This is a genomic window from Pedobacter sp. (genome assembly GCF_037719805.1).
Lineage (GTDB): Bacteria > Bacteroidota > Bacteroidia > Sphingobacteriales > Sphingobacteriaceae > Pedobacter.
The window spans coordinates 115,344-230,686 of record NZ_JBBJLZ010000002.1 but is presented as its reverse complement, the minus strand read 5'-3'; the positions used below and the strand labels follow the sequence as shown (position 1 = coordinate 230,686).

Annotated in this window: 115 protein-coding genes and 1 riboswitch (2 of these 116 cut by a window edge); of the genes, 78 read left to right on the top strand and 37 right to left on the bottom strand. The window is 40.6% G+C overall.

Features of this window, described 5'->3' with window-relative positions:
- On the bottom strand, positions 1-329 hold the 5' end (the start) of the coding sequence (queG, locus tag WKF66_RS06200) for a tRNA epoxyqueuosine(34) reductase QueG (protein WP_489673555.1). The gene continues 607 nt to the left of window position 1, outside the view; 329 of the gene's 936 nt are visible here — the first part of the coding sequence; it begins with the start codon at positions 327-329; its stop codon lies beyond the left edge, outside the window.
- An 89-nt stretch (positions 330-418) separates the two neighbouring features.
- Here queG and WKF66_RS06195 point away from each other — a divergent pair, with 89 nt between their 5' ends.
- Complete coding sequence (locus tag WKF66_RS06195) at positions 419-646, top strand: hypothetical protein (RefSeq protein ID WP_489673554.1); 228 nt, start codon at positions 419-421, stop codon at positions 644-646.
- A gap of 54 nt (positions 647-700) precedes the next feature.
- Here WKF66_RS06195 and ruvB read toward each other — a convergent pair whose 3' ends face one another.
- The 3 genes from ruvB to pdxH are packed head-to-tail and all read right to left on the bottom strand — an operon-like array spanning position 701 to position 3,295.
- On the bottom strand, positions 701-1,723 hold the full coding sequence (gene ruvB, locus WKF66_RS06190; RefSeq protein ID WP_489673553.1) for a Holliday junction branch migration DNA helicase RuvB: 1,023 nt from the start codon (positions 1,721-1,723) through the stop codon (positions 701-703).
- Positions 1,724-1,732: 9 nt separating this feature from the next.
- Complete coding sequence (locus tag WKF66_RS06185) at positions 1,733-2,635, bottom strand: 3-hydroxyacyl-CoA dehydrogenase family protein (protein ID WP_489673552.1); 903 nt, start codon at positions 2,633-2,635, stop codon at positions 1,733-1,735.
- Between the two features lie 9 nt (positions 2,636-2,644).
- Positions 2,645-3,295 carry a pyridoxamine 5'-phosphate oxidase gene (gene pdxH / locus WKF66_RS06180; RefSeq protein ID WP_489673551.1) on the bottom strand — a complete coding sequence of 217 codons (651 nt, stop codon included), beginning with the start codon at positions 3,293-3,295 and terminating at the stop codon, positions 2,645-2,647.
- 47 nt (positions 3,296-3,342) lie between these two features.
- Here pdxH and WKF66_RS06175 point away from each other — a divergent pair, with 47 nt between their 5' ends.
- Positions 3,343-3,906, top strand: coding sequence for a YqgE/AlgH family protein (locus WKF66_RS06175; RefSeq protein WP_489673550.1), 564 nt, complete (start codon positions 3,343-3,345; stop codon positions 3,904-3,906).
- Here WKF66_RS06175 and purE read toward each other — a convergent pair whose 3' ends face one another.
- On the bottom strand, positions 3,907-4,389 hold the full coding sequence (gene purE / locus WKF66_RS06170) for a 5-(carboxyamino)imidazole ribonucleotide mutase (protein WP_489673549.1): 483 nt from the start codon (positions 4,387-4,389) through the stop codon (positions 3,907-3,909). It lies immediately after the preceding gene.
- On the bottom strand, positions 4,389-5,528 hold the full coding sequence (locus tag WKF66_RS06165) for a 5-(carboxyamino)imidazole ribonucleotide synthase (protein WP_489673548.1): 1,140 nt from the start codon (positions 5,526-5,528) through the stop codon (positions 4,389-4,391). The genes purE and WKF66_RS06165 overlap by 1 nt, the downstream gene beginning before the upstream one ends.
- Positions 5,529-5,545: 17 nt before the next feature.
- Here WKF66_RS06165 and WKF66_RS06160 point away from each other — a divergent pair, with 17 nt between their 5' ends.
- The 3 genes from WKF66_RS06160 to WKF66_RS06150 all read left to right on the top strand — a co-directional run bounded on the left by WKF66_RS06160 (position 5,546) and on the right by WKF66_RS06150 (position 9,328).
- Positions 5,546-6,775, top strand: coding sequence for a BaiN/RdsA family NAD(P)/FAD-dependent oxidoreductase (locus tag WKF66_RS06160; protein ID WP_489673547.1), 1,230 nt, complete (start codon positions 5,546-5,548; stop codon positions 6,773-6,775).
- 562 nt (positions 6,776-7,337) lie between these two features.
- The gene (locus tag WKF66_RS06155) at positions 7,338-7,583 is read left to right on the top strand and encodes a hypothetical protein (RefSeq protein ID WP_489673546.1); all 246 of its coding nucleotides are present in this window, start codon (positions 7,338-7,340) and stop codon (positions 7,581-7,583) included.
- Between the two features lie 134 nt (positions 7,584-7,717).
- Positions 7,718-9,328: a S8 family peptidase gene (locus WKF66_RS06150; protein WP_489673545.1), complete on the top strand. Its 1,611-nt coding sequence runs from the start codon at positions 7,718-7,720 to the stop codon at positions 9,326-9,328.
- Here WKF66_RS06150 and WKF66_RS06145 read toward each other — a convergent pair whose 3' ends face one another.
- Positions 9,329-9,814, bottom strand: a complete 486-nt coding sequence (locus WKF66_RS06145; RefSeq protein ID WP_489673544.1) for a DUF1905 domain-containing protein — start codon at positions 9,812-9,814, stop codon at positions 9,329-9,331.
- A gap of 115 nt (positions 9,815-9,929) precedes the next feature.
- Here WKF66_RS06145 and WKF66_RS06140 point away from each other — a divergent pair, with 115 nt between their 5' ends.
- The 4 genes from WKF66_RS06140 (at position 9,930) to WKF66_RS06125 (ending at position 13,059) form a co-directional block, all read left to right on the top strand.
- On the top strand, positions 9,930-10,508 hold the full coding sequence (locus WKF66_RS06140) for a Crp/Fnr family transcriptional regulator (RefSeq protein WP_489673543.1): 579 nt from the start codon (positions 9,930-9,932) through the stop codon (positions 10,506-10,508).
- Between the two features lie 81 nt (positions 10,509-10,589).
- On the top strand, positions 10,590-11,525 hold the full coding sequence (locus tag WKF66_RS06135) for a ring-cleaving dioxygenase (protein ID WP_489673542.1): 936 nt from the start codon (positions 10,590-10,592) through the stop codon (positions 11,523-11,525).
- Positions 11,526-11,535: 10 nt separating this feature from the next.
- Positions 11,536-12,162: an alpha/beta hydrolase gene (locus tag WKF66_RS06130; protein ID WP_489673541.1), complete on the top strand. Its 627-nt coding sequence runs from the start codon at positions 11,536-11,538 to the stop codon at positions 12,160-12,162.
- A 48-nt stretch (positions 12,163-12,210) separates the two neighbouring features.
- Entirely contained in the window at positions 12,211-13,059 is an 849-nt protein-coding gene (locus WKF66_RS06125) for a LamG-like jellyroll fold domain-containing protein (protein ID WP_489673540.1), read from the top strand.
- 47 nt (positions 13,060-13,106) lie between these two features.
- Here WKF66_RS06125 and WKF66_RS06120 read toward each other — a convergent pair whose 3' ends face one another.
- Complete coding sequence (locus WKF66_RS06120) at positions 13,107-13,613, bottom strand: DUF892 family protein (RefSeq protein WP_489673539.1); 507 nt, start codon at positions 13,611-13,613, stop codon at positions 13,107-13,109.
- Between the two features lie 204 nt (positions 13,614-13,817).
- On the opposite strand from WKF66_RS06120, the gene WKF66_RS06115 reads away from it, so the two are divergent.
- The 6 genes from WKF66_RS06115 to WKF66_RS06090 all read left to right on the top strand — a co-directional run bounded on the left by WKF66_RS06115 (position 13,818) and on the right by WKF66_RS06090 (position 18,665).
- Complete coding sequence (locus WKF66_RS06115) at positions 13,818-14,054, top strand: RNA recognition motif domain-containing protein (RefSeq protein ID WP_489673538.1); 237 nt, start codon at positions 13,818-13,820, stop codon at positions 14,052-14,054.
- Positions 14,055-14,131: 77 nt separating this feature from the next.
- The gene (locus WKF66_RS06110; protein WP_489673537.1) at positions 14,132-14,830 is read left to right on the top strand and encodes a DUF4142 domain-containing protein; all 699 of its coding nucleotides are present in this window, start codon (positions 14,132-14,134) and stop codon (positions 14,828-14,830) included.
- 29 nt (positions 14,831-14,859) lie between these two features.
- Complete coding sequence (locus WKF66_RS06105; protein WP_489673536.1) at positions 14,860-15,291, top strand: DUF6526 family protein; 432 nt, start codon at positions 14,860-14,862, stop codon at positions 15,289-15,291.
- A 7-nt stretch (positions 15,292-15,298) separates the two neighbouring features.
- Positions 15,299-16,021: a DUF92 domain-containing protein gene (locus tag WKF66_RS06100; protein ID WP_489673535.1), complete on the top strand. Its 723-nt coding sequence runs from the start codon at positions 15,299-15,301 to the stop codon at positions 16,019-16,021.
- A 4-nt stretch (positions 16,022-16,025) separates the two neighbouring features.
- The gene (locus WKF66_RS06095; RefSeq protein ID WP_489673534.1) at positions 16,026-17,096 is read left to right on the top strand and encodes a carboxypeptidase-like regulatory domain-containing protein; all 1,071 of its coding nucleotides are present in this window, start codon (positions 16,026-16,028) and stop codon (positions 17,094-17,096) included.
- A 51-nt stretch (positions 17,097-17,147) separates the two neighbouring features.
- Positions 17,148-18,665 (top strand): SulP family inorganic anion transporter, encoded by a 1,518-nt coding sequence (locus tag WKF66_RS06090; RefSeq protein WP_489674216.1) that lies wholly within the window; start codon positions 17,148-17,150, stop codon positions 18,663-18,665.
- Here WKF66_RS06090 and WKF66_RS06085 read toward each other — a convergent pair.
- Positions 18,662-19,945 (bottom strand): MFS transporter, encoded by a 1,284-nt coding sequence (locus WKF66_RS06085; protein WP_489673533.1) that lies wholly within the window; start codon positions 19,943-19,945, stop codon positions 18,662-18,664. The genes WKF66_RS06090 and WKF66_RS06085 overlap by 4 nt on opposite strands.
- A 281-nt stretch (positions 19,946-20,226) precedes the next feature.
- Here WKF66_RS06085 and WKF66_RS06080 point away from each other — a divergent pair, with 281 nt between their 5' ends.
- Positions 20,227-20,523 (top strand): hypothetical protein, encoded by a 297-nt coding sequence (locus tag WKF66_RS06080; RefSeq protein WP_489673532.1) that lies wholly within the window; start codon positions 20,227-20,229, stop codon positions 20,521-20,523.
- A gap of 21 nt (positions 20,524-20,544) precedes the next feature.
- Here WKF66_RS06080 and WKF66_RS06075 read toward each other — a convergent pair whose 3' ends face one another.
- Together WKF66_RS06075 and WKF66_RS06070 are read right to left on the bottom strand one after the other, a co-directional pair.
- A complete protein-coding gene (locus WKF66_RS06075; protein ID WP_489673531.1) occupies positions 20,545-21,312 on the bottom strand; it encodes a GLPGLI family protein in 768 nt (255 codons plus the stop codon).
- Positions 21,309-24,038 carry a TonB-dependent receptor gene (locus tag WKF66_RS06070; RefSeq protein WP_489673530.1) on the bottom strand — a complete coding sequence of 910 codons (2,730 nt, stop codon included), beginning with the start codon at positions 24,036-24,038 and terminating at the stop codon, positions 21,309-21,311. The genes WKF66_RS06075 and WKF66_RS06070 overlap by 4 nt, the downstream gene beginning before the upstream one ends.
- 102 nt (positions 24,039-24,140) lie before the next feature.
- On the opposite strand from WKF66_RS06070, the gene WKF66_RS06065 reads away from it, so the two are divergent.
- The 4 genes from WKF66_RS06065 (at position 24,141) to trxA (ending at position 26,779) form a co-directional block, all read left to right on the top strand.
- The gene (locus tag WKF66_RS06065; protein ID WP_489673529.1) at positions 24,141-25,247 is read left to right on the top strand and encodes an MBL fold metallo-hydrolase; all 1,107 of its coding nucleotides are present in this window, start codon (positions 24,141-24,143) and stop codon (positions 25,245-25,247) included.
- A gap of 41 nt (positions 25,248-25,288) precedes the next feature.
- Positions 25,289-25,789 (top strand): ExbD/TolR family protein, encoded by a 501-nt coding sequence (locus WKF66_RS06060; protein WP_489673528.1) that lies wholly within the window; start codon positions 25,289-25,291, stop codon positions 25,787-25,789.
- A gap of 164 nt (positions 25,790-25,953) precedes the next feature.
- Positions 25,954-26,394, top strand: a complete 441-nt coding sequence (locus tag WKF66_RS06055; protein WP_489673527.1) for a GNAT family N-acetyltransferase — start codon at positions 25,954-25,956, stop codon at positions 26,392-26,394.
- Positions 26,395-26,482: 88 nt separating this feature from the next.
- Positions 26,483-26,779 carry a thioredoxin gene (gene trxA / locus WKF66_RS06050; RefSeq protein WP_489673526.1) on the top strand — a complete coding sequence of 99 codons (297 nt, stop codon included), beginning with the start codon at positions 26,483-26,485 and terminating at the stop codon, positions 26,777-26,779.
- On the opposite strand, the gene WKF66_RS06045 is transcribed toward trxA, so the two are convergent.
- Together WKF66_RS06045 and WKF66_RS06040 are read right to left on the bottom strand one after the other, a co-directional pair.
- The gene (locus tag WKF66_RS06045) at positions 26,780-27,544 is read right to left on the bottom strand and encodes a hypothetical protein (RefSeq protein ID WP_489673525.1); all 765 of its coding nucleotides are present in this window, start codon (positions 27,542-27,544) and stop codon (positions 26,780-26,782) included.
- A 119-nt stretch (positions 27,545-27,663) separates the two neighbouring features.
- Positions 27,664-27,870, bottom strand: a complete 207-nt coding sequence (locus WKF66_RS06040; RefSeq protein WP_489673524.1) for a hypothetical protein — start codon at positions 27,868-27,870, stop codon at positions 27,664-27,666.
- Between the two features lie 297 nt (positions 27,871-28,167).
- On the opposite strand from WKF66_RS06040, the gene WKF66_RS06035 reads away from it, so the two are divergent.
- On the top strand, positions 28,168-28,626 hold the full coding sequence (locus tag WKF66_RS06035; protein ID WP_489673523.1) for an SRPBCC domain-containing protein: 459 nt from the start codon (positions 28,168-28,170) through the stop codon (positions 28,624-28,626).
- Between the two features lie 32 nt (positions 28,627-28,658).
- Here WKF66_RS06035 and WKF66_RS06030 read toward each other — a convergent pair whose 3' ends face one another.
- Positions 28,659-31,895, bottom strand: a complete 3,237-nt coding sequence (locus tag WKF66_RS06030; RefSeq protein WP_489673522.1) for an amidohydrolase family protein — start codon at positions 31,893-31,895, stop codon at positions 28,659-28,661.
- A gap of 76 nt (positions 31,896-31,971) precedes the next feature.
- Between WKF66_RS06030 and WKF66_RS06025 the strand changes: the two genes are divergently transcribed.
- The 8 genes from WKF66_RS06025 to rplT all read left to right on the top strand — a co-directional run bounded on the left by WKF66_RS06025 (position 31,972) and on the right by rplT (position 39,849).
- On the top strand, positions 31,972-33,864 hold the full coding sequence (locus WKF66_RS06025; RefSeq protein WP_489673521.1) for a RecQ family ATP-dependent DNA helicase: 1,893 nt from the start codon (positions 31,972-31,974) through the stop codon (positions 33,862-33,864).
- A 3-nt stretch (positions 33,865-33,867) separates the two neighbouring features.
- Entirely contained in the window at positions 33,868-34,578 is a 711-nt protein-coding gene (locus tag WKF66_RS06020) for a head GIN domain-containing protein (protein WP_489673520.1), read from the top strand.
- A 4-nt stretch (positions 34,579-34,582) separates the two neighbouring features.
- Entirely contained in the window at positions 34,583-35,881 is a 1,299-nt protein-coding gene (locus WKF66_RS06015) for an MFS transporter (RefSeq protein WP_489673519.1), read from the top strand.
- The gene (locus WKF66_RS06010; protein WP_489673518.1) at positions 35,881-36,618 is read left to right on the top strand and encodes a (Fe-S)-binding protein; all 738 of its coding nucleotides are present in this window, start codon (positions 35,881-35,883) and stop codon (positions 36,616-36,618) included. Before WKF66_RS06015 ends, WKF66_RS06010 begins: the two co-directional genes overlap by 1 nt.
- A gap of 76 nt (positions 36,619-36,694) precedes the next feature.
- Positions 36,695-38,620 (top strand): threonine--tRNA ligase, encoded by a 1,926-nt coding sequence (gene thrS / locus WKF66_RS06005; protein WP_489673517.1) that lies wholly within the window; start codon positions 36,695-36,697, stop codon positions 38,618-38,620.
- Between the two features lie 12 nt (positions 38,621-38,632).
- Positions 38,633-39,202, top strand: a complete 570-nt coding sequence (infC, locus tag WKF66_RS06000; RefSeq protein ID WP_489673516.1) for a translation initiation factor IF-3 — start codon at positions 38,633-38,635, stop codon at positions 39,200-39,202.
- A 27-nt stretch (positions 39,203-39,229) separates the two neighbouring features.
- The gene (rpmI, locus tag WKF66_RS05995; protein WP_489673515.1) at positions 39,230-39,430 is read left to right on the top strand and encodes a 50S ribosomal protein L35; all 201 of its coding nucleotides are present in this window, start codon (positions 39,230-39,232) and stop codon (positions 39,428-39,430) included.
- 74 nt (positions 39,431-39,504) lie between these two features.
- Positions 39,505-39,849 carry a 50S ribosomal protein L20 gene (rplT, locus tag WKF66_RS05990; protein ID WP_489673514.1) on the top strand — a complete coding sequence of 115 codons (345 nt, stop codon included), beginning with the start codon at positions 39,505-39,507 and terminating at the stop codon, positions 39,847-39,849.
- Between the two features lie 56 nt (positions 39,850-39,905).
- Here rplT and bioD read toward each other — a convergent pair whose 3' ends face one another.
- The 3 genes from bioD to WKF66_RS05975 are packed head-to-tail and all read right to left on the bottom strand — an operon-like array spanning position 39,906 to position 42,431.
- A complete protein-coding gene (gene bioD / locus WKF66_RS05985; protein ID WP_489673513.1) occupies positions 39,906-40,517 on the bottom strand; it encodes a dethiobiotin synthase in 612 nt (203 codons plus the stop codon).
- Positions 40,514-41,647 (bottom strand): aminotransferase class I/II-fold pyridoxal phosphate-dependent enzyme, encoded by a 1,134-nt coding sequence (locus WKF66_RS05980; protein WP_489673512.1) that lies wholly within the window; start codon positions 41,645-41,647, stop codon positions 40,514-40,516. The genes bioD and WKF66_RS05980 overlap by 4 nt, the downstream gene beginning before the upstream one ends.
- A 7-nt stretch (positions 41,648-41,654) precedes the next feature.
- On the bottom strand, positions 41,655-42,431 hold the full coding sequence (locus WKF66_RS05975) for an XRE family transcriptional regulator (protein WP_489673511.1): 777 nt from the start codon (positions 42,429-42,431) through the stop codon (positions 41,655-41,657).
- A 134-nt stretch (positions 42,432-42,565) separates the two neighbouring features.
- On the opposite strand from WKF66_RS05975, the gene WKF66_RS05970 reads away from it, so the two are divergent.
- Positions 42,566-42,916 (top strand): GIY-YIG nuclease family protein, encoded by a 351-nt coding sequence (locus tag WKF66_RS05970; protein WP_489673510.1) that lies wholly within the window; start codon positions 42,566-42,568, stop codon positions 42,914-42,916.
- Between the two features lie 50 nt (positions 42,917-42,966).
- On the opposite strand, the gene WKF66_RS05965 is transcribed toward WKF66_RS05970, so the two are convergent.
- The 3 genes from WKF66_RS05965 to WKF66_RS05955 all read right to left on the bottom strand — a co-directional run bounded on the left by WKF66_RS05965 (position 42,967) and on the right by WKF66_RS05955 (position 49,967).
- Entirely contained in the window at positions 42,967-46,134 is a 3,168-nt protein-coding gene (locus tag WKF66_RS05965; RefSeq protein ID WP_489673509.1) for a basic secretory protein-like protein, read from the bottom strand.
- 33 nt (positions 46,135-46,167) lie between these two features.
- Entirely contained in the window at positions 46,168-48,627 is a 2,460-nt protein-coding gene (locus tag WKF66_RS05960) for a transglycosylase domain-containing protein (RefSeq protein WP_489673508.1), read from the bottom strand.
- A gap of 95 nt (positions 48,628-48,722) precedes the next feature.
- Complete coding sequence (locus tag WKF66_RS05955) at positions 48,723-49,967, bottom strand: serine hydrolase (protein ID WP_489673507.1); 1,245 nt, start codon at positions 49,965-49,967, stop codon at positions 48,723-48,725.
- A 54-nt stretch (positions 49,968-50,021) separates the two neighbouring features.
- A riboswitch (cobalamin riboswitch) is annotated at positions 50,022-50,208 on the top strand.
- Positions 50,209-50,306: 98 nt separating this feature from the next.
- On the opposite strand from WKF66_RS05955, the gene WKF66_RS05950 reads away from it, so the two are divergent.
- Genes WKF66_RS05950 through WKF66_RS05930 form a run of 5 tightly spaced genes read left to right on the top strand, consistent with a single transcriptional unit; the run spans position 50,307 to position 56,364 of the window.
- Complete coding sequence (locus WKF66_RS05950; RefSeq protein ID WP_489673506.1) at positions 50,307-52,331, top strand: TonB-dependent receptor; 2,025 nt, start codon at positions 50,307-50,309, stop codon at positions 52,329-52,331.
- Entirely contained in the window at positions 52,328-53,470 is a 1,143-nt protein-coding gene (locus tag WKF66_RS05945; protein WP_489673505.1) for a YncE family protein, read from the top strand. Before WKF66_RS05950 ends, WKF66_RS05945 begins: the two co-directional genes overlap by 4 nt.
- 17 nt (positions 53,471-53,487) lie before the next feature.
- Positions 53,488-54,606: a YncE family protein gene (locus WKF66_RS05940; RefSeq protein WP_489673504.1), complete on the top strand. Its 1,119-nt coding sequence runs from the start codon at positions 53,488-53,490 to the stop codon at positions 54,604-54,606.
- A gap of 8 nt (positions 54,607-54,614) precedes the next feature.
- Positions 54,615-55,718: a cell surface protein gene (locus WKF66_RS05935; RefSeq protein WP_489673503.1), complete on the top strand. Its 1,104-nt coding sequence runs from the start codon at positions 54,615-54,617 to the stop codon at positions 55,716-55,718.
- A gap of 55 nt (positions 55,719-55,773) precedes the next feature.
- A complete protein-coding gene (locus WKF66_RS05930; RefSeq protein ID WP_489673502.1) occupies positions 55,774-56,364 on the top strand; it encodes a DUF6580 family putative transport protein in 591 nt (196 codons plus the stop codon).
- Positions 56,365-56,403: 39 nt separating this feature from the next.
- On the opposite strand, the gene WKF66_RS05925 is transcribed toward WKF66_RS05930, so the two are convergent.
- Positions 56,404-57,597: a multidrug effflux MFS transporter gene (locus WKF66_RS05925; RefSeq protein ID WP_489673501.1), complete on the bottom strand. Its 1,194-nt coding sequence runs from the start codon at positions 57,595-57,597 to the stop codon at positions 56,404-56,406.
- A 124-nt stretch (positions 57,598-57,721) separates the two neighbouring features.
- Between WKF66_RS05925 and WKF66_RS05920 the strand changes: the two genes are divergently transcribed.
- The 17 genes from WKF66_RS05920 to WKF66_RS05840 all read left to right on the top strand — a co-directional run bounded on the left by WKF66_RS05920 (position 57,722) and on the right by WKF66_RS05840 (position 70,546).
- Positions 57,722-57,934: a heavy-metal-associated domain-containing protein gene (locus WKF66_RS05920; protein ID WP_489673500.1), complete on the top strand. Its 213-nt coding sequence runs from the start codon at positions 57,722-57,724 to the stop codon at positions 57,932-57,934.
- A gap of 127 nt (positions 57,935-58,061) precedes the next feature.
- Positions 58,062-58,433 (top strand): hypothetical protein, encoded by a 372-nt coding sequence (locus WKF66_RS05915; protein ID WP_489673499.1) that lies wholly within the window; start codon positions 58,062-58,064, stop codon positions 58,431-58,433.
- A 54-nt stretch (positions 58,434-58,487) separates the two neighbouring features.
- The gene (locus tag WKF66_RS05910) at positions 58,488-58,757 is read left to right on the top strand and encodes an HAD family hydrolase (RefSeq protein ID WP_489673498.1); all 270 of its coding nucleotides are present in this window, start codon (positions 58,488-58,490) and stop codon (positions 58,755-58,757) included.
- The gene (locus WKF66_RS05905; protein ID WP_489673497.1) at positions 58,754-59,590 is read left to right on the top strand and encodes a phosphoribosyltransferase family protein; all 837 of its coding nucleotides are present in this window, start codon (positions 58,754-58,756) and stop codon (positions 59,588-59,590) included. The genes WKF66_RS05910 and WKF66_RS05905 overlap by 4 nt, the downstream gene beginning before the upstream one ends.
- A gap of 1 nt (position 59,591) precedes the next feature.
- Complete coding sequence (locus WKF66_RS05900; protein ID WP_489673496.1) at positions 59,592-60,146, top strand: TerD family protein; 555 nt, start codon at positions 59,592-59,594, stop codon at positions 60,144-60,146.
- Between the two features lie 4 nt (positions 60,147-60,150).
- A complete protein-coding gene (locus WKF66_RS05895) occupies positions 60,151-60,765 on the top strand; it encodes a TerD family protein (protein ID WP_489673495.1) in 615 nt (204 codons plus the stop codon).
- Between the two features lie 27 nt (positions 60,766-60,792).
- A complete protein-coding gene (locus tag WKF66_RS05890; protein WP_489673494.1) occupies positions 60,793-61,890 on the top strand; it encodes a toxic anion resistance protein in 1,098 nt (365 codons plus the stop codon).
- 8 nt (positions 61,891-61,898) lie between these two features.
- Positions 61,899-62,861, top strand: a complete 963-nt coding sequence (locus WKF66_RS05885; RefSeq protein WP_489673493.1) for a hypothetical protein — start codon at positions 61,899-61,901, stop codon at positions 62,859-62,861.
- Between the two features lie 44 nt (positions 62,862-62,905).
- Positions 62,906-63,901, top strand: coding sequence for a TerC/Alx family metal homeostasis membrane protein (locus tag WKF66_RS05880; RefSeq protein WP_489673492.1), 996 nt, complete (start codon positions 62,906-62,908; stop codon positions 63,899-63,901).
- 54 nt (positions 63,902-63,955) lie between these two features.
- Positions 63,956-64,162 (top strand): cold-shock protein, encoded by a 207-nt coding sequence (locus WKF66_RS05875; RefSeq protein ID WP_489673491.1) that lies wholly within the window; start codon positions 63,956-63,958, stop codon positions 64,160-64,162.
- A gap of 75 nt (positions 64,163-64,237) precedes the next feature.
- Positions 64,238-65,056, top strand: a complete 819-nt coding sequence (locus tag WKF66_RS05870) for an NAD(P)H-binding protein (RefSeq protein ID WP_489673490.1) — start codon at positions 64,238-64,240, stop codon at positions 65,054-65,056.
- Positions 65,057-65,114: 58 nt separating this feature from the next.
- Positions 65,115-66,503 (top strand): MBL fold metallo-hydrolase, encoded by a 1,389-nt coding sequence (locus tag WKF66_RS05865; protein ID WP_489673489.1) that lies wholly within the window; start codon positions 65,115-65,117, stop codon positions 66,501-66,503.
- Between the two features lie 214 nt (positions 66,504-66,717).
- A complete protein-coding gene (locus WKF66_RS05860; protein WP_489674215.1) occupies positions 66,718-68,049 on the top strand; it encodes an OmpA family protein in 1,332 nt (443 codons plus the stop codon).
- Between the two features lie 158 nt (positions 68,050-68,207).
- Positions 68,208-68,387 carry a hypothetical protein gene (locus WKF66_RS05855; RefSeq protein WP_489673488.1) on the top strand — a complete coding sequence of 60 codons (180 nt, stop codon included), beginning with the start codon at positions 68,208-68,210 and terminating at the stop codon, positions 68,385-68,387.
- 54 nt (positions 68,388-68,441) lie between these two features.
- Positions 68,442-68,927 (top strand): membrane lipoprotein lipid attachment site-containing protein, encoded by a 486-nt coding sequence (locus WKF66_RS05850; protein ID WP_489673487.1) that lies wholly within the window; start codon positions 68,442-68,444, stop codon positions 68,925-68,927.
- Positions 68,928-69,093: 166 nt separating this feature from the next.
- A complete protein-coding gene (locus tag WKF66_RS05845) occupies positions 69,094-69,483 on the top strand; it encodes a response regulator (RefSeq protein ID WP_489673486.1) in 390 nt (129 codons plus the stop codon).
- A 7-nt stretch (positions 69,484-69,490) separates the two neighbouring features.
- On the top strand, positions 69,491-70,546 hold the full coding sequence (locus WKF66_RS05840; RefSeq protein ID WP_489673485.1) for a sugar transferase: 1,056 nt from the start codon (positions 69,491-69,493) through the stop codon (positions 70,544-70,546).
- Positions 70,547-70,614: 68 nt separating this feature from the next.
- On the opposite strand, the gene WKF66_RS05835 is transcribed toward WKF66_RS05840, so the two are convergent.
- The 3 genes from WKF66_RS05835 to WKF66_RS05825 are packed head-to-tail and all read right to left on the bottom strand — an operon-like array spanning position 70,615 to position 76,152.
- Complete coding sequence (locus WKF66_RS05835) at positions 70,615-72,741, bottom strand: OmpA family protein (RefSeq protein ID WP_489673484.1); 2,127 nt, start codon at positions 72,739-72,741, stop codon at positions 70,615-70,617.
- Between the two features lies 1 nt (position 72,742).
- A complete protein-coding gene (locus tag WKF66_RS05830) occupies positions 72,743-73,672 on the bottom strand; it encodes a PorP/SprF family type IX secretion system membrane protein (protein WP_489673483.1) in 930 nt (309 codons plus the stop codon).
- Positions 73,672-76,152, bottom strand: coding sequence for an Ig-like domain-containing protein (locus tag WKF66_RS05825; protein ID WP_489673482.1), 2,481 nt, complete (start codon positions 76,150-76,152; stop codon positions 73,672-73,674). Before WKF66_RS05825 ends, WKF66_RS05830 begins: the two co-directional genes overlap by 1 nt.
- 455 nt (positions 76,153-76,607) lie before the next feature.
- On the opposite strand from WKF66_RS05825, the gene WKF66_RS05820 reads away from it, so the two are divergent.
- From WKF66_RS05820 to WKF66_RS05795, 6 genes are all read left to right on the top strand, one after another.
- A complete protein-coding gene (locus tag WKF66_RS05820) occupies positions 76,608-77,198 on the top strand; it encodes a TolC family protein (RefSeq protein WP_489673481.1) in 591 nt (196 codons plus the stop codon).
- Positions 77,198-79,360 carry a lipopolysaccharide biosynthesis protein gene (locus WKF66_RS05815; protein ID WP_489673480.1) on the top strand — a complete coding sequence of 721 codons (2,163 nt, stop codon included), beginning with the start codon at positions 77,198-77,200 and terminating at the stop codon, positions 79,358-79,360. Before WKF66_RS05820 ends, WKF66_RS05815 begins: the two co-directional genes overlap by 1 nt.
- Positions 79,357-80,556, top strand: coding sequence for a glycosyltransferase (locus WKF66_RS05810; RefSeq protein ID WP_489673479.1), 1,200 nt, complete (start codon positions 79,357-79,359; stop codon positions 80,554-80,556). Before WKF66_RS05815 ends, WKF66_RS05810 begins: the two co-directional genes overlap by 4 nt.
- A gap of 136 nt (positions 80,557-80,692) precedes the next feature.
- A complete protein-coding gene (locus WKF66_RS05805) occupies positions 80,693-82,222 on the top strand; it encodes an O-antigen ligase family protein (RefSeq protein WP_489673478.1) in 1,530 nt (509 codons plus the stop codon).
- Between the two features lie 17 nt (positions 82,223-82,239).
- Positions 82,240-83,100 carry a glycosyltransferase family 2 protein gene (locus tag WKF66_RS05800; protein WP_489673477.1) on the top strand — a complete coding sequence of 287 codons (861 nt, stop codon included), beginning with the start codon at positions 82,240-82,242 and terminating at the stop codon, positions 83,098-83,100.
- A gap of 11 nt (positions 83,101-83,111) precedes the next feature.
- Complete coding sequence (locus WKF66_RS05795) at positions 83,112-84,326, top strand: glycosyltransferase (RefSeq protein WP_489673476.1); 1,215 nt, start codon at positions 83,112-83,114, stop codon at positions 84,324-84,326.
- 8 nt (positions 84,327-84,334) lie between these two features.
- Here the strand turns inward: WKF66_RS05795 and WKF66_RS05790 are convergent, their stop codons facing one another.
- The 3 genes from WKF66_RS05790 to WKF66_RS05780 all read right to left on the bottom strand — a co-directional run bounded on the left by WKF66_RS05790 (position 84,335) and on the right by WKF66_RS05780 (position 87,339).
- Positions 84,335-85,144: an alpha-1,2-fucosyltransferase gene (locus WKF66_RS05790; protein ID WP_489673475.1), complete on the bottom strand. Its 810-nt coding sequence runs from the start codon at positions 85,142-85,144 to the stop codon at positions 84,335-84,337.
- Between the two features lies 1 nt (position 85,145).
- Positions 85,146-86,486 (bottom strand): flippase, encoded by a 1,341-nt coding sequence (locus tag WKF66_RS05785; RefSeq protein ID WP_489673474.1) that lies wholly within the window; start codon positions 86,484-86,486, stop codon positions 85,146-85,148.
- 88 nt (positions 86,487-86,574) lie between these two features.
- Entirely contained in the window at positions 86,575-87,339 is a 765-nt protein-coding gene (locus WKF66_RS05780; RefSeq protein WP_489673473.1) for a glycosyltransferase, read from the bottom strand.
- Between the two features lie 217 nt (positions 87,340-87,556).
- On the opposite strand from WKF66_RS05780, the gene WKF66_RS05775 reads away from it, so the two are divergent.
- The gene (locus WKF66_RS05775; protein WP_489673472.1) at positions 87,557-88,345 is read left to right on the top strand and encodes a glycosyltransferase family 2 protein; all 789 of its coding nucleotides are present in this window, start codon (positions 87,557-87,559) and stop codon (positions 88,343-88,345) included.
- Here WKF66_RS05775 and WKF66_RS05770 read toward each other — a convergent pair.
- The 3 genes from WKF66_RS05770 to WKF66_RS05760 all read right to left on the bottom strand — a co-directional run bounded on the left by WKF66_RS05770 (position 88,342) and on the right by WKF66_RS05760 (position 93,029).
- Positions 88,342-89,550 (bottom strand): glycosyltransferase, encoded by a 1,209-nt coding sequence (locus tag WKF66_RS05770; RefSeq protein ID WP_489673471.1) that lies wholly within the window; start codon positions 89,548-89,550, stop codon positions 88,342-88,344. The two genes, WKF66_RS05775 and WKF66_RS05770, sit on opposite strands and share 4 nt — an antisense overlap.
- 30 nt (positions 89,551-89,580) lie before the next feature.
- Positions 89,581-90,528: a hypothetical protein gene (locus WKF66_RS05765; protein ID WP_489673470.1), complete on the bottom strand. Its 948-nt coding sequence runs from the start codon at positions 90,526-90,528 to the stop codon at positions 89,581-89,583.
- A 74-nt stretch (positions 90,529-90,602) separates the two neighbouring features.
- Positions 90,603-93,029, bottom strand: coding sequence for an LruC domain-containing protein (locus WKF66_RS05760; RefSeq protein ID WP_489673469.1), 2,427 nt, complete (start codon positions 93,027-93,029; stop codon positions 90,603-90,605).
- Between the two features lie 454 nt (positions 93,030-93,483).
- Between WKF66_RS05760 and WKF66_RS05755 the strand changes: the two genes are divergently transcribed.
- The 10 genes from WKF66_RS05755 to moaCB all read left to right on the top strand — a co-directional run bounded on the left by WKF66_RS05755 (position 93,484) and on the right by moaCB (position 102,954).
- Entirely contained in the window at positions 93,484-93,960 is a 477-nt protein-coding gene (locus WKF66_RS05755) for a (2Fe-2S)-binding protein (RefSeq protein WP_489673468.1), read from the top strand.
- On the top strand, positions 93,953-94,972 hold the full coding sequence (locus tag WKF66_RS05750) for an FAD binding domain-containing protein (RefSeq protein ID WP_489673467.1): 1,020 nt from the start codon (positions 93,953-93,955) through the stop codon (positions 94,970-94,972). Before WKF66_RS05755 ends, WKF66_RS05750 begins: the two co-directional genes overlap by 8 nt.
- A 12-nt stretch (positions 94,973-94,984) precedes the next feature.
- Entirely contained in the window at positions 94,985-97,252 is a 2,268-nt protein-coding gene (locus WKF66_RS05745) for a xanthine dehydrogenase family protein molybdopterin-binding subunit (protein ID WP_489673466.1), read from the top strand.
- A complete protein-coding gene (locus WKF66_RS05740) occupies positions 97,224-98,348 on the top strand; it encodes an XdhC family protein (RefSeq protein WP_489673465.1) in 1,125 nt (374 codons plus the stop codon). Before WKF66_RS05745 ends, WKF66_RS05740 begins: the two co-directional genes overlap by 29 nt.
- Positions 98,341-98,931, top strand: a complete 591-nt coding sequence (locus WKF66_RS05735) for a nucleotidyltransferase family protein (RefSeq protein ID WP_489673464.1) — start codon at positions 98,341-98,343, stop codon at positions 98,929-98,931. The genes WKF66_RS05740 and WKF66_RS05735 overlap by 8 nt, the downstream gene beginning before the upstream one ends.
- Positions 98,924-99,904, top strand: coding sequence for a GTP 3',8-cyclase MoaA (gene moaA / locus WKF66_RS05730; protein ID WP_489673463.1), 981 nt, complete (start codon positions 98,924-98,926; stop codon positions 99,902-99,904). The genes WKF66_RS05735 and moaA overlap by 8 nt, the downstream gene beginning before the upstream one ends.
- Positions 99,901-101,079, top strand: a complete 1,179-nt coding sequence (locus WKF66_RS05725; RefSeq protein ID WP_489673462.1) for a molybdopterin molybdotransferase MoeA — start codon at positions 99,901-99,903, stop codon at positions 101,077-101,079. The genes moaA and WKF66_RS05725 overlap by 4 nt, the downstream gene beginning before the upstream one ends.
- 251 nt (positions 101,080-101,330) lie before the next feature.
- Positions 101,331-101,564, top strand: a complete 234-nt coding sequence (locus tag WKF66_RS05720; protein ID WP_489673461.1) for a MoaD/ThiS family protein — start codon at positions 101,331-101,333, stop codon at positions 101,562-101,564.
- A 27-nt stretch (positions 101,565-101,591) separates the two neighbouring features.
- Positions 101,592-102,044: a molybdenum cofactor biosynthesis protein MoaE gene (locus WKF66_RS05715; RefSeq protein ID WP_489673460.1), complete on the top strand. Its 453-nt coding sequence runs from the start codon at positions 101,592-101,594 to the stop codon at positions 102,042-102,044.
- Position 102,045: 1 nt separating this feature from the next.
- Positions 102,046-102,954, top strand: coding sequence for a bifunctional molybdenum cofactor biosynthesis protein MoaC/MoaB (moaCB, locus tag WKF66_RS05710; RefSeq protein WP_489673459.1), 909 nt, complete (start codon positions 102,046-102,048; stop codon positions 102,952-102,954).
- Between the two features lie 11 nt (positions 102,955-102,965).
- On the opposite strand, the gene WKF66_RS05705 is transcribed toward moaCB, so the two are convergent.
- From WKF66_RS05705 to WKF66_RS05690, 4 genes are read right to left on the bottom strand one after another with little or no spacing between them, the layout of a single operon-like run.
- A complete protein-coding gene (locus tag WKF66_RS05705; RefSeq protein ID WP_489673458.1) occupies positions 102,966-103,493 on the bottom strand; it encodes a hypothetical protein in 528 nt (175 codons plus the stop codon).
- Complete coding sequence (locus WKF66_RS05700; protein WP_489673457.1) at positions 103,490-103,828, bottom strand: STAS domain-containing protein; 339 nt, start codon at positions 103,826-103,828, stop codon at positions 103,490-103,492. The genes WKF66_RS05705 and WKF66_RS05700 overlap by 4 nt, the downstream gene beginning before the upstream one ends.
- Entirely contained in the window at positions 103,829-104,953 is a 1,125-nt protein-coding gene (locus tag WKF66_RS05695) for a response regulator (RefSeq protein WP_489673456.1), read from the bottom strand.
- Positions 104,946-105,488, bottom strand: coding sequence for a hypothetical protein (locus tag WKF66_RS05690; protein ID WP_489673455.1), 543 nt, complete (start codon positions 105,486-105,488; stop codon positions 104,946-104,948). The genes WKF66_RS05695 and WKF66_RS05690 overlap by 8 nt, the downstream gene beginning before the upstream one ends.
- A 44-nt stretch (positions 105,489-105,532) precedes the next feature.
- Between WKF66_RS05690 and WKF66_RS05685 the strand changes: the two genes are divergently transcribed.
- Both WKF66_RS05685 and WKF66_RS05680 read left to right on the top strand, forming a co-directional pair.
- Complete coding sequence (locus tag WKF66_RS05685) at positions 105,533-106,447, top strand: glycosyltransferase family 2 protein (RefSeq protein ID WP_489673454.1); 915 nt, start codon at positions 105,533-105,535, stop codon at positions 106,445-106,447.
- A gap of 2 nt (positions 106,448-106,449) precedes the next feature.
- The gene (locus tag WKF66_RS05680) at positions 106,450-107,616 is read left to right on the top strand and encodes a glycosyltransferase family 2 protein (RefSeq protein WP_489673453.1); all 1,167 of its coding nucleotides are present in this window, start codon (positions 106,450-106,452) and stop codon (positions 107,614-107,616) included.
- 17 nt (positions 107,617-107,633) lie between these two features.
- Here WKF66_RS05680 and WKF66_RS05675 read toward each other — a convergent pair whose 3' ends face one another.
- The 3 genes from WKF66_RS05675 to WKF66_RS05665 all read right to left on the bottom strand — a co-directional run bounded on the left by WKF66_RS05675 (position 107,634) and on the right by WKF66_RS05665 (position 108,986).
- The gene (locus WKF66_RS05675) at positions 107,634-107,873 is read right to left on the bottom strand and encodes a hypothetical protein (RefSeq protein ID WP_489673452.1); all 240 of its coding nucleotides are present in this window, start codon (positions 107,871-107,873) and stop codon (positions 107,634-107,636) included.
- 100 nt (positions 107,874-107,973) lie between these two features.
- Complete coding sequence (locus WKF66_RS05670) at positions 107,974-108,522, bottom strand: hypothetical protein (protein ID WP_489673451.1); 549 nt, start codon at positions 108,520-108,522, stop codon at positions 107,974-107,976.
- 209 nt (positions 108,523-108,731) lie between these two features.
- Complete coding sequence (locus WKF66_RS05665) at positions 108,732-108,986, bottom strand: hypothetical protein (RefSeq protein WP_489673450.1); 255 nt, start codon at positions 108,984-108,986, stop codon at positions 108,732-108,734.
- Positions 108,987-109,172: 186 nt separating this feature from the next.
- On the opposite strand from WKF66_RS05665, the gene WKF66_RS05660 reads away from it, so the two are divergent.
- The 7 genes in view from WKF66_RS05660 to WKF66_RS05630 are tightly spaced (at most 49 nt apart) and all read left to right on the top strand, a layout consistent with a single transcriptional unit that may run on beyond the window.
- Entirely contained in the window at positions 109,173-109,649 is a 477-nt protein-coding gene (locus WKF66_RS05660; protein WP_489673449.1) for a GAF domain-containing protein, read from the top strand.
- The gene (locus tag WKF66_RS05655) at positions 109,642-110,256 is read left to right on the top strand and encodes a DNA-3-methyladenine glycosylase (protein WP_489673448.1); all 615 of its coding nucleotides are present in this window, start codon (positions 109,642-109,644) and stop codon (positions 110,254-110,256) included. Before WKF66_RS05660 ends, WKF66_RS05655 begins: the two co-directional genes overlap by 8 nt.
- Entirely contained in the window at positions 110,256-111,569 is a 1,314-nt protein-coding gene (gene kynU / locus WKF66_RS05650) for a kynureninase (RefSeq protein WP_489673447.1), read from the top strand. Before WKF66_RS05655 ends, kynU begins: the two co-directional genes overlap by 1 nt.
- A 6-nt stretch (positions 111,570-111,575) precedes the next feature.
- Entirely contained in the window at positions 111,576-112,436 is an 861-nt protein-coding gene (locus WKF66_RS05645; RefSeq protein ID WP_489673446.1) for a bestrophin family protein, read from the top strand.
- 1 nt (position 112,437) lies between these two features.
- On the top strand, positions 112,438-113,337 hold the full coding sequence (locus WKF66_RS05640; RefSeq protein WP_489673445.1) for a histone deacetylase family protein: 900 nt from the start codon (positions 112,438-112,440) through the stop codon (positions 113,335-113,337).
- A 2-nt stretch (positions 113,338-113,339) separates the two neighbouring features.
- Complete coding sequence (gene topB / locus WKF66_RS05635) at positions 113,340-115,163, top strand: DNA topoisomerase III (RefSeq protein WP_489673444.1); 1,824 nt, start codon at positions 113,340-113,342, stop codon at positions 115,161-115,163.
- 49 nt (positions 115,164-115,212) lie between these two features.
- Positions 115,213-115,343, top strand: the beginning of a protein-coding gene (locus WKF66_RS05630) for a hypothetical protein (RefSeq protein WP_489673443.1). It continues 250 nt past the right edge of the window; only the first 131 of its 381 coding nucleotides appear in the window; the start codon lies at positions 115,213-115,215; the stop codon falls past the right edge of the window.

The window sequence follows — 115,343 nt, the reverse complement described above, 5'->3', positions numbered from 1 at the left end:
GACTTAATAACCTGATGATAATCAGATCCGAATGCATACTTAGAGATCTTCGGCGCCTCAGGGTCAGTTTGTGCTGCTTCTGAATAGTAGTTTAAGGTAAGGGAGATGACAGACTTTGCGTCATCAACCAGTAACCTTGGATCAAGCCTCTTGTCAAAATGGTTTTCCATGTAAGCCATCTTTCCATGATGATTGTTACTTAGCCATTTTTCCAACCGCGGAGCTTCCTCTGCAAGAAAGTCAGCCTTGGCAATACCGCATTGCATAAAGCCGAGGCGTATGGCCTCTTCTTTTATGAGCTTGCTGTATCTGCTTCGGTTATCAATCATAAGTTGCAAAGATAAACTTTAGGATTAAAAACATTTTATCAAGCCTACTGTTATAAAAGAATCAAATTAAACGAACTAAACTCAACATCATGGAAAATAAAGATCCTAATTATAGCGAAGATCCCAATCATATTGAAGACCCAAATAAGCCTTCAAAACCTGTTGAGCACAATTATGCAAAACACGAAAACGATCCGGGTCCATCTCCGCAGGCAGTAGACGAGTATAACAATAAGGGTGCAGGACCGGTTCTAAAATGGATTCTTCCTGTAATTGTTCTCATACTGTTAATCTTTTGGTTCTTCACCCGTAAATAGGTTAGGATAATTCAATAAACGAAAAAGGACTGCCATAATGGTGGTCCTTTTTTGTTAGAACAGTTTCCCCATTTGTCCGGGATAATTTCTCTTCAAGTGTTTATAGGCCGCTTCGGTCGCTTCCCTACCTCTGGCGGTTCTCATCAGAAAGCCTTCCTGAATTAGAAAAGGCTCATATACTTCTTCAATTGTGCCTTCGTCATCACCTACAGCAGTTGCTATCGTCTTCAAACCAACAGGGCCACCCTTAAATTTATCAATAATAGTAACCAGAATCTTATTGTCCATCTCATCCAGACCATGCTCATCCACATTTAGCGCGTTCAAGGCGTAACGTGCAATCTCTGTATCAATCTCTCCATTGCCCTTGATCTGTGCAAAATCTCTCGTCCGTCTTAATAATGCATTTGCGATCCTTGGCGTTCCACGACTTCTCCTTGCAATTTCATAAGCACCTTCATCGGTGATCGGTGTTTTTAATATTTCGGAAGAACGCAAAACGATTGTAGTCAATAACTTGGCGTCATAATACGCCAGACGGGAATTAATCCCAAACCTAGCCCTTAATGGGGCGGTAAGCAGTCCGGAACGTGTGGTAGCTCCGACAAGCGTAAACGGATTTAAGTTGATTTGTACAGATCGGGCGTTAGGGCCACTTTCAAGCATAATATCGATCTTGAAATCCTCCATTGCAGAGTACAAGTATTCTTCTACCAGTGGGCTTAGGCGATGTATTTCGTCTATAAATAGAATGTCTCCCGTATCCAGATTGGTCAATAACCCAGCGAGATCACCAGGCTTGTCAAGTACAGGACCAGACGTTACCTTAATGCCAACATTCATTTCATTAGCAATAATATATGATAAGGTGGTCTTTCCAAGACCTGGAGGGCCATGCAACAGCACATGATCAAGTGGCTCGCCTCTAAGCTTCGCTGCCTGAACAAAGATCTTTAGGTTTTCCATTACCTTTTCCTGTCCGGTGAAGTCCTCAAAAGCCTGCGGACGCAGAACTCTTTCAATGTCCCGTTCTAAAGGAGATAAACTTTCCGAAGAGGGATCAAGGTTTTCATTCATTTGGTAAAGTTAGGATAAAAGGTCCGTTTTGCTAAATTTATTAGATATTTTGATCTCTTTTGTATTGGCTGAATATTGATAAAATCCTTCTCCAGACTTAATTCCTTTCTTTCCAGCAGCAACCATATTTACCAGCAGGGGACAGGGTGCGTACTTCGGGTTTCCGAAACCGTCATGAAGAACGCTCAAAATAGATAGGCAGACATCCAAGCCTATAAAATCTGCCAATTGCAGAGGTCCCATCGGGTGTGCCATGCCGAGCTTCATCACTGTATCAATTTCTTCCACACCAGCTACGCCCTCAAACAAGGAGTAGATGGCTTCGTTAATCATGGGCATCAGGATCCTGTTGGCAATAAAACCTGGATAATCGTTCACGGCTACCGGCGTTTTATTCAGTCCCCTTGACAGTTCGAACACTGTAGCAGTGGTCTGATCACTTGTTCCATAACCCCTGATCACTTCTACCAATTTCATTAAAGGCACTGGGTTCATGAAATGCATCCCAATAACCTGATCTGGTCTTGAAGTAACTGAAGCGATTTTAGTGATAGATATGGAAGAAGTGTTGCTAGCCAGGATAGCGTTAGCAGGGGCAAAGGCATCCAAATCTTTGAAGATAGCTAGTTTGAGTTCCAGGTCTTCAGTGGCAGCTTCCACCACAAAATCCGCGTCTGCGACACCGGATTTTAGGTCAGTAGCCGTTGATATCCTACTGAGCGCTGTTGATTTTTCATCAGCTGTAAGTGTTCCTTTCTCAACCTGTCTTTGCAAATTCTTATCGATAGTTGTCAGTGCACGATCAAGTGCCTCCTGACTGATGTCAATCAGCCTTACCCTGTGGCCAAACTGTGCGAAGGTATGGGCAATACCATTCCCCATTGTCCCTGATCCAATGACTGCAATTCTCATATGATTGTGTTAGGGTGCTAGTCTGCTTATTTTCCATGAACCTTCAGTAAAATCGTAGCAGATCCGGTCGTGCAATCTACTCGATCTTCCCTGCCAGAACTCAATATGTTTGGGTTCAACCAGGTAACCGCCCCAGTTGTCAGGTTTGGGGATCTCTTTTCCTTCATAATCCGCCATAAGAGCAGACACTTTGTCTTCTAGTACTGCCCGGTCGCTAATAACCGCACTTTGGGGGGATGCAATAGCACCGATCTGGCTTCCTATGGGTCTTGATCGGAAATAAGCCTCTGAAACTTCCTTGTCTACTTTACTGACAATACCTTCTATTCGCACCTGTCTCTCTAATTCTGCCCAGAAAAAGACAAGAGCAGCCTGCGGATTTTCTACCAGGTCATTTGCTTTCTTACTTTGATAATTTGTGTAAAACACAAATCCCTGATCATCGAAGCCCTTTAAGAGTACAATGCGGGCAGAAGGCTTTCCATCGCTATCGGCAGTAGCAAATGTCATTACATTCGGTTCATAAAGCTGTGCTTTAACCGCATCAGAAAACCACATTTTAAACTGTAGAATTGGATCAGCGGCTACATCACTTTCAGAAAGAGAGGCAATGCGATAATCTTGGCGTAAGTTTTGTAAGTTTGCGTTAGTAAGCTCCATACACAAAAATAGGGTTACTTATTTAATTTCACTTTATATATTCCAAAATGTTAAGTCGCACACAACCTTCCCTGGGAAAACTATTGATTTCTGAACCTTTTCTTGCGGATCCTAACTTCAAACGCTCGGTGGTCCTGATCAGCGATTATCAGAATGAAGGAACAGTGGGCTTTGTGCTTAACCACATCAGTTTGTTATTGCTTCGAGATTTGGTCCCAGAGATGCCTGAAGCAGACTTTCCGGTATATATAGGTGGTCCTGTTGCAACTGATACCGTTCATTTCATTCATAGATGTTTTGATAAAATGAATGATGGTCAGGAAATCGCTAAAGGAATTTATTGGGGTGGTAACTTCGAAACCCTAAAGGTGTTGATAAACAATGGAAGTATTAAGTCGCATGAGGTAAAATTCTTTATCGGTTACTCTGGATGGGCACCTAATCAACTTAAAGGTGAAATTGAGGAAAATACCTGGATAGTTTCTGATCAGTACCACGCTGACGTTGTGTTCTCAGATAATGAGGAAGAACTGTGGCGCGAAGTTATTATCAACTTGGGTCCTAAATACGCTCATGTCAGCAACTTCCCTGTAGATCCACGATTAAACTGATTATAAGTCGGCAGCGCTCTCCTCCACTTTCTTACGTAAATCATCTTTATACCTCTGCATTTTATCTGCAAGTGCCTCATCTGCTGTGGATAAAATTTGCACGGCAAGCAAACCTGCATTTTTTGCAGCATTTAAAGCGACTGTCGCCACTGGAATACCGTTGGGCATTTGCAGGATAGATAAAATAGAATCCCAGCCATCAATAGAATTAGAGGACTTCACGGGCACACCAATAACGGGTAAAACGGTAATTGATGCCACCATGCCTGGTAAATGAGCCGCGCCACCAGCGCCGGCAATGATCACTTTCAAGCCTCTTTTTGCAGCGCTTTTAGCGTATTCAAACATCCGCTCCGGAGTTCGGTGAGCAGATACTACTGTTATTTCAAACTCAATACCAAACTCTTTGCAAACGTCAGCCGCATCCTGCATAATATGAAGGTCAGACTTGCTGCCCATTATAATTCCAACTTTTATACTCATCAGGAGATCACCTTTAATGTGTTTTTAATAAAATCTGCTTTTTCAATAGCCGCTTCGCGGTTTTGATCTACGATGGTAATGTGTCCCATCTTCCGGAAAGGCTTAGTGTACTTTTTACCATAAAGGTGAACGTAGACGCCATCCAAGGCCATTACTTTCTCTAGGCCTTCATAATGTGCCACCCCGTTATGACCTTTTTCGCCCAGAAGATTGATCATGACCGCATTGCTTATCGATCTGCTATCGCCCAGGGGTAAGCTGAAGATTGAGCGCAAATGCTGCTCAAACTGAGACACGTAATTGCCTTCAATAGTATGATGACCGCTATTGTGAGGACGCGGAGCCAATTCGTTGACTAGAATCTCACCATTCCTGGTAACGAACATCTCTACCGCTAATAAACCAGTAATATTTAACGAATTAGCGATTTGCTTTGCGATTTCCTCTGCTTTGTCTTGAATGGCTTCCGGATAAGTGGAAGGAGAAATGAGAAATTCAACAAGATTAGCTTCCGAATTAAACTCCATTTCCACCATTGGGAAAGTTTTGACCTCGCCTTTAGGGTTACGACTCACTATTACCGCTATTTCCTTCTCGAAATCAACAAGCTCTTCAATCAGACAAGGTGCATCAAAAGCATTGTCAATTTCTGAAATACTGTTAATTTTCATTACGCCTTTACCATCATAACCATCTTTACGCTGCTTTAGCATGTATGGAAAGCTGAAATTGCTGTTCCTGATGTCTTCCCTGGTGTTTGCCAACTGGAAGGGGGCGGTAGGAATATCGTTCTCTTTGAAAAATTGTTTTTGAACACCTTTATCCTGAATCAATCTGATCACTCTGGATTGAGGATAAACAAGTTTGCCTTCCTTTTCCAGCTGTTCAAGTGCTTCTATATTTACTTTTTCAATCTCAATGGTAATAATATCTGCTTTTTTCCCGAAGTTATAAACGGTATCAAAATCTGTAATTGAGCCACATTCGAAATAATTTGCAATGTGTTTACATGGAGCCTCGGGATCTGGATCTAATATTAACGTGGTAAGGTTGTAATTAATAGCTTCCTGAATAAGCATCCGGCCCAACTGCCCCCCACCCAGAATTCCTAATTTCAAATCACTTATCTGTTTTGCCATATCTATATGAGAAAGTTATGCTTATTTTGCACAAAAATAACATTATTAACGGATTGATGGATGCAGACGCTATAATTATTGGTGCAGGAGCTTGTGGATTGATGTGCGCAGTACAAGCCGGATATCTGGGCAAAAAGGTTATTATCTTAGAAAAAAGTGATAAGCCTGGAGCTAAAATTCTGATCTCCGGGGGTGGTAGATGTAATTATACCAACCTTTTTACTGATGATGAAAACTTTATCTCTAATAACAAACATTTTCTAAAATCTTCCCTAACACAATGGTCAGTCGAAGATACCATCAGCTTTTTTGAAACCTATGGTATTCAGGGACAAGAGAAAACCTTAGGCCAGCTGTTTCCAATTGATAAGTCTGCAAAGGATATCGTAGAAGTCTTCGCCAACCTTTGTAAAGATCTCGACCAACAGATCATCACCAGTGCTGACGTGTCTGAAGTCTCTCGGTCAGATCAAGGCTTTAGTGTCTTGTTTCAAAAGAATGGCAAGTCCAGAACACTGAAGGCGCCGAAAATTGTAATCGCCACTGGCGGCTTGCCAATACCGAAGATGGGTGCCACGGATTTCGCATTGCGATTTGCGAGGAAACACGACTTAAATATCATCGAAACTGCCCCTGCACTAGTGCCATTGACCATTACCGGCAAGGACGAGGAATGGTATGCACAGCTATCCGGGAACACTGTTTTTTGTGAAGTCAGCAATGATCGGATTTCCTTTGAAGAAAACATCCTTTTTACGCACTGGGGATTAAGCGGGCCGGCTATTTTGCAGATTTCATCCTACTGGCGAAGAGGTGAAGTCTTTAACCTTGACCTGCTGCCGGGCAAAAATATATCTGAACTGATAGAGGAGGAGCGGTCCCTTAACGGCAAAACCCTTCTTTCGACGTTGTTAACGCGTTTCTTCACAAGGAAATTCAGCGATGCGATGGCGAAATTTATGCCAGTGGAGAAAAATGTTGCCGCATTGACCAGATCAGAGATAGAACTGATCCATAAAACCATACATTTGTTTAAGGTTAAAGCCGCCGGTGATAAAGGCTATGATAAAGCTGAGGTCATGCGCGGCGGTATTGATACCAATGAGCTATCTTCCAAGACCCTGGAATGTAAAAAAGTACCCGGACTATATTTTGGTGGTGAATGTGTTGATATCACGGGCTGGCTTGGCGGTTACAACTTTCAATGGGCCTGGGCTTCTGGGTTCGTTATTGCCCAAAACATCTAATCGAATTTCCTTTACAACTAGGATATATCAAGATAAGTATAGCTTTGTGGTGACTTTACGGTAACCTCAGCTTGAACTCAGCGTGACGTTTGCATCAAGTCGGCCCCCATTCGCCCTTTTTACGGTTCTTGGTCGCTTGCTGGTCGGCTCTGAGCCGAAGAGCAACCGAAGAGGAAGCGAAGGGCAACCGAAGAGGGACCGAAGAGGAGCAGAGTTCACAGTGAATTCAGGCTGAACTCAAAGTGGCGTCATTACGAGTCTGGCCGAACGTTATTCTCTTGTCATCATCCCCCGCCATCCCTTGTAATCGCCCGTCATCCCGGTGAAAACCGGGACCTCGGACCAACAATGGAAGTTGGCGTTTTTACGCACTTCGTCCCGGTGAAACTCGGGACCTCGTAAGAGCCGGATGATGAGTAGTTTGCAGGATATTAAGGTTGCGGATCGTATGATTACCCCTCTCGCTTCCGAGGTCCCGGTTTTCACCGGGATGACGGGGATTTATAGCAATCACAATCACCAACAATCACAATGACTAACCAAGAAATTGCTAGCTTTGACTATGGAACCTTTTGAAATTATTATAGACATCAACGGCAACGACCATCCCTTATTAGCTGTGCCCTTCTCCGGGGAAATTAAATACAACATATTTAACGGCCTCGATCATCTGTGCGCAGTGTGGCCGTCGGTTGACAACGAGCAGGTGACCTGGTTATCAGATAAAGATGTTCAGGTTGAGCTACTCCAAATGATTGGCACAGGTATTGAAAAAGCAATCAATGATCAGCTGGCTGCCAATGAATAAATAGCATTAAATAACACGCCTCTGACTAGCATACAGAAACTATTTTCCTCCGAAAAACGTTACTTTACTTGTTAATTCCAAAGTTAGAAAGGTACCAGTAAATGATTATTGAAACACAAACAACAACTATAAATATGATAAATAAGTTTAAAAGTCTCGCGCTCTGCGGGTTATTGCTTGCATTTAATTCCAATGCATTCTCTCAGGTAGCTCCGGCTGCAACCAGCAAACCAGCACCAAATGGCTGGCATTTATTAGATAAAACTAAAGAAGGGTTCTCTGGTATAAGCGTTAACAAAGCGTATTCTGAACTGCTAAAAGGCAAGAAAGGAACCACTGTTACCGTAGCAGTTATCGATTCAGGTGTGGATACCTTACATCAGGATCTTAAAGAGGTCTTATGGAAAAATCCTAAGGAGAAAGCTGGTAACGGTAAAGATGATGACAAGAACGGCTATGCCGATGATGTTTACGGATGGAATTTCCTTGGTGGAAAAGACGGTCGCAGTGTTGGAAAAGACACGGAAGAATCAGAGCGTTTATACAAAAAACTTAAAGCTCAAACTACCGTAGCGCCAAAAGACACAGCCTTATATACCAAGTTAAAAGCTAAATACGAAGCCCCGTCGGAGGCTAATCGTACTAAACTTCAAAACTTTCAACAATCCTATCAGGGAATCAAATGGGCAGATAGTCTAATTCGCACAGGTCTGAAGAAAGACACCATCAAAGGTACAGATCTTGAAACGTTCAAATCTCAAAATCCTAAGGTTGAAAATGCAAGAGTTGGCTTGCTTTCGATGTTGAAGGGAAACAAGATGATGGACATCAATATTTCTCAGTTTAGAGATGACTTCGGCGCCTATGTGAAAACTTTAGAGGCAAGTGCCGCTGTCGTTAATTCGCCCCTTGTAAACTATAGAGCCGATATTGTCAAAGACAACTATACTGATTTCTCTGACCGTTTTTATGGCAATAAAGATGTGATGGCTAGTTTCGCTTTTCATGGAACGCATGTATCCGGAATCATAGCTGCAAAGCGCGACAATGAATTGGGTATTGATGGCGTTGCCGATAATGTAAAAATCATGATGGTCCGTGCAGTTCCAGATGGAGATGAGCATGATAAAGACATCGCACTTGCTATCCGCTATGCTGTTGACAATGGTGCTAAAGTGATTTCAATGAGCTTTGGTAAGAGTTATTCTCCTGAAAAACAATGGGTAGATGACGCAATCAGATATGCAGAAAAGAAGAATGTACTACTTGTACACGCTGCAGGTAACGACTCCAAAAATATTGACGTCGAAGACAACTTCCCTAATCCAATGTATTTGTCTGACGCTAAAAGGGCAACCAACATGATCACCGTTGGTGCAAGTGGAGATCTTGCCAACGGAGGTTTGACAGCCAGGTTCTCTAACTACGGCAAAACAATGGTTGATGTTTTTGCACCCGGTGTTCAGATCTACTCGACCATCCCAGGAGGAAACACCTATGGAAATGCGAACGGAACAAGTATGGCAGCACCAGTTGTTTCTGGTATAGCCGCTTTAATTCTGGAGCACTATCCGAAACTTAAGCCAGCACAAGTGATAGATATTCTTGTGAAAAGCTGCTACAAGCCTACAGAAACGGTTACTAAGCCTGGAACCGATGAGCAAATTGCTTTTTCTGAGCTATGCAGAAGCGGTGGTATCGTTAACGCTTATGAAGCTTTGAAACTGGCAGCGACCTACAAATAGTTAAGGAATCCGGATGCTTTGAGCTTTGTTTTCTAACTGATAAATCACGCTTTTGATGTGTTTATCCAGTGTTTGAGGAGCTTTAACGGTATTTAGGTATTTCAGAATTTCTTTACGTCTATAAGGGCTTAGCGACTCAAATTGAGTTTCTAAGCCTTTTTCTTTGAGAAGAAGCTCCAGTACCGGCGGTATAGGGTACTGTTTTTCTGCATCTTCAAAATCCTCTTCAAGTACAAATTTGGCAACATCTCCAACCTTCGTTTTTGCACCTTTAAGTGTTGCCATATTCACAAAAAGGCGATGAGCCGCATCTTTAACCGGTACCAATGATTTATGAAAGGGAAAGTCATTTACCGTTCCTTTGACCTTAATAAAACCTTTCACCACCGTTAATTTTGAGGTGATGAGCTCTGGAACGTCAACTACAAAGTTGATTCCCGATCTGTAGATTCTGGCCTTGAATTTATATAGTTTGGGTTTCACCATAGAAAGAGCAATTTACTGATTATATGAATTGTGTGCTTTACATCAAACAACTTATTCCATTAGAAAGGATTAATTAGAACAAATACTGTTAATTTGCCTGTAAATAATGTAAACCGTGTTTTCAGAGATCAATAGCAACGTTTGCCGATATGTAAGTTTTAGCACAGAGGAACTTGAACTTTTCAATACCCTACTAAGGCACAAACACTTTCCAAAAAAAACATATTTGTTGAGAGCCGGCGAGGTCTGCAATTTCGAAGGGTTCATCTTAAAAGGCTCATTAAGGAAATACTATATTGATGACAATGGCAATGAAGTCATCATCCAATTCGGAATTGAGAACGGTTGGATCAGCGACATCGCCAGCTTCTCGGATCAAAAACCTGGTAACCTGTTTATTGAAACCTTGGAAGATACTGAACTGCTGATGCTGGACCCAAAAAGTAAAGAAAGCCTGCTCACCAAAGTCCCAAAGTTTGAGCGTTTTTATCGGAAGCTGGTCGAGAAAAACATCTCGACGATGCAAAACAGGCTCTACTTTAGCATTGCGAAAACTGCGGAACAGAAATATCTCGACTTCCTGGAACATTACCCAGGCATTCCACAACGGGTTCCACAGCACTATATCGCCTCTTATTTAGGGATGACGCCAGAATTCTTAAGTAAGGTTAGGGCACGTCTGTTAAAAAAGTAAGCCTAAATCTGTTTCTTGTCCTAGTTCAATGCCCGGGGTTTTGTGTCTGACTACCTTTGGAGTATCAAATAACAAAAGATCATGGAAAATAGAATTTTAGGACTTCATCACATTACTGCTATTGCAGGTGATGCCAAACGCAACTTTGACTTTTACACCCGGGTACTTGGACTTCGCTTTATTAAGAAAACGGTAAACTTTGATGATCCCCATACGTATCATTTCTATTTCGGCGACGAAACCGGTAGCGCAGGCACTATTTTAACTTTCTTCCCATGGGGTGATGAGATTCAACAAGGAAGAAAAGGATCTGGCATGGCAACTGAGATCGGCTATTCGGTTCCAGAAGGCAGCATCGATTTTTGGATGAAGAGATTTGAAGATAACAACGTAATCTATAATAAACCATCAGTGAAATTCGGAGAGAAGTACTTGACCTTCCTTGATCCGGATGGTTTGAAACTGGAGCTGACAGAAGTAAGTAATGATTCACGTAAATCCTGGGAAACAGCAGAAGTCAACGCTGCCGTTGCCACAAAGGGTTTTCATCATATCACCCTTACATTGAAAGACAAAACTGCTACTGCCTTAATATTGACCAGTGTTTTTGGCTATCGCCTGGTTCAAACAGAAGGCAACAGATATCGCTATGCGACGGATGCAGCGGCAGAAGCATCTCTGGTGGATATCGTGGAAATACCTTCTGAAAACCGCGGTTTTAATGCGAATGGCACTGTTCACCATGTGGCTTTCAGAGTAAAAGATGATGCTGCATTAATGGAATTCAGAGATAAAATAGTGAAACTCGGCTTGAGTATCACCCCTCAGATTGACCGTAACTACTTCCATTCTCTGTACTTCAGAGAGCCAGGAGGGGTTCTGTTCGAAATCGCCACAGAAAATCCAGGCTTCACTGTCGACGAACCGTTAGCAGAACTCGGACTAAATCTAAAACTCCCTGCGCAATACGAAAGTCAGCGCGAAGAGATTGAAGCACGATTAGTAAAACTTAACTAACTCAACTCACATGGAATATCAGCCTTTAAAATACATTTACAAAGCTTCAGGTAACCCTGAAGCTTACACTTTGCTCTTGTTGCACGGTACCGGTGGAGATGAAAACGACTTGCTTGGCCTTGGCGAAAGCTTCGGTGCAGACCTTAATCTGCTAAGCGTCCGTGGGAACGTCTCCGAACATGGGATGCCTCGTTATTTCAAGCGTCTTGGAATGGGGATCTTCGATGAGCAGGACGTAAACTTCAGAGCAGAAGAGTTGTTAAGCTTTGTGGAAAACCTTGCCGTACAGGAAGGCTTTGACATCAAGAAAGTTGTCGCTTTAGGCTATTCAAATGGTGCAAACATTGCCGGTGCGATATTAGTTAAATCTCCCGAGGCTTTCGCAGGAGCCATTTTATTCCGACCAATGCCGCCATTTAAAACGATACCTGTGTTTTCTTCCACTAGGAAGGCGCCAGTATTTTTTAGTAGCGGAGCAGTGGATCCGACAGTAGATCCTGGCAGTACAAAGGCCTACATAGAGACGCTTGAGAGCGGGGGGTTTCATGTCACCTCATATAGCTTACCAGCGAGTCATAATTTAACCCAGGAAGATGTAGAACTGGCTCGTGAGTGGTTTAATAAGTCCTTCAGATAGTATGTTTCCTATTTGTTTGTCTTATATTAGTCTATAATACAACCAGATATGAAACTTTTATTAGCTCTATTATTATCAGCGTCTTTAGGTTTTACCTATGCCCAGAAGGTTAGTCAGAAAATGCTTATTGTCGATTTAAATGCAGACAAGGGCGTGGTCACTGATGGGGAATTGGTGGAACAATGGAAGAATCAGGTTTCCTCTTTTATAGTAAAGGACTTTTCCAGACGTGACGAAGGGCGCAGTGCTGCAGGATCGGGGAGGCCCAAACTCATTAAGAGGGTTGATGCTTTAAAGGGACATGGAACGCTGGTATTCAATAAACAAGAGTTGGTTAATATGGATGAAGATGCCTTTGATCATCTGGTTACCGGAAGCGGTTACACCTGGTTTAGTATACTTAAAGCCGGGAAGCAGTCGGGCGAACTACCTAATGTCAACTGCTTTTTTGGCAACCTTCGCAACCAGCCTAATAACGAGGGAATTTGGGGAGGATTTAATGACGACAATAGCTTTTGGATGAGCAGCAGAAATGCGATTACATTTGGGAGATGGGACCAAAATAACCCCTATGTGACTTCGAAAGAGATCGTAAGTCCCGATCGTTATTACCTGATTATGGGCAGAATGGGGAAGGGAACAGATACGGTTCAACTTCACTTATATCTTAATGATGGCGCTAAAGCTATAGCTTCAAGTCCTTTTCCTGTAAATGTGAAAGCGAATTCGTCCCGTATGGCAATAGGGCAGGAGCGGGATGCGGTGCAGCATCCGGGACGAGAATCATTTGTTGGTGAAATGGCGAGGTTTCTTCTTTATGACCGACCGTTGAGTGATGACGAGATGGTTAAGACCGCAAAATTGTTGGTCGGTTACTATGGGATCGTGGTTAAGTAACATCAACTTCCGACCTCCCGGCGTATGCCGGGACCTCGCCCTTCAACCTATTCTGACGCTTTTGCTGCAGGATAAATGATGTTCTGTGAAATCTGTTTTAGGTAAGCAATCGCGTTCTGCAAGTCTTTAAAGCTTTGTTCTAATAGCGATGCCGGTTGAGTCAGCTTCAGCTCCAGTGCCAGGAGGTATAGAATTTCATAGTTACCTGCTTTCATTTCCAGTATGGTCTTCCCGGTATGCAGTAATTGTACATCCTTTAAAATAGATTTTTGCTTGCTAAAGCCAGCTACTTCTTTCATTCTCTTTAAAAGCTCATCGTCTAAAGTAGAGGTGATTCTGATCGTTTTTAGTTTTTGAAAATCAATGATGAGTTGTAGCCTGGAAACATGACTCTCGCCATTAAATGACTCCGGTGATAGCGCTGTCCCTAATTCGGGGGTGAGCGTAGTTTGCGACATGGCTTCGAAACTTTTAAGGTATTTCTTTTCAGCAGCACACATTTCAACCAGAGAATGATTGAATACTTCAGAGAGGTTTAACGGAGGTGTTTTCATTTCAGACTATAACAGTAAGGGCAAGATAAGTGTTTTTAATAAAATGTCACGACCATATTATCTAAAGACATTCTGACAGGGATTGTGCTTGCTGCAACGGTTGTTAGGGTATCAAGCGAACATTGCGTCAGACTTTAAGGAATTATCGTGTTATTGAGCAAACAAGGTACTATATTTGCTCTAGTGGGCTAAGACATTAGATGTATGATGAAAGTTTTTGTTGGGGGTCTTCCTCCCGATGTTGATGAATTAGATTTGGTAGGCTTCATAAGCACTTATGCAGAAGTCAGTACAATTAAAGTAGTAAGGGACCGGGCAACTAAAAAGTGCAAAGGCTATGCTTTTTTGCAAATGACCACTGATAAAATGGCGGAACGAGCAGTGTCAGAACTTGATGGAAGAAGATATAAAGGTAATACACTTACGGTTAACATCTCTTAGTCAATAATATCCCGCTCCTGGAAAACATAATGATAGCGCTCGAAGTTTATTGAGTAGTTCATCTAACTTCTATTCCTATGAAATTTCCACGTATTGCTTTAGTTTTCGTATCCGGGGCTTGCATGCTTACCTCCTGTTATACTCAAAAAAAGGTTGCCGAAGATGGCACGGTCACCACGACCAGAACTCCGATCACAACGCTTAAACCGAACGCTCCTAATCCAAGTCAAAGCGTGATCAATGCCAGTGGCGACGGCTTAACCATAGGTATTCCTAATGGTAATGACCTAAGAGCGGGATCCTCAGAAAATGCTACAATAATCGCAAATAACGCTATTGCCAAAGTGAATGGCCCTACGGGAGTCAACCAGCAACGCCTTGATAGTTTAACCTCGGTTGATTTTATGAACAAAATCGCTGTACATCAAATGACCATGATCAAGTTAAGTGCATTGATACAAAGTAAATCAACTGACAAAAAGATAGCTGATTTTGCAAAGGTAATGTTGGCTAGTCAAGAGGCAGAACAGAAAGACTTAAAGAGATTATCGAGTTATAAGAATGTGGTTTTGCCGGGCACAGTGAACGTGAGTCAGCAGTCAAGTAATTTATCTTCTGAGTCCTATTTGCAAATGGTCATTGAAGATCAACAGAATGCCATCAGATTCTTTGAAGTTGGTAACAAATCCAAAGATGCGGAGATCAAGGCTTTTGCTGCTAAATACCTTCCTGTTTCACGTAGACACCTGCAGGAAGCGCAGTCCCTCAGTAAATAATCACTAGTTTAACGGTTCCTGACCAACTCATGCAAAACTATAAAAATCATATCCGGTTTTATCCCGCCCACCATTTCATATTTTATCCGATTGTAGGATTCTTATTGGTTTTTGCGCTGAGAAAAGCATTTACTGATGATGCAAACAGTACTTTATGGTTCTTTGCTGCTGCAATAGTCTTCCTGATAGGGTGGTTGTCGTTTATGGTAAGGCAACATTATGGTATGACTGTTCAGAATAGAGTTGTCGTTCTAGAAATGAGGCACAGGTATTATGTGTTGACCAATCAGCGTTTAGAATCTATTGAAGACAAGCTAAGTTTTGGTCAGATCGCTGCTTTAAGATTTGCATCGGATGAAGAGCTGCCGGCATTGGTGCAACGAACCCTAGCTGAACACCTTTCAGCAGCTGACATCAAAAAGGCCATTAAATCATGGTTACCTGATAACAGAAGAATTTAGTTCAACGATGGTTGCTTTTGGTGCGGAAGAGATATCATTAGCAGCCTTTCTGGTTGTGCTGATGGCTGTTTGCCTAAAGTTTAACAAACTGACACTATCTGGATCCCTTGCCACCGGCATGATCGGCGTTTGCGTCTATCTCGCTGATCACTTGAGGGGAGTATTGCTACTTCTGATATTTTTTATCACCAGCGTCCTCGCCACTGCACACAAAAAAGAATTTAAAGTCAAGGTTCATCGGGACGCTACTCAGCTCATGGGAAGAACTGCCGGACAGGTATTCGCAAATGGTGGTGTAGCCGCATTATGTGCCTTGCTAAGTATCCTTGATTCGGAGCATCTTCAACTATATCTCGTTATGCTGGCATCAAGTCTCGCTTCTGCCTTAGCAGATACACTTTCATCCGAGCTTGGTATTGTTTACGGTCGGAGATTTTATAATATACTTTCCTTAAAAAGGGATACAAACGGACTGGACGGGGTAGTAAGTGCTGAAGGTTCGCTAATTGGCGCAGCTGGTGCCTTTGTTGTGGGTCTGAGCTTTGCAGGCTTCAGCATTACGGCTTTGTGTATTGGAGTGGCTGGTATATCAGGCAATTTGATGGACTCAATAATCGGCGCATCTTTGGAGAGAAAAGGAATAATTGGAAATAACTTCGTAAATTTCTTGAACACATTATTTGCCGCGATCGTCGGATTGCTCCTTTATATTTTAATTATTACCTCTTGACCAAATGAAGACCATTCTATGCGTGTTATTTCTCTTTTTTAGTGCTTTAGTTGTTAACGGCCAGGCAACTTTAGGTATCAGTGGTGTAGTTAAGAATGTTGCCGGTGAACCGGTTGACGCTGCAACTGTCTTCATAAACGGTTCAAAACAGATCACTAAGACCGATAGCAAAGGTGAATTCCTGTTCAATAATGTCGGGTCAGGAACCTATCAATTGGTCGTAAATATGATCGGGTATGCCTCGGTTAAGCAAAACGTGGTTTTACAATTTCAATCCGCTAAACTAAATATTACACTTACAGAAAAACAGATTGTTCTTGCTGAAGTCGTTATTGGCGACGGATCTGAACGCGCTAAACAGATAAAGACTTTCATCAAAAACTTTCTTGGTGAGTCTGAAAATGCTAAGGGCTGCACCATCACCAACACAAATTTATTGGAGTTCAGTACCCGTCAGACGCTGTTAGAAGCAACAACCAGCGACTTCCTAATTATTGAGAATAAGGCCCTGGGTTATAAGATCCGCTATTTGCTTAGGAACTTTAGGTTCAACAGTGGTACCGGCATCACCAGTTACGACGGGGAGTCATTGTTTGAAAACATGGAGGGTACTGCCGAGCAGCAGGAGCAGTGGAAGTTGAACAGAAGGAAAGCTTATGAGGGATCGTTTATGCATTATTTAAGGTCTTTATACGCCAACACGACAAGGAAGGAAGGCTTTTTAACGTATAACATTATGAATAGAACGGCTCCGCTGGAATTAGATCCTAAGCTTGTGGACATGGAACAATTTCTGTTCACTGTAGACAGCAATTTCGTTGAACTTAAGTTTAAGAGGCGCTTTTATATCTATCATAATGCAAAGAAAGCAGCAGTGGAAGAGAAAGTTACTGATGATAAAACGGTAACGCAAACGATGGACAAAGAGGGGTCAATTATGACGCTGTTTCTTGATAACGCTATCCTCGACAAAAAGGGGAGCTATGTGGATTACAGGAGCTTTTATATCCAGGGATACTGGGGGAAAAAGCGTTTAGGTGATCAGCTACCATTCGAATATCAGCCAGGTGATTAACACCAACAACGTGTGATCATGAATAGAATAAGTATTTTTGCAGCTGAAAGTATGAAGTACACCTTAGATCTGTTCGATTTCAAGCAAAAGGTCAATTATAAAAATGAGATTCTTGCCGGCCTGACCGTCGCGATGACAATGATGCCGGAATCACTTTCTTTTGCAATTCTTGCGGGCTTTCCGCCGCTTACCGGTTTGTATGCTGCGTTTATCATGGGCATTATTACGTCGATATTTGGCGGCAGACCAGGGCTCATTTCCGGTGGTGCTGGTGCCACCGTTATCGTACTTATCGCTTTAATGAAATCTAATGGATTGGAGTATGTATTTGCGGCAGTCGCCTTAGCCGGTTCGATCCAAATTGCTGTCGGTCTTTTCAAACTTGGAAAGTTCATCAGGCTCGTGCCTCAGTCTGTGATGTACGGATTTGTCAATGGGCTTGCTATTGTAATCTTCATGGCTCAATTGGAGCAATTCAAGACTGTTGTTAACGGAAATCTCGTTTGGTTATCAGGTTCAGCTTTGTATACGATGATCGGTTTAGTGCTGCTGACAATCGCTATTGTCTTTCTGTTTCCTAAGGTCACCAAAGCAATTCCACCTTCCCTTGTGGCCATCATTGTAGTTTTTGCAATTGTACTTGGCTTCCAAATTGACACGAGAACGGTTCGCGATATCGCTTCAGTGAGCGGAGGTTTCCCTCCCTTTCACATTCCTTTAGTACCCGTTAATCTGGAGACGCTTTACATCATTTTTCCTTACGCTTTGATTATGGCTGGCGTTGGATTAACTGAAGGACTGCTGACCGTGAATCTTGTAGACGAGATTACTGGAACCGTTGGTAATAGAAACCGGGAGTGCATTGCACAAGGAACAGCAAACATTGCAAACGGCTTCTTTTTCGGCATGGGCGGTTGTCCAATGATCGCCCAAACGTTAGTTAATCTATCCGCTGGTGCCAGGGCCCGGTTATCTGGCATTATAGCTTCTTTGACCATTCTAATAATCATCTTATTTGCTGCACCTGTCATTGAACTCGTCCCGATGGCTGCCTTAACGGGAGTGATGATCATGGTAGCGATAGGCACATTTGAGTGGATCAGTTTCAAGATCATCAACAAGATGCCTAAACAGGATGTGTTTGTGGGCATTGTGGTTGCTTTAATTACCGTTTGGCTTCACAATCTGGCACTTGCTGTTTTGGTTGGTGTCATTATTTCTGCACTTGTATTTGCCTGGGAAAGTGCTAAACGGATTCGTGCCCGTAAGACCATTGATGCAGATGGAGTGAAGCATTATGCGATATATGGTCCCTTATTTTTTGGCTCGGTAGCAGGGTTTAATGAGAAGTTTGACGTTGAAGGCGACCCAAAAAAGGTTATTGTTGACTTCAAAGACTCCAGGGTCGCTGACATGAGTGGAATCGATGCTTTACATAAATTAACGGAGCGTTATCAAAAGGCTGGAAAGGAACTCCATTTGCGCCACTTGAGTTTGGAAAGCAGACGTTTGCTCACCAACGCATCACCAATCATCAGTGTAAACATTTTTGGGGAAGAGCGTTCCTAATCGTTATTTAGCTCTGACGTTTCTTTTGTATCCTTCATGAAGACGTACACCATAAGCGAAATAAATATGCATATGGTAATGTACCAGTAATAATAGGACTCATGGTTCCAATCTTTAAGCCACAAAGCAATATATTCTGCGGTACCGCCAAATATGGCGACCGTTAAGGCATAGGGTAGTCCCACCCCTAATGCTCTCACCTGCGCAGGAAACAATTCTGCTTTGACAATCGCATTGATACTTGTATAACCACTTACGATAATCAGTGCTGCCAGGAGGAGGAAAAACGCAGTCCACTGGGAAGTGGTTTGACTTAAAGCGGTTAGGAGCGGAACTGTGAAGATGGTTCCCAACACTCCAAAACCTATCAGCAATGGCCGGCGCCCAATTTTGTCAGATAGCGCGCCAAATAAAGGCTGCATCGCCGCAAATATTAAGAGTGTTAAAAAAGACATTAGGGTCGACTGCTCCTTAGTTAAATGCACGGTATTGACAAGAAACTTTTGCATATAGGTCGTATAGGTGTAAAACGCCAATGTACCGCCGAGAGTTAGTCCGACCACTTTAATTACTGCTTTTGGGTGTTTCAACAGTTCTTTTAAAGTGCCTTTTTTCGTAGAATTGTTCTTCTGATTTTCAAAAGCAGCAGTTTCCTCCAGGTTTTTTCTGAGGTATAATGCAACAATCGATAGAATTGCGCCAAATACAAAGGGTATTCGCCAACCCCATTCCATAAGTTCAGCCTCGGATAAAAGCACCTTTTGAAGTAATAGTTGAATGCCAAGGGCGATTAACTGGCCACCAATTAAGGTAACGTATTGAAAACTGGAGTAAAAACCACGGCGGTTCTTTGTTGCCATCTCGCTGAGGTAAGTGGCAGAAACACCATATTCGCCGCCAACACTAAGACCCTGAAGGAGTCTTGCTGTAAGTAACAGGATGGGTGCGACAATGCCGATGGCTGCATAGGTTGGTGTAAGCGCAATGAGGAGGGATCCTGCCGACATCAAAAGCACTGAGTACGTCATCGACTGCTTCCTTCCAATGCGATCTGCAATCCTACCGAAGATGTAACCACCTAAGGGACGCATCAGGAAGCCAAGTGCAAATATACCTGCAGTATTGAGTAGTTGGGCTGTCGCATCTCCTTTAGGGAAGAAAGATCCGGAAAAGTAAATTGCAAATGCAGAATAAGCGTACCAGTCATACCACTCTACCAGATTCCCGACGGAGCCCCCGAATATTGCTTTTAGCCTTCTGCCTGATATTTTTTCGTCCATCTATTCAAAAGTAGTCATAGTATGTAAATCTACCAATGACAGGTAGCGTTTATTCGAGCGTCATCCCGGTGAAGACCGGGACCTCGGACTGGGTGGCATTGCTATGCCGAGGTCCTGAAATAATTCAGGAAGACGTGGGTTTACACCTGTCATTGCCACTTCTTTGTGTTTGCCAAAACACTTTGCAAGAAATAAAATGGAGGTTCCAGACTGTTGAATTATTTGCGTCGTCCAAACAATTTCCTCCTTTAAACCTTTTAGGTATAAGAAAAACAATAGGTATGGAAAATACAAATGAGAATGCGCATCTGAATATTGAGACGGTAACTCCGGAGACTGAGAACGAAGGACTGCCTAACGATCAAAAGCACAACCATCGCGTCGAGAACGAGGGCACTAAGGATGCAAGTGACCATGCAGACGCTAACAACACCCCTGAGAAGCAACCTTCCGCCATTTACGAGAAGACTAATACGGCTGACGAGGATGTATCGCATGATGAAAAACCGGCGAGCAATGATGAAAAACCAGCGAGCAACGATGATGCGGCTTCTAAAGTGGAAACGGTTTCTCCTTAGCTATAACCGTTTTTCATTTAATTACAGGATGAGGCCTTTTAAAGCCACCATGGTGTAATCGCCATAATTACTTATCGCTTTTAAGATATCGGCAATTAATTGCTTATTATTTAGCGGCTTACCTTTCGTAGGAGCGACTAATACCTTTTTATCGACGGGCCCAGGCGTTACTTTCGTGGCGAACCAGGTTACGTTTTCGTGGGGTACTGCAACACCTAATATCATACCGGGCAAACCGTTAAAAGACTCTGGTCCGCCTGAAACGTGGATATCGTCTGTATAAAACGCAACGGCGTATATGGAATCAAGCAGTACGCCGTTGGCCCGTTTACACGTATAGCCTGCGATAATTCTGGTTTCATCTGTCAGTTTCCATTTTATCTTTCTTAGGCTATCATGAACGAGATAGGTCCTTTCGAAGAAGTCCTTTTGAATGGTGCTCTTCTTCCCAGATAGATCCGAATACACAATGTTTAGCTGATTTGCCATTGGGGAATCGTAAGTCCAATAGATTGACTCTCCTTTAACAGGTACAAATAATGTTGTGGTGTTGTCGAAGCTCAATATGCTTTTCCGCGTTAAAAACTGCGGTTGGTCGCGCAGATACTCCTCGTAATGCGGTTTCATATCGAGCGTATGCTTAGTGACTTTCTTTTTTACTATAGCAAACATATTAGCCGTTTTTTCATATTCGATAACGCCGCTGGTTACGAATTTAGCATGCTGCGAATAGGCGTTACTAGCTATGAAAGCCAGCAGCCAAATTATAGCGTTGTTTACGTATTTCATGGTTGTTGAGGTTGTTGTGATTTGCCGAATTTGCTGAAATCCCATATGGCTGCAATCATAAAGTATCGTCTTATAGTGGCATTTCTGCTTTCTTGAAACATGCCGTCGTCTTGAGTTCTTCTGTAGCCAGTATTCTGGTTTAACAGGTCATTTCCGGTTATAGTAAATTTCAGTCCTTCTTCCTTGAAGAATGACCTGCCCAGGTAAGCTGTAATCAGGGTTTGGTCGAAGCTTTTATTAAAGACTTCACTTTTACCGGTATACGAGTAATTAACATCTGAACCAATAAAGAATTGAAATGGAAGCTTTGTGTATAGACTTAACCTGGACGTTAAACCATAGCTGTTGTTGTTTTGAGATTGAAGGGATGAAGTGCTTACCTTATAGTTTGGTCCCAAATCGAAACTTGCTCTGTAATTGACCTTGTTCTTCCACACACTCAATCCGGGTGAGTAAGTCGTTGTCGTCATTTTGTTTAGCTCAGCATTGATGTAATTATAGGAGACGCTACTCGAAGCTTCAAAACTAATACTGGCTATAAAGTCGATTTTAGGGATGTGCCCGTACACTTCAGAATACATGCTCCAGGTATTGGGTTGTTTGTTCTTCAGGTTCGCCCAACTATAGGTGTTTACCCCCGATGAATCAGTGGATCGGTTTTGCACAATTCCGTTATAGGTATTCGAGATTGAAGTGTTAAAATTGATTCCTCTATCCAACGTAGGTTGGTACTTATAATACTTAAAGAACAGGTAATTGGTGAAAGAAGGTCTAAGCAAGGGATTCCCAACACTAATATTTAAAGGGTCCGTATTTTGTGCAACTGTAAATAATTGCTCTGCATAGGGTTGTCTGGTATTTCCGTTATAGTTAAGATTGACACTTGTCCCTTTACTCAGCTCATGCCACAGGTAAACTGCTGGGGACCAATTGTTAAAATTTCTTTTGATAGTAGTGTTACCTAGTTTATTGTTTTGATTGAAGTCGACGTTAGAATAGCCTCCAACCACGTTTATACTTACTTTAGGCTTGACATAGGCCATATTTAATTGAAAATCGTTTGTTGTATTCTGTGTGCGGAGGTGGTTGCTAAACAAGGGATCAAGTAAGTCATATGTATTCGCTGTTGACTTATTATACGACAGGTTTTTTACATCATTTATTGCGCCTTGTAGCGAGTACCCAACATTCAAATTGAGGTGTTCGAAGAGTGCTTCTGTAAAATTTATGCCTGCAGAGTAATTGGATCTTGTGTCTTTACTGGGTTTAAATTGGTCAACCACGTTTGAACTGTCCGGCATTCCCTGGCTATCGAAATAATCTAAGGTAGCGTTGAGAAATGTCTCACTATCAGAACCACTTAATACGGCAGACGACTTTAACGTTAGGCTACGGCCTTTTTTATTGAAGCGTTTGTTGTAATTACTTCGAAAATAGAAAGACTGATTGTTATTCTCCGAGCTGGATAGATTAGTCCCTGTATTCAAGGTAATTCCGTTACCTCTCGAAGTCTTGCTATCGCTAAGGCGCTCAAATGAATTGCTGCTGTTTGCTCCGGTAATGTCTATGGAAAGTTCTGAAGTGGAATCTAACTTCTTTGTATAAATGGCTCCTATTGATTGGTTGATCAGTTCCTGTCGGGAGGTCGAATTTCTATTAGTCAGATTGAAATTGCCAGGCAATGTATTTTGAGTTAACGTATTGCTACTGAAGTCGAGGATAAGGCTTCCTGCTTTAACGTTAGCATTAATCGATTCTTTGTCCTTATTCCACTTGTTGATAAAGGCGATGCCGCCATCCCTTGCCTGGGGTAGCCCTGTTCCCTGACGAAAGCCCATATTAGTTCCGCCCACTCCAAATTTGTTGTTGTCATCTCCGCTCAGACCCACCCGGCCAGTGTTTCCGAAATTACCATAAGCCGCTATCTTCTGTTTTTCATTGAACTTGTTGATTGCCGCCTGAGCAGTGTAGTAATCGTCAGTGCCATATCCAGCCTCCGTTTTTCCAAAGATTCCCTTCTTTTTGTCTTCCCTCAGCTGAATGTTGATGGTCTTAATTTTCACGCCATCTTCTATACCGGTGCGTTTAGCCTCGTCACTTTTTGCGTCATACACCTGAACCGTTTCGACCATGTCAGCACGAATGTTCTTGGTGATTAGCGCTGGATCATCGCCAAAAAACTCCTCTCCATCCAACAGTATTTTTTCTACTACTGTTCCCTGAAAGACGATTTCGCCGTTGCGATTGGTTTTCATCCCTGGGAACTGCTTGATCAGATCTTCTACTTTTGCGTTCTTCTGCGTCTCGAATGCTGCGGCGTTAAATTCGGTAGTATCACCTTTCATTTTTATGGAAGCCATTCTGGCTTTGATTATGACCTCTTGCAAAAGTTTAGATCTGAGAATCATGTTAATAGTTCCGAAATCCTTCATGGGTTGCTTATCGTCGAGCGTAAAATGTTCTACATAATCCGCAAATTCAGGATAAGAGATCATGAGCAGATAGTTACCCGGTGGGATATTTTTGATCTCAAAACGGCCCTTATCTGCATAAACGAAAGTTTGAAGTATAGAATCCCTGGCAGTGATTATTGAAATGGTTGCCTGATCAAGCTTGGTTTGTGAAGCACTATCAATAGCGACTCCTTTCAGCCCAAATTGAGTTTGTGCGAGAAGACTACTGGTAATAAAACACAGTACTGTAATTAATGAAGTGGTTAGTCTCATGAGATGCGTCGTTATTGCAATATAACATTTACTTTTGGTTAATTAAAACATCCCTCAGCGACAGTTTTATCAATGAAATTAAAGAGACCCCTTAAACGAATTATGATCGCATTATTAGTGATTTGTTGCATATTGACACTTTCCGTCTTTCTTTTTTTACAGCAAGCTTCTTTTGGAGCTTCTCCTACAGGAGCCAGGTTGGAGCGGATCAAACGCTCAGCCCAATATGCTGATGGCGCATTTCAAAACCAATCAGAGACGCCTACTTTGACTGGAGGCGGCACCTATTTTGGGGTAATGGTCAATTTCCTTTTCACGAAATATGAGCGGAAGTCTCCGGATTTTGTTTTGCCCTCCATAAAAAGGGATCTTAAGATCCTCCCTTCGGATAAACCGGAACTGACCTGGTTTGGTCATTCATCTTATCTACTTCAGGTCGACGGGCTTAATATTCTTGTGGATCCTGTGTTCAGCGGAAGGACTTCTCCGGTAAGTTGGGCAGGAACTAAGGCTTTTGATGGAACAGATGTTTACAAAGCTGAAGATATGCCACGAATTGATGTGATGGTCATTAGTCATGATCACTACGACCATCTGGATTATGAAACGGTATTGAAGCTAAAAGATAGGGTAGGCCTGTTTGTAACTTCTTTAGGTGTTGGTGCACATTTAGAATCATGGGGAGTACCCCCAGAAAAGATCAAAGAGCTGGACTGGTGGGAGACCGCGGAAGTCAGGCCGGGTGTCCATTTTACGGCAGCGCCAGCGAGGCACTTTTCTGGTCGGGGCATCGTTCGTAACAAGACCCTTTGGTCATCATTTATTTTCAAAACTTCTGATTACAGCATTTATTTAGGTGGTGATTCAGGATATGATAAACATTTTGCTAAGATCGGCCTGGAATACGGGCCCTTTGATCTGGCTATTTTAGAAAATGGGCAGTACAATCTTTTCTGGTCTAATATCCATATGATGCCGGAAGAGACCGCGCAAGCAGCAATCGAGTTAAAAGCGAAGGTACTTCTTCCTGTTCATTGGGGTAAGTTTGCGTTAGCCACTCATGACTGGGATGAACCAATTGGCCGGGTTTTGAAGAAAGCACTGACACTCAACCTGAAGGTAATTACGCCAATTATTGGTCAACAAGTTATTTTAGACAGTGTGATGCCTCAATCACGCTGGTGGATTAAGCCTGCTGTTATGGAATAATTACTATTCTGACATCTTAGTACTGTCTTAACATTAAAACTATGGCTGAGCTAAGTATTTCCCAGAACAAAAGAATGGTCCCGAAAGTAGATCTTACTGCGATGGTTGACCTTGCATTCTTACTGATTACCTTTTTTATGCTAACGACTTCTTTGTCGAAGCCTGTTGCAATGGATATTGCAAAACCTGACATCACGCCTGATGATACCAGGGCGCCTTGGCCTGCCTCTAGAACGATGACCATACTTTTGGGATCAGACGACAAAATTGGGTGGTATATGGGCGAGACTGATCTTGCAAAGCCGAAGCTGGCCGCGTTCGCTAACATCAGACAAGTGATTCTAGCCTATAAAGGCGTAGTGGCGAAAGCAAACAATGGTGATTCCCGCAAAACGCTTAATTTGATTGTTAAGCCCTTACCTGGATCTAATTACAAGAATTTCGTTGACATCATGGACGAGATTAATCTGGCGAATCTGAAGTCTGCCCCAGCTATCGATGATGAGCACATCACAGCAGCAGAAAGATCTTTCTTAAAATAATAAAACAACAATTAGAACAGAGTGTTAAACATTGGTCAAACTATAGGGGTATATATTGACGGATAGTTGAAGCAGGCTTCTTTGAAGTCTGCTTTTTTTATGGGGAATATTTTGAGGAAAAATTCCGGGAATTTAATTGGCTCCGATGAGTATCTTCGCCCAATATGACAATCACAATCCCTTCTCTGGAGAATCAGGAAGAATTACTTGTACTTTGGGAGGCATCGGTGCGGGCAACTCACGACTTTCTTAAAGAGGCTGATATACAAGTCTACAAGAAGCTGATTGGAGACAAATACCTTCAGAGTCTGGATCTGTATTGTATTTTGAAGGAGCACCGTATTGCTGGGTTCATTGGACTACAAGGTGAATTGATTCAAATGTTATTCGTTCATCCGGACTTCATGAAACAGGGCCTCGGAAGAACGCTCGTCAACTTCGCAGTTCTTGAACACCATGTAACTGAAGTAGACGTCAATGAACAGAATACTTCCGCCTTAGCCTTTTATAGGAATTTGGGTTTTGAACCTTTTGATCGATTCGAATCTGATGACGCAGGCAAGCCCTTTCCAATTCTAAGCCTTTCTTTAGCTATTACTCACTAAGTAATATTAAGCGAAAGAATCAACTTTAGCTTAAACCGTCTTAAGAACAAATGTTATCTTTAGCGTGTTAGATCTCAAATAAAATACTATGGCTAAGTTTCAAGATATTATCAATTCCGATAAACCAGTGTTAGTAGATTTTTCTGCAGAGTGGTGTGGACCATGTAAAATGATGGCGCCTATTTTGTCTCAGTTAAAGACCATGGTGGGTGAAACTACTACCATCTTAAAAGTCGATGTGGATAAGAATCCAGAGGTATCACAGCAATTCAATATTCAAGGGGTTCCTACGTTAATCCTTTTTCATAAGGGCGCTATAAAATGGAGACAGAGTGGAGTCTTGCAAGCCAGTCAGCTTAAAGGAATTATCGACAGCTTTGCATAATTAAATTTTTAACAGCGTTGAGGTTTGCTTTAATACTTTTTGTCCTGCTTTAGAAACCTCTATTGTAGCAGATGGAATGCCATTATTGTTAAGCAAAGCTATGATACAATCGTATTGGTAATCACCGCTAAGAAAACGGTAATAGTGATTGCCGCCACTACCATCGGGTGTCCATGTTCCATTCAATAATACTAGGTCGGGCGTGCTCACGGTGTTCGATCCGCGCGACCAGGAGGCATATCTATACTTGTTGCCTTCCATTTCGTCGATCCTGATTATAAACTTTTGGGTTTCCATATACAGAATGGGTTTACGGTAATTACGTAAATTTGCAGGTAGCCTGGATTTGTCTTTAGCGATTAGTAAATCACTCAACCGTTTCTCTGAAACAGACTGATGGTTCACACTAGTCAGTTTGCCATCAATCCAAAGTAGCCCTTGTAAGAGCATTATTCCACGCCAGCCTACCTTCGACCAGTCGTTTATCGGGTCAGAATGAGTGATTATGTTTTTCAAACTATCATCAAATATCTCTGTATACCGTTGGATAAATTCACACTTGTTATATACTGCTGGAATTGGATATACTCTTCTAAGCGGATATTTGACCTGATCAGCTAGCTTGCCTACTTGTTCGGTTTGTATTAACTCGACGAAGTCGGCAACTGTCTTTTTGTCTTTAATATCAGATAGCTGCCCAAAACTACTCAGAGCGAAAGAGGTGCAAATCAAGAATAGTATCAAGCCACTACCAAAGTTTTTCATTGTCACTGGTTGTTAACATAGCCGTCTCTAATATAGCAAATTGTCGCTACTTATTCGTTCTGTCATCTTTAAGTAAATGCTCAACAGCACGAAATCTGTTTATGACTTTCTTTCGTTAATTAAACAGAAGCAAGTGAGATGAGGTTGATTGTGAGAAGGTTGAGTGAGGTTGAATAACACACGTGAGACGGATGATGTGAGGTTGACGGATCCGGAGAGAAGTATTTCTTTCCGGATTTTTTATTAGACTGATTTTGAAAATGCTGATTTTTTAGGATGGTGTTGCTACTGTCAGGTAACTTGTATTCGGGCTGCGTTTCCATCATTTAAACCACTGTTAAGCCTTTCGTACCCCCTTGCTAAAGCGTTTCTAGGGCGATTAGCCCTAGCTAGGCCCTAGCTAGGCCCTAGCAAGGCCCTAGCAACCCCCTAGCAACCCCCTGGAAACCACGAATTAATGACAGTATCTAGTCCATGGGAGAAGCCTTGTCATGTCTTATCCTGAAATAGTTATACAGGGTGGGTAACTTAATTTGATATTGACTATACAGCTTTAAAAAGTTAAAACTTTTATATCTGAAAATCGTTAAAGTTGAGTACCCATACATGAACTAAATAAGGCAATGGAAAACGAAATAATCAATAATGCAGACCAGTCGGATTGGATTAAAAAATCTATCGTTATTAATGCATCTGATGATAAAGTGTGGCATATATTAACAAATACAGAAGACATCAAAAAATGGGCTGTAGCATTTGAAGAAGGTACTCAGGTGTTGTCAGAATGGACTGAAGGAGCAGAAGTAGTTTGGAAGGATGCTAATGATGAGAAACTAATGAAAGGTAAAGTCGAAGTTAGTTATCCTGCGAAATTATTAAAGGTTGGCTTCTACGAGGATATGAACGCTAGCGATACCGACGAACTTGGAGAATATAAAGAGCATTACCTAGTGACTGAAGAGGCAGGGAAAACCACCTTCAGTCTTGAAAGTGGGCCGCTAACTGATGAATATATTAAATTATTAGGTCCTCAATGGGATGAAGCATTGAAGACTATCAAGGCACTTGCAGAGGGGTTATAAGTATAAGGAGCCCGAAGGCTCCTTATAGGTTTTTAATCACAATTTGGCACCGTATAAGTCCAGGTTTCTGATGTGCCTGTTGGAAAGCTGTACATCATTCCCTTGCCACTTTCAAACCAAAGTTTGCCCCTTAACTTTTCGCGACCGCCAATTTCGTTCATAGACAGACTGTCGTAAAGACGACCGTTGATCATTACATATTTAATTTTTTCTGAGTTTCTGATGTCTTCAAGAGGATTGGCGTCCATGATTACAAGGTCTGCAAGCTTTCCTACTTCTAGTGAACCAATCTCTTTGCTCATCCCTAAATAAGAAGCTCCATTTATTGTAGCGTTTCTTATAGCTTGCAAAGGACTCATACCCCCTTGAACAAACATCCACAGTTCCCAATGTGCGCCAAGCCCCTGAATCTGGCCATGAGCTCCAAGGTTAACTTTCGTGCCACCATCAGCAATCTGCTTAACCGCCTTAGAGACATCAATATGTCCGTAATCTCCATATTCAGAAGTAGTTCTCCTTCTAGCCCGTGAATCAATAATTGGACGTGGTGTAAAGGCCATTAGCCGCTCGTTTTCCCAAACGTTCGTTCTGTCGTACCAGTAGTTTTCACCCCACTGACTACCATAACTGACAATCAGGGTTGGCGTGTAAGCTACATTTGTTTTATTCCAAAATGACACTACATCTTTATAGACCGGGGCAACGGGCAAGCTGTGTTCGATACCCGTATGGCCGTCTGCAATCATGTTCATATTTGTCAAGAAAGTAGAGCCGCCTTCTGGCACAACTTCCATCTTTAGAATTCTCGCTGCTTCTAATATCTGCTGACGCTGCTCCCGTCGGGGTTGGTTGTATGATTTTACTGAAAATGCACCAACCGCCTTTAAGCGCCTAAGGTGAGAAAGTGCATCATCCAAACTATTTATTACCACTTTGGAGTCGCCATCTGCCCCATATAGGATAGAGCCTGTAGAGTATAAACGCGGCCCAACCAAGCGGCCTGCTTTAATCATTTCAGCCTGACTAAATACCATTTCAGTATTACTTGACGGATCATGTGCCGTGGTAACGCCGAAGGCAAGATTCGCCAGGTAAGACCAGTCTTGCTGAGGAGAGATACCGTCTGGACTGGTTCTTAGATGCGCGTGAACATCTACGATACCAGGCATGATAGTTTTGCCCTTCACATCAACAACCCGTGCATTTGCCGGGACTGCTACATCTGCAACTTTGCCTACAGCTATTATCTTGTTGTTTTCAATGAGGATTGTTCCTTCTTCGATTACATCATCACCTTTCATGGTAACGATTCGGGCGCCCTTTAAAGCAGTTAGACCAATTGGTACGTCTGTTTTAAGCTGTAGCCCCATGGCTAATCCTGTGCTGTCTGGAGCCGGAATATTTTGTACTGCGCCATCTACGAAATTGAAAGTGTTTCTGATCTCACGTGAGTAATATTGATCGCCTAAAGTCCAGAACAATTTGTTGCTGTCGCCACTCCAATGTAAATAGGTCCCTGCATCTTTAGTAACCCTTGTTAGAGGAATTGATCTGTTTCCAGATGACAAATCTAAAGGGCTTCCTGTAGTAACCATCGGTGTGATATAGACGTTAAACAATTCTGTAAATGCCATCCATTTTCCATCCGGACTAGGGCAAAACTGGGTAGCGTAAGTGGAGGTGTAGTGGCTGCGCTCGTTCGAACCGTTAAGGTCTATGCTCTTAAGTGCCTTCTTTCCAGCATCATACCCTTGAAATAAGATGCGACTGTCATCAGCACTAAACTGCGGTTTGATGCCGCTTTCCGATACCAGTGTTTTAGCTCCACCATTAGCTGACATGACGAAGATTCCTGTTCCTCTTCCATATGCATACCCAAGCACATCATTTCCTACGCCTTTGCGGAACACAATCTTATCACCTTTAGTAGAATAGGAAGGGGAGTAATAAAACCCTTTTTCATCTGTTAGGGTTGTTGTTTTACCTGTTTTAAGGTCGGCTCTTTTGATCGCACCTTTAAAAGCGTCGCTCCATGCGCTATAGATCACAAACTTTCCGTCAGGACTAATGTCTGGTTCGAACTCAAAATCAAAGCCGGCCGTTACTCTTTCAGGTTTACCGTTTGGAAGTTCTTTTTTATAAAGTACACCAGCCGCATTGAATACTACAAATTTACCATCAGGAGATGTTGTAAGCTGCCTGATCATCTTCGAGTTAAAGTCGTTTTCAAATACCTTATGCGGAAAATGCAGCGATTCCTGAACGATTTGTTTGCTGCTTACACGAAAAGGAATCTCAACTGTGACAAGCGATGCCAATTCGATTTTCTTTATCTTTCCCTTTGCATAAAAAATAATACTCAGGTTGTCGGGAGTCCATGCAAAGTTTGGATAAACGCCGAAAATAGCCCATGTCTCTTGCTGATCATGAGAAAGGTCTTCTGTTAAAGGCCATTCCTCACCTGTGGTAAGGTTCTGCACATACAATACCGATTTCAACCGTACACGTTTCACGTAGGCCATCATTTTACCATCAGGGGAAATCTGTGGTCTAACGGAACCGCCGTCCTGAGCAATTAAGTTGCTTAGCTTTCCAGTTGTCATATCGAGCTGACGAATCGCGTAGATTAATCCATTAGGATCCTTGCTGTATTCAAAGTTCGGCCCTGGGGACACATCTTCGCTGAAGTATAAATACCTTCCATCCGGAGAAACATTTGGCTCTCCGGCATCCTGCTGATCGTTCTTTCTTTTAGTCAATTGAACGCCGTCGCCACCGTAGATGCTGTACATCCACATTTCGCCCGCACCTAATGAACGCGATCCTGTGAAATGTTTACGTGCAATTACGTAGTCGCTCTTAGGTGTCCAGGTTGCGTTATTCAGAAGTCGGAAGTTCTCTTTTGTAATTTGTTTCTTGTTGGAACCGTCCCTGTTCATGATCCAGATGTTATCGGCACCGGTTTTATCACTCGTGTAAGAGATATATTTTCCGTTCGGACTAAATCTAGGCTGGACGTCCCATGCAACTCCGCCACTTAAAACGGTAGCGTTACCACCTGTGACAGGCATAATGTAGATGTCTCCAAGGAGGTCAAACACAATATCTTTACCGTCTGAACTCACATCAAGATTCATCCAGGTACCTTCATCGGTTTCTACAGTGAAGCTTTTGGTAGGCCCTTTATATTTTTCAATATCCCATCCTTTTTCTTGAGCTTGGGACATTTGAGTTAAGAATAGTGTAGCTAATAGTAGAAATTTTCTCATAGATAGCGGCTAGTTATATACTGCGCAATTTACAATAATATCAGTTCAATTTTATAGTTTTGGATGGTACCATTTTATGAATGAAGCGGAGCTATTAAAACGATATTGGGGTTTTGATGATTTCAGGCCCTTGCAGGATGAGATTATCTATTCAGTGCTGAATGGTCGTGATACATTAGCCCTAATGCCTACGGGTGGAGGTAAATCTTTATGTTTTCAGCTTCCGGCATTGGCTTTGGATGGAATATGCATTGTCGTTTCTCCACTGATTGCTTTAATGAAAGATCAGGTTGAACACCTGAAAGCCAAGGGGATCGAAGCTGTAGCAATCTATGCAGGCATGGGCAAACGTGAAATCGATATCCTGTTGGACAACTGTGTTTACGGAAACATTAAGTTTTTATACCTGTCTCCTGAGCGACTGCTTTCTGATCTGGTCAGGATCAGGATTTCTTATATGAAAGTTAACTTAATTGCAATTGATGAGGCCCACTGTATATCTCAGTGGGGTTACGACTTCAGACCTCCGTATCTAAAGATCAACGAATTAAGAGAAATACATCCAAAGGTCCCCATTTTGGCATTAACGGCGACAGCAACGCAGCGCGTCAGGCTTGATATCATTGAAAAGCTTCAGTTAAAAGAACCGAACGTTTTTGTTAAAAGCTTTGCCAGAAGGAACTTGAGTTATGTGGTTCTAGGTGATGAAGACAAGTACAAAAAATTAATATCCATTATAAAAAATGTTAAAGGAAGCGGACTGGTTTACGTAAGGAACCGACGTGAAACCTCTGAAGTTGCATTATTTTTAAAAAGGAACCATATTTCGGCAGACTTTTATCACGCCGGAATTGAAAGAGACGAACGGTTTACGAAACAAGCTGCGTGGAAAGACAATCAAATTCAAGTGATGGTTGCGACTAATGCATTTGGGATGGGTATAGACAAGCCCGACGTTCGTTTTGTTGTGCATCTTGATCTGCCGGAAAGCTTAGAAGCGTATTATCAGGAAGCAGGAAGGGCAGGAAGAGACGGCAAAAAGGCGTATGGAGTGCTGCTCGCTAACAAGTCTGATCAGTTGGCATTGGAGGCAAAGTATTCAAACAGCTTTCCTTCTGTAGCCGAAATAAAAAAACTTTACCATGATTTGGGGAGCTATTTTCAGTTGGCTTATGGCGCGGGAGAGGGTATTACATTTGATTTCGATCTTGCAGACTTTTGTAAGCGCTTTAATATCGGTGTAATCAAAGCAATGGCGGCGCTGAAGTTTTTGGAACACGATGGCTATGTCACGCTGTCGGAGAATATTTTCCTGCAGTCCAGAGTGCTGTTTTTGGTTGGTCATGAGGACGTCTATAGGTTTCAAATTGAAAACGCAGGGTATGATAAACTGATCAAATCCATTTTACGGTCTTACGGTGGTGCCTTCGATGTCTATGTTAAGATTCAGGAATCTGATCTTGCTAAAAAGACGGGTGGTTCCTACAAAGATGTGATTCGACATTTGCAGTTTTTGGAGCAGCAGGGGCTTTTGTCTTATCTGCCACAAACGGATCAACCTCAGCTACAGTTCATCAGGGCGAGGGTAGATGGTTTGCACCTGGATATTGATGTAAAATATATTGAGCTAAGAAAAAAAGTTCAGGCAGACCAGATCAAAGCGGTTATGGTCTATGCGGTGACTTCTGAATGCAGAAGCATCCAACTCCTTAGATATTTTGATGAGCCTGGAGCAGAGAAATGTGGCGTTTGTGATGTGTGTCTTGCTGAAAAGAAAGCGGATGATTACGAGCAATTAGATGACCGGATTGATTACGAGATCGCGACTCTCTTACAAACGCAGTCGTACTTGCTAGCTGAACTTGTTAATGAATTGACGACTGGGACAGAACAGCAGCGACTTGGGCGGATCAGACAACTGCTGGATGCAGGTAAAATAAAAACAGATAGTAAAAATTATTACCTTTAAAATATGAAAAAATTACTCGCCGTTATCTTGTTTTTCCCTGTTCTACTGGCAGGATGTTCATCAGGATGTATTGAAGATTCAGGAATCCGTATTGCGAAGGGAATGGTTGTTAAGCCATTCGATAAAATAGCTGTAGAAGGAGCTATTAAAGTAATTCTGAAACAGGACAGCAGCTATGCGATCAAGATTGAAGCAGATTCAAACATTATGGGGAAGATAGAAGCAGATGTAAGCGGTTCTGAGCTTACTTTGAAACTCGAAAAGAAATCGTATTGCGGCTCTGATACAATAGTGATTTATGCAGGTATTGGTGAGCTTAAAGAACTTACCGGTTCTGGTGCGGTGCATGTGAGATCTCAAGGCCTTGTTAATGGTAAGGATCTGACAATGAAATTCGCAGGGGCAGCTGATGTTTCTTTGGAATTGAGCATTGCAAATTTAACAACAAACATGGATGGGATCGGAAAGCTAAATTTGTCTGGTCAGGCAGGTACTCATAAGCTGACCACTACGGGCTCTTCCGAAACAACCGCCTATAATTTTATAGCTGGCGTTTATGATATCCACATCACAGGAAATGGTAAAGCAAGTATAAATGTATTAAACGAGCTTAAGGTGAATACAGATGGCTCCAGTGAGATCTACTATAAAGGAAACCCAAAGAAGGTTGATGAAAAAAAATCGGGTGCTGCTAAATTAGAAAAAGTAAACTAGCTCGATGAAAAACGATAAGAAGGTTATCAGATCCTGGGCATTTTTCGACTGGGCAAATTCTGCATACAACCTGGTAATTACATCGACTATTTTTCCAGCCTACTATACTATTATTACCCGGACTGACGCTCATGGGGATCAGGTCAGCTTTTTTGGTATCCAGTTCACAAACACTGCACTTTCTAATTATGCACTGTCGTTTGCCTATTTAATGATGGTGATTTTATTGCCAATTGTCTCGTCTATTGCAGATTACAGAGGAAATAAGAAAGTGTTTATGAAATTCTTCACCTATATGGGTGGAATGGCCTGTATAGGTTTGTATTTCTTTAAACTGGAGACTTTAGAACTGGGAATTATTTGTTTTGTGATTGCCGCTATGGGATACATTGGAGGGGTACTTATTAATAATTCGTATTTGCCTGAAATAGCTACACCTGATCAGCAAGATCGGGTGAGTGCCAAAGGTTTTTCTTTCGGTTACATCGGCAGCGTGATATTGCAGTTGATCTGTTTCGTATTTGTATTGAAGCCGGAGTTATTTGGTATAGTTGACGCTTCGTTCCCAGCGCGTTTATCTTTCTTACTGGTGGGCGTTTGGTGGATTGGTTTTGCACAGATACCCTTTAAGGCTTTGCCGGACGGCCATGCCGGAAACAAAAAGATCAACAAAAACATTATTAAAAATGGCTTTCAAGAACTATCTAAAGTTTGGGGTCAGCTATCTAAAATGAGATTCCTGAAGCTCTTTTTGCTTGCTTTCTTTTTTTACTCTATGGGCGTGCAAACGATTATGCTAGCTGCTGCTGGCTTTGGAGAGAAAACATTGCAACTAGGCACTGAAAAATTAATTGCCACCATACTGATCATTCAACTAGTTGCTATTTTAGGTGCCATAATGATGTCTTATTTCGCTAAGAAGGTTGGAAATATTAGGGTGTTGATCTACGTTGTACTGATTTGGATTGGCGCATGCATTTGCGGTTACTATGTGGCTAATGAATATCAGTTTTATGCCCTGGCAGCTCTAGTTGGACTGATTATGGGAGGGATTCAGTCATTATCCAGGTCGACATTTTCAAAGTATATTCCGGAAGACAGTCCAGATACAACTTCCTTTTTCAGCTTCTATGATGTTACAGAAAAGCTGGCAATAGTTATAGGTTTGTTTAGCTTTGCATTTATTGAGGAGCTCACTGGCAGTATGCGAAATTCTATTATCGCCTTGGCGGGCTTTTTTATAATAGGTTTGGTGTTTTTGTTAGCTCTCAAAAGGGTTGAAAAGAAATTAGTAGGGATTTAATGAGAGTAGAACTATTTGTGCCGTGTTTTGTGGATCAATTGTATCCTGAAACGGCATTTAGTACCATAAAATTATTAGAAAAGTCGGGTTGTGAGGTGTTTTACAATTCAGCACAAACTTGCTGCGGTCAGCCGGCTTATAATGCCGGTTACTGGGAACAAGCTAAGGAGACAGGTATTAAGTTTTTGAACGACTTTTCGGAAACAGATTACATAGTTGCACCTTCCGCTTCTTGCGTAGGAATGGTAAAAAGTGGATTTAATGATTTGTTCACTAATACCACAGTTCACAATAGGTGTCGAAATATCCAAGGGAATATTTATGAGTTGTCGGACTTTCTGGTCAATGTTTTAAAGAAGGATTATTTTGGTGCAGAGCTGGATGGTAAGGCAGTTTATCATGACTCCTGCAGTGGACTAAGAGAGTGTAAAATTAAAGAAGAGCCGAGGTTACTGTTGTCCAAAGTACACGGGTTGGAAATGGTAGAAATGAAAGATACGGATATGTGCTGCGGATTTGGAGGAACTTTTGCCGTTAAATTTGATGCCATTTCCTCTGCGATGGCTGAGCAGAAGGTTAACCATGCGCTTGACCAGGGTGCTGAATATGTTATTTCAACCGATTTATCGTGTCTCATGCATTTGCAGGGATATATAGACAAAAATCAAATCCCCCTAAAGACTATGCACCTTGCCGATGTATTGGCCAACGGATGGCTTGAAAGTACCGAATATTAGTTAGCTTTGAATCAATGATCACATTGTAGGTGATTGACTATATAATTTTTATCAATTTTTTAAATCATAGTTGTAGATGATTAACATTACTTTACCTGACGGCTCGAGTCGTCAGTACGAAAAGGGCACTTCTGCCCATCAAATTGCATTATCAATTTCTGAGGGCCTTGCCCGAAATGTATTGGCCGCAGAGGTTAACGGTGAAATTTGGGACTCTTCAAGACCTATTGAATCTGATTCAACTGTTAAGTTGTTAACATGGAATGATGCCGCAGGTAAGTCTACCTTCTGGCATTCGTCTGCCCACATTATGGCCGAAGCGTTAGAAGAGCTTTATCCGGGAACTAAGTTTGGTATTGGTCCGGCTATTGAAACTGGGTTTTACTATGATGTAGACTTCGGCGACAGAGAGTTTTCTTCTGATGAATTTAAGGCGATTGAGGCTAAGATTATTGAGCTGGCAAAAAAGAAAGAAGTTTTTGAGCGCAAAGCGGTATCTAAAGCTGATGCGTTGACTTATTTTACTGAAAAAGGTGATGAATACAAACTCGACCTTTTGGAAGGTTTGGAGGATGGAAAGATCACGTTCTACACTCAGGGAGAGTTTACCGATTTATGTCGAGGACCGCACATTCCAAATACTGGCTTTATCAAGGCGGTAAAGCTAATGAATGTTGCAGGTGCGTATTGGAGAGGTGATGAGACCAGAAAGCAACTTACCCGGATTTATGGCGTTACTTTCCCTAAAGCCAGCGAGCTGACTGAGTATCTTCATATGATTGAAGAAGCTAAGAAACGAGATCACAGAAAGCTTGGAAAAGAATTAGAGCTTTTCGCATTTTCTGAAAAAGTTGGAATGGGCTTACCTTTATGGTTGCCGAAAGGAGCTGCATTGCGCGAGCGATTGGTACAATTTCTAACTAAAGCTCAAGGGAAAGCGGGATACGAGCAAGTAATCACCCCACATATAGGGCACAAGAATTTATACATTACATCCGGGCACTATGAAAAATATGGAAAAGACAGTTTCCAGCCTATAAAGACACCTCAGGAAGGGGAGGAGTTTTTCTTAAAACCGATGAATTGTCCGCATCACTGTGAGATCTATAAAGTTAAACCACGGTCATATAAAGACTTACCCCTGCGCTTCGCAGAGTTTGGTACCGTTTACCGTTATGAGCAAAGTGGAGAGCTTCATGGTTTGACAAGGGTTCGTGGCTTTACTCAGGATGACGCACACTTATTCTGCAGACCAGACCAGGTAAAAGAAGAATTCAAAAAGGTTATCGATCTTGTTTTGTATGTATTTAAATCATTAGGATTTAATGACTACACTGCTCAGGTTTCTTTAAGAGATCCCGACAATAAGACGAAATATATAGGTAGCGACGAGAATTGGCATCTTGCTGAATCGGCAATTATAGAGGCTGCTGCTGAAAAAGGTTTGCCGACGGTTGTAGAATATGGGGAAGCTGCGTTTTATGGTCCGAAGCTAGACTTTATGGTTAAGGATGCGTTGGGCAGAAAATGGCAGCTTGGAACTATTCAGGTAGATTATAATTTGCCTGAGCGCTTTGAACTTGAATATACAGGAAGCGATAATATGAAGCACCGGCCGGTGATGATTCACAGGGCGCCGTTTGGTTCACTGGAAAGATTCATTGCAGTACTGATTGAGCACTGTGCTGGAAATTTTCCTTTATGGCTATCGCCGGAGCAGTTTATCATACTTCCGATCTCGGAAAAGTATGAAGAATATGCAAAAAAAGTTTCAGATGAATTAAATAATTCCGATATTCGCGGGCTGATTGACTTTCGAGATGAAAAGATCGGGAGAAAAATCAGAGACGCAGAGGTTAAAAAGATACCTTACATGCTGATCATTGGAGAGAAAGAGATGGCTGAAGGTCAGTTATCAGTAAGGAAACATGGTGAGGGTGATTTAGGATCGATGACATTGCAAGAGTTTAGTGAATTATTAATTAGAGAAGTAACAGTTTAACAGGATATAAATTTGGCATTAGGCAGACCAGGATTTAATAGGGGACCACGTCCTCCTTTTAAGAAAAAAGAAGCAGAACATAATATTAATCAGTTTATCAGAGCACAAGAGGTTAGGTTAGCTGGTGATAATGTTGAACCGGGGATCTATCCTTTGGCAAAAGCTTTGGCCCTTGCTGATGAATTAGAGCTTGACCTTGTTGAGATTTCACCGAACGCTGTTCCTCCTGTATGTAGAATAATTGATTACAGTAAGTTTGTTTACGAGCAAAAGAAGAAGCAGAAAGAAATCAAATCTAATGCTAAGCAAACTGTAATAAAGGAGATCAGATTCGGTCCTAACACGAACGACCATGATTTTCAATTTAAGCTAAAACACGCGGTTAGCTTTTTGGAAAGTGGCGAGAAAGTTAGGGCTTATGTTCACTTCAAAGGTAGAGCAATTGTATATAAAGAGCAGGGTGAAATCTTGTTGTTGAAGTTTGCTCAGGCGTTGGAAGATGTAGGAAAGGTAGAGTTGTTGCCTAAATTAGAAGGTAAGCGTATGTTTTTAACGCTTGCACCAAAACTTGCTAAAAAATAAAGTAAAATTAAATAAATAAACAAGGTTATGCCAAAAATGAAAACCAATTCCAGTGCTAAAAAGCGTTTTTCGCTTACTGGAACAGGTAAAATCGCTAGAAAGAACGCATTCAAAAGCCACATTTTAACAAAGATGTCGACTAAACGTAAGCGTAATTTAGGAAACACCTCAATGGTGTCAGCAGCTGACATGGGCAACGTTAAACGTATGCTTGCAATCGGTAAATAATTAAATTTTTAACCAGGTAACAGGTAGTAAGTTTGCTGAAAAACGCGACGCCTTTTATCAAAAACAATTAAAACATGCCACGTTCGGTAAACGCAGTAGCTTCGAGAAGAAGAAGGAAAAAGGTTCTTAATTTAGCTAAAGGCTATTGGGGATCAAGAAGCAAGGTATTCACCATTGCTAAAAACACGGTTGAAAAAGGTTTGCAATATGCATACCGTGACCGTAAAGTTAAGAAAAGAGAGTTTCGTGGATTGTGGATTCAGCGTATCAACGCCGGAGCACGCCTACACGGTATTTCATACTCCCAATTAATTGGTAAACTTGCTGTTAAAAATATTGGTTTGAACCGTAAAGTTCTTGCTGACTTAGCAATGAATCATCCAGATGCTTTTAAAGCTGTAATTGATCTAGTAAAATAGACATCATAACTAATGTTTCGAAGAAGGGAGGCCAAAAGCTTCCCTTTTTTTATGAACTAGAATTCCAGGTATTGACCTGCGTCTTTTATAGTTTCTTTATCCAAGGTCTGGAATAAGGGGATGTGGCCGATGATCCTGGCTTTACTGTAATGTTCTATATAGCGTTGACTCTCTTCATTCGCAATGCCGTTGAAAATAATGCCTCTTAAATCAATTCCTTTACTTGTTAGCGCTTCGATGCTTAGTAAGGTGTGGTTTATACTACCCAAGTAGTTCTGAGAGACAAGAATGACTTTTATGTTTAAAGATTGGATGTAGTCTATCATCAACTCCTTTTCATTTAATGGTACCATTAGTCCACCTGCACCCTCTATAATTAAGTTTCTATCGGTCTCTGGAATACTTAACTTTTGAATACTGAGTTCTATACCGTCAATCTTTGCGGAGAGGTGGGGTGATAGCGGCTTCGTTAGTTTAAAGCGCTCCGGATGAATGACGGAATTGGTGTTGCTAATAAGACTCTCAATTTTTAGGCTATCGCTGCTATCCAGGTCACCCGATTGAATAGGTTTCCAATAGTCTGCATGAAGCTTTTCTGTAATTATGGCACTGACAATAGTTTTGCCTATACCGGTGCCAATTCCCGTAACGAAGTAGGTATCGTTCATTGTAAATTCAGTTCTTTAAGATGGAGAACGAGTTTTTCGATCTCCTGATCGGTATTGTAAAGATGCAGACAAATTCTAATTCGTTCTTTTCCCAAAGGAACGGTTGGGCTTAATATAGCCCTGACATCAAAGCCCGCTGTCTGCAGTTTAGCAGCGGCATCTTTTGCGTTGGCGTTGCCGGGGACGATCAGGGTTTGAATTGCACTGGGACTTGCTACTGCATGTTCCATTTTGTAAGCGATTAGAAGCTCAGCATAATGCGCTATTTTTTGCTTTATTTGAGGAGTGTAATCTGTAGCAATAAGCATTTTATAGGCGCTCTTGACGTAAAAAAGGGTATGAATTGGAGCCGCTGTTGTGTATATGAAAGGCCTTGCAAAATTAATGAGGTATTGCTTTAAATTATGGCTTCCCAGAACAATGGCACCATGACAGCCTAGGGCTTTACCGAAGGTTACTACCCTTGCAAAGACTTTTTGTTCCAGATGAAGTGCCTGTACTAATCCCTTTCCGTTTTGGCCAAAGACACCAGTAGCATGGGCTTCATCAACTATAAGATTAGCATGATAGGTTTCACATAGCTCCGAGATCAGGAGAAGTGCAGCCATGTCGCCGTCCATCGAATATACGCTCTCTACTACCACATAAACAATACCTTTTGCTACTTTGAGCTTCTCTTCAAGCTGAACTATATCATTGTGACGAAAGGTGTAACGATTTGCATGAGTCAGTCTGGCACCGTCAATTAGGCTGGCATGAATGAGTTCGTCGCAAATGAAAGTATCGCCTTTTTGAGCAAGGCAGGAAAGTAGGCCGACGTTAGCATCATAGCCTGAGTTGAAGATCAAGCCACTCTCTGCATGATGAAAGTCTGAGATAAAAGCTTCGGTTTCTTCAATGTAGGCTGTGTTTCCACTAAGGAGGCGCGATCCTCCCGATCCGTTATTGAACGCAGAAGCGTTCATCATTTCTAGTTCAACCGCTTTTCTTAATTCGTGAGAGCTCGCAAAACCGAGATAATCATTGGAACAAAAATCAATGGGCGGTCTAACAGAAATGAGTTTTCTCAGAGAGCCGTCTATTGTTCTTTCATTTAGCCGCGATTGAATATAGTTTTCTGCGTTATTCATGCATTAACTAATTCTTGTTTAGCTGGGAAATAGATTTTTGCATTTGAGACATCATAGTTGTAAGCGTTTCTATAGTGGGCTCCGGCGTTGGGTCAGGAAGAGTTGAAGAAATATATGCTTTGGCTTTCCAGATCTCAAGAATGTCTTCTGAAGCAATGCTATAAGGATCATAAACTTTATTGTCTGAAATTAGCTTTAAGTCTTTATTTTCTTTGAAGCGATTTCCGGCACGTTTATAAACGACACCTTCGTTTTTACTGATGACTACGTAAGTCTCACCAATTTTCACATCATTCCAGTTGTCCATGTATTCTCCAAGAATGATACTGCCAGACTGAATGGGAAGCATTGAATCTCCGATGATTTCAAACGCCCTGAAAGTGCCATTCTTTAGGAAAGGAAGAGGCAGCTGAAATTTAGGAAGCTCTTGTACAAATTGTGGATCTGAAAATCCATTGAGGTAACCTGCGCTCGCTTTAACTGGAACCATCTCGATGTTCTCATTATCATCTTTGTCTACAGTGATACTTAATATTCGAAGATTTGAACCCTGACTCTTTAGTTTAGGCTTCCAGGTGTCATTGATGGTTTCGTTGATAAACTCATCAATAGTTAAGTCGAAGAACTCTGCTATTCTTTTTAGTAAATCATATTTTGGTTCTGCACGATCTTCTTCATAAGCACCGATCAATGATCTTTTAATTTCCATTGCATCAGCGAATTGCTGCTGAGTATGGCCTTTTTTCTTTCTTAGGTACTTGAGGTTAGAGGAAATATTCGACATAAAATAAAAGTTTAAAATAAGTTTGTTTTTACTAAATAAGTTAGTATTATTGTGCCAATAAAGTTAGTAATATTTATTTGTTTATCCAATATGTAACTAACCTAATTAGTTTATATCCCAAAATACTCAGAGTTATGAAGAAATTCGTTTACATTGTTACCGACAGGAACCGCACTAGTTTACACGTAGGGATGAGTTCTGACCTCATTAAGACATTGGATTTTTACAAGCAAATGCCTTGTTTGTTCTTTGACAGCGGACAGCAATTAACAAGACTAGTTTATTTTGAGGAATTTAAAACTGAAGAACAAGCATTAAGTCGCTTCAAGTTAGTAAGCAGATTTACAAGAACACAGAAAGAAAGGGTGGTAAGATCATGTAATCCAGATTGGATAGATCTTACGATTGGTTTAGACTTTGAGCACATTATGTCCTCCAAAAAGATGGTTAACCAGGTGAATCTACCATTTAGCATTATGTCATAAAAAAAGGGATCCCGTGTCGAGATCCCTTATAAAATTCTTTTAGTCTTAACTTACCAACCTGGTGCGAAAGTCAAACCAAAAACGCCTGCTTTAACATCTTTCCTTTGGAAAGGAATCGCATAATAGGGCTCAATCACGAAATAGCCTAATACGTTTACCCGTAGCGAAATTCCCACACTAAGCGCTGGGACTCTTTCATTAGTAGTTTGGGTAGTGATCACCTTTCCATCAGGGTCCAGGACCGGCTGTCCGTTTGCATCTTTAACTTCTTCAGTTACGTAAGTAGGACTTCCCTTAAACGATACTTTAGAGCCATCGCGCCATGCTAATCCGGCATCAAAGAAAAGGTTTAGGTCACTCAATAAGAAACGGGAAGGAATTGCTGCCAACTTTTTAGGACCAGTGAATGGTAAGCGTACTTCAAAGTTAAATACAGCCATTTTACTACCTGATAACTGATTGATGTCAATGCCACCATTGCCTGTGCCACTGCTGTTATATAATGAATTAGCTTCATAACCTCTTATGAAGTATGGATAACCAACGAAGAGGGGATAGAGGTTCTCTCCATCTTTTCCAATTCTTAAGTAATTGTAAGTTCTGGCTGCAAAAGTTACAGGTTTTGCTCTCACGTATTTTCTCGCGTCAAGCGTTACGGCAGAGAACTTAAAGTCCCCAAAGTACTGCTCAACACCTACACGGTACCTAAAGCCATCCAGTGGAGCAGTTAAGCCGTTAATAGAATTGTCACCGACGAAGGATGCATTCAGTTGGAAGATGCCAAACGGATCTAAAGGGATCCCAAATTCACTAGTAGCATCACTAGTTTTGATCTTCGTTTTCTCGGAGGTCAGATAAAAACCATTGTAGTCGTAGTAATTGCTGATCCTGTCAACCCTGTAGCTATAGTGAGACACCGCCGCACCTGTCTCGAATCTATGAATCTTATTAAAAGGATAGGAACCGAATACTTGTACCTGATCCTCAAAGGTTCTTACTATGTTCGTTCGGTCAACAATCACGTCAGCCTTGTTACCGTCATTGTATTCCAACTGATCCTGAACAACCTCTCTAAAACCAGTTAAATAGGGGATATGTGAAAATGCTACTCCCCAGTTTATCCGTTTTTGTTGATTAATATATCCTACTAATCCGCCAAAGTCGTAAATCTCCCCGTTCACTGATAAGTTGGCAACGATTTGATTTCTGCCTAGAATATCGCTGAACATACCTAATATACCGCCTTGTACGCCCGTTCCAAAACGACTCGTAGAAACACCCACGCCGCTGTTCGCAAGGTAATCCAATCTAAACTTTGGTTTGTAAGGAACCAGCCTCATCGAATCAGCACTAGTCTTTTCAAAGCGTTCGAAATTACCTAGATTGGAATTTACAACATCAACCCCTGTAGTCTCTTTAGGAGGTAGGATTGCCGCATCAAAGTTAACTGCATTGGCATCAACAGCTTTCGATCTGAAGTTGCTTACAGGAGAATTATACAGTGTATATCTTTGTGAACGATAATAACTGTAAATGATATCGTCATTGTTGGATACGGTTAAAGCAGGGGAGAACTCAGTGATACCACTAATACCAGTAAAATAGTCGGTCAATTGTTTAACTGACTTATCTGCCAATCCATACTGATACAAATTTCTAAAACCATCCCTGTTGGATAGGAAGAAGAGAGATTTGCTGTCTCCGGAAAACTGGGCATTTAAATTATTCGCCCCTGGGAAGACAGGGACATCATTTAGTGCCTTGGTAGCAATGTCATATATGGTAAGATTTATTGGGTGAACAGCATTGGTTCCATTTAGTCTTCTCGATGCCCTGTCAGATGAAAAAGCGATCATTTTGCCATCTCTTGAATAATTAGGTGCATAGTCGGAAAATTCATCATTCGTAACTTGTGTCACCTGCTTGGTTTTAAGACTATAGGAGAAAATGTCGCTCTGGCCCTCTACCATTCCTGAAAAGGCAATGTCATCACCATTTGGCGACCAGGTTAAATTGCCGAACTGTTCCACCTTGTCCATGTTTGTACTTAGGACCTGTCTACCGCTGGCGACATCAATAATCATCAGCTCATTTCTTCCTTTACTAAAAATACTGAATGCAAATCGCTTACTGTCTGGTGACCACGTGCCAGCCGACTCGAGGAAGTTAAAATCGTCAATATGGGAATTAGATATCTGACTGCTGAGTTTCCTAAGAATCTTTCCGGTTTTGGCATCAGCAAGGAAAAGGTCAATACCAAACAGATCTTTTTCAGAAAGGAACGCAAGGTATTTACCATCAGGGCTAATCGCCGGTGCCACGTTCATATTACCCGCATTTTTATTGTCAATAATCTTAGTGCCGCTTATTTTAATCTGTGAACTGTCTGCTTTTAGCATTGGACGGTAATGCGACTCAATGGCATTCTTCCATAATCCGGAAAGTGTATTGTCATCGTAGCCAAAGGTATACTTCAATCCATTCTCGTAACCAAACCTTGCGGTCGCCTTAAATAATGGAACAATGGTCGTATCACCATAAACGGATCCTACGAAGGTCCAAAAGGCCTGTCCATATCGATATGGAAAATATTTATTCGAATTGGTCAAATCCTTCAATGACGGAATATCCCTGTTTAGTAAAGCGTCCCTCATCCACATTGAGGTAAACGCATCGGTCTTCCCAACCGACAAGTATTCTGCCATCCCTTCAACCATCCAAAGTGGAATCTGGCCTATGCTTTCAATTCCTATTGAATCCTTCTCTAGGAGAATGTGGTATTGGAAAGCGTGGACCAACTCGTGACCAAGTACGTGTCTCGTTTGGTTATTGAGCTCCATTACGGGCATGATCACCCGGTTCTTCAAAGCCTCCGTTACGCCACCGGTACCAATGCCGATATCCCCTTGTAGCGCTGTCGTTTGCTGGAAATCAGGGTGGTTGCTATATAGGATGATCGGATTCTTTGTGAGAAAAGTATCTCTGAATACCTCTTGGTGCATCTTATACCAGGTTTCGGCATCTTCAGCTAGCTTTTTAATAAGCTTTTCATTCTTCAAGTAGTAGTAAATTTCGAAGTGTGGGGTCTGCAATACTTTAAACTTCTCATTTTTATACCTTACTTTGTTTTGGCCAAAATACTGCGCTTTGACTGAAATGACAGAGAACAGTGTGATGATCAGTATAGGAATAATTCTTCTAATTAAGTTAGCGTTCATTATCATAAGTAATTAGTTTAGGTTGTAGTTGATCTACTGATCATTTTTGTTCTTCTCTTTCTCTTCCTGGCGTTGCTTCCTCTTAAGCTGTCTTTCTTCCTTCTTAGTTAGAGGAGCTTCAGTAGCAGGCTGTTTAGTCGGTTGTTTTGCAGCTTCCTGAGGCTTATTGTCTTCAGTTCGTTGTGGCTGGACCTCTTCATTTGTGCCTTGTTGTTGCTCATCTAATGTCGGCACGTCGAATTCTGTTGAGTCTATTGCAAGGCTATCAGAAGAAGTGGTATCTACTTCGTATCGAGGAGTCGGACAATCGATATCTACAGATATTTTCACTTTTGCTTTTGGAAAGGGCCCCATTGTGTAGCCAGTGGAGGGGTCTTTATAAACCTTCTCCATAAACTTTGCGAAGATTGGCAATGCAGTTCTTGATCCTTCGCCTGTTTCACCATTTTTGAAGTGTGCAGTCCTTTCATCGCAGCCAACCCAGACACCTGTTACCAAATCCTTGGTAATACCCATGTACCAGGCATCTACGTAATCAGAGGAGGTTCCGGTTTTGCCGCCTATCTGATTGTTCTTTTTCCAAAGATCCCATTCCCACAAAGCCTGGGAGGTTCCACCTGGTTCTTCCATACCGCCCCGGAACATATATAACATTAACCAGGATATCTCCTCAGATAATACACGCTTGGTCTTGGCCTTGAATTCTTCCAGAATATTGTCGTCCAGGTCGGTTATCTTCTCTACGAGTATCGGATCAGTCTTGATGCCATCATTTAAGAAGGTACCATAAGCTTTAACCATTTCGAAAACAGAAACGTCATTAGGACCCAGGCTTACCGAAGGGACAGTAGCCAGATGACTGTCAATGCCACATTCATGTGCCCATTTTACCACATTTTCTGCACCGACAGCCTGAGTTACCTGGGCGGTTATCGTATTTACGGACTTCGCCATTGCCCATCGTAAAGACATCTCTCTATAGCTGTTACTCCAGTCGGCATTCCTTGGCTCCCAATACTCAGTCTTGCCATTTTCCTGATAGGGGATGCGTACTGGTCTATCTGTAAAAGTTGTGCAGGGGCTCATGCCCTTTTCTAAAGCAGCTAAATACGCGAATGGCTTGAATGTAGAGCCGGCCTGACGCTTAGACTGATTAACATGATCATACTTGAAGAATTTATGGTCTATACCACCCACCCATACTTTGATCTTGCCATTGAAAGGGTCCAGCGTCATCATCCCAGTATTCATGATCTTTCCGTAATACCGTATGGAGTCCATTGTAGAGAACAAGGTGTCACGGTCACCTTTCCAGGTGAATATCTTCATTTTCTTTTTGCGGTTAAAATAAGATTCGACTGAATCAGGGCTATCCTTAAATTTCTTTTCCAGCATGGAATATATTGGAAGATTTTTCATTGCCCGGTTTGGATAATCCACCTTCTTCTTCTCAGAGTCTTCCCAGGGATCTTCATTTCCCCAAACGCTATAGAACCTCCTTTGAATGGTCTTCATTTGCTCTGCAACGGCTTCTTCGGCATACTTCTGCAACTTCGAATCTATCGTTGTATAGATTTTTAAACCGTCTTCATAAAGGTCGTAGTTATTATCAGCACACCATTTCTCCAGATATTTATCAACAGCGGCGCGTAGATACGAGTCACCATCACTGCCGTTGTCTACTCTTCCCTCAATAAGTTTGATGGGCTGTAATTTAAAGCTATCTAGCTGCGAGGCATTGATGTAATTGTATTTATTCATTTGAGAAAGTGCAACGTTCCTTCTTTCCAGCGCTTTTTCGGGATTCTTTATCGGATTGTATAGTGAGGTGCCTTTAAGCATTCCCACTAATAGCGCTGACTCCGGGATGTTTAACGTATCGGGTTCTTTATCAAAGTAAATTCTTGAAGCGGTTTTGATACCATAGGCATTGTTTCCGAAGGAAACAGTGTTCAGGTACATGGTAATAATCTCGTTCTTTGAATAATTGGACTCTAACTTGACCGCGGTGGACCACTCCTTGAGTTTAGGAATGATAGTTCGCACGAGTGGAATTCTACTTAAGAGTCCTTGTGACTTGTTGTATCTGGTACGGTAAAGGTTTTTAGCGAGTTGCTGAGTGATTGTGCTTGCACCACGTTTATCACCTGTAGCTGTCGAGATTCCGCTGGACAATAGCGACCGAAAATCGATTCCCATATGCTTGTAAAAACGAACATCCTCAGTAGCGACTAATGCATTAATAACGCTCGGAGCAATTTCGTCAAAGCTTACCGGAGTACGGTTCTCTTTGTAGTAGCGACCAATTAATTTTCCATCAGAGGTGTATAGTTCAGAACCTACTCGCTGGGTTGGAACTTTGATATCTTTAATTGACGGTGAGTAGCCAAATAACCATAAGAAGTTGATTTGTAGAGCGCAAAAGAAAATTATGATGGAGTATAAAAAGATGACAGGGTAACGGATATATCTATTGCGAATTTCTTTAAACATGGGTATAAAGATCAAAAAAAACGTAAAATTGTTTGTGTTAATTTATGTTAAAACTCAATTACAAATAAAGGCATTTAAATCACTTAAATTTTAGACTAATATTTAAATTGAAACTTAGTCAGATCCGGCATAAAAGGGCGGTGCCTTTCCAATTCAAAATGATAAATTGCCTGACCAAGGTTTTTAAGAAAAGGAAAGCAAATGGTTTCGTATTCATACTTTCCATCATTATATATGCCGTCTTCATTCGAATGAACCACTGCGGTCAGGAAGTACTCCATCTTGTTCTTGAAATCAACAAAGTATGAGTTGTCAATAATGAAACCATAGGAGTCGCCATATTTGTTAAATATCCTAATGTCAGGATGTATTATTGCTTCTTTTTCACGACCGTAATACAACATTTTAGCGTAAGTTGGCCAATATTCTTCCGCTTTATACTTTGGGTAGGCACTTTCTGTTGGGAACATGCTCATGTAGGTATAGATCAATGTATAGTCTTCCGCATTGAGATTGAATCGTTCTTCAAGGGGAAATGCTTCAGGAAACATTAATCTCTTTAGCATCTCTTGTTGATCAGCGATACTGAAAGCATTTTTATTAAATAGAGTGAATGGCCTGTTAACCAGTTGTTCTGCGCTGTCAATATAGCCTGTACCCATCACTGTATTGGTTAAAGTCAAGGGGTACTCGTTTGAATCATATTGTGCTGGTTTGCTGTAAATAAGTTTCTTACCGGCGTAAAAATAAATTGGATTGGTATGCTTAGACCGTTCATTCGCATCGCCGATCGCCAAACGATTCAGTATTCTACTATTAATAAAGCCATACTTCTTTAATTTCCTGTTGATCTCTTCCCGGCCAATAAATTCAAAAAGACGATTGAATGCATCATTATCGCTAGTGAGTAAGATCTTTTTGATATAGTGTTCGATTGATGGTAAGCCGCTTTCAGCAGAAGAATCTTTTAATACTTTGGATTGACCTTGATAGGAACTGTCGGTGATCATGACTGACTTAGGTGTCAAATGCTTTACTTTCAATTCATTTACTTTCTCTAAAGCAAATATAACCGCAGCGAGTTTTACCGTACTTGCCGGATAAAAATAGCGTTGATCATCCAGATTATAGCTGTACGTCTTAAAGGATGGTTTGTTGGTTTTATCCCTATTTACTTGTGTGTATAGAATCTGTATCTGATTTTTATTTGGTTGGCTGAGAAATTTAGAAAATTGATCCGGATGCTTTTTAAGTATTTCCTCGATTAGATTTGAGCCGTTTTCCTGGGCCATAGCATTCCCCGTGATTAAGAGTATGAAAAGAAAAGAAATGTACTTCATTGCTTACTTAGTTACCTAAAGATAATGAAGTTTGTGCAATCCTCTATTATTAACTAACTTCGCGCTGCTTTTGGTTCCCTGTTTGCCGACAGGGATTAAAAGGGAATACGGTGTAATTCCGTAACTGTCCCGCAGCTGTAAGCTTCATAACGGTGTTCAAATCGTTGCCACTGTCTGTAAAGATGGGAAGGTAGGATGTCCGGAAGTAAGTCAGAAGACCTGCCAAGCGCTAAATATTTCATAGCTTTCGGGGATTGAAGCTTGGAGTGAGTGCTTTATTTATGTATTTCATTTCCTGGATCTAACTGTTTGCTGTGGGTTTAAACACTCGCAACAAAAATGATAAGAAACAAAAACGCCTTTGGGCGATTGTATGCTTTTATCTTCTCTACTGCTTTAGCAGTGGCATTTTGCTGCTGTATGCCTTTTGTTTTAATGGCTCAGGACAGTGTTGCTCTAAAAGAAGTAAAAATTCGATCTATAAGCAGGAGACAAACTTCTTCAACGCCGCTGCAACTTTTGTCAGGTGATGAACTTCAAAGACTGAACAGCCTAAATGTAGCGGATGCACTTCGCCTATTTTCCGGTGTACAGATTAAAGATTACGGAGGAATAGGAGGACTGAAGACGATAAACGTTCGTAGCCTTGGAACTCAGTATACGGGTGTTTTTTATGACGGGATACAGCTAGGTAATGTGCAAAACGGACAAGTTGATCTAGGTAAATATTCGTTGGACAACCTTGAAGAGATAGAATTATATAACGGTCAGAAAAGTACAATCTTCCAATCGGCTAAAGGTTTTGCAGCAGGCAGTTCTTTATATCTAAATACAAGAACCCCGCGATTTGAAGGAGGTAAACGATATCATCTTGACGCCAAGATAAAAACAGGCTCTTTTGGTCTTGTAAATCCCTCCGTGTTGGTTCAAAATAAATTTAGTGATAACGTCAGTGGTAGCTTGAATGCAGAATACACCAAGGCTAGTGGCAAATATGAATTCAGGTATACTAACGGTGTATTTGATACGACTGCGATAAGGAATAATAGTGATGTAGAACGAATGCGTTTAGAATATGCTGTTCATTGGTTAATGGAGGATAGTAGCAATTTCAAGGCGCGGTTATATCTGTATACTGATAAAATGGGTCTCCCGGGTGCTATTGTCAGTAATAAATTCAATTATTCGCAGCGAAGCTGGAATAAAAACGCGTTTTTACAGACCTCCTACCAGAAAGCTTTTGGCGCAAAGTATACGTTGCTGGCTGCCGGCAAGGTTGGTTATGATTATAATAGATATGTTGATCCTGAAAACATTTCCTTAAATGGTGTGCTTGACAATAAATTTGATCATCAGGAAATGTACCTGTCTCTGGCGAATCAGTATCGCTTCAACAAAGTTTTGGAGCTTGTATTCTCGACAGATCTTCAATTTAATACGCTAGATGCCAACCTTTATAGGTTCTCCTATCCAAGTCGGAATACGGTTTTAACTGCGCTGGCCTTGCATCTAAATTTGAATAAGCTTGACATTCAAGGTAATTTACTTGGAACATTTATTCACGACAAGGTTGAAGATGGTACTCCCGCTGGAAACAAACAGAAGCTTAGCCCTACATTACTATTGTCGTGGCAGCCGTTTAAGGGTAAAGAATTTAGGTTGAGATCGTTCTATAAAAGTATTTATCGAATGCCAACATTTAATGATCTGTATTATACTGATTTTGGGAGAACCTATCTTAAGCCAGAGTATGCGAGGCAGTATGATGTTGGTTTCACATTACTTAAAAGTTTCGAGGAAGCGACATTACAACAGATTTCATTTCAGGCGGATGCCTATTATAATCAGGTCAAAGATAAGATAGTTGCTGTGCCAGGTAATAATGCCCAGCGATGGAGTATGGAAAATATTGGGAATGTGACTATAAAAGGTTTTGATTTCAACTTGCAGAGTTCATGGAAACTAAATATTTGGAAATTAAATGCAGGTGTGACTTACACTTATCAGGATGCATTGGATATTACTCCATTGAACCAAGGGGCGGTAAGTTACGAAAGACAGCTTCCTTACACACCTAAGCACAGCGGATCTTTTGTAGCTGGAGCAAGCTACCGGATGTTATCACTGAATTATAATTTTATTTATACTGGCGAACGCTATAACCAGAAAGCTAACCTCCTTGTAAACTATGTAGAACCCTGGTATACACATGACCTTGTGATTCAGTACTTACTTAAGCTACCACTGAATGAGATGAGGTTAGGTATGGAAGTCAATAATTTGTTTAATCAGTATTACGACGTAGTTGCAAACTTCCCTATGCCTGGCCGTTCCTATCGTTTCAGCTTAACCTATAAAATATGAGTTTAAAAATAAATATAAAGTTCCTGATTGTCGTTTTGTCTATAGCTATAATAGGTTGTAGGAAGGATACGCAAGTTGTACCTGAAGAGGTAACCAATACGTTGTTTCCTGCAGAAGCCGGGGCGTTAGTCAGGGGACTCTACCTGATTAATGAAGGTAACATGTACATGAATAAGGCCTCCTTGGATTATGTTGACTTTACCACAGGTAGCTATAGAAGAAACATCTATAGCCAGGCTAACCCAGAGGTCACGAAGGGCCTGGGAGACGTAGGGAACGATATTGGAGTTTACGGCTCAAAACTATATATAGTTGTAAATGGATCAAATAAAGTTGAAGTTCTGAATGCGAAGACAGGTAAACGCATCCAGCAAATTGACATTATCAATTGCAGATACATTACTTTTAGCAGGGGTAAAGCCTACGTGAGCGCTTACTTAGGACAAATTGGAGATCCGACATCAGCAAACGGCATCGTTGCAGAAATAGATACTACCATACTGAAAGAGACAAGGCGGGTGAAAGTTGGAAGAGAGCCGGAAGAGATGGCGGTTGTAGGTGATAACCTATACATTGCGAATTCTGGAGGATACACACCTGGTAATTACGAAAACACGGTCTCTGTGGTGAATGTTGGAAGTTTTGCGGAAACAAAACGCATCCCTGTTGGCATCAATTTACACCGACTTAAGGCTGACCGGTATGGTGACCTATATGTTACCTCCAGGGGAGACTACCTAAATGAGCCCTCAAAGCTGTACGTTATCAGCACACAAACAGATAAGGTAAAGAAAGTTTTTGATGTAGCTGCTAGCAATATAGTTATCGATGATGACCTGGCCTATATCTACAGTTCAACGTTCAATGTTTTAACTGGGAAAAATACGATCTCCTATGATATGATTGATGTTAAAGATGATGTTCTGCTGAACAGGAAGTTCATCACCGATGGCACAGATAGGCTAATTAAAATTCCATATGGCCTTGCTATTCATCCTACTAGTAAAGACGTGTTCGTAACGGACGCGACGGATCACGTCACCCCTGGTCTGCTCTACTGTTTTGATTCTACGGGAAAGAAGAAATGGTCGGTTGAGACTGGGGATATTCCCGCACAATTTGCATTTGTATATAAATAGAAAATAAATTAAACACGATGAAAAGAACAATTACAAACTTTAGTAAAACAGGTCTGGCCCTTTTGGTCGGAGCAACCCTGGTAAGCGCCTGTACCAAAGATAGGGGTATAATTAAGGAGAGACTTCCAAAAGAAACAGTGGGCGTATATGCGTTATGTGAAGGCGCTTTTGGTGCAACAAATAATAGCACTATCACCTATTATGATATTGCGAGTTCGACAACGACACAAGATTATTTCAAGAAACAAAATGGCATCGCACTCGGCACGAACGCTAATGATTTAAAACAATACGGAAGCAAAATGTACTGTGTAGTTACTGGATCAACAGTAGCAGCTAAGGATTCATATGTAGAAGTTATAGATATTGCCACTGGAAAATCGCTTAAACGGATTGCATTTTACGACGCTAGCAAGGGTTATTCTCCAAGGCATATCGGCTTTTATAACGGGAAGGCTTATGTTTCAAGTTACGATGGATATATTTCAAAAATTGATACTACTTCGTTGAGCATTGAGTCAAGAGTAGCAGTAGGCGGTGCCTTGGATGGTGTAACCGTTGTAAACAGTAAGTTATATGTTGCTAACTCTTTACGATCAGATTTTCCAAGTACAAACACGGCGTCCATTTCTGTTGTTGATCTAACATCCTTCACTAAGCTAAAAGATATTACTGTGAATGTAAATCCGACCAAACTGGCTGCAACAGATTTAGGGGAAATTTATGCGATTACAAATGGCACTTATACTTCTCCATTTATAGCACCATCGTTGGAGCGATTAAATGCGATGACAGATACTAAAACACAGACTTATAACTATAGTCTGGGTGGTATCGCGATCCATGGTAGCAACGGGTTGGTGATTGTTAACGGTAATTATCCTGCTCCTAATGCTTTAAAAATACTGAACACAAGCACTGGTGCAATAGGTACCAATTTCATCGCAGAGACAGAGATAGTTTCATTATATGCGGTAACTATAAATCCTTTCAACGAAGATGTGTATGTGGCAGATGCAAACAACTATGGTACAGCCGGAAAAATCGTTGCATTCTCTTCCACAGGGAAGAAGAAGTTCGAGTTTTTTACCGGAGCAATCCCGCAAACCGTTGTATTCAATTATAGCTATAAATAAAATTAGAAATGAGTATTAGAAGTCAGTTCCTTATTGCGTTAATCGGTTTAACTTGTTTTTCTGCGTGTAAAAAGGATAGCGAAGAAACCCAGTTAGCGCCATCTATAAAAATGGCGAATGAAAGCGCATCCTTAAATGGGAAAGTAAATGAAGCCATTACACTAAAAGCGAATAATATACTTGGTAATCAAATTAGTCAAGAATGGTTAGTAAACACCGAGGTTAAAAGTAATACCGCTGTTTTGGAGTTCATCCCGACAAAGTCCGGAATTTATAACATCGATTATATAGCAAAGAATAACGCTGGTAGCTACACGTTTAAATACGTGTTGACTGTTGCGGTTCCAGAGGTTCCCGTTAGTGCTGGGAGCAATAGATATGTCACAAGTTTCTTTGAATACGCGCCGGCAGCGGGTCAATTTATGAACGAAGACAGCTGGGGCAACCAAGAAAGTGGTAGATCAATTGTAGGTAAGCAGGGAACTCCTGGCGTATCCCTGGGCGCTTTCGGGGGCTATGTAGTGTATGGTTTTGACCATACGGTTATTAATCAGCCTGATAAAGAAGACATCATTGTTTATGGTAACGCTATCCGCAGTTTATCTGAGCCGGGCGTGGTGTGGGTGATGCAGGATGAGAATGGCAATGGTAAACCTGACGACACCTGGTACGAACTTGCTGGTAGCGAATTCGGTAAGGATGGGTATGTTCGCGCTTACTCGGTCACATATACGCTTCCAACACCACCTACATTAAGCGTTTCCTGGAAAGACAATAAGGGAAATACAGGGCTTGTAAAACAAAGTTTTCATAAGAAGAATCACTATCCTTTATGGATTGCCGCTAACGAATTTACCAGGACGGGCACATTGTTACCCTCTACTGGCATCAAAGGAACGGTTTCTGCATCTTTTGCGTTTGGCTATGCCGATAATACGCCAGGTGGAGATAATGTTGACATTGCGAATGCAATAGATAAAGACGGCAAAAAGGTTGTTCTAAAAGGTATTGACTTTATAAAAGTTCAAACTGGAATCATGGCAGACCTTACCATTCTAGGGGAGCTCTCAACAGAGATTACCGGAATTGCTGATATCAGTCTTATAAAATAACGGCTGTTTTATCATAGCCGGAAATATCATAACTTTGTATTTTTAATTATAAATAATGTCTGAAGCTAAATTTAATCCGCGTACCCTTATTTTATTATTGATTGTAGCACTTGTCACGATACTAAGGACTGTAGCGCCTTTCTCTGACAATTTTAGTCAGATTGCTAACTTCTCTGCAGTTGGTGCTATTACGCTATTTAGCGGATCTTATTTTAGAAATCCAGCACAGTCGTTTGCGATCCCTCTGCTTACCTTATTATTAACAGATGTCATTCTGGCGACAACAATATATAAGGAATATAGTAACGGTTTTTTATATGACGGATGGTATTGGACCTATATCGCATTTGCACTGATGGTTTTGGTCACCAGGCTGATTGTAACTAAAATAAACATCCTAAACGTTGTACTTGGATCGTTGGTCGTTGTATTGATCCATTGGATCGTCACTGACCTGGGGGTTTGGTATGGGTCTAATTATCCACAAACACTAGCTGGGTTCTGGGCTGTATTGGCTGCGGCCATTCCCTTTGAACTGCGTTTTTTATATGGAACATTAGCTTATGGTGTTTTAATGTTCGGCTCTTTCGAACTATTAAAAGTCAAATATCCTGTTCTCAGTTTGAGGAGAGAGCGGCTAAGATAATCTTAAACTGATTCCTGCTCTTACGCAGGAATCAGTTATTTAATGTTTTGTGAGAATAGACTTTCTTCCGATTAAAAGGACAAGAAAGGCTAATGTCGAGCAGGCTGCCATGATAGCCAGCATTGGGACAACGGAGTGGGCGTCTAAAAGCCCGATCCCAACAGAAGCCAGGGCCCCTAAACCCATTTGTATCGCTCCCATCAACGCTGCTGCACTTCCCGCATTTTTCGTAAATGGAGCTAAGGTCAGAGCCGAGGCATTTGGACTTACAAAACCAAGACAGCAAAGGAATACGAATAGTAAAAAGATGGTTGTATATAAGCCGAACCATCCGTTAATTCCGCCTATCAAAAAGAACAGAATCGTGATTACCTGGGCAAGCATAGCGAAAAATATGATCTGCTCACTTTTATAATTTCTCAACAGCAGAGTATTCACTTGGCTAGAGCCGATAAATCCTACAGAAAGAAGTGCGAAAATCCATCCGTAAGTTTCCTCCTTGACCCTGAAAATATCCATGAAAAGAAGCGGAGATCCCGATATGTATACAAAGAGACCAGCGAATGCCAGCGCTCCTGTGAGCGCATATGTGTAAAACTGTGGCTCACGCATAACGTGGATGAAGTTACTGATGATTGGCTTAGGTTTCAGAGACATTGTTGTATCTGGTTTGTAAGCTTCAGGTAGCCATAAGAACGAAGCGATCAAATTAAATGCGCCAATTCCTCCCAAGATTATAAAAATAGTATGCCAACCCAGATGTGCAGTTACGTAACCGCCGAGAGTAGGTGCTATCATTGGTGAAACACCAAGAACGAGCATAAGCATTGCAAAAACTTTTGCACTGTCTTTAATTGGAAATAAGTCTCTTACCATTGCTACCGCAGCTACGGTAGCAGCACAGCTACCCAAGGCCTGGATAAAGCGAAGCGCAATCAATGCGTCAATGCTGGTGGCTAATGCGCAGCCCGCTGAGGCAATAATATACAACACTAATCCAAAGTAAAGCGGTTTTTTTCGTCCGAATCTGTCCAGCAAAGGTCCGTAAAGTAGTTGTCCCGCAGAGATACCTATGAAAAAGCTGGAGAGTGAAAGGGCTACTTTTGATACTGTTGTATTCAAATCTTTTGCAATAGCTGGAAAGCCCGGGAGGTACATGTCAATAGAGAAGGGAGCAAGGGCAGTTAACGACCCCAGGATCAGGATCAGAAGGAAATATTTTTTATTTGTCATTGTTTGCAAATATATGGTTTGAACTGTAGAACATTGATTTGTGTTCACTAGTTTAGTATTTTAGTTAAAGAAGGTTTTAAGGCCTACAGCAATTAAAAATTATTTAATAATTAGATTTCCAGATATGCATACATTAAAATTTAAAACAGATATCAAATGCCAGGCTTGCATCGACAAAGTAACTCCTATTTTAAATGAGCTGAACAATGTTGCCAAGTGGGAGGTGGATACCACTCATCCTGATAAAGTCTTAAGCATAGAAACTGATGCCGCATTAAATCCTAAAGAGGTGATTATGCAATTGGATAAAGTTGGGTACCAAGCTATTAAGATATAGCTGCTTCCCCATTTTAGATCCATTTCTTAACGATTAATTGACGTGAGCTGATCTTATATTTCGCATCGAGCCTATAACTTTGTAACATTAAGCCAAAAAAAGCAACTAATTGGAAAGAAGCCTGCTCATGCCATTCTTTAAACACTATTCATTTGATCTTTGGCTAACGTTAATAAAGTCAAATCCTGCGTTTAAGATTGAACGTGCTAAGTATTTCCATGCTCACTATAATAAGTTAGGTAAGTCCTTACAAGAAGTTGCTGCCGTTTTTAGAAATGTGGATTTGATGGTCAATAGTATCAATGAGAAATCAGGTTTAAACATTGATGCTGAAGAAATGTATTTGATAGTCATAAGCACTATTAATAATTATAGCACCGATTTCTCTGATATCAACGTTAGTGAGTTGTATAGCAACATGGAAACCCTTTTGTTGGAAAACATGCCCGTTATGTACTGTCCGGAAAGCCTTGGTGTATTGCATCAGTTAAAAGAGTAAGGGCATAGTACCACCAGCCTTTTAAGTAACACTGGGTTCATTAAAGGAATAACATTGAGAAAGATTTTACATCATTTAGGACTCGACCAGGCATTGGATTTTCAGCTTTATTCTGATGAGGTTAGGATGTCAAAGCCTAATCCTAAGTTTTTCCAGTTAATGATAGATACCATCGATCAGAAGAAGCACCTATCAATCGGGCCTCACGAAATAATCCACATTGGTGACAATCCAGCGGCAGATTACCGTGGTGCTACTTCGTTTGGGATAAAGTCACTTTTAATCAACTCCAATCACTTAAATATAAAACACCTACTCTCATGATTCCCTATACGTACTCCCTCCATAAAATTCATAACGGTGTTAACTTCGGATTTAACCCGAATCACTATAGCCGATTTAAGTTTGGAGATGACCTGATAGCAAAGGAATTTGGCAAATCTTTAGCAGATGGCTTTATTAAGGACGTCTTGGAAGACAGTGCTATAAACGACCAGATTGTAGTCATCTCCAGTCCATACTGCTTTATACCTACTGCAACCTTTGCCATGAAGAATTACTTTGTTTACCAGCTCAACCATTGGCTGGCAGAAAACAATAAGCCTGTGGTACAGGAAGCTAAAATTCATAGGACGATTACTTACAAAGAAGACTACGGGGAATTAAATGCGGAAGACAGATTAAAATTGATTGGCAATGATTCCTTCCATATTGATAAAGACTTTTTAAAGGACAAGGTGCTCTTTTTTCTTGATGACATTAGAATTACTGGCAGTCACGAGAAAATGATCCTTAAGATGGTTAAAGACTATAAGCTGAACAATAGCATTTTCATGCTTTATTTCGCAGAATTAGTAAACGCTGATATACACCCGAATATTGAGAACTATTTGAATTACCATCTTATTAAAACTGTCTCGGATCTTGACATAGTGGTTAAAAGCGGTAATTTTTGTTTTAATACCAGGATTGTTAAATATATCTTAAATTGCGATTTCAATAGCTTTCAGTCCTTTTTAGAGCATCAGACTGACAGTTTTATTCAAAGTCTATACAATTTATCGTTAGGAAACAGTTATCATACCATCGAGAGTTATTCGGAGAATTTTAACTTTTTAAAAAACTACATTGTTAATAAAAAATATAACCTAATATAATATGGCCATTAATTTACAAAAAGGGCAAAGAGAAAACATCGACGCTCCTAAATTTACAATAGGACTTGGGTGGGATACAAACAGCTCGACTACAGGAAGTGCTTTTGATTTGGATGCTTCGATCTTTATGTTGGATCAAAACAAGAAGTTGGTTTCGGATGAACATCTAGTCTTTTATAACAACTTAAAGTCTCCTGATGAGGCTGTTGAGCATACAGGTGATAATCTCACGGGTGATGGCGATGGTGATGATGAGCAAATCAAAGTGGATCTTACCAAAGCAGATAGCAGAGTATCAGAGATCTGTGTTGTGGTCACCATACATGACGCTGACAGCAGAAGACAAAATTTTGGGCAAGTACGAAACTCATTTGTTAGAATTTTTGATGCAGTAACCAACGAAGTGCTTCTTAAGTATGAATTAGAAGAAGATTTTTCCATTGAAACTGCAGTCGAATTTGGTCGCATATACAAGCGTGAAGGAAAATGGAAGTTTGAAGCTGTAGGAATGGGCATGAAAGGCGGTTTACAAGACTATTTAAATAAATATCAATAATATCATGGCTATTAATCTTCAAAAAGGGCAGCGCATTAGTTTAGAAAAAGCTAACGGCAGCAAGCTTCAAAATATTTGCGTAGGCATCAACTGGGGTGCTATTGAGAAGAAGGGGATGTTTGGTTTTGGTACAACGAAAGAGGCAGTTGATCTGGATGCCAGTTGTGCACTTTACGGTGAAGCAAAGAACCTATCTGAAGTAGTATATTTTGGAAATCTAGGTTCGAAGGACGGTGCAGTAAGACACAGCGGTGATGATTTAACTGGTGATATGGGCGGCGATGACGGATTGGATAATGAAGTGATCACTCTTGATTTCTCCAGGTTGAATAGTTCTGTGAATTATGTTGCCTTTGTTTTGAACAGTTTCAGGGGCCATGACTTCGGTACCATTCCATTTGCATCTATAAGAATCTATGAGGGCACACCGAAACAAGTCAATGAAGTGTTTGCCAAATATGATATCGCTAACGGTGCTGGATTTGCCGGTCACGTTTCAATGGTATTGGGTGTTTTTTACAAGAAGAATGGCGAATGGAAATTCAATGCTATCGGTGAACCAACTAAGGATAAAAAACTGGAAGAAACAGTGAAAACGGTAACACAAAGCTATCTGTAAAGGTTAGTACTGATAATTACTCAGATTATGGAAACGAACGCTAATGAAATTCAAACCATCAGTCCAGCAAAGCTTGATAAGGATGGCAACGTTAACCTTGCAGTGGTAACTCCTGAGGAGGAAGCTAAATATAAAGAAATTGGTAAATCGCTGGAACCATCTGATGTGAATTCGATTCTGAACTATGGTTCTGACGCACAGAATTCGATGGAAAAATACAGTAATGATTTTCTTTCGTCAGTGCGAACTTACAATAGTGGCGAAGTAGGCGGACTGATCAATGAACTGCTTACAGAACTGAATTATATCGATGTTGGTGAATTAGAACAAACCGGAATTAAAGGTTTCCTGTCTAAAATACCCTTCCTTAAAAATCTTTTTGTTGACGTGAAAAAGCTATTTCAAAAGTATGATGTAGTAATTAATAATGTTGATAAGATCACCAATAAAGTAAAAGCAGGCAGACTAAACTCTATAAAAGATAACAGTTCGTTGCAAACGATGTTTGATAGTAACGTCGGCTATATCCATCAAATGGAAGAGTTGATTATTTCGGGCCAACTTAAATACAATGAACTCAGTTTAAAACTTGCGGAAATGGAAGGCCGCCCGGCTGACTATCAAGACTATGAAATTGCAGATTTAAGAGATTTCTTAAGCCGCCTGGATAAGAGGCTAGCGGATATGAAAATCGTCCGTTTCATTATGATTCAGTCACTTGCTCAGATTCGGGTAGTACAAAATAACAACACTTCCATTGCGGAGAAAGCACAGTCAATAGTCTCTACTACTATTCCGGTCTGGAAAAATCAGCTTACCCTTGCAGTCGCCCTTCAGAGACAGAAGGCGAATGTGGAAATGCAGAAGAAAATCTCGGATACAACCAATACAATCCTTCAAAAAAACGCAGATATGCTAAAACAAAATAGCATAGATGTTGCTAGAGAGAACGAAAAGACTGTTGTTTCTATCGATACTTTAAAATTGACAACTCAATCTTTGATTGAGACGCTTAATGAAGTGAAGCAAATCCATGAGGCCGGCGCACAAAGTAGAAGGGTTTTAGATGGAGAGCTAAAAACCTTAGAAACTGAACTTAAGAAAAACGTTACAAGGGTAAATTAACTGCTTAGATGGATGAACGCCATGCAAATATTTTAAAAGCTTCCCGCACAGAGATTAGTCGCTTACAGCTACTATCTGCGTTTTTTGAAGAAGAGACACTTTATAAAATATTTTTGCGGAGTCAGGTAATTCATCAGATGTTTGAGAACAACGAAGATCTTGATATAGATAAACTTGAGATTTTTCATGTTCAATTCACCGCTAGTTTAATAGAATTACTACGTAAAATCAAGAAGAGCAATGAGAAGAATGTAAGCTTGATTTATGACGAGATTGCTTTAAATAGAGAGTTGATTGATAAGATTGGTAATTCTGCATTTAATGAAAAGAACTTTCATTTAGATAAGCAACAGCAGTCGTTGAAAGTCAATCAATCCTTGCGGAAGCTGTTTCAGGTGCTATCTGATCATAATGAAGAATTTCCGTTTTCGAAGAATATCAATTCTTTTAGTTCCAGGTATGCGGCCGATTTCTACTTCGATATTACAGCGGAGCAATTGGGAACGTTAATCAATTTTGATTCAAAAGATATGTATGTAGATACCCATGCAAGCATTCAAAAAAGGCTGATGGGGCAGTTGTGCAAATTTGAATTCAGGACAGAGTTCTATTGTGGATTGAAATCGGGGCAGCTTATTATCGAGATCTACAAATTCCTTGACAAGGACAAGTACTTCCTGTTTTTCCCAAGCAGGAATTTATTTTTGTTTTGTGACTTGTCCACTTTAAAGGGAGTAGACTTTAGCAACAATCAGAGTGAGAAGGGCAGGGTTATTCAAGAGCTTTCCTATAAAAATGATACACTAACAAGTAGTGCTGCCGCACTAAAAACTCTTATTCCTGCTGAAATTATTGCGCTGCTTAAGGAGAACTATAGCAAAATTTCAGATATCAATTTTCTCGATCACTTGAACAACTATGATGTTCAGGCTAATATTTTAAAAGCGATGCTGAAAACCGATCTTTTTTAGCATTTTTAACCAATAAAGTACAGTCTAAAAATAATTGACATATAATGGATAATAATTTAATAAATCACCCAGGAGTAATAGTTGGCTTTGCCGTTTTGGTATTAGTCATGCTGCTTTTGGATTTAGGAGTTTTCAATAAAAAAGTACATGCAGTAAGCAGTAAAGAAGCAGCAATCTGGTCAGTGGTGTGGATTTCTTTGTCTATGGCATTTAGTGGTGTGATCTACTATGTTTCCGGCTTTGAAAAGTTTACCCAATTTCAATCTGCATATTGGATCGAGAAGGCCTTATCGGTAGATAATCTCTTTGTCTTCATATTGGTATTTGGGTTTTTCAACGTGCCGAAAGAGCTTCATCATAAGGTGTTGTTTTGGGGCATCATTGGTGCCTTACTATTTAGGGCGATATTCATTTTTGCAGGAGTCGGCTTAATCAATCTTACCTATCTACCTGCAATGACTCTTTTTGGACATACTGTCCAAATTAACGTCGTTATGCTTTTATTTGGATTGTTTTTAATCTATGCTGGTATCAAATCCGGGGTAAGCAGTGATGATGATGATGAAGACAAGGATTTCAGCAAAAGTGCCGGCGCAAGACTGATCTATAAGTTTTTTAAGGTCAGCAAAGAATTTGACGGTGGCAATTTTTTTACTATACAAAATGGCGTGAGGATAGCTACCCCGTTGTTAGTAGTTGTTGCGGTGATTGAGTTTACAGACGTTTTGTTTGCGGTAGACTCTATTCCGGCTATATTTGCAATAGCTCCAGATGATCCTTTGATATTGTATACCTCTAATATTTTTGCTATCCTTGGTTTAAGAGCATTGTACTTTTTGCTTGCGAATTTCATTCATATGTTTAGTTTGTTAAAGTACGGACTAGCTGTAATTCTAACATTCATCGGGGTAAAAATGGTTATTGCGCCTATATATCACATCTCCTCACCACTTTCATTGTCAATTGTAGGAGGTGTTTTAATTCTTTCTGTAATTGCTTCCTTATTGTTTGTGTCTAAGGAAACTGCAGAAGAGAAATAGCTTTGATGTTAAGAACCAATTTATTAAATTCACGACGAAATATACTAACATAATATGCGTACAACAGGAAAAGTTAAATGGTTTAATTCTGCAAAGGGATTTGGTTTTATTACTCCAGAACAAGGAGGTAAAGATATTTTCGTACACTTTTCGGCAATCGCAGGAGATTCCTTCAAGGAATTGGCGGAAGGTGACAGTGTAGAATTTGAGTTGAATGAAGGTAAAAAAGGCCCTGAAGCATCTAATGTAACGGTTCTTTAATTATTCAATTTCTAGTAAAAAAGGGGTATGCTTAGCATTACCCCTTTTTTATTATCTAAATCAGATATGACCAAAATGACAATAAGTATTCTCGGTTGCGGCTGGTACGGTCTTCCATTAGCTAAAAGATTATTAGCTAGTGGCTATACTATTAAAGGGTCTACTACAAGCGAGTCAAAGCTATCTCAATTGGAGCGTGAAGGGATCATGCCATATTTGGTCAACTTCAGTTCAAATGAAGACAGCTATGACCCTTCGTTTTTTGAGGCGGATGTGCTAATTATTTCTCTTCCGCCTAAAAAAAGCGCAGGCGAGCATGGGGAGTATCCCCAAAAGATGAAGAGAATTGTAGATGCCCTGCAAAAAGGTAAGATAAAAAGCGTACTAATGATCAGCTCCACATCAGTGTATGGCGATGTAAATCGTGAAGTCGTTGTTGGTGAGATCCCTCTACCGGATAACGAATCGGGAGCAGCGATTTTGGAAGCAGAACGAATAATTGGCGAATACAAATCAATCGACTTAACTATACTACGGTTTGGCGGGTTGATTGGACCAGGTAGAAATCTGGCGAAGTTCTTCTCAGGCAAGACTGAGGTTGCAAATGGGCTTGCGCCTGTAAACCTTCTTCATCTGGAAGAGTGTATTTTGCTTACCGAACATATTTTAAATACTCATGCATTTGGCTACACCTTAAACGCTTGTTCTCCAGATCATCCTACAAGAATGGAAATTTATACCACTATCTCGGAAATAACTGGTTTGGCAAAACCTGATTTTCTCCCAGAGCTTGTGAAATGGAAGCTTGTGAACGGGAATGGGGTCTCTGAGCAATTAAATTATAAGTACCTGGTAAACAAATGGTCCGAATTTCTTACGCCGGATAACTTATAAATTCGGTTAGCGCTACTTATTTAAATATTAACTTGCTTATTAATACGATACCCGCACTATGAAATTAACGATTTGGGGAGCAGCACAGCAGGTAACAGGCAGCATGCATCTTTTGCAGCTTGACCATTATAATATTCTGGTTGATTGCGGCTTGGATTATGAAAAAGACACTTATCAGGAAGAAAATCAATACTTTCCATTCGATCCGAGCGAAATCGATCTTGTAATACTCACTCACGCGCATATTGACCATTCGGGGAATTTACCGACACTTGTTCGTATGGGTTTCGAAGGTCAGGTTCTTTCTACTTCTCCAACAGCGGATCTTGCAGAATTGCTGTTATTAGATTCCGTAAATATATTTCTTAGTAAACAGCAAAAACATTCTAAACATAAACATAGAAGATCATCAGGCCCACAACCACTTTATCTTCATAAGCATGTGACGGAAACAATGGAACGCTTTGTTACCGTTGCCTTTCATAAGAATTTTGAAGTAAATGAACAGCTGTCCGTCACTTTCATACCTGTTGGGCACTTACTGGGCGCTGCGGCAGTAGTATTGACAGTCAAAGAAGGAAAAGCGTACAAGAAAATTGCGTTTACCGGTGACATTGGCCGCAACGGCTATCCGGTGTTGGTAAATCCAGATCCGATCCCCCAGGTTGACTATTTAGTTATTGAATCTACTTATGGCGGAAGGGTACACAGCACGGATACCAATCTTCAAGATAAGTTAGTAGAGACTATCAATGAAACTTGTGTGAAGTTTCCTGGTAGATTGATTATTCCTGCATTTAGTATTGGCCGCACTCAATCTCTGGTTTATTCTCTTAATAAGATCTTCAGTGAGGGCTTGCTACCCCCGGTCAAGATATTCGTAGATAGTCCATTGGCAAGCTATGCAACGGACATTTACAGGAAACATCAGCATTTACTTAATGAGGAGTCACAGGATTTCTATCGGCGTAAAGGAGATGAGTTTGAATTTGAAGAACTTACCTATGTCCAAGATAAGAGGGAGAGTTTGTCAGTTTCTAATTATCATGAGCCCTGTATCATCATTTCTTCAGCAGGTATGCTCGAGGGTGGAAGAATTCAGGATCATTTGTACTATAACATTCAAAATTACTATTGTACCATACTTATTATAGGATATTGTGCGAAGGGAACTTTAGGAAACAGGCTCCTAAGAGGAGATCCAATTGTAAGATTAAGGAACCGGGACCTCATGGTTTACGCAACTATTAAGCAAACAGATTTATTGAGTGGACACGGGGATCATAATGATTTGGTTAATACAGTAAAAACTCAAAACCCAAAGGAGATCAAAAAGGTCTTTCTTGTTCATGGTGAAATCAAAAGTATGACAAGTCTTTCTCTAGCCCTCGAAGACGAAGGATATCGAGTTGAAATGCCTTTAAAGGGTGTATGTTACGACATCTAGTAAGCATTTTCTGCTAATTGTATCAAAAAGTGGACATCCTTAATTAGCAAATATTGCGGATTCTATTATTTCAGTTACCTATAATGCGACTTGTAAAGTCTTGACCTTTAGACTCATTAAGTTAAAAAATCACTGCTTATCTGATTTGGCAGGATTATTACGTATAGCAATCTGTTCACTAGAACGCGAACTTTTTAATATTAACTTAAGAAAAATGAAATCAAAATTTACAAAAGCGGCAATGATAGTTTCCCTGGTCGGATTATCGTCGCAATTATTTGCACAAGATGATGCAAAAGTATCAGGGGATAGGTTCTCAAAAAAGGATTTCCGTACCTGGTCAATCGGATTGAACGGTGGAATGTTGACTCATTATACTCCGTTTAACAACAGATCTAACGGTGATTTCAGTACACCTTATGAGCAATGGGGATATGGAGGTTATATCAAAAAGCAAATTCTTCCTGGCTTTGGTATCCAAGCGGATTTTTTAGCAGGAAAAGTTGAAGGTGGTAGACCAAACGGTGGTGTACTTCCAGCCGACGCGCGTTTTACTTCTACAATCGATTGGTCAGCAGCTTTAAGCGGTAACTTTACTATTGCTAACATGAGCCTGAATCAGAAAAGGAATATTTTATCACCTTATTTAACTGCAGGTGCTGGTTACATGTCTTCTAGTGCAAACACAGATGCAGTTGGAGCTGGTATAGGAAATACTTCCTTCACAGAAAACTGGTTTGTTCCAATTGGAGCCGGCTTCAAGTTTGGCGTATCAAAAGGAGTTAACATTGATCTTGGTTACACAGTTAACTTTATGAAAGATGGTAATTTTGATGGAATTCCAAGTGATGCTAATGATAGGTTCTCTTATGCACATGCTGGTATAGAAATCGCTTTGGGTAGAAAAGGAACTTCTCAACTACAAAATTTCAGTGCGATTGCTGCTTTACGTGAAGCAAGTGCTGCAGAAAGCGCTGAACTTAAAAGACAATTAGCGACATCTGAAGAGAATGCTAGAAGAGATAGAGAAGCAGCCGCTGCTAAATATGCTCAGGAACTAGGTGATGATGATGCTGATGGTGTAGCTAACAAATTTGATAAATGCCCAGGCACAACTTCAAATACAGTTGTTGATGGAGCAGGTTGTCCATTGAAAGCGCCAGCACAAATAGTAAGAGAGAAAATTGTTATTACCGAAGCAGATCGTAAAGTAGTTGATGAAGCCATCAGAAACTTAGAGTTTGATTTAGGTAAAGCTACTATCCGTTCAACTTCTAATGCAACACTTGATCGAGTAGCTGCTTTATTAGTAGAGAAAAACTTCAGCTTGAAATTAGCTGGTCACACGGATAACAGTGGTTCAATGGCGTTAAACCTACGTTTGTCTAAAGACAGAGCAGAATCTGTTAAAGCGTATTTAGTTTCTCAAGGTGCTAACGCATCTAGAATTGAAGCAACAGGCTACGGACCTAATCAGCCAATTGCAAGTAATAAAACTGCAGATGGTCGTCAGAAAAACCGTCGTGTTGAGTTCTCATTGTTTTAATGATAGAAACATCGGAACATTTATTCTTCAATGAATGAATTAAACCAACTTATTAACTTTTAGAAATGGGCCTGTATCATATATTGATGCAGGCTCATTTTGTATAGGCAAACTTAAGAACAACAAATTTGTTAAAATCATATAAAAACGTAATTATTATGGAAACTTCTAAGAAACCTCTAAAGGATCACCCCGAACTCAAAGTTGATCAAAGACTTAACCTTGGCTTGGATGCAGATCAATCTTCAGATGAGCAAGAGAGAATGTATAATACTGATAATGATCAAGTATCGGGCAATACTGACGAACCAGTACATTCCCCTTTGGATGACAAATGATAAGTTTGGCATGATTTTTCTTAACCATGTGTATTACACACTTAATTTAAAATTATGAAACGTATATTTTCAATACTAGGAATCGTAGCAATGCTTTCAGCATGTTCCAATAATGCGAAACTAGAAGAGGCTGCAAAGCAACAAGCAATCACAGCCGTTAAGGATAGTTTGAAACTTGATAGCTTCAAAAAAGTAGAACAAGAACGTGTGGCTGTTGCTGCAAAACAAGCAGAAGATGAAAGAGTAGCTGCTAGAGTACGTGAGGAAAAACGTGAGCTTTTGTTGGCAGAGAGGAATGAAGCAGCTCCTTCTCCAAGAAGTTACTCTGAAACTCCTACAACTACCACTAAGAAAAAAGGATGGAGTTCTGCAGCGAAGGGTACTGTGATTGGTGCAGGTGCTGGAGCTTTAGGCGGTGTACTTATAGATAAAAAAGATGGAAGAGGTGCGATCATCGGCGGCCTTGCTGGTGCCGGTGCCGGATATTTAATCGGTCGTGATAAAGACAGAAAATCTGGTAGAGTGCAGCCTAAAAATTAGGTCAGTTTATACCATTTTAAGTAGAGCCATTAGATAAAACTAATGGCTCTATTTTTTTTAGGCAAAATTCTCAGTAAAATCGTTTATTCACAATTCGTTTTGGCTAAATATTTCGTATGTTCGTTAAGAATTAAGTGATAATAATTACTTGCTTAAATAAATTTAAATGGCTAAGAAGCAGATATTAGTTGTGGATGACGAGATTAGCATACTTAAGTTGTTGAATTTTGTCTTGTCCAAGGAATATGATTTGGTCATCAAAAATAGCGGTGTAGAGGCGCTAACGTGGTTAGAAGAAGGTAATTCGCCTGCTTTGATACTTTCCGATCTGGAAATGCCGTACTTCGACGGCACCTCCTTCATTCATAATTTAAAGATTAGCGGATTTTACAGAGACACTCCCGTGATCATTTTGTCTGGTGCCATCAATCTTAATGAACGGGTTTCCAAAATGAATTTTGAACTTGATGATTATATTCCAAAACCGTTTAATCCTGTGCAGTTGAAAGAAGCTATCTCAAATGTTTTCAAAAAGTATGAAGCCGTTGCAAACTAATCATAACATGCAAAACAGTCAACATTCAATAACGCTCCTGTTTTCTTCTGCATTATTTGAATCTGAACTCTTACCAGAGCTTTCCTCACAGTTTTCCCTACACGCAGAATCAAATGTAAGCTCCTTAGAGAGCTATCTCAGGGAGCAATCCTTATTTAGTTTGCCTGACGTGATCCTTCTTGAGGTAGACGAAGAGCTGAAGTGTTTTGAATTCGTGAGGATGCTTAAAAGAAATGCTTTATTGAAAGGGCTGGTCATTATTTTACTGGCTAAAGAAAAGCAGGATAGCATTCGTAAGCTGGCTATGGAACATAAGGTTAATGACCTATATTTCTCGCCAATCCCTGTTCAGGATCTTTGTGAACGTATCGTTTTCCTTGTTAAGTTTAAGTTAATAAAGCCTGAATTTGCTGAACTATCTCAAACCGACTATAGTTATAAGATACCAACATTTAAACGCGTATTTGACATTGCTGTTGCTGGTACTGCCTTACTTTTACTTTCGCCGTTGTTTCTGATCATTGCGGCGCTCGTAGCACTTGAGTCGAAAGGCCCCATAATCTTTAAAAGCAAAAGGGTAGGTACTGGTTATAAAGTGTTCGACTTTTACAAATTTCGATCTATGCGTTCTGGCGCCAGTGCCGAACTAAACGCCTTAGGTGACTTAAATCAATACAAGGCCGAAGATACTGCAAAGAGTGTTTTCGTGAAGCTTAAAAACGATCCACGTATTACGAGGTTCGGCCAGTTTATAAGGACGTATTCCATAGATGAACTTCCTCAGCTCCTTAACGTCTTGAAAGGGGATATGTCGTTAGTAGGCAATAGGCCTTTGCCACTTTATGAAGCGGAAATGCTTACATCTAATGAATGGACGATGAGATTTCTTGGTCCAGCTGGCCTAACCGGCTTATGGCAGGTTAGCCGAAGAGGGAAAGCAGATATGTCTGAACGCGAGAGAAAGCGATTGGACAACTTTTACGCTCAGAATTATTCGTTCTGGCTTGACTTAAAAATCTTACTAAAAACACTACCCGCAACGGTTCAAAAAGAAAAGGTTTAATGCTTCGGGTATAGAAACAAAAAGGGGTTAACTTCGAAAGTTTAACCCGTTTTTATTTCTCTAAAGATTTACTGCTCTTCGCAATTCTGTCTGGTTATGTTCACACCGTTTAGAATAACATCAAACTCAGTCCTTCTGTTCATTTGTTGGTCTTCTTCAGAGCAAGGCACATCGTCGAAGCAACGATTAACTAAACGAGTCTTTCCGAAATACTCAACTTTGACCCTTGAAGGGCTAATCCCTTTAGCAATTAGATAGCTTTTGGATGCCTCCGCACGTCTCAATGAAAGGTTTTTATTATATTCATTGGTCGCCCGACTATCACAATGGCTGGAAGTGATAATCGTAATTTCCGGATGCTTCTTCATTAATGCGACAAGTTCATTTAACGCCGGTCTCGCATCCGGTCTGATGTCACTTTTATCTAAGTCATAGTATACATTTTGAACGGCGAATAGCATTTTTAAAGAGTCACAGTTTTTTAAGATAAACTTCTGAGGGGTTCCTGTTTTATTTAATTTAAGGTCCAATCGTAGAACTGTGTCTTTATCCACTCCTACAGAAGTTACAAAACCGATTTCGTTGATATACCCCTGTTTCTGTGCAGTCGTCTCGTAGTCAGTTTCTCTTGGCATCTCTCGTCTAAACTCCCCCTTTGCGTTCGTACGAATAGTGTCGGTACCATCTAAGTGTTTTAATAGAATTCTACTACCAGCTAAAGGTAGTCTTGTATTCCGGTCTGTGACTGTTCCTTCTAAAACAATAGTATTTGTAATCCGTTTAAACAAGTATATATCATCGTCGCCACGTCTGTTTGAAGAAAAGTAACCGGTTCTATTATCATTTGATCTGACCAACCCAAAATCATCCGTAGAAGAGTTAACAGGAGCACCAAGGTTTCTCACCGCAGAGATCGGTCTCAAGTCTTTCAGCCGTACCTCAAACAAGTCCAGCCCGCCTAATCCTGGATGCCCTGTAGAGGCGAAGATTAGATTGTTATCCTTTTCGAGATTAGGGAACACCTCATTGCCTTCGGTGTTGATCTGTTTACCCATATTTATAGGCCTGGTCCACTGCCCATTCCCCGATCTTACACAGTAATACAAATCCGTACCTCCATATCCACCTGGCTTATCAGATGCGAATATCAAAATGTTTCCATCCTTACTCAGCGAAGGGTGGCCATTAGAATATTCATTGCTATTGTAGGGGAATTCTAGAACCTTACTCAAATTATTACCAAAAGCAGTATACAATTTCAGCTTGTTAATACCGTCTTTACTTATGCGTGCTGAACCACCAACATAATTATTTCTGGTAAATATTAGCGATCCATTCGGAAATACTGCCGCCGGACCCTCATGAACTTTGGTATTTACGTTCCCGCGCAATAATTTAAGATTCACTTTGTCTGCAAGTAACACCGCGATAGTGTCTCTTTGAAGTGATGAGGTATACTGATTTAACGTTTTGGTATCATTACTCGTTGGCGGGGTGTCGTCGTCATTCCGCCTCAACCTTTTAGAAGTACTATTTTGTGCTTGTTGCAACAGACTATCTGGATCGATAGTGTTTACATCCTTGAGTAACACTGTAAAGAGATTGCTAAAGGGCGTATTGTTCCACAAAAAAGTACCTCGGGGAGATTTCGGAGCAAGTCTATTACTACTAAACATTAATCCTTCTTTGTAAAAGATCGGGGAGTAGTCAGATCCCTGAGAATTGATATTTAGGTATGATACTTTCCAAAGTCCTGGATTTTTTATCAGGTTACCAATGTTCGTACGAACAAAGGCTGATGCCCGCTTATCCACTGGTACCAAAGAAAGGTACTTCCTATACCACTTTTCTGAAGCCTCATACCGCTGTTTGTTAGCTAAAACTTCAGCATAAGATAACGCCCATTCAGGTTTAACTGTTTTTTGAGAACTTAACTTTTCATACCATTTCAGTGCACCATCGTAGTTTTTGACCATTTTGTAGCTGTAAGCTAACATATCCTGGGCACTTATATTGGTAGAATCCTTCGCCAGTATTTCAGTGAAAAGCGAGATTGCACTTACATATTTTAAAGACTTAAATTCTGCAGTCGCCTCCCTTATTGCATTGCCGTTCTGTGTCTGAGTGTATCCCTGAGTAATAAAAGATCCCAGCAAGGTGAGAACGATGACAACGTATTTGATAGTTATTTTCATGTTAGAAAAATCTTGGAGATAAATATTTGCCTCTTGAAAACCCAAACTCATAACGAAGCATGATTTCGTGGCTGCCGCTATTAAATCCTTGCAAAGCTGTAAGGCTATGGTCATAACTATAACCAATACGAACATTTTCAGTCGCCTGTATTTCTATTAATGCAGATATGTCGGCACTGGTTCGGTATTGTATCCCTACTCCAAGCGCTTGTTTGATCCATAGAGTCGCGTTTAAATCAGCTTCAAGAGGAGCTCCTTTAACGCCTTTTATCAAAAAAGACGGTTTAAGGTCCAGGTCCTCTGAAACTGGAAATACATAACCGGAAGCTAAAAACATATGCACTTCTTGCTTACCAACCAGCGTGGTCCCATCTGAACTTTGATTGAGTTGGTTGGGTAGCAAGTCCTGCGCTGATAGGCCAACATAGAATCTATCAGAGTTATAATAAACTCCGGTTCCGAAGTTAAACAGTATCTTATCGACATTTTCAGCAAATGCAGGATCGTAGGCAGGAATTGACTCCAGAGGTACATTTGTTAAGTTACGTTTGTACTGTTGCACATTACCCTGGATGCCGAAGCTTAGCGATCCTTTCTCCATTCTAATTCTGTAAGCTCCACTAATGGCCGCCCCATTTGTTTGCTCCACACCAAGCTTATCAGTAATAAACTGCAGGCCTAAACCAATTCGTTTGTCCCATAGGGGCGCATCTATTGAAAGTGTTCCGGTTTTTGGAGCCCCTTCTATGCCGGTCCATTGGTTTCTATATAATGTGGTGGCCGACAATACATTTCTGCTTCCTGCATAAGCGGGGTTAATTGCAAGTGTATTAAACATGTATTGGGTATACATTGCATCTTGCTGTGCTTTCACGTTTGTGGTCAACAAGTTAATTGCAATGCAAAATATAAGTGGTATAAATCTTTTCATTATCTGTTGATAGTTAAGTGGCCAACTCTTTTTTCCTGACCATCGATAGTCACAATATAGAAGTACGTTCCAGTAGGTACGTCATCACCGATATGGATGCCCATATTTGTTTTACCGTCCCAGGTGTTTTCGTACGCATTAGATTCATAGATCTTATTAGACCATCTGTTAAAGATTTGTAGTCTGACAGATCTTCCTTGAATATTCTCCAGGACAAATCTGTCGTGTATTCCATCGCCATTGGGAGAAAAGCCTCCAGGAATAAATAGATCTTTGAATATTAAAAGCGCCGGAGTTGGTGTAGCAGAAGTATATATCCCATTTGCGTCAGGCACTGGATTCAGCCCATCACTCGAGTCGTCTTTTACCTCAGAATTATCGAGTGAAGAACTGCCCTTAATTTGGGCGCTATTGTTATACGTCCCCCCTGATTTTGTCAAAGTGACATTGATTTCAAGGTCTATATATGCGCTTAAGCTAGATTGGATCAAACTGGTTGCAAGTAGCACTTCTTTCACTGAAGTTCCGTTATAGGCGCTATTGACTTGTAATTCACCTGTCGAAGTCAAACTTTTGACAGCAATTATTGCCCCGGGGAAAGTCAAGAACAGATCGTCTATTAAACTTAAGCCGGTAATTGCATAGCTGTTAGGATTGATTACTGTAAAGCGGTATTTCAAAACATAGCTTCCATCTGTGTTTTTTACAGTGGAAGTTAACGCTTTACCCAAGCCAATTTGTGCTGGTTTAGGTATCGTAATGGTAACCGTTCCTGGTAACGATTCGACATTATTACAATCCTTATAAACATAGGTAAAGTTGTCTGCGCCGAAATAAGTTGCTGGAGGGGTTGGGGTATAGATCACCTCATTGGTAGCGCTCACCGTTAGTGTGCCATGAGTCGGCGGCGTTTTGATAACAATGGTGCCACATGCAGGCAAAGGAATATCAATTTTCTTTGGCTGACCGTATGGAATATTGACTGGCAAATCTGGTGCTTTTGCTATTGCTGAAACCACGTTGATAGTAACGGTTATGGGATCTGACTCTAAACCGTCAACTGTTGTTAGCTTATAGGTAAAGGTGTCTGTCCCAGTAAAGCCGGCGGATGGTGTATATATCATCGTTCCTGCAACGTTAAGGGTTACGGTGCCTTTGCCCGGTTGGGTTATTGCAACTGCGGAAGTTCCTGCCTTGCTGATGTCGTTAAGTTTTAAATCTAACGTCACAGGGGTGTTGATAAGGGTTGTCGTATTATCTGGGGAACCAACTGGTTTAACGTTGACAACAACATTAATCGGGCTTGAATCTACTCCGTCTGTTCTCAGTCTATAGGTGAAGGAGTCTTTTCCACTAAACCCGTTATTAGGTGTGTAGGTTACTGTTCCGTCAGGGTTAACCAAAGCGGTCCCATTGAACGGTTCTGAATTTTTTATTACAGTAGCGTTTGTAACATTGACATCATTATTGATAACAGGAATAGTTACCGCTACATTAGTTCTCGTATTTGCAAGATCATCAACGCCGCCAGATTGTTTGTAGGTATCAATTGTTACGTTTCTGATCTCGTGAAAGTTAGTCTGATAGCCAGTTGATGATGCCAAGCCATATCGAAGTAGGGGTGGTGCAGCTTCTGCATATAAGAAGTTATCAATTACAGTTGTCGTAACCATTGGATTACCTCCTCTTGTGATTTTTACTGTAATATAATAACCTGGTCCGGTCTTGTTTGGAATCATGTCCAACATAACTCTTCTATAACCAGTTGTATTCTGATTAGGCTCCCTTATTGCTCCGTTACCGACCAAATTAAAGCCTGGACTACCATTTATTGGGAAGTCATTTAGTACACGCACAGTGGTTAGAAACTGGTAGTTACCGGCAGTTAAAGAACTACCGTTGCCCTTTCCTCTTAATGTTACAGATTGCGGCCGCAAACCGGGTATTCCCCCAGACCTGCCTTCGGTCGGATTTGAGAAATTACCATACTCATCCAAACCTATTGCCATGTAGCCTTTGCTCACGCCTTCGGAAATCGGATTGGTCGTGGTAATTTGTGCATAACCGAGTGAACCTCCGAAACCCCCGATGGTAAATTTGTCATCTACACTCGCATCGAATAAAAAGAAACTAATACCATCGGCCCCGTCGCCTCCATAGATATAATATTCAAATTCTATACTCAGACCCTGGGTTGAAGGAAGGTTTACATTGCTATAGATATAACCCTTCTGGTCTTGCTTATTACTTGTCAACCTTAAATATCCTGCACCTGTAGGATCAACAGGAGTACCAGAGTGCACACCATTTTCAAACTTTGCACCCGCGGCAGTTAAAAAAGCCGATGCGTTCCCGCCAAAGCTTATGCCATTGGCAGTACTATTTCTGAAACTTTCAACATACGGAAATTGTGCTTTTGCCTTCGGGATAAAAAAGAGAAACGTCAATATCAATATGGAGTATTGTAGATGTTTATTCATATGTTATATCTAGTTTAAAAATAAACCGTTAAGTTGTTGAAGGTAACGCCTGCCCAGGCAAACGATGGAGCCCTCCAGGCAGAAACACGATTGAAACGTCAAAAATGGATAATTGAGCGACCAGAACGGATATTTATGCACCTTTTGATTGATTTAGTGCAATATTAAGCATTTAAAATGTGGTTTCTAACCTCGGTATGTGTAAAGAATTTTAGGGTTATAAAAAGATTTTATGTGTTTCCCAGTTTAAATCCACTTGATATAATATTCTTCTAAGGTTTATTATTGTAAATTAGTTATTGACTATACATATTATTACTTTATTTTTACTACCTCATAGAATACAGGAACAGAACATGAGTCTAAAATTTACCTATTCACTTATCTTATTATTTCTAATCACTCAATCCGCCAGGTCCCAAGAAAGTATTCTGAATGATTTGTCTTATTTGTACATGGAAAAGCTGATTGCCGTTGCAAAAGAAAACTATCCCCGTCAAAAGATCTTTGCACAGCAAGTAGACTTAGCTAAGGCGAGATTACAATCTGAGAAAAGTTCCTGGCTCGACCCTTTCAGTTTTTCTTACAATTACAGATCGAATACAGAGAATGGAAACAACGTTGATTTTCAAACAGCTGGTATATTACTCAGCGGATATCAATTCGGAGTTACTTTAAGTCCGAGTATATTTTTAAGAAACCCTTCTAATATAAAAGCAGCCCGGGAAGATGTGAAAATCGCAGAATCATCGAGGGCTGAATATGATCTTACACTCGAATCCGAAGTCAAACGCCGCTATTTAACCTATTTACAAGCATTTAACGTACTTAAATTGCGTTCTAAAGCGGTGATTGATATCGAATCCACCTTTAAGTTGATAAAGTCGCGGTATGAGAGAAACGAAGTGACCTTTGAGAATTACAATAGTGCATCTATAGCGCAATTACAGGCTCATGAGGCCAAGATCGTCGCGGAGGCAGCGTCGGCATCGTCAAAGATTTTATTGGAAGAAATGCTTACTAAGAAACTGGAAGAGATAAAATAATGGAAGAGATAAATCTTTTTTTACGCCTGCTTAAAAAATACCTTTACATCCTAATTATAATACCAATTATTGCCGTTATCGTTACTTTTTTCTTAGTACGTAACCTTCCCGACACTTATCTCTCAATGGCTCAAATATCCACAGGTATAGTGGATGAAACTCAAAACGTTCTTTTGACTAAGGAGGAGGCAACCAAAACCTCGGAAGTCAGTCAGAAGTTTGCCAACCTGGTGGAGGTCATGCGTCTTAAGAAATTACTTGATCAGGTCTCTTACCAATTAATAATTCATGACTTAACGTCGAGCACACCCTATAGAAAGCGCAGTAAATTAATCACCTCCTTACCAAAGAGCGTACTGGATAATGCTTTAAGAACATATAAGGAAAACTTTCAGGAAACTCAAGGGCTAAACTTATGGAATAAAGAGCAAAGTGTCTTCTACGAAATACTGCGTTCAATGGACTATGATAGCGAATCGCTAAAAAGTAAACTGAGAATTGGAAGAGCTGGTGATAGTGATTTTATCAATATAGAGTACGAATCAGAAAACCCTGAATTATCTGCATTTGTGGCTAATACTTTGAGTTCTGAATTTATTAAATATTATACGGTCTTAGTCAAAACTAATCAGCTTAAGGCTAATAAGTTCCTGGGTAACCTTCTTGCTGAAAAGAAGATGCTTATGAACCAAAGCGTACAGGTTTTAAGAAATTATAAAGTCACCAATCGGGTTCTGAATCTGGACGAACAATCCGGACAACTTTATGAGCAAATCTTGCTGTTCGGTAACAGACGCCAGGAGGCTTTAGAAGGAATCGCTGCTAAAGGTGGCGCACTTCGTCAGATCGACTCGAAATTTAATCCTAAAGAACGAGGATACCTGGAGTCTACTTTAACTAAAGTGAATCAGGACATCATGGGCACCCGCGAAGATCTCAGAAACCTGTATGATCTTTATATCGACAATGACTTTGAACCTGGCTATAAAAGATCAATAGACTCATTACAACAAGTACTTGGCGCTCAGATCAATTCATCGACCGACCAGTTCATCTATAATCCCTTGGTATCTAAACAAGCACTTGTAGAGCAAAAGCTTAGAATGGAGATCGAGCTGGACTTAGCGAAGTATGGAATGAATTCCATGCAGAAGCAATTAAAAAGTCTTAACTCGCAGTTTGATGAATTAGTTCCTCATGAAGCAGACGTCCAGAGTATGGAAAGAGATGTAGAGGTAGCCAGTAAGGAATACCTGGATGTTTTAGATAAGTTCAATCAGAGCAGTTTAGAATCTGCTTTTTCTGTAAGATTGAAATTACTGCAGCAGGCAATGCCAGGCTTGGCTCAGCCTTCAAAGAAGATGCTACTGGTTATCCTTAGTGGAATGATCGCTTTTGCATTTTGTATCTTAATCATATTTATTTTGTTTTTTATCGACAATAAAATTAGAACTCCTAAGGATTTAGCAAATAAGTCAAAGCTTCCGGTATTAGGATTCTTAAAATCTATGAAAGGTTCTATCGTCGATCTCGAGAAGATTTGGCGGGCAAATACTGATGAATCGATATTAAGAGGATTTAAAAATCAGCTTCGTTCAATAAGATTTGAGATTGAAAATGACTTTAAAGAAAAGGTCTTAGTCATTACCAGTCTGAAGGAAGGGGAGGGAAAGTCGTTGTTAACCTTAAGTCTTGCTTACGCATGGAAGATGACTAATAAACGGATTTTAATTATCGATGGTAATTTTAAGAATCCAAAAATTAGTAATAGTATAACACCTACAATGTATTTGGAGGATTATTTTACTGGAAATACTAAACTTTCTGACCTGGTCATTCAGTCGTCCTTTGAGTTTATGGCAAACAGGGGTGGAGACTTATCAATTTTTGAAATCGTTAATGAGACCGTTATAAAAGAACGGCTGGATGATTTAAGAACTATGTTTGATATCATCATTATTGAGACAGCAGCCTTAGATCAATTAAATCTTTCAAAGGAATGGATATTATTCGGAGATAGGGTGGTCGGAGTGTTTGAGGCGAATCAATCTTTGAACGAAGAGAAGAAGCAAAACATTGGCTATCTGGAAGCACTTGGTAACAGATTTTCCGGTTGGATCCTAAATAAAGTACCAGTTGATAAAGTAGCCAAAGGCATATGAGTTTTCTATTAATTATATGGATTATCCTGCAGATTTCAATCGGTTATAATCTGGTATTGCCATTCCTATTGTGGTTCGCCTGGAGAATAAGTGGACGGAAATCTTTGGCAAACGCTAATGGAGCGGTAATTGTTGCCGAGGCGGACTATGCTATAATTGTAACTGCCTACGAACAAACTCAATCCTTAAGCGCTGTAGTTGATTCAATTTTGAAGATGGATTATCTAAACTACATTGTCTATATAGTGGCCGATAAATGCGACGTATCGAACCTGCAATTCACAGATCCAAGGGTGATTGTCTTAAGGCCACCTGTGGTTCTTGGAAGCAACACCGCTTCTCATAGGTATGCAATTAATAACTTTATAAGAGATCATGAACGTCTAACAATTATTGACAGTGACAACGTCCTTCATACTGATTACTTAAACCAGTTGAACTTATCCTTTAATAAAGGGTTTATCGCTGTCCAAGGATTGCGAATGGCTAAAAACACAGATACAACGATCGCCTGTCTGGATTCTGCACGGGACATTTTCTACCATTTTTACGATGGAAGAGTATTGTTCGATCTTGGTTCATCTGCAACTTTGGCCGGTTCCGGGATGGCTTTCACGAAGGGATATTACCAGGACTTTTTAAAACAACATCAAGTAGATGGCGCTGGCTTTGATAAGGTACTTCAAAACTACATTGTAAGCCGCGGGGATAGAATTGCCTTCAATGAGCTGGCTATCGTATACGACGAAAAATCATCTAAATCAGAGCAATTGGTAAACCAACGTTCCCGGTGGATCAACACCTGGTTTAAGTACTTTTCGTATGGTTTTGCACTAGTCCGGAAGGGCGTAAGTAGTGGATCGCTTAACCAATTTCTTTTCGGAATGACCTTATTAAGACCGCCTTTATTCATTTTTCTGTTACTATCTATTCTCTTTTTGCTTTTCAACTTATGGTTTGCACCATTAGTCTCCGTCCTGTGGATTTTAGGTATGTTGCTCTTCGTTCTAAGTTTCTTTATTGCTTTGAAAAGTAGTGATACCCCTGCTATTATCTATAGGTCATTATCTAGGATACCTACATTCATGTTTCACCAAGTCATTTCGCTTATAAAAAGCCGTAATGCAAATAAAGCCTCTGTCGCAACTCTGCATTATCACTCAGACGGAATTCTAAATGCTAAAAAGCAGGAGTAATGAGAACGGAACCCCAGAAAAGGAAGGTAGATACCAACAAACTGCTCGATGCTCAACAAGATATTGCGAGGAGAGTGGCTATATTGGTCTGTTTCCTACTTGTATTCTATTTTTTTATTAAACTCCTCTTTTTATAATGAGCAGAACTAGTTACAAGCATGGAATAAGTACACCGTCAGAGACATTGTCTCAGTATCTGACGCGTATCTTCCTTGATGAAAAGCTCTTAAATAAAGAAGGGTTTTTGGTTTTAACTTTGTCTTCCATACTTAATGCGTTAATCGTCGGGAAATTTGGCATAACCGGTGCGGCCATGATTGTGATCTTACTGGTTGCGCTGCCTACTATATATGCCATTGTTGCCTATCCGAAATTTGGAATGGTCACATTGCTTTTCTCCTCCTATTTCATCATGTTCATCATTCGTATGAACTTGGTTGATTTCCCCCTGGGAACAGTCATGGATACTATACAGGCGCTGCTGATACTTGGCTTTTTTATAAAACAAAAGTCACATGCAGATTGGTCTATTTTTAAAGATGCTATCGGAATAGGTATGTTGGTTTGGATCGCATATAACGTGTTTCAGGTTGCAAATCCCGTGGCTGATTCCCGTATGGCATGGTTATACACTATCCGATCCGTTGCTGCTGTGATGCTAATGTATTTTATCTTTGTATACCATATAAAGACCATCCAGTTTATCCGATTTATTCTCAAGATGTGGTTGGCGTTAGGAGCTTTCGCTGCTATCTATGGATTCAAACAGGAATACGTTGGGTTTTTTGCATTTGAAGAGTTGTCGCTACAAGATGATCTTTTAAGAAGCCTTCTATTCATTGATGGTGTATGGAGGAAATTTTCCATTTTTTCTGACCCAGTTGCCTTTTCTTATAATATGGTGACTTGTAGTATCTTCTGTATTACGATGTTATTTGGGGATATGAAAGGATGGAAGAAGCTTGTTCTTTCAGCCCTTGCTGTACTCTATATCTGGTCTATGCTTTTCTCTGGAACCAGAGGAGCGTATGTAATGATACCGGCGGCTATCGGACTGCTTACCGTTATTAACTTCAATAGAAGGGTTTTCTTCTTTGCAATTGGGGCTGGGGTTTTGCTTTTTTTAGTGGTAAATACGCCGACATCTAACCAAAGTATCAAACGATTTCAGTCTGCATTCAAGCCTTCAGAGGATGCATCTTATAACGTTAGAACTATTAATCAAAAGCGAATTCAACCGTATATCAGAACTCACCCATTTGGGGGTGGTTTGGGAGCCACAGGCGCATGGGGGGCACGTTTCTCTCCCGGTTCATTCCTTTCCAAATTCCCGCCAGATAGTGGTTATGTGCGTGTCGCAGTTGAGATCGGCTGGGTGGGACTGATTGTGTTTTGTTCGTTAATATTTATCGTACTTAGGACGGGGATCAACAACTACTATAAGATTGATGATCCGGAACTAAAACGTTATTGCCTGGCAATGATTCTTATCGTTTTCGCTTATGCGCTAGGTAATTATCCACAAGAAGCGATCGTTCAGTTCCCCTCTAACATTTACTTTTATTTTTTCATTGCCTTATTAACAATAACCTTTAAGCTTGACCAAGAAATGAAGAAAGCAAAAGGTCCTGCTCTTCTAAATAAAACTAAAGTACTACCATCGTAGGTTTAAGATAATTAAATATGAATTTATTAACGGTTCCAGATTGGATTGCCAGATTCAATTTCCCTTATAAAGATTTTGGTGACATTCCCCAGTCAGCTTTTGATAAGATAAATAGCCAGCTTGATAGCATCCAATCTGAGCAGCCAGTTGTGAGCATATTAGTCTCGGCATATAATGAAGAGATCAATATCTTAAAATGCGTGGCTTCCTTAAGCGAAACGAAGTCCAAATTTCCACTCGAAATAGTGGTAACTAACAATAATTCTAACGACCGGACGCAGGATACGTTAGACCATCTGAAAGTTTCAAGTGTCTTTCAGGGCATTCAGGGATGGGGTCCCGCAAGGCAAAAGGGTTTAGAAACCGCAAAAGGCAAATATATATTATTAGCTGATGCCGACTGCATCTATCCCTCCACCTGGGTTGATGAGATGATTAACGTATTGTCGAAACCTGAAGTCGTTTGTGTCTATGGTCGGTACTCTTTCCTTCCTGAAAATGGGTTTCCAAGATGGAAGCTCTCCCTGCTTGAGCAACTTAAAAACGTAATAGCTGAATACCGTCATCTCAAACGCCCCTATTTGAATACCTATGGTATCAGTATGGGCTTCATTCGTGAATACGCTCTAAAAATTGGGTTTGTTATGGAGAAGGTAAGAGGGGAAGATGGAAGAATGGCTTTCGACTTGATGAAGTATGGCTCAATTAAACAAGTAAGATCAACCAAGGCTATTGTCTGGACAGGTCCCAGAACGCTTGAGCGCGATGGAAGTTTTTCAAAGGTGCTCAGAAACCGTATTGCTAAAGAGTTTGGTAGATTCTTTCAATTAATGACCGCAGAAAAACCACATGATACTAAAAAGTCTGGTAATGACTAACCTTCTTCTTCATGTTAACAGATAAAACCATATTTATCTTCGGAATAGCAAAGTACGATGGGCAGTTTGAGTCCACCAGTTACACCACCGCCAAATTCTTGGCTAAAGATAACGATGTATACTATATCGACTATCCCTATACGATCAAAGACTATTTTAATAAAAGAGACGACACTTTTTCAAAAAGACAGAAAGCGTTCTTTTCTCTGGATCATTGTTTAATCTCTACAGAAACTGCGCGGTTAAAGATTCTCATTTTGCCGCCCTTATTGTCCATAAACTTTCTCGCCGAAGGACCTCTATATCGGTTCTTACTAGACGTTAATGAGAAAATTATTGTTAACAGGGTTAAAGGTGTTCTTAAGAAAATTAAGGTATCGCAATTCGTTTTTATCAACTCTCATAATTTTCACTATCCCAATGTTGGACCAAAACTGAATGCAAAACTGTCTGTCTATCATTGTGTTGACCCGCTGGTCATCGACTATGATAGAAAACACGGAGTAGTTTCCGAAGCGCAGATCGTGGCTAGCAGTGATGTCGTTATATGTACAAGCAGACAACTCTATAGAGAAAAGCTGGTGCATAATGTCAATACTTACTTTATTCCTAACGCCGCCGATATCACTCATAGCTCGAAAGTACTTAACGAGGACTTGGAGATACATCCTGGATTACGCGACATTCCTCACCCTATTGTCGGTTACCTGGGTAATATAGAAAGGCGAATAGATTTTGATCTGCTTACTAAATTTGCAGAGGATCAAACCAATACCAGTTTGGTTCTTGTAGGTCCGGTTGTTGAAGAATATATACCGAAAGGGTTTAGACAATTAAAAAATGTTTACTTCATTGACAGGGTTCCCTACGAAGATATGCCTTCTGTAGTCAAGGGTTTCGATGTCGCCATCATTCCCTTTAAAAAAGATGAGGTAAGTGCCACAATCTTTCCATTGAAATTGTTCGAATACCTTGGCTCCGGAAAACCGACGGTGTTGACGGACTTTAATTTAGACTTGATGGAGTTCACAGGCTCTTCCGTGTTCTATTGCAAAGACAGCCTTGAGTTTATCACTGCAATCAAGGAATGCATTGATAACGATACGCTACAAGCGAGAGATCTTAGGGTTGCTATCGCTAAGGATCACACCTGGGAAAAAGTTCTACTTCAGTTCAGTACGCTGCTTCAGGAATTCTATGAGAAGAAAAACACCATTAGTGACTAGAAGTGACATTACAATACGTCACACCAAACAAACTTGTCTGTCATCACTTTCTTAGGATGTTCCTTACCTATTCTAAAGCCTAACCAATTCTTAGGCGCATAGACCGTGTTTTTCTTTTCAGACAGGTAAGCTGCCCACCATGCAAAACTACTATTCGATATAATTGCGATGTCTGAATTCTTAATGATCTGAAAATCAGTGATCTCATTATTAGAAGAGAAGATGTAATTGGGCTTTTCTTTGAAGTAAGACCGTACAAATTCTATATCATCACTAACAAAGAATACCTTATGATCGCTAATATCTCCTAAGTCGGTGAGCCTTTTTTCGAAATATTCCATCGGCAACGAGATGTCTCGTTTTCCATAATTTAAGTAGTCTGTTCTCCGGATATGGACAACAACTGTTTTGTAATTGTTAAAAACCTGCCCGTATTCAACTTCAAACCGGTCTGTAAACTCTTTTTTAATCTTGATATTTAGTCCGCCTATTATCTTTTTAACATAGAAGTCGGTCTGGAAAAAACCTTTATATATCGTCTGGTTCTTTACTACAACAATCTTAGGCACCTCTATACTCTGTATATAGACTTCATTAAACTTAAGTATCTTAGGCACGGCGCGTGCTAGAACCGAGTATGCCTTAGAACCCAACGTAAAGTTGTCGAAGGTTCCTAAATCAAAATATTTCGTTAAATAGCCATGATGGGGATTCACAAAAAAGAATGTTTTCCCTGGGTTATTTGTTTTTAAATATTGAAAAAACGCATATTGAAAGATCTGATTTCCTAGTCGACCAATAAACTTGACACCAATCATATTAATTCTTCTTTAAAATATATTTATTTAAAAACTCCGGGTAAAATTTAAAGGCATAGACAAAGGCATTTAATGGATTCACCCGTAGCTCCTTCCAAAGTATATATTGTGCAACGGAAAAGCCGAATATATTCGATATCAAGGTCGCATATGCAGCGCCAATGGTTCCGTACTTTTTGATGAAAAAGTAATTCAGAATAAGAATGACGAATGTGTTAACCACTACTACAATGAAGGTTATCCGCGTTTTGCCGATAGAGTCAATTATCACTCCGAACTGCCTCCCAAAGGGCCCTAAAACGCAATACAGTAGCGTTACATTTAGGATGGGGATTGTGTCCTGGTACTTGCTGCCAGCTAAAAGATTAATGATATAGCCATCGAAAATATATATAAATATTAAAGCAGGAATAACCATTGCCAGAATAGTACCGACAGACTTTTCATACAGATACTTTATTGCTGGCTTTCCCTCACTTTCAATACGTTTCGCACTTTGAGGAAACACAATTATCGCGACCGCATTGGTCGGGATATCGACCAGGTTCACCACTTTTACCGCAATACTAAAGGATCCTGAAGCAGCTGGTGAAATCATCCCGGCAAGCATCCACTGGTCAATTGTACCCGATAGAATTGAACTGAGAGAGGTAGCAAACGCGTATTTTCCATAATGAAATATCTTCATGATCCATCCCTTGCTAAACTCGTAAGCAAGATGGACATATCTTTTCGTATAGATCCAGGCTGCAATCAATCCCAGAGCAACGCTTATCATTTGGATGTATACCAATGAAACCAAATTCGTAGTTATTTTCAAAGAGAAACAAACCAGCAAAAAGCTAAACAGTACTAATCCCCGAACTAAACTACTTGCAAAAACGCCCTTGTAACTGAAATTGGCTTGTTCAATGCAATTTAATTGTGTGATTATACCTGAGAACAAGAAAACGATGTTATAAAGATGAAACATCGGCTCAAGCTCCGGTGCCTTAAGTAGTCGCGCTAACGCACCTGCAAACAATAGATTAAATATCACACAAATTACAGTCAGACTCACACTAATAGTAAGCGAGGCAGAAAGGATGCCCGTATGTTCGGATTTGTCAGAACTAGACATGAATTTAATTAAGGCGCTCTGTATCAACCCATTTCTCACAATTTCCAATATTGTGATAGTTTGCATGTAAATGCCCCATACTCCATAATCGTTTTTGCTGAGTAGCCGTACCAACACAAAGAAAGTTGCCAGATTGATAATGGTGCCAGAGAAATTTTGCAACAAATTTATTATCCCAGATTTGAGCCAATAGTTGTCTTTTTCGTTCTGGACTTTCTGCATTGTTTGATCTTTATATATTAACTGATTTCTCGATTTGGCCTCTTAATGTGATTCTGGTGGATTCTACCTTAGGATACTTTTATAATAATCATCTTAGATAATCAACATTAAATTTTACATGCCTGTAAATGTCCCTGACAAATGAAATCACTATATTATTACTTTGCCTAAGTTTGTGCCGGTTGATGGTACTTGGCTCATCTTCAGTATTTTCCTGAGTAAATAATTCTTGATAATTATTATAAAACAACGCCTTTCCTTTCCTCTTCAAAAATGTCATCATCATTTTATACTCTGCAGCGTCGCTCGGTATTCCCTCGATATAATGACCAAATTTGTCGCAAAAGTCGTTTCTTCGGAGATGCGGGTGATCGCTGTACATATAAAACTTCTGATAACCTGGATACCAGGGAAGAATCGAAAATTGCATCTCCGAGAAGTCACTATTATAAGACTTAAGAAAAGGATATTTAAAATAAGCGTAGAATCTAATTATGTCATACTCTTTGCTCGACTTCATGATTTCTAAGGCAATCTTGAACTTTGACGGAAACAATTCCTGTGGAACAAAATCTTCCTGGACATATAGAACATAGGGAGTTTTAACCGCGTACTGACCCTTATTAATATTATTCGCTAAGCCCCTGTTTACAGGTGTAGTCAATAGCGAGAAGTTGTATTTCTCGGCCAGCGCTTTAAGCTTGCTAATGGTCTCATCACTACTTTTATCATCAGACACTATAATGTGCTCAAACGAACAATCAAGACTCTTAAAGCTCAATAGCAGTCGCTCTAATGATTCACTTCTATTAAAATGTGTAATTAACAGTGTTACGCCTTCGAAAAACATCATAAGTAAGCCAGAGCCTCCATTTAAAGCTACAAGTACCGAAGATATTAAAATTATTCTGTGATCAACCCTTAAGTTTCAATAATCTAACTACTATTATTCAGATAAAGTGATCTTCTATTTTCGCGAAGATATTTGAGGTTCAAAAGCACTTATATTTTATATTTGTATACAACTTTAGGTTTTGATCAAAATCTCTGAAAAGCTAGTAAATTTACATATGATGCAAATCACCGACTTTAGCGAAATTTCATTATTGATCACAGTTTACAACAGAAGTTCTTCCCTTGAGCGACTACTAAATGCTTTTTCTGAACTTAAAGTTCAATTAGGAGAAATTATTGTATCGGATGATTTCAGTAGTGACTACCACTATACCAAAATGCTAGAGATTCAGAAGAGATTTGATTTTCAACTGATCAGGCCAGCCCGGAACGGTGGACTGGCTAACAACATTAATAAAGGACAAAGAGCTGTTAGCAGGCCATATACGCTATATGTACAGGAAGATTTCATTCCAAAGCCGAAGTTTATTGAGACAATGACTGCGGCTTTAAAGATTATGAAAGAAGATTTACCTGTCGATACCATTAGGTTCTATTCTTATTTTCCATATCCATATACCCAGCCATATGATCATTTATTCGATGAAATGGTCTTCAAGGGCTCCTTATTGAACTGGAATCACCTTAAATTTTATGTCTACAGCGACCATCCGCATCTGAGACGAACTTCTTTTAATGACAAATTTGGTGAGTACACAGAAGGCATACAGTCGGACAAAGCAGAATTTGAAATGTGCTTATCCTATATCAAAAATAAGGGTAGGGGACTTTTGCTGAAAGACTTTAATTCTGTTTTTGATCAGAAGAACGATCCGGATGAACCTAGTACCATAGGAAGACAAAGCTGGAGAGAAGGAAATTCCATCCCTCTACAAACATTAAGAAAGGTGTTTTTAATTTACAGATTCTTGAAGAACCACCTACAGCTATCGAAAAAGCGCTAACTTACCAGGTTTTTATACAATTGAATGTGTCGATTTACAGGATCTTCCTGATTATACCAGTCCAATATATTCCTGGCACAATCCGGGAATGCTGTTTGCCCTTGTTTTTTTAGATCTAAGACTTCCTTTAACTTCAAATGTAACTCATCTACTGCTCCAGGACTGAACAATAATCCACTAACTTGGTCCTCACAATAGTCAGGCACACCTCCTGTCTTTGAGCCCAGAAGAGGGGTATTACAAAGTAATGCTTCTGTTCCTGTAAGCCCAAAGGTTTCTTCTAACGATGGGATTACGAAGAAGTCCAGTGCAGAATATAATAAGGAATGAAACAATTTATTCTTGATCGTTTCAAACCTGACGGTTTGAATAGTAGGATTCTGATTTGCTCCGTTGTCTTTCGCATTCCCAAAGGTGACTAGCTTAATACATTGCTGATCCGCAATAGTCAGTTTGCCAATCGCATCCATTAAAATGCGGTAACCTTTTCTCTTGTTTTCCAAATCATCAGCACCCACTCCGAGAACTAAATGCTCATCTCCAAATCTCAGTGCCGTTTTTGCAATACTCTTCTCAATTGGACTATAGTTCTTCAAGTCTAGAATGCAAGGGATTTGAAGACAGGATATACCAGGCAAGTATTCCGAAACCTTTTCTACAGTAAACTTACTGCTTCCAATGAATTGTACTTTTGCTTCATTGATGTACTTATGCTTTAAAGTTCTTAGCTTGTCTTCGATACCTTTGAAAGTCGGGTTTCTCGCTACATCTTGTTCATAATGGAAACCACCTAATATTGGGTTCAGGTCATGAGCAGTCCAAACTACAGGCTTCTTTACATTCTCGAAGAAGCTCGGAACATCTACGAAGTCACCAACCCAATGCAGGTGAATGATATCAGCGTTTTTAACCAATTCATGCTCATGTAGTTTAATTTCAGAAAACGGTGTTGTAAATGCCTCGTAATTGCCGGTTAACCCTTTCAACAACCGGCCCTTTCGATCCAACCCAAATCGTTCCTTAGATTTTGTAATAAAGCTTTTCCTGGAGTTTACCGTATAAACCTCTTTGGAAAGGTTTTCATCCATTGAAAAGTAACAGAGTACTTTTGAATCAATACCGCTATCCAACAGGGCATTATGTAGCCTCATCACTGCTATTCCTGCCCCTCCGGTAATGTAACTTGTTATATGTAATACTTTCATCCTATCAAATTACACTGGTAATGCACTAAACTAGAAATATTCGTTGATGTAGGATTTAACTTCGTCATCCGTCTTTGCGTGAAGGATCTTTGCTCCAGAGAATTTTGGGAAAAGCGTCTCGAAACATTTAAAATAATGCTCTGGACCTTTCTTAGACAGGATAAGATTTATGCCTCCAAAATAGCTGGCCAATGAGGCTGTTCCACCATGGATTGAAATAAATCGCTCTGAATTAGCATAGACCATCAGTTGTAAGTGATTAAAGTTTTTCGCTTTTGCCTTATTTTCCTTGAAGAGGTCCTCCATTAAAATGACATCCGGATAATTCACTTTCAACCAGTCATATTCATTCATGTCATAAATATCACTGTTATCCATCGTTATATTTTCCGGTCTTGGTCTGTTATAGATGATCGTATACTTAGACTCCAGTTTCTCAATCATGTATTGAATCATTTCTATACTGAAGAAACTTATCGGCGGACCATCCCATTCCATGTTGTAGCGGTTAGCGATAACTAGAATAGGCTTGTCATATCTGTAGATATTATTGGAATATTCCGCCTTCAGTGGCACCGTTTCCCATTTACTCATGTCATAGTCATGGCTATAAAGGATTCTCGGTGTTTCATAATTATAGTTACCCTTCGTCGTCCTGATATCATAGATTTCGTGGTGGTCTTGCGAGAAAAAGTACAATTCCTTGGTGTATTTTGCGCCTTCAGTAGTCAATAGGGTACCATTTTTATGATGCCAGTAGGCGAACGGCAATGCGTACATGATATCGGGAGCGAACTCGCCGGAAAAAGAGATCTTCTTGTATTTCGGTTTAGTGATGTAATCTTTTATTACATATTTAAGTTGAACCAATTCGCAGAAATAAGTATCTCTATAAAAATATTTCAAAGCTTTAGGTACGTTTCTAAACCTGATAATTATGTAGAGACTTAATATTTTATTAATGATTTTGGTTAACATAGGGATTTTAAAATAGGGTGATGATGTATTTAAACAGTCCGGAACTTTAATTCGCGGACTGTTATTATTCTTAGCTATTTAATTGGATAGATCTTGGTGTTATCTACATTTCCGTCACTATACCAATCGATGTTGTTCTGCCCTAAACTGGATGCCCAATTGCTAAAGCTTTGATAGGCGGCTGTTATTGCAACCTTTTCCACTGGATATTTAAAGTTGCTGATCGGTAATTCAATCGCCCATGGCAGATTTTGAGTTTTACTTACGTAGCTCATATACCCCGCGCCAACTTGGCCTTTTCCTATTGTACCGTCATCACCAGACTGGAATAAGCTGAGGTCAGCTAAGTCCGTCGGCTTCTTGTTTTTCAGGTGGGTCTCATATCCTCTGCCAAATCCAGGTGTATTATTCCAGATAAATGGATTGTAGTTTCCAATGCCGAATTGTTCCACGCTGATTTCTGGTTTTACATCGAAGCTGATGTCATAGTTGACAGGAGCAGAGGCGCCCTCCGAAACTATTGTACCCCATAATGACTGCTGTGCGCGGCTATCTTTGAATAAAATTAATACCAGGTCTTTAGATACAGGCTGCTCTTCTACCTGCGCTCCTTTGACATTACTCACAGATGCTAAAGGAAGATCAAACTGAATTCCTGCACCATTTTTATAGCTTCCACCACTTGCACGCAAAGAATAATCTGCATCCACATGAACCACTTTATTGGCTGCATTACTAATAACCTGATAACGATAAGTTAAAACAATATCATTCATATCATAATCGCCTCTTGTAGGGAAGTTATCTTCAAATGCTATAGTAGTTCCACCATCGTTATAGTTAAACGAGTAGTTAATAAACGCTTTATCTGGATCAGTTGGGAAGGCGTCTTTCACATCAGGAATGCCATCACCGTCTGTATCAGAAACTACCTGCTTACCATTACCTTCGTTACATTCGTTCTTTTCTATGTAGATCCCATTGCCAGTTGTAGCAACGGCAGGATTATTAAAGGCTTCGCTTTTAATCTTGTTGGAAGGATCTGCATACACAATTGTCCCAGTAATCTTTTTGCCACCGTTATTAATATTGTCACGTGAAGTGGACACAACCTTGAATAAAGAAGTCCTTCCTTCACCTTTTAATGTTCCATCCAATGATGAAATAACATTAGTCTTAAACAAAGCCCCATTTCTAAGGATAGTTGAGCCTTTCAGATTAGATTCATTATCGACCTGAATGTAACTGGTGTTTAGCACCTCAGAATTATTATCAAATACATCCAAAGTGATCAGCTTGCAATTGTTAATAAGCGTGCCGCTGTTTTGAACATAATTTTGCACAGTGACGGAGCCACCGTTGGTAAAAGTACCTGATGCATTCACTTTTGAGTTACGTGCCAGTATAATACCGGTATTTACTACCGTTGGGCTATTATTTAAAGATACCTCGCCACTCGAAACGGTCCAATTGCCAGTGTTCGTAAATTTACCTGCGATGGTCGTTTGTTTAGTTTCCAGTATATCATTATTGACAAATGTCGGCGTGTTACTAGAGTTAAAATTTCCGTTAACTTTAAGTGTTCCTTCGTTGGTAAATGTGCCTCCAGAGTTGAAATTGCTGCTCACGTTGATCGTACCGTAGTTAGTACCGTCTCCATTACTTTCTGTTACGAAGTCTCCGTTAACATTCATGGTACCCTGATTTAAAAAATTAGGACTTAACACTTTAACGTTTCCTGTTGATACCGTTCCGAAGTTTTTAAATACTGATGGGCCTTCCCAATTCAAGTTGTTAAAAGTAACCGAGGCGCCTGCTGCTACGATAACAGTTACATTGTTCGTCATCTTTAAACCTTCTACTGTTACACCCGTGCCGCAAATTCTCATTGTGCCGCCATTAGTGTTTTGAACTTTAACAGTAATATTGCTGCCAGTAACGCAATAAATGGTATTGGCATTCATATCGAAACTATTTTGCGAACTTTGTTGGATAATGACGCCGCATCCTGAAGTACAAGAAGGACTGTTTTCTATTGGTAGGACAGCAGAGATAGCAGCGTTCGTTGGTTTCAAACCAGAACTGGTTACAATATTGTTTTGCCCAATGGAAACTGATACTTTATCAGTAGTTACAGCGATTGTCTGACTAAGTTCTTCTCCGTTAGGTGTGAACCGTTCTAAATAAACCTCTTTAATCGTATTTGGAATAGAGATTTTAGTGTTAAAAGAACTTGTAATGGAAGCCGAGCCTCTGGATAATAAGGTTCCACCATTCTTTGGATCTGCAGAATAGATAGAGATTACGTGAAGTTTGCTACCGAATTGAGTGTCACTAATTCCTATATTAAAATTAACATCTCTGGAAGTAGCCCATGAAAAGGCAGGAGAGGCCGATAAATTGTTAATATCTGGACCCTGAATGTTTTCAGGTAAGTTGTTTTTCTCGCATGACGTGATGATGCTGAAAATTAAAAGAATTGCTAGTAGTTTTGTTTTCATAGTTTTTGGTTAATGATAATAGTAGTCTGCCAATATCGTTCCCAAAATGTCTTAACAACTACTGGTACTAATATTTATAACCAAATATACATGTAAAACGCACTTAAGTATACGCTGGATCACAAAATCTTCTCTTAAAATAAAAAGATTATTTTTGAAGCTGAGCCATTTCCCAGCTGTGTTATAAAAGTTGTGGAATCCTTTTCCCAAAAGTCAATATAGTGGACACTCTTCGGTTCAGTTCGGGTCTTGCTTTGGGTGAGGCCGCCATGAGGCCATAGTGAGGCCACGGTGAGGCCGCCTTTTGCTAGGGAAAAGGCGGCCTCACCGTGAGCGCATAGTGCCTATACGGTGGAAGGATCTCGAACCAGCTCAAAGGCAGTCACGACCAGATCCGTATATAAACCAAACCAAATTATACAGATCCTGTTCTACATAAATAACACGCTTCTATATGAATACACGTCAAATTAGCTTGATGATCAATGGTCAACAAAAACAACTCCAGCTTAAGCCATGGGTTAGCTTTTTGGACTGTCTTCGGGAACACCTGGATCTTACCGGAACAAAGAAAGGCTGTGATCATGGTCAGTGTGGTGCTTGTACGGTCATTGTTGACGGCAAAAGGGTACTTAGCTGCCTAACACTCGCTGTAATGAATGAAGGTTCGGAAATAACAACTATTGAGGGCATTGCTGAAAATGGCGAACTACATCCACTTCAGCAGGCATTCATCGATCATGATGCTTTCCAATGTGGGTACTGTACACCCGGGCAGATCTGCAGTGCGATTGGGATGTTTAAAGAAGGTAAAGCGAAAACAGAAGCCGATGTTAAGGAGCTGATGAGCGGCAACCTTTGTCGTTGTGGAGCAAATACAAATATTATATCCGCGATTATGGATGTTAAAAACGGAGGTCAGCATGAATGATCTTAATTATTCTAGACCATCCAACATTCAAGATGCAATTCAACAAGTAACACATACACAAGATAGCCACTATATCGCTGGGGGTACTAACCTCATCGACTTATTAAAATACAATCTTAGTAAGGCCGCTGAGCTGGTAGATATAAATCATCTATCCCATACTGAAGCGTTCGTGCCGGGAGCTGACGGTTCCTTATGGTTAAGCGCTTTCACTACAAATGCGGATACCGCTTATTACCCACTTATAGAGGAAAAGTATCCACTTCTTTCTAAAGCTATTCTTGCAGGTGCCTCTCCACAAATCAGAAATATGGCCACTAATGGAGGCAACCTGCTTCAACGTACCCGATGTTATTATTTTTACGATGCCGGTTCTCCGTGTAACAAGCGGATGCCCGGGTCTGGTTGCCCAGCCATTAAAGGCTATAACAGAAATATGGCTATTCTAGGAACAAGCGACGACTGTATTGCTGTCTTTCCTTCAGATATGTGCGTGGCCTTAGCCGCTCTGGATGCTGTGGTCCATGTTCAAGGTGCAAATGGAAAACGTACAATTTCGTTTACAGATTTTCACCGGTTACCTGGGAACACACCGCATATAGACAATACATTAGAAGCGGACGAGCTAATTATTGGTATTGAATTGCCGGCTCAGGGCTTTCCTGATAATTACTCCTATTTAAAACTTAGGGACAGGAATTCCTACGCCTTTGCGTTGGTCTCTGTGGCAACAGGTTTTCAACTGGAAAATAACTTAATTAAGGAAGCAAGAATTGCTTTGGGCGGCGTTTCCCATAAGCCATGGCGAGTTAAGGAGGCAGAAGAATTCTTGATGGGTAAAGCTCCAACAAGGGAGAACTTTTCTGAAGCTGCGGAGATGATCCTAGCCGGCGCCGTGGGATACGAATTCAATTCCTTCAAAATTAATCTAGCTAAAAAGGCGATCGTCCGCAATTGCATGATGGCGCTTCATCCAGAATCACAGCAACCAGGTGCGCAGCCTTCCGCTTAATCTAATAATCTTATGCCAGTAAAACCAACAATAGGTCAGCCGATCAGCAGGCTGGAAGGACATTTAAAAGTTACAGGTGAGGCAAAGTATTCCGGTGAATATAACGTTCCCGGTCTGCTTTATGGATATGTAGTCAACAGTACCATCACTAAAGGCAGGATCCTCAAGATTCACACGGACGAAGTCAAGAAGATACCTGGGGTGATCGAAGTCTTTACTTATAAGAACCGGCCATCCTTAGCTTGGTTTAGTATGCAGTACTCTGATATGGATGCTCCACCAGGAAGCCCATTTAAGCCATTGCATGATGATGAGATAAATTATAATGGACAGCCGATTGCATTGGTTGTTGCGGAAAGCTTTGAGCTTGCAAGATATGCGGCATTCTTGCTAGCAGTCGATTATGAGGAGGAGGCCTTCGAGACAAGATTGGAAACTTTCCAGGCTGAGGCGAGGTCGCCTAAAAAAGGGATCGCAACTATGTTAAAGCCATTACCACCACCAGACAAAGGTGATGTGGATAAAGCTATCAAAGAATCGTTCGCAACGGCTTCTGGCTATTTTCTCCATGGAACTGAACACCACAATCCTTTAGAACTCTTTGCTACCACAACCATTTACGAAGGGGAAGGGAAAGTTACTATTTATGATAAAACGCAGGGAACGGTAAATTGCCAGCTTTATGTAGGTAATGTATTCGGCTTGCATTTTAAAGATGTAAGAGTCATTTCTCCCTATGTTGGCGGGGCGTTTGGCTCTGGACTAAGACCGCAATACCAGCTCTTTATGTCGGTAATGGCCGCCTTGGAGTTGAAACGTCCGGTAAGGGTTACGTTAGACAGACATCAGATGTATAGCTTCGGGCACAGACCTCCAACTATTCAAAGAACAATGTTTGGAGCGGATCAAAACGGTATGTTGAATTCAATGTACCATGAGGCCATAGGAGAAACCTCCCGATTTGAAGATTATACCGAGGTTGTGGTCAACTGGGCGCCAATGCTTTATCCTTCTCCAAACAGTCGCATGGTATACAAACTACTGCCTCTGGACGTATTTACGCCACTAGATATGCGTGCACCGGGTGGCAGTACCGGTCTTCATGCGATAGAAGCCACAATGGACGAGCTTTCTTACCAGTTGAACATTGATCCATTGGAGCTAAGGATTTTAAATTACGCCGAACGGGATGAGAGCGTGGGTCGCCCTTATTCAAGTAAAGAATTGAGGCAGTGCTACATTCAGGGCGCCGATAAATTCGGCTGGTCTAAACGGAGTCCTACACCGAGAAGTATGCGCAGGGGCAATAAATTGGTTGGGTTCGGAATGGCGACCGGAATCTGGGAATCGATGATTGTACCAGCCCGGGCTGAGGCAGGAATCACGGCAGACGGAAAATTATTGGTTAAGAGCGCCGTAACTGATATAGGAACCGGCACTTTGACTGTGATGACTCAGATTGCCGCCGATGAATTAGGGATGGATATGGCAGATGTTATCTTTGAATATGGGGATAGTAAACTACCTTTTGCGCCGATCCAGGGAGGCTCATTCACCACGTCAACTGTAGGTTCTGCAATTAAGGCAGCAGGAACTGCATTGCGCAAGAAACTGTTTAAGAAAGCCAGGCAGGTGAGCCAGTCGCCATTTACAGATGTTGACTTCACTGATGTCATTTTTGAAGGCGGTTATATCCGGTTAAAAAGTGATTCTTTGAAGGGTTTAAGCTTAAAATCCCTGGTGGTAGCGAACAAAGGAAAGACGATAAAGAGCACAAACTTTAATGTTCCAAATATTTTTAAGTTGAAAAAATACTCAAGAGCAGCGCATAGCGCGGTTTTTGTCGAAGTAGAAGTAGATGAAGAATTAGGGATTGTTAACGTGACAAGAGCGGTCACCGCTGTTGCTGCTGGTAAAATTATCAACCCAAAAACTGCAAGAAGCCAAATTCTTGGTGGAATGGTTTGGAGCATCAGTAAAGCGTTAAGAGAGGAGACGATCACTGATCATAATCTGGGTAAGTATATGAATCAGAATCTCTCAGAATATCATATTCCGGTACATGCGGATATTCATGATTTGGACGTTATATTCGTGGAGGAAAAAGATGAGATCGTAAACGAGCTCGGTAGCAAAGGACTTGGCGAGATTGGTTTGGTAGGTATGCCACCGGCTATCGCAAATGCCATATATCATGCTACCGGAAAACGAATCAATCAATTTCCAATTCATTTTGATTCATTGCTGGAAGATGAAAGAGATCTTAGCCATACTAAATAGCTACGAGAAAGCAGAAAAAGAAGGGAAGAAGTCCGCACTGGCTACGGTGGTCGGGGTGGAAGGATCTTCTTACCGCAGGCCCGGGGCGAGAATGCTGGTCACCGATGATGGGCAACTGACCGGCGCTATTAGTGGAGGTTGTTTAGAGGGCGATGCTTTAAGAAAAGCATTGGCTGCGATTAATCAGCGCGAGAATAAGCTGGTTACCTATGATACTACTGATGAAGATGATGCTAAATTTGGTGTTCAGCTTGGTTGTAATGGTATTGTCCACATCTTGTTTGAACCCATAGATTCTTCTGACTTTCAAAATCCTGTCCACTTGTTAAAAGCATTAGCTGCGGAAAGAAGCAATGCGGTTGTGGTTACTCTATTTAACCTTCATTCTTTTAAACAACGGGGTACGATTTTTCTTTACCGACCAGACCGGAAATATATTGACTTTGAGGAGCCAGAACTGGATTTAGATCAAGAAGCTTCGGAAGTATACACTACCGGCATTTCGATTTTTAGAAGCTACAGTCCGACAAAAGGATCCGAGGCTTTTTTAGAGTTTATACCACCGAACTTACACCTGGTAATTGCTGGTGCTGGCAATGATGTACAGCCGCTTGTCGAAATGGCCTATGTTTTAGGTTGGAAAATCACGGTCCTGGATGGAAGACCATCTCATGCAACTACAGCAAGGTTTTCAAAAGCTGATCAGGTATTAATAGTAAAGCCTGATGTCGTTTTCGATCATGTGGAAGTTGACGCGCGAACGGTTTTTGTAATGATGACGCATAATTATAACTATGATCTGGCACTAATGGAGCTCATTCTGGAGAAAGAGTTTTTCTATTTGGGAATGCTGGGGCCGAAAAAGAAATTGGATAGAATGCTTGGAGAGCTGGCAGACAAGGGTTTTGTAGTGAATGATGCTATGCTATCCAGGATACACGGTCCTATTGGGTTAGACATCGGCGCAGAAACTTCGGAAGAGATCGCACTGTCTATTCTGGCGGAAATAAAAGCGGTGATGAGCAATCATTCTGCGAAATTTTTGAAGGATAAAATGGCGCCAATTCATTTTAAAGAAAAAGCTACTAATGGATAACACAGCAATCATCATACTGGCAGGAGGTAATTCATCACGATTAGGAAGGGCTAAACAGCTTTTGCCTTATAAAGGAACAACATTGGTTCGAAATATTGTCGATGCTGCACTTGTGGCTGCTTTGGTGCCAACTATTGTTGTGACAGGCGCTTCCTCTGAGGAGGTCTCTAAAGAGCTAGACGGCATGAAGGTAGAATTGGTGTATAACCAAAATTGGAAGCAAGGTATGGGTTCAGGAATAGTTACCGGGATGAATAGATTGCTAGCGATGGTGCCATTGGTCGAAAATGTTATCATTGCGGTTTGTGATCAACCTTTTGTGACGTCGGACATTCTTATTAATTTGCACTCCTTAAAAAACAAAAGCAAAAAGACCATTGTTTCATCAGCGTATGCCGATACAGTTGGAACACCGGTACTTTTTAATAAGATACATTTTAGAGCGCTGTTGGGTTTAAAAGGAAACACAGGCGCAAAGAATTTAATTGAAGAACAGAAAGAAGATATGATTAGTTTGCCTTTTGAAAGAGGAAGTTTGGATATCGATACGGAGGCGGATTACTTAAAACTTATCAATGATTAAAGATTCTTTTGGAAGGGTTCATGATTACCTAAGACTATCTCTTACTGATAATTGCAATTTCAGGTGCTTTTATTGCATGCCTGAAGAGGACTATGATTTTACTCCAGCGTCCAGATTGATGCAGCCGAAGGAAATACTTGCCTTAGCAGAGATTTTTGTAGCACAGGGTGTTAAAAAGATCAGGTTAACCGGTGGTGAGCCGCTGGTACGGAAAGATGCAGCGGAAATTATCAGTTCTCTTGGTCAACTGCCTGTTGAGTTGGCTATCACCACTAATGGCTCCAGAATCCATGAATTGTTACCTGTATTGCTTCAGGCAAATATACGGTCTATAAATATTAGCCTTGACACGCTCCAACCTGCCAGGTTCTTCAAGATCACTCAGAGAGACCTATTTGATCAGGTTAAAAGCAACATAGATCTTTTGCTTAGGAACGGAATCAAGGTTAAGATCAATGTAGTATTGATGAAAGGGTTCAATGATGATGAGATTTTAGATTTCCTGGCATGGACCAATCATACTGAAATAGAAATTCGATTTATAGAGTTCATGCCGTTTAACGGGAACAGATGGACCAGTAATCAGGTGTACTCGTTGGAGGAAATCTTGAACGTTGCCGGCAGCCGTTATGAAGTTTTACCATTGGCGGGTAGTGCAAACGATACCGCAAAACATTATATGATTCCAGGGCATGTTGGGTCATTTGCAGTAATAAGCACAATGACGGCGCCTTTTTGCAGCACTTGTAACAGAATGCGACTAACGGCGGATGGCAAATTGAAAAATTGCTTGTTCTCTACTGATGAAACGGATCTATTGTCTGCATTAAGACGAAATGAAGATGTGCTGCCATTAATTTTCAGTAATATCTATAGTAAGAAGAAGGCTTTAGGCGGACAATTCACTGTAGATTTCGAAGATATTGAGGCATCAGCACTTCATAATCGAAGCATGATAACGATTGGGGGATGATTAACGTTGCTGAAGCAAAGGCTGCTATTCTCCTTAGCGTTAAACTCCCAAAACCGGTGACTATGCCGCTTTTAAAGGCATTAGGGCATGTTTTGGCTAAAGACATTTTTGCCTCAATAGATATTCCTGCATTTAAGCAAAGTTCTATGGATGGTTACGCTATTAAGTTTGAGGATCATGAGGTTCCTTTACTTATTAAAGGTGAGATGGCGGCTGGGACTGACGTGACTTTTAAGATAAACAGCGGTGAAACGGCCCGAATATTTACCGGAGCACCATTACCTGAGGGTGCAGATACCGTTGTAATGCAAGAAAAGGTAAGCTTGGGGCATGGAAGTGTTTCGATACAGGATCCTTTGCTCAAGGTTGGCGCAAATACCCGGGAGAAAGGTTCTGAAGTTAGGGCTGGGGCGCTGGCCATTCAAAAAAACAGCTTACTGACACCAGCGGCCTTAGGTTTTATTGCTGGTATTGGAGAAACAGTTGTTACGGTTTATCCCATGCCCAAAGTTAGCGTCATTTTAACTGGTAGAGAGCTTCAGGCGCCCGGAAACCCATTAGGGCCCGGTCAGGTTTATGAATCCAATTCGTTTTCTTTACGTGGTGCGCTATTTCAGGCAGGGATTCATGATGTTCAGCTGTTTACAGCAGAAGACGACTTGCTGAAGCTCAAAGCAATACTAAGTAAGGCAATGGAAATTAGTGATGTCGTCCTGCTTACGGGTGGAGTGAGTGTTGGCGACTATGATTTTGTAGTGGAAGCTGCAGCGCTATGTGGTGTAAAACAGGTGTTTCATAAAGTTAAACAGAAACCAGGGAAGCCCTTGTACTTTGGTGTGTTAGGTGATAAATTAGTGTTCGGACTGCCTGGAAATCCATCTTCGGTATTAAATTGTTATTACCAGTATGTATTGCCTGCAATCGAGGCTATTTCTGGAAAGACGGTGACAGATCGTTTTGCAACTGCAGTTATGCAGAAAGCCTATGAGAAAGGCGCAGGTCTCACTCATTTTATAAAGGCAGTTTTCGATGGCGGTATGGTAAGTCCATTAACTGCGCAAGAATCATTTCGTATGAGTTCTTTTGCTGCGGCAAATTGCATGATTTGTTTAGACGAGGAAAAGACGCATTTTAAGGAAGGTGAAGCAGTGAAAGTATATATGTTGCCTTTGTGATTAGCTTTAGTACTTTGGCAAACACAAAAATTGGCAATGACATGTTTACATATCGTCATCCTAAATTTATTTCAGGACCTCGGCATAGCGATGCCACCCATTCCGAGGTTGCGGTCTACGCCGCAAGGACGGGTGTAGGATAAACTGTCATTGGTGATTTATTTCAGGACTCGGAATAACAATACCACGAGGTACCGGTATCCCCGGGATGATAATGGTGGATTAACCTACAATTAATTGATAACTAAAATATGACAATCAACTTTTTAAGTTTTGGTAGTTTAACAGAAATAGTGGCAAATGGTCAAATCACAAGCATCGACTTCAGTGATTCGGATTCGGTAAAAAACTATTTGATCGCCAACTATCCGGTTATTGCGGAAAAGAAGTTTATTATGGCAGTTAATAAATCGATCATTCAGCAAAATACGGTTTTAAATGAATTTGATACTGTAGCAATCTTACCGCCTTTTTCGGGAGGATAGATTGATAAATTTGATAACGCCCAAAATATGTCAGATACAAAAGACAAGAAAATTAGAAACATTTTTACAGAAGGACCAATTAGTCCGGCCTTCATTGCGGATAGCATTGCAAAGCACAGCACGAAAACTGACATTGGAGCTCATAACATCTTTCTGGGGCAAGTCCGAAAAGATGATCTTGCGGGAAAAATTGTAGCTGGAATAGAATATACAGCCTATGAAGATATGGCTTTGGAGAAAATGCAAGAGATGAGAGAAGATATTTTTCAAAAATATGAACTTACCTGCATGCATGTCCACCATAGCTTGGGATTAGTGCTAACCGGGGAGCTTTGTCTGTTTGTCTTCACATCTTCAAAACGTAGGACAGCAGCAATCGAGGCTTGTCAGGAATTAGTGGAAAGAATCAAAGCCGAACTCCCAATTTGGGGTAAGGAAATATTTGAAGGAGAAGGACATCAATGGAAACAAAACAGCTGACATGGTAAACATTACTCATAAATCCAATACGCTACGTATTGCTATTGCCTCGGCAATTTTGAAGGTGTCAAAGCCAGAAACTATCACGGCAATACGCGAGCGAAAGGTACCTAAAGGCGACGTTTTCGAATTCGCTCGTGCTGCGGGATTGTTAGGCGTTAAAAAGACAAGTGATGTGATACCTGATTGTCACCCCTTGCCTATTGAATTTACTGCCATTACTTATGAAATAGAGGGGTTGCACGTAATTATTACAGTTGAGGTCCATACAATTTATAAGACAGGTGTTGAAGTAGAAGCAATGCACGGTGCGTCTGTGACTGCGCTGACCATGTATGATATGCTGAAGCCAATTGATAAGGGTGTAGAGATCAGTACCATTCGTTTGGAAACAAAGTCTGGCGGAAAATCTGATCTTAATAACATAAAGTTAAAGGATCTAAAATCGGCAGTTGTGGTTTGTTCTGATCGGGTCTCCAGAGGAGAAATGGAAGATACTGCCGGGAAGGCAATAATAAATAAACTGGAGGTCTTTGGAATCAATACCACAAGCTATCAGGTTATTCCTGACGAGTTTGATGATATCCAATCGCTAGTTAAAAAACTAACAAGCGAAAACTATGATTTGGTTATTTTCACTGGTGGAACAGGCTTATCTTCCAGGGACGTGACCGTTGATGCCATTCTTCCTTTGATCGAACGGCCTATTGATGGTATTATGGAAACGGCCAGAAGATATGGACAAGATAGGATGCCTTACGCAATGTTGTCACGGGGAGTAGCAGGGCTAATTGGTGAAACCTTAATTATCACTGCGCCAGGATCAAAGAAAGGTGCGTCAGAAACAATTGATGCCTTATTCCCTCAGGTCCTGCATCTATTTAAGGTACTCGAAGGGAAGGGCCATTAAGGCTTAGGTATTTAGAAATTCAAATGGACAATGTAGGTATTCTCTCCTAATTCCGGATCGTACTCGTAAACAAAGCTGTCAGCCGCCATCGTGATAATGTAAAGCCCAAAGTGTTCAGGTATTTGATTTATATCTGGATTTTCTTCCTGCTTGGGCTTCAAAAATTCAAACTTATATTGTCCAAGTGGCTGGATGTTATGTTTGTTCGACTCTGAAAAACTAATGTTTAAAATATTATCGACATCTTCAAAAGGAAGTTGCGGTGAGCTATCGCTAAAGGCGATCTTGATTCCTTTCTCGATCTTTTGAATGCTTAGGTGGGGCTGATCTATCACTAACTGGATCAACGTGAAGCCTTCACTGCTATGCTTTATTGAATTCGTAATGAGCTCAATAAGGATCAATCTTATTCTTCTTTGATAGCCAAGATCAAGAGAGACATGCTCTATTATTTTAGAAATTACATTGTTCGTGTTCTCGAAAATCTTTTCGGGATCATTTTCAATGCTCAACTTTATTAGGATTGGAAATGTGTTCATTTAAAATCTTCAATAGCTGTTTCCAGGGAATTCATCAAATTGAAGATCTTGTCCAACCGGGTTAGCTCAAATAGATTTCTGATGTCATTGTTCAACTCGATCAATGTTAGTTTACCATTTCGGGGAACAAGATTTTTGAGTATTGCAACCAATGCGCCAAGAAACGAACTATCAAGATATTCTACATGCTCAAATGATATGATCAAGTTTCTTGTTCCAGATTCTATTTCTTTGAAGACTATTTCTTTGAAGTTTTCAGATTTGGTAAGGTTGGCATCCTTATCTATAATAGTAAGTAACACCAGGTCGTCGATGTTCTGTTTTTTTACGTTCATTTAGACTTTTTTTATAATGATGATGCTGCAATCATCAATTTGTGAAACATGCTTGTCAAAAAGCCTGTCCTTAATCGTTTGTGTTGTCTCTTTATTTTGCTTAAAGTTGTACAATTTTTCTTTAAATAAATTGATATCTGACTTCTTTTCACCATTAATCTCAAAATCGATCATTCCGTCAGATATCATATAAAGCTCTTCATTTAAATCAAGTTTGATGTCCATTTCGGAGTAGTGTTCGAATTCAGAAAACCCTAACAAGATTCCATCAGACTTAAAATATCGAAGTTCCGGACCCTTTTCTTCAAACTTCAAAACCGGAAGATCTCCTGCCCCAGAGTATTTGACCGTTCCTAGCTCGTCATCCAATAATACGATACTTAATGTAGAAAATATATCGCTCAATAATTCATCATCGTGTATGACCCTGTTTAATTTATTTAGAATCTCTGACAAAGAATAGTTCTCATCATAAACACAAAGTCGTATGGCCGAACGGATGTAACTTAAAAAGCTGAAGGAAAAAAACCAGGCTCCCCATTTCTTTCCCATGACATCTCCAAGAACGATAAAAGTATATCTTTCATTTATTTGAATGAAGTCTATGAAGTCTCCACCCGGTTGATTTTGAAAAGACTGATTGAAGTAATCGATTATAAAGTGCTTAAGTAGCGGCGCTTTTTTAGGGATGTTACGTAAGTTTAGACGTTCCGCAATGCCTTTTATCTCGCTTAGGGAACGTTCATAATGTTCTCTTACAGCTTGTAAAAGATTATCAATTTTAGAAAGAATGTGGGAGGGAGGAGTGTTTTTTGCAATGTAATCGATGGCCTTTAAATCCAATCCCTGTTGCACGTTATCTATGTCATTGACGGAGGTCAGGAATAGAAAAGGTATGTTTTTAAAAGAATCTTGCTTTAGAAGCCTGCGCCTGAACTCAAAGCCGTCTTTACCGGGCATCTCATAATCAGACATAATAAGATCGGGAGTTTCCGACTGCAGAATAGTTTCTGCTTCGTCTACAGATAAAGCGATCATACAATGGTAGCCGTTGGTTGTAAGTAGTTTCTCAAAAAGACGCAACTGAAAAATATCATCATCCACTAATAAAATGATTCTATTCATCACGTTTTAAATTTAATAAAGCATTGATCATAATATATATTCCTACTGCAACAATAATCAAGGAAATCAGATCCATTAATGTTACTCCATCATTCTCGGTGAAGTGAAAAATAGTGAACATCTCGAAGTACGGCGGAGCCGGCATGATGATCATTGCAAATCCCAGAGTTACAAATAGCAGTCCAATTATTCCTTTTACCAGGCGACTAATAACCGACTTAATGTTAATTTTCTTGGCATCGGAAGAGTCAAAGTGAGTGTTGTTAAGCAGCAGTTCGAGCTTATCCAATTGTTCCATCTTGTCAAGGTCGGACATCGTAAGATTCCTTACTTCTTTGATTGAACTTCCCCCATTCAGCTTTTGATCCAGACTAATATTCAATCTGCCCTTGATGTTTTTGACGTTTTCAGAGTCCAGATCACTCTTTTCTAACAAAGAAATGAACTCTTCCAGTTTGTTGAGGAGCGCTTCGTTGTTGCCATCGAGGTGCTCAAACCGAGTTATTTCTTCGGTTAATTTGGTTTTGTTAGGCAAAATATACTACTTTGATGAAAATTAATCCAAGTTAGGTTTTAAAAATGGCTTTAATCTCAATTATCACAGTAAATTTTAATCAACCTCAAGCCACTTTAGCCCTTCTCAAATCTATTTATGAGTGTTATCCTAAAGCAAATCTGGAAATCATTGTAGTGGATAATGCCAGTACCGAAGATCATGGAGCAGAGTTCAAAAATACTGAACTTCATGTGCTTTACATCCGCTCCGAAAAGAATCTAGGATTTGCAGGTGGTAATAATTTGGGAATAAAATCCGCAAAAGGAGAATTTATATTCCTGGTAAATAACGACACGGAATTTAGTCCGGGATTGCTCGAAACTTTAACCGCTACGCTGGAGTCGGACCCTACTATTGGAATCATTTCTCCCAAAATCAACTACTTTGACAATAAGCAAATTATACAATATGCTGGTTTCAGCCCTATGAACTATCACACCGGCAGGAACGCGTGTGTAGGTCAATTTAAGACTGATAGTAGACAGTATGATAATATTGTTGGGGAGACCGGATACGTACATGGTGCGGCAATGATGATCAGAAGATCAGCTTTAAAGGCAGCAGGAGCTATGGCTGAAAATTTCTTCCTCTATTATGAAGAAATGGACTGGTGTGAGCAGATCAAACGCTCAGGCTTCAAGATTTGGGTCAACACGAATGCACTTATCTATCACAAAGAATCTCTTTCTGTAGGCAAAAATAGCGCAGTTAAAGAGTTCTTCATGAATAGAAACAGGATACTATTTATCCGGAGAAATGCTACGGCTCAACAAAAGCTTGTGTTCTGGATCTATTTCATAGGTTTCGTTACTCCGAGGAACATAATTAAGTACCTCAGGGAAGGAAATAGTTCCTTTGTGAGCATAATTTTTAAAGCGATTTTCTGGAATATCGGAAATAAAACGACAAGTACCAATTTAGGCTACACTATAAAATAAATATGATCTCCATCTTTTGGATTGCACTCTTTTTAGTATTCTATACATTTTTCGGCTATGGCATTTTGTTGTACATTCTAGTAAGAATAAAACGTCTGACAAATCCTTCAATAAGAAATAGTTACAGCTTTGAGGAGCTGCCTACTTGTACGGTCATTGTTGCAGCTTACAATGAGGCTGATTTCATTGAGGAAAAAATTAAGAATACCCTCGCTTTAAATTATCCTGCGGGGAAACTGAAGTTTATTTTTGTTACCGACGGATCATCTGACGATACTCCAGAGATCGTAGCGAATTACCCGGAAATTAAGCTGTTACATTCGCCTTTGCGCCTTGGAAAAATTTCAGCAGTTCATAGATCTGTTTTAGAAGTTGAGACAGACTTGATTGTCTTCACAGATGCTAATACGTTCCTTAATCCCGATGCGTTAGTCTTGATGTGCAGACACTATGCTGATCTTCGAGTTGGAGCGGTAGCAGGGGAGAAGAGGGTGATGATTGAAGCATCCGCAGATGCAACTGCCGGTGAGGGATTTTATTGGAAATACGAGTCAAAGCTCAAAACCTGGGATTCTGAATTACACTCTGTGGTTGGTGCCGCAGGTGAACTATTTAGTATTCGTAAAAGTCAATATGAGGCTGTACCATCAAACAGTGTACTTGACGACTTTATGATATCTATGAGAATTGCGGAGAAGGGCTTTATAATAGTTTATGAACCAGAAGCTTTTGCTCAGGAGACTTCATCCGCCAATGTAGGAGAGGAGTTAAAAAGAAAGATAAGGATTGCCGCAGGTGGCATGCAATCCATCATTTGGCTTAAATCACTGTTAAATCCTTTTAAGTTCCCCATACTTAGTTTTCAGTATATAAGTCACCGGGTGCTGCGTTGGACCATTACGCCGTTTCTAATGATTTTGGCCTTGATTTTAAACCTGGTGATCGTAGGTCAGGGCAACACCTTAATTTACGGACTGCTCTTAGGTGCTCAACTTGCATTCTATGGCTCAGCGTATATTGGCAAAAGGTTAGAAGACCAAAAGATCAGGGTGAAGTTGCTTTTTGTACCTTACTATTTCTGCATGATGAATTATGCGGTCTTTGCAGGTATGATACGTTACTTTAAGGGAAATCAATCGGTAGTATGGGAAAAAGCAGTAAGGAAATAAAGAAAGAGAATAATTGACTATTCTCTTTCTTTGGTATTGTTCGGGCGGGGCGCCGGGGTGACTGGTCGCACAGCCGGTTTTTCGGGTGGTGTGGAAACGATCTCTCCAAATTCATTTACGTAAGCCATCATGCTCTCCAAATCTCCTCCTGAAGAATTTTGTTGACGTTCCTGCTTGCGTTGTTCTTTATCTTCTTTTTTCTTTTGTCTATTTTTTTCCAGTTGCTTCTTCATGAAGGTTGCCTGAGATTTAGCCATATATATATGTTTAAGTGAAGCCAGTCAATAGAATGATCTGACAAAATAGGGGATTGTAGTTATCCCGGTTTATGCAAATATAGCAATTTTTAGCTGTTTATCAAAGTTCCAGTTCGACACGAAAAGTGGAGGAAGTAGTAGTTGCATAAACCTTCGTAGTTGCCTTTCTAAGTGTACCCCGTATTACATATTTCAAATCACCAGTCGCAATGATGTCTTTTAAGTCTTCGGCTGTTGCATTTACCGGAATGTTTAACGTTTTAACTTGGGAGTCGGATACATTCAGTGTGGCCAGTACGTTTGATGAGAGGCTACCTCCCTGCAGTCTAATACTCAGGGTTTCGAAGTTAGCGAAGGTAACATCTTTGACCGTATCCGTTATTGTTAAGTTAATACTGTTTATTCGGAGTTTTTTGACATTCTTCGACGATAAGCGGGTATTTTGCAACTTGATCAATGCGTCAAGATCAAATGGGACAGGTATGGTAGCGATAGTCGTCCCAGTATCAAGGCTTGAGATAATTGGTATATTGTAAGCCGCTGGACCTTGATTTACAGTAATATTCATCACCGTAGTATCATTGATCTTGCTACAGGCAGAACTTAGCATTAAGCTTGCAATTAGGAAGAAAAAGGCGCTACCTCGCATATATTTTGTGGTTTTAGTGTCAATATTTTATTTTGTTAAATTATTAAACCTTTAATAATCAGTTAACTTAAAAGTCATTTGATGAAGTGATGTAACAAGTAAGTATGCATGTTAACGTTGAATGGAGTAACAAAAGGCAGAATAAAATTTGGTAATCGTAGTTAACGTAAACTCCGTCAGTGTTTTACGGAGCTCATATTAAAGTGATGCTATTCATACTGCTGCCTTTTGTATGCCGCTGAAAAATCACTTCTCATTAGCTTGAAACGTTCAATTACTGTGCCGATAAAAGCCTCATCCAGCATTGCGAAAATCTCATTGGCGCCTCCCCCACTCAAGTCCAACTCTGACAATTTATAGCTTTGTTCAAGTGTTCCTTGTTCAAACTTTACAATATACTTTTGATTCATGTTGAACAATGTGATCTTGCACTCCGGGTGTGGCAATTCTGCGATAACTCTCATTTTAAATTTAAATTGTTTACGAAATAACAAGTATAAGTAATTGGAATTTGAAACTGTGGCTACTTACCCACAGACAATATTAATCCCAATTCGTTTTATCTCACCAAAGTTCTCTAAAACATCTGTGTTATTAATATGACTTTAAAGGTCTCAAAAATACATATTTTTGACTGATATAATTTAACAATGGCGGAAGATCTAACCATTATAACGACTGTGGGTAAAGAAGAACAATACCTGTCCTTATTACCTCAAATAAAGGCTTTAATTGCTGGGGAAACTGACCAGATAGCAAACCTTGCTAATATTACGGCAGCGCTAAAAGATCAATTCAAATGGTTTTGGGTTGGCTTTTATCTCGTGAAGGAAGGAGAGTTGGTCTTGGGCCCCTTTCAGGGACCTGTAGCCTGTACGAGAATTAAAAAAGGGAAAGGTGTTTGCGGTTCATCCTGGGAGCGGGCCGAGCTATTGATCGTTCCTGATGTAGATGAGTTTCCAGGCCACATTGCCTGTGCCGCTGCTTCAAGATCAGAGATTGTCCTGCCGTTATATAGGGAAGGCCAAATCATTGGAGTTTTGGATGTTGATAGTGAGTACCTTGAGCATTTTGATCAGATAGACGCTAAATATCTTCAACAAATTTTAGATTTTCTTAATGGCTAAATTACCTTATTCCTATTTTCAGACACTCGATGTCAACGCTGTTGCTATTGACCTTATCGGAAAGTATCTATTTACATCAATCGACGGTGTTATTACCGGTGGCATAATCGTTGAGACTGAAGCGTATAAAGGAAATGAAGATAAAGCCTCTCACGCTTATGGCGGAAGGTTAACGAATAGGACGCAGACCATGTACTTAGAGGGGGGATCTTCCTACGTCTATTTATGTTATGGGATTCACCACTTATTTAATGTAGTCACTGGGCCAAAGGGAATTCCGCATGCGGTATTAATTAGAGGGCTGGAGCCGGTTGAAGGGCTGGAACATATGCTTGTCAGAAGAAACATGACTATCTTGAAGCCAAACATAACCGCCGGTCCTGGAGCTTTAGCTAAAGCAATGGGCATCGATAAAAACCTAAATACTGCTGATTTACTTGGCGAACAAGTCTGGATTGAAGATCGGGGATTGGTATTTAACAGAGATCAAATTGCAGCTTGTCCCAGGGTTGGGGTGGCCTATGCAGATGATCATGCCTTGTTGCCCTGGCGTTATTTTGTAAAGGGCAATAAGTTTGTGAGCAAGCCTAATAATTCTACGGAATAATGAAAATACAAAGTGAACAGATAATCAAGTTTGAAAATACACTTGACTACGCTAAGCGCATGGATGAAGAGGATCCACTTCTGCAGTTCAGACAGGAATTCTTATTCCCGCGCCACAATGGTCAGCCTTTTATCTATTTGTGTGGAAATTCATTAGGCTTACAGCCTAAAGCAGCACGTGAGGTCCTTAATATTCAACTCGCAAACTGGGAAAATCTCGCAGTTGAAGGTTGGTTTCAGGGAGATGCGCCCTGGATGTTTTATCATAAGGCTCTAAAGAAAATGATCGCTTCGGTTGTAGGGGCAAAGGATTCGGAAGTTTGTCCGATGAACACCTTGACGGTCAACTTGCACCTCCTCATGGTAAGCTTTTACAAGCCTTCCGGAAATCGTTATAAGATATTAATGGAAGCCGGTGCATTTCCTTCTGACCAATATGCGGTAGAAAGCCAGCTTCGATTCCATGGCTATGATCCCGGTGATGCCATTATTGAGGTCGCTCCAAGAGAAGGCGAATTTACCTTAAGAACTGAAGATATTACAGCGCAGATAGCAGCACATGGTGAAGAGATTGCGCTCGTTTTATTCGGCGGGATCAATTACTTCAGTGGTCAATTGTTTGATATGAAGGCAATTACTGAAGCGGGCCATGCTGTTGGTGCAGTTGTTGGATTTGATCTGGCTCATGCCGCAGGAAACGTTCCACTGGAGCTGCATGACTGGCAGGTTGACTTTGCCTGCTGGTGCTCTTACAAGTACCAAAATTCAGGTCCGGGCGGGATAAGTGCTATATTTGTTCATGAAAAGCACTTTGAGGACAAGTCCTTAAACCGGTTTTCCGGTTGGTGGGGATTCCAGGAGTCCAAACGTTTCAAGATGGAAAAAGGCTTTGTCCCTGAGAATGGTGCGGATGGATGGCAGGTAAGTTGTACGCAGGTTATCCCAATGGCACTTTATCATGCCTCTTTGTTGATATTCGAGAAAGCAGGGTATATGGAGCCCCTTCGTAAAAAGAGTGTTGCTTTGACCTCTTACCTTTTTTACATGATCGATCAGGTGAACCTGGCATTAGGAGGTGAATACTACAAAATCATTACACCTACCGACAATAGAGAAAGGGGAGCACAAGTTTCAATTGTCGCAAAGCAAGATGGAAAGCTTGTCTTTGACGAACTAGTAGCCAACAAAGTTCTCGGTGATTGGCGCGAACCTGACGTGATAAGACTAAGTCCTGTCCCATTGTACAATTCATTTGAGGACATTTTTACCGCTGGAAATCTGCTGCTACTGATCAGTAAAAAGATATTTAAATAGTTTTACATGATAAATTACAATCCGAAAGCCTGGTTTACTTTCATATTTCACATTCACAAAGCTGATACAATCAGAAAGGTATGGCCGCTTATGTTAAGTGTCGCTGTATTCTCCGGGCTCATTGCTTTTATAGAATTGAACTACCTTAAACTTGGCGAAAGTGTCCACGTAAGGAACATCGGTATGATGCATACACTTCTAGGGCTGGTCATTTCACTTTTACTGGTATTTAGAACCAATACTTCGTACGACAGGTGGTGGGAAGGTAGAAAGCTACTTGGTGCATTGACCAATGTAAGCAGAAATTTTGCTATCAAAATCAAGTCTCTTCGTCTTGATGAAAGTCATGTCGAGTTTTTTGAATACGGAATACCTAAATTTGCCTTTGCTTTAAAGGAGCATCTGCGAGAGAAACAATATTTCGGGAAGAACAGCTTTTTAATCGAGGTAGATGGGGGTAAACACATTCCAAACCAAGTAGCAACAAGTTTGTCTATGAGAGTCTATGATCTGCTTGCAGCAGGATCAATTACCCAAGAGCAATTGATTATACTTACAGCAGACATTCAGCAGTTCACTGATATCTGTGGTGGTTGTGAGCGTATTAAGAAGACCCCAATTCCTTTTTCCTATAGTGCTTTTATTAAAAAGTTTGTCTTTGTTTATGTACTTACCTTGCCGATTGGCTGGGTATTTAGCCTTGGCTATTTTGTAGTGCCAATTGTCCCCTTTATCCTGTATGTGCTGGCAAGTTTGGAACTGATAGCTGAGGAGATTGAGGATCCATTTGGTTTTGATGCTAATGATCTGCCGGTCGATATTATCTGCGATAACATCGAGAAGCACGTCAGCGAAATTTTACGATAAGATGGTTATGATTGCCTGGGATCCAATATATGCCCATCCACTCTCTGAAGGCCATCGCTTTCCTATGCTGAAGTACGAACTCATTCCGGAACAGTTACTTCATGAGGGAGTAATTACTGAAGCTAATCTATTTTCTCCAAACGCTGTTGCAGAAGAAGTCATTCTGCTTTCCCATAAACAGAGTTACTGGGAACAGCTAAGAGATCTTACTCTTCCGGCTAAAGAACAGCGACGTGTGGGATTTCCTTTGTCGCCCCAATTGATCGAGCGGGAAATTAGAATTGCACAGGGCACCATAGATGCCGCCGTCTATGCTATCGAAAATGGGATTGCTTACAATGTAGCGGGCGGTACTCATCATGCAGGGAGCAACTGGGGTGAGGGCTTTTGTATGCTTAACGACCAGGCGATCGCAGCAAATTACCTACTTTCAAAAGGACTGGCTGAGAAGATTCTAATTATTGACCTGGACGTTCATCAAGGTAATGGCTCGGCAGAAATTTTTAGAGATGAGCCCAAAGTTTTTACATGCTCTATGCATGGAGAGAAAAATTTCCCGTTTAGAAAAGAGCAGTCTGATCTGGATATTGGCTTAGACGATGGCACTGCGGACGAAGAGTATTTGAAAATATTGAGACAGACACTACCATCTCTACTAGAATTTTCAGCTGACTTTGTTTTCTACCTGGCAGGAGTCGATGTTTTAAGTAGTGATAGTTTAGGCAAGCTTAAACTCTCTAAGTCCGCTTGTAAAGAACGTGATAGACTGGTGCTGCAGTATTGTAAAGACAATAATCTACCAGTGCAAGTGAGCATGGGAGGAGGATACTCCCCGGAAATTAAAGATATTGTTGATGCACATTGTAACACTTTCAAGGTAGGAATTGATATTTTTGCCTGAATATGAAAATTGTAATAGCAGAAAAGCCTTCTGTGGCACGTGAGCTCGCTAAGGTGTTTGGCGCGACGACAAAGAAAGATGGGTATATAGAGGGTAAAGGATATTCTTTTACCTGGGCATTTGGACATTTGCTTCAGCTTGCTCCACCACAGGAGTACGGATATATAGGCTGGAGACGACAACACTTACCAATGTTGCCGTTGAAGTTTAAATTAGGCATACGGAAAATAAAAACCAAAGATGGCTTAGTTGAAGATCCTGGAGTTAGGAAACAGCTGGACATTATTAAGAAGCTTTTCGATGAAGCAACTGAAATTATTGTTGCGACCGATGCAGGGCGTGAGGGTGAACTTATATTTCGCTATATCTACTACTTTCTAAAATGCAAAAAGCCATTTAAGCGTTTGTGGATCTCCTCACAAACTGACGAGGCGATAAAAGAAGGCTTCAGGAATTTGAAGCCTGGTGTAGAGTATGACAGTTTGTTTAATTCAGCCCATTGCCGCTCGGAGTCCGATTGGCTGGTTGGAATGAATGCAACACAAGCCTTAAGTATTTCTGCAGGCTCCAAATCGGTACTGTCTTTAGGAAGGGTGCAAACTCCGACGCTTGCGATGATCTGTTCACGTTTCCTGGAGATAAAAAACTTTGTGCCTCAAACTTTTTATCAACTGGCTATTCAGGTTGACAAAGATGGGCAGCTGTTTCGTGCCATGTCATTGACTAACTTCGAAAAGAAGGAAGACGCGGAAGCTTTGTTCGCGAAGATTGAAGATACCGAATCCGGGTTTCCGATGGGGGCGAAGATTGCTGCTGTAGAGGCTAAACCAAGAAAAGAACCTCCTCCTTTGCTACATGATCTAAGCAGTTTGCAACAAGAGGCAAATAAGAAAAAAAGTCTGACGGCTGACCAAACCCTAAACATTCTTCAGGGATTGTATGAAAGCAAGTTAATCACTTACCCCCGGACGGGTAGTCGTTATATCGGACCCGATGTTTTTGCCGGTGTGCCTAGCTTAATAGCTAAACTTAAAGCACATGAAGACTTTGGTAAACAAGCAGAATTTTTAGGGACAGTTCCACTAAATAAACGGAGCGTAAATGCAAAAAAGGTAACTGATCACCATGCGATTCTCCCTACCGGCGAATCGCCGCATCAATTAACTGGTGATAAACTGGCTCTTTATAATATGGTAGCTGGTAGAATGCTGGAGGCTTTTCATCAGGAATGTGTGAAAGAAATCACAAAGATTACTGTGGAATCTGGCTCTACATTCATTGCAAATGGCACTGTGGTAAGAAGTGCTGGCTGGCGTTCTGTTTTCAACGATAAAGATGAAGAGAAGAAAGATGAAGAGAACCCTTCATTGCCCAAATTAAAACAAGGAGAAACTTTGCCAATTGTAAAGAAGGCCTTGCTCGAGAAACAGACGAAGCCGAAGTCGCTGTATAATGAGGCTTCTTTATTAAAAGCTTTGGAAACTTCGGGAAAGGATATTGAAGATGAAGAGCTACGTTATGCAATGAAAGATAGCGGTTTGGGTACGCCCGCAACCAGGGCGGCAATTATTGAGACGCTCATTAACAGAACCTATGTAACCCGGGAGAAAAGAAACCTTGTGCCAACTGCGAAAGGGCTTGCCGTATATGACGTTGTGAAGGATAAGAAGATTGCCCAGGCTGAATTAACCGGGCAGTGGGAGAAACGGCTGGAAGAAATAAGGTCTGGTGCTTCCGTGGCCGACTTTAAAGCGGAGATCGCGGAATATACTAAGACGATTACGAGCGAATTATTAGTGGCAGGGGTGGGGATGTTCCCTAATTAAACAATATACTACAGGACGATGTTTGTAATAAAGACTAAGAACTATCAAGATGAAAACTGACCTTATAGAAATATTCCAGACCATTAGAGCTTCCTTACAGCCGTACGCAACACTCGGTTTTGATAACCGTACAAATAGCGAGACGCTATACGATTTGTGGAGTAACAAAAATGTTGAAAT

Bases quoted from the DNA above. Each gene is read 5' to 3' on its own strand.
- WKF66_RS06105 (WP_489673536.1), top strand. From the start codon at position 14,860: ATGCAAAACTATAAAAATCATATCCGGTTTTATCCCGCCCACCATTTC.
- WKF66_RS05830 (WP_489673483.1), bottom strand. From the start codon at position 73,672: ATGAAAAGATTTATACCACTTATATTTTGCATTGCAATTAACTTGTTG.
- WKF66_RS05900 (WP_489673496.1), top strand. From the start codon at position 59,592: ATGGCCATTAATTTACAAAAAGGGCAAAGAGAAAACATCGACGCTCCT.
- WKF66_RS06075 (WP_489673531.1), bottom strand. From the start codon at position 21,312: ATGAAATACGTAAACAACGCTATAATTTGGCTGCTGGCTTTCATAGCT.
- WKF66_RS05965 (WP_489673509.1), bottom strand. From the start codon at position 46,134: ATGAACGCTAACTTAATTAGAAGAATTATTCCTATACTGATCATCACA.
- WKF66_RS06165 (WP_489673548.1), bottom strand. From the start codon at position 5,528: ATGGCAAAACAGATAAGTGATTTGAAATTAGGAATTCTGGGTGGGGGG.
- WKF66_RS05950 (WP_489673506.1), top strand. From the start codon at position 50,307: ATGATAAGAAACAAAAACGCCTTTGGGCGATTGTATGCTTTTATCTTC.
- WKF66_RS05760 (WP_489673469.1), bottom strand. From the start codon at position 93,029: ATGAAAACAAAACTACTAGCAATTCTTTTAATTTTCAGCATCATCACG.
- WKF66_RS05785 (WP_489673474.1), bottom strand. From the start codon at position 86,486: ATGCAGAAAGTCCAGAACGAAAAAGACAACTATTGGCTCAAATCTGGG.
- WKF66_RS05905 (WP_489673497.1), top strand. From the start codon at position 58,754: ATGATTCCCTATACGTACTCCCTCCATAAAATTCATAACGGTGTTAAC.
- WKF66_RS05715 (WP_489673460.1), top strand. From the start codon at position 101,592: ATGTCAGATACAAAAGACAAGAAAATTAGAAACATTTTTACAGAAGGA.
- WKF66_RS06100 (WP_489673535.1), top strand. From the start codon at position 15,299: ATGGTTGCTTTTGGTGCGGAAGAGATATCATTAGCAGCCTTTCTGGTT.
- WKF66_RS05740 (WP_489673465.1), top strand. From the start codon at position 97,224: ATGAAAGAGATCTTAGCCATACTAAATAGCTACGAGAAAGCAGAAAAA.
- WKF66_RS05930 (WP_489673502.1), top strand. From the start codon at position 55,774: ATGTCTGAAGCTAAATTTAATCCGCGTACCCTTATTTTATTATTGATT.
- WKF66_RS05850 (WP_489673487.1), top strand. From the start codon at position 68,442: ATGAAACGTATATTTTCAATACTAGGAATCGTAGCAATGCTTTCAGCA.
- WKF66_RS06010 (WP_489673518.1), top strand. From the start codon at position 35,881: ATGAGAGTAGAACTATTTGTGCCGTGTTTTGTGGATCAATTGTATCCT.
- WKF66_RS05655 (WP_489673448.1), top strand. From the start codon at position 109,642: ATGGCTAAATTACCTTATTCCTATTTTCAGACACTCGATGTCAACGCT.
- WKF66_RS05810 (WP_489673479.1), top strand. From the start codon at position 79,357: ATGAGTTTTCTATTAATTATATGGATTATCCTGCAGATTTCAATCGGT.
- WKF66_RS06125 (WP_489673540.1), top strand. From the start codon at position 12,211: ATGAAACTTTTATTAGCTCTATTATTATCAGCGTCTTTAGGTTTTACC.
- WKF66_RS05855 (WP_489673488.1), top strand. From the start codon at position 68,208: ATGGAAACTTCTAAGAAACCTCTAAAGGATCACCCCGAACTCAAAGTT.
- WKF66_RS06055 (WP_489673527.1), top strand. From the start codon at position 25,954: ATGACAATCACAATCCCTTCTCTGGAGAATCAGGAAGAATTACTTGTA.
- WKF66_RS06095 (WP_489673534.1), top strand. From the start codon at position 16,026: ATGAAGACCATTCTATGCGTGTTATTTCTCTTTTTTAGTGCTTTAGTT.
- WKF66_RS05675 (WP_489673452.1), bottom strand. From the start codon at position 107,873: ATGGCTAAATCTCAGGCAACCTTCATGAAGAAGCAACTGGAAAAAAAT.
- WKF66_RS06115 (WP_489673538.1), top strand. From the start codon at position 13,818: ATGATGAAAGTTTTTGTTGGGGGTCTTCCTCCCGATGTTGATGAATTA.
- WKF66_RS05745 (WP_489673466.1), top strand. From the start codon at position 94,985: ATGCCAGTAAAACCAACAATAGGTCAGCCGATCAGCAGGCTGGAAGGA.
- WKF66_RS06040 (WP_489673524.1), bottom strand. From the start codon at position 27,870: ATGATGGAAACGCAGCCCGAATACAAGTTACCTGACAGTAGCAACACC.
- WKF66_RS06150 (WP_489673545.1), top strand. From the start codon at position 7,718: ATGATAAATAAGTTTAAAAGTCTCGCGCTCTGCGGGTTATTGCTTGCA.
- topB (WP_489673444.1), top strand. From the start codon at position 113,340: ATGAAAATTGTAATAGCAGAAAAGCCTTCTGTGGCACGTGAGCTCGCT.
- WKF66_RS05725 (WP_489673462.1), top strand. From the start codon at position 99,901: ATGATTAACGTTGCTGAAGCAAAGGCTGCTATTCTCCTTAGCGTTAAA.
- WKF66_RS05800 (WP_489673477.1), top strand. From the start codon at position 82,240: ATGAATTTATTAACGGTTCCAGATTGGATTGCCAGATTCAATTTCCCT.
- WKF66_RS05980 (WP_489673512.1), bottom strand. From the start codon at position 41,647: ATGAATAACGCAGAAAACTATATTCAATCGCGGCTAAATGAAAGAACA.
- WKF66_RS05670 (WP_489673451.1), bottom strand. From the start codon at position 108,522: ATGCGAGGTAGCGCCTTTTTCTTCCTAATTGCAAGCTTAATGCTAAGT.
- WKF66_RS05875 (WP_489673491.1), top strand. From the start codon at position 63,956: ATGCGTACAACAGGAAAAGTTAAATGGTTTAATTCTGCAAAGGGATTT.
- thrS (WP_489673517.1), top strand. From the start codon at position 36,695: ATGATTAACATTACTTTACCTGACGGCTCGAGTCGTCAGTACGAAAAG.
- WKF66_RS05765 (WP_489673470.1), bottom strand. From the start codon at position 90,528: ATGTTAACCAAAATCATTAATAAAATATTAAGTCTCTACATAATTATC.
- WKF66_RS05960 (WP_489673508.1), bottom strand. From the start codon at position 48,627: ATGTTTAAAGAAATTCGCAATAGATATATCCGTTACCCTGTCATCTTT.
- WKF66_RS06080 (WP_489673532.1), top strand. From the start codon at position 20,227: ATGGAAAATACAAATGAGAATGCGCATCTGAATATTGAGACGGTAACT.
- WKF66_RS06160 (WP_489673547.1), top strand. From the start codon at position 5,546: ATGCTTATTTTGCACAAAAATAACATTATTAACGGATTGATGGATGCA.
- WKF66_RS06030 (WP_489673522.1), bottom strand. From the start codon at position 31,895: ATGAGAAAATTTCTACTATTAGCTACACTATTCTTAACTCAAATGTCC.
- pdxH (WP_489673551.1), bottom strand. From the start codon at position 3,295: ATGGAGCTTACTAACGCAAACTTACAAAACTTACGCCAAGATTATCGC.
- WKF66_RS06145 (WP_489673544.1), bottom strand. From the start codon at position 9,814: ATGGTGAAACCCAAACTATATAAATTCAAGGCCAGAATCTACAGATCG.
- WKF66_RS06085 (WP_489673533.1), bottom strand. From the start codon at position 19,945: ATGGACGAAAAAATATCAGGCAGAAGGCTAAAAGCAATATTCGGGGGC.
- WKF66_RS06195 (WP_489673554.1), top strand. From the start codon at position 419: ATGGAAAATAAAGATCCTAATTATAGCGAAGATCCCAATCATATTGAA.
- WKF66_RS05790 (WP_489673475.1), bottom strand. From the start codon at position 85,144: ATGATTGGTGTCAAGTTTATTGGTCGACTAGGAAATCAGATCTTTCAA.
- WKF66_RS05685 (WP_489673454.1), top strand. From the start codon at position 105,533: ATGGCTTTAATCTCAATTATCACAGTAAATTTTAATCAACCTCAAGCC.
- trxA (WP_489673526.1), top strand. From the start codon at position 26,483: ATGGCTAAGTTTCAAGATATTATCAATTCCGATAAACCAGTGTTAGTA.
- WKF66_RS05955 (WP_489673507.1), bottom strand. From the start codon at position 49,967: ATGAAGTACATTTCTTTTCTTTTCATACTCTTAATCACGGGGAATGCT.
- WKF66_RS05975 (WP_489673511.1), bottom strand. From the start codon at position 42,431: ATGTCGAATATTTCCTCTAACCTCAAGTACCTAAGAAAGAAAAAAGGC.
- WKF66_RS06135 (WP_489673542.1), top strand. From the start codon at position 10,590: ATGGAAAATAGAATTTTAGGACTTCATCACATTACTGCTATTGCAGGT.
- rpmI (WP_489673515.1), top strand. From the start codon at position 39,230: ATGCCAAAAATGAAAACCAATTCCAGTGCTAAAAAGCGTTTTTCGCTT.
- WKF66_RS05970 (WP_489673510.1), top strand. From the start codon at position 42,566: ATGAAGAAATTCGTTTACATTGTTACCGACAGGAACCGCACTAGTTTA.
- WKF66_RS06120 (WP_489673539.1), bottom strand. From the start codon at position 13,613: ATGAAAACACCTCCGTTAAACCTCTCTGAAGTATTCAATCATTCTCTG.
- WKF66_RS05860 (WP_489674215.1), top strand. From the start codon at position 66,718: ATGAAATCAAAATTTACAAAAGCGGCAATGATAGTTTCCCTGGTCGGA.
- WKF66_RS05705 (WP_489673458.1), bottom strand. From the start codon at position 103,493: ATGAACACATTTCCAATCCTAATAAAGTTGAGCATTGAAAATGATCCC.
- bioD (WP_489673513.1), bottom strand. From the start codon at position 40,517: ATGAACGATACCTACTTCGTTACGGGAATTGGCACCGGTATAGGCAAA.
- WKF66_RS05660 (WP_489673449.1), top strand. From the start codon at position 109,173: ATGGCGGAAGATCTAACCATTATAACGACTGTGGGTAAAGAAGAACAA.
- moaA (WP_489673463.1), top strand. From the start codon at position 98,924: ATGATTAAAGATTCTTTTGGAAGGGTTCATGATTACCTAAGACTATCT.
- WKF66_RS05640 (WP_489673445.1), top strand. From the start codon at position 112,438: ATGGTTATGATTGCCTGGGATCCAATATATGCCCATCCACTCTCTGAA.
- WKF66_RS06185 (WP_489673552.1), bottom strand. From the start codon at position 2,635: ATGAGAATTGCAGTCATTGGATCAGGGACAATGGGGAATGGTATTGCC.
- WKF66_RS05885 (WP_489673493.1), top strand. From the start codon at position 61,899: ATGGATGAACGCCATGCAAATATTTTAAAAGCTTCCCGCACAGAGATT.
- WKF66_RS06090 (WP_489674216.1), top strand. From the start codon at position 17,148: ATGAAGTACACCTTAGATCTGTTCGATTTCAAGCAAAAGGTCAATTAT.
- WKF66_RS05805 (WP_489673478.1), top strand. From the start codon at position 80,693: ATGAGCAGAACTAGTTACAAGCATGGAATAAGTACACCGTCAGAGACA.
- WKF66_RS06015 (WP_489673519.1), top strand. From the start codon at position 34,583: ATGAAAAACGATAAGAAGGTTATCAGATCCTGGGCATTTTTCGACTGG.
- moaCB (WP_489673459.1), top strand. From the start codon at position 102,046: ATGGTAAACATTACTCATAAATCCAATACGCTACGTATTGCTATTGCC.
- WKF66_RS05815 (WP_489673480.1), top strand. From the start codon at position 77,198: ATGGAAGAGATAAATCTTTTTTTACGCCTGCTTAAAAAATACCTTTAC.
- WKF66_RS05890 (WP_489673494.1), top strand. From the start codon at position 60,793: ATGGAAACGAACGCTAATGAAATTCAAACCATCAGTCCAGCAAAGCTT.
- WKF66_RS05645 (WP_489673446.1), top strand. From the start codon at position 111,576: ATGATAAATTACAATCCGAAAGCCTGGTTTACTTTCATATTTCACATT.
- WKF66_RS05915 (WP_489673499.1), top strand. From the start codon at position 58,062: ATGCCATTCTTTAAACACTATTCATTTGATCTTTGGCTAACGTTAATA.
- WKF66_RS05820 (WP_489673481.1), top strand. From the start codon at position 76,608: ATGGAAAAGCTGATTGCCGTTGCAAAAGAAAACTATCCCCGTCAAAAG.
- WKF66_RS05770 (WP_489673471.1), bottom strand. From the start codon at position 89,550: ATGAAAGTATTACATATAACAAGTTACATTACCGGAGGGGCAGGAATA.
- rplT (WP_489673514.1), top strand. From the start codon at position 39,505: ATGCCACGTTCGGTAAACGCAGTAGCTTCGAGAAGAAGAAGGAAAAAG.
- WKF66_RS05880 (WP_489673492.1), top strand. From the start codon at position 62,906: ATGGATAATAATTTAATAAATCACCCAGGAGTAATAGTTGGCTTTGCC.
- WKF66_RS06020 (WP_489673520.1), top strand. From the start codon at position 33,868: ATGAAAAAATTACTCGCCGTTATCTTGTTTTTCCCTGTTCTACTGGCA.
- purE (WP_489673549.1), bottom strand. From the start codon at position 4,389: ATGAGTATAAAAGTTGGAATTATAATGGGCAGCAAGTCTGACCTTCAT.
- WKF66_RS05895 (WP_489673495.1), top strand. From the start codon at position 60,151: ATGGCTATTAATCTTCAAAAAGGGCAGCGCATTAGTTTAGAAAAAGCT.
- WKF66_RS05720 (WP_489673461.1), top strand. From the start codon at position 101,331: ATGACAATCAACTTTTTAAGTTTTGGTAGTTTAACAGAAATAGTGGCA.
- WKF66_RS06130 (WP_489673541.1), top strand. From the start codon at position 11,536: ATGGAATATCAGCCTTTAAAATACATTTACAAAGCTTCAGGTAACCCT.
- WKF66_RS05925 (WP_489673501.1), bottom strand. From the start codon at position 57,597: ATGACAAATAAAAAATATTTCCTTCTGATCCTGATCCTGGGGTCGTTA.
- WKF66_RS05840 (WP_489673485.1), top strand. From the start codon at position 69,491: ATGCAAAACAGTCAACATTCAATAACGCTCCTGTTTTCTTCTGCATTA.
- WKF66_RS06155 (WP_489673546.1), top strand. From the start codon at position 7,338: ATGGAACCTTTTGAAATTATTATAGACATCAACGGCAACGACCATCCC.
- WKF66_RS06110 (WP_489673537.1), top strand. From the start codon at position 14,132: ATGAAATTTCCACGTATTGCTTTAGTTTTCGTATCCGGGGCTTGCATG.
- WKF66_RS05935 (WP_489673503.1), top strand. From the start codon at position 54,615: ATGAGTATTAGAAGTCAGTTCCTTATTGCGTTAATCGGTTTAACTTGT.
- WKF66_RS06025 (WP_489673521.1), top strand. From the start codon at position 31,972: ATGAATGAAGCGGAGCTATTAAAACGATATTGGGGTTTTGATGATTTC.
- WKF66_RS05700 (WP_489673457.1), bottom strand. From the start codon at position 103,828: ATGAACGTAAAAAAACAGAACATCGACGACCTGGTGTTACTTACTATT.
- WKF66_RS06035 (WP_489673523.1), top strand. From the start codon at position 28,168: ATGGAAAACGAAATAATCAATAATGCAGACCAGTCGGATTGGATTAAA.
- WKF66_RS05865 (WP_489673489.1), top strand. From the start codon at position 65,115: ATGAAATTAACGATTTGGGGAGCAGCACAGCAGGTAACAGGCAGCATG.
- WKF66_RS05945 (WP_489673505.1), top strand. From the start codon at position 52,328: ATGAGTTTAAAAATAAATATAAAGTTCCTGATTGTCGTTTTGTCTATA.
- WKF66_RS05665 (WP_489673450.1), bottom strand. From the start codon at position 108,986: ATGAGAGTTATCGCAGAATTGCCACACCCGGAGTGCAAGATCACATTG.
- WKF66_RS06065 (WP_489673529.1), top strand. From the start codon at position 24,141: ATGATCGCATTATTAGTGATTTGTTGCATATTGACACTTTCCGTCTTT.
- WKF66_RS05735 (WP_489673464.1), top strand. From the start codon at position 98,341: ATGGATAACACAGCAATCATCATACTGGCAGGAGGTAATTCATCACGA.
- WKF66_RS06070 (WP_489673530.1), bottom strand. From the start codon at position 24,038: ATGAGACTAACCACTTCATTAATTACAGTACTGTGTTTTATTACCAGT.
- WKF66_RS05835 (WP_489673484.1), bottom strand. From the start codon at position 72,741: ATGAAAATAACTATCAAATACGTTGTCATCGTTCTCACCTTGCTGGGA.
- WKF66_RS05695 (WP_489673456.1), bottom strand. From the start codon at position 104,953: ATGAATAGAATCATTTTATTAGTGGATGATGATATTTTTCAGTTGCGT.
- WKF66_RS05795 (WP_489673476.1), top strand. From the start codon at position 83,112: ATGTTAACAGATAAAACCATATTTATCTTCGGAATAGCAAAGTACGAT.
- WKF66_RS06060 (WP_489673528.1), top strand. From the start codon at position 25,289: ATGGCTGAGCTAAGTATTTCCCAGAACAAAAGAATGGTCCCGAAAGTA.
- WKF66_RS05870 (WP_489673490.1), top strand. From the start codon at position 64,238: ATGACAATAAGTATTCTCGGTTGCGGCTGGTACGGTCTTCCATTAGCT.
- WKF66_RS05845 (WP_489673486.1), top strand. From the start codon at position 69,094: ATGGCTAAGAAGCAGATATTAGTTGTGGATGACGAGATTAGCATACTT.
- WKF66_RS05750 (WP_489673467.1), top strand. From the start codon at position 93,953: ATGAATGATCTTAATTATTCTAGACCATCCAACATTCAAGATGCAATT.
- WKF66_RS05920 (WP_489673500.1), top strand. From the start codon at position 57,722: ATGCATACATTAAAATTTAAAACAGATATCAAATGCCAGGCTTGCATC.
- ruvB (WP_489673553.1), bottom strand. From the start codon at position 1,723: ATGAATGAAAACCTTGATCCCTCTTCGGAAAGTTTATCTCCTTTAGAA.
- WKF66_RS06045 (WP_489673525.1), bottom strand. From the start codon at position 27,544: ATGAAAAACTTTGGTAGTGGCTTGATACTATTCTTGATTTGCACCTCT.
- WKF66_RS06175 (WP_489673550.1), top strand. From the start codon at position 3,343: ATGTTAAGTCGCACACAACCTTCCCTGGGAAAACTATTGATTTCTGAA.
- WKF66_RS05680 (WP_489673453.1), top strand. From the start codon at position 106,450: ATGATCTCCATCTTTTGGATTGCACTCTTTTTAGTATTCTATACATTT.
- WKF66_RS05780 (WP_489673473.1), bottom strand. From the start codon at position 87,339: ATGATGTTTTTCGAAGGCGTAACACTGTTAATTACACATTTTAATAGA.
- kynU (WP_489673447.1), top strand. From the start codon at position 110,256: ATGAAAATACAAAGTGAACAGATAATCAAGTTTGAAAATACACTTGAC.
- WKF66_RS05940 (WP_489673504.1), top strand. From the start codon at position 53,488: ATGAAAAGAACAATTACAAACTTTAGTAAAACAGGTCTGGCCCTTTTG.
- WKF66_RS05755 (WP_489673468.1), top strand. From the start codon at position 93,484: ATGAATACACGTCAAATTAGCTTGATGATCAATGGTCAACAAAAACAA.
- WKF66_RS05775 (WP_489673472.1), top strand. From the start codon at position 87,557: ATGATGCAAATCACCGACTTTAGCGAAATTTCATTATTGATCACAGTT.
- WKF66_RS05825 (WP_489673482.1), bottom strand. From the start codon at position 76,152: ATGAATAAACATCTACAATACTCCATATTGATATTGACGTTTCTCTTT.